Raw genomic sequence first — 115,343 nt, forward strand, 5'->3', positions numbered from 1 at the left:
GATCGCGCTGATGATGCCGGTGATGGTCATTTTCTCCTCCAGGGCTGTCTTGGCGTGGAGGGGAGATACCCCGGGCTCGGACCAGCCAAACGGTGCCGTCAATTCTGGAGGAGCCCGGGTCAGGCCATCTCGGGGACCCGCAGGTGGGCGAGCGCGAGCTCGAACTCTCCGACATCGATCTGATCGGCGCTCAAGTCACGTAGACGGGCGGTGCGTAGCGCCCTGGCCTGATCACGGTTGTGCTCCATCGCTTCGGCGCTGTCGAACGTGGCCGAGGACACTGCCCGTCCCGAAGCCCTGTCGAGCATGAGGCTGGCGCTGCAGAAGCCCTCTAGGTCTTCCATTGCCGGCAGCACCGAGGTGCGGTAGAAGTCCACGGCCCGGTCGAACAGTTCGGGGCGGGTTCGCAGCCAGGTGGCCCGCACGCAGGCGCCGGAGCCCGAATATTGCTCGCGGTGGACCACCGCGATCTCCCATTCGTCGACAGTGGCGGTTCCGGCGAATGTCTCCACCACGCGATGGCGCAGCGGTGCGACTGCGGCGGCGCTGGCGTGCATGGCGTCTTCGGTCCGCCACGCCGTCGTCAGGATGCACTCGCCGGATTCCCGGTTGACCATCAGCGACAGGCCCACACAGCCCTCCACATCGTCGAGGGCAGGCATCACTTCGTCGCGAACATGGGCGATGCCGGCATCGATGGCCTGGGTGCGCGCTGCGATCGTGGTTGAACGTGCGAACACGATCCACCTCTTCCCTGCCAGGGCGGCGCCCCGGTGGCGCCACCGGTTCCACCTCCACCTTCCTCCGGTGTGTCGCGGCGGGCAATGGTGTGGCGACAGACTCGTAGGCTGGGTGGATGGATACCGACGTGATCGACGTGGACACCTCGCGGCAGCGCATCGTCGATCTCACCGACTCGGTGCGCGAGTTCTGTGGCCCGCACCGCGATGGGTTGTGCAACGTGTTCGTGCCGCACGCCACGGCGGGTGTAGCCATCATCGAGACCGGTGCCGGCTCCGACGACGACCTGCTCGATACCCTGGAACGGTTGTTGCCCCGCGATGATCGTTACCGGCACAGCCACGGATCGTTCGGCCATGGTGCCGATCACGTGCTGCCCGCGTTGGTGTCGCCGTCGGTGACGTTGCCGGTCCAGGCGGGGCGCCCCCTGCTGGGAACCTGGCAGAGCGTGGTGCTGGTCGACCTGAACCGCGACAACCCGCAGCGCAGCGTCCGGCTCAGCTTTCTGGGGCAGTGACGCTCGTCGCCTTTTCGGAGCGAACACGCAGAACGGTAATGTAAAGCGGTCGAACTGGTGGTTGCCGCGCAACCCCAGCCACCCACGAACACGAGGACACGAGCAACGTGCAGACACACGAGATCAGGAAGCGCTTCCTCGATCATTTCGTGAAAGCGGGCCACACCGAGGTGCCCAGCGCATCGGTGATCCTCGACGATCCCAACCTGTTGTTCGTCAACGCCGGCATGGTGCAGTTCGTGCCCTACTTCCTCGGTGCCCGCACACCGCCGTGGGATCGCGCCACCAGCGTGCAGAAGTGCATCCGGACCCCTGACATCGACGAGGTGGGCATCACCACCCGGCACAACACCTTCTTCCAGATGGCCGGAAACTTCTCCTTCGGCGACTACTTCAAGAAGGGCGCCATCGAGCTGGCCTGGACCTTGTTGACGAACCCGGTCAGCGAGGGCGGCTACGGATTCGACCCGGAAAAGTTGTGGGCAACGGTCTATCTGGACGACGACGAGGCGATTCAGCTCTGGCAGGAAGTCGCCGGGCTGCCGCTTGAGCGCATCCAGCGCCGCGGCATGGCCGACAACTACTGGTCGATGGGCATTCCCGGACCGTGTGGACCGTGTTCGGAGATCTACTACGACCGCGGCCCCGAATACGGCATCGAGGGCGGCCCCGAGGCCAACGAGGATCGCTACATCGAGATCTGGAATCTCGTGTTCATGCAGAACGAACGCGGTGAAGGCAGGTCGAAGGACGACTTCGACATCCTCGGCCCGTTGCCGCGCAAGAACATCGACACCGGGATGGGTGTCGAGCGCATAGCGTGCCTGCTGCAGGACGTCGACAACGTGTACGAGACCGATCTGGTGCGTCCGGTGATCGACTTGGTCGCCGGGATCGCGCCGCGCGGATACGGCGCCGGTAACCACGAGGACGACGTGCGCTACCGCATCATCGCCGACCACAGCCGTACCGCGGCCATCATCATCGGCGACGGGGTCAGCCCCGGCAACGAGGGCCGTGGCTATGTGCTGCGCCGCCTGCTGCGTCGCATCATCCGCGCGGCCAAGCTGCTCGGCGTCGAGCAGCCCATCATGAGCCAGCTGATGACCACGGTGCGTGACGAGATGGGGCCCTCCTACCCGGAGCTCGTCAACGACTTCGAGCGCATCAACCGCATCGCCGTCGCGGAAGAGACCGCGTTCAACCGCACATTGGCCGCCGGCTCACGACTGTTCGACGATGCCGCCCGCACGACGCGCGCCGCCGGAAAGTCCACGCTGTCCGGCAGCGATGCGTTCACCTTGCACGACACCTACGGTTTCCCGATCGACCTCACGCTGGAGATGGCGGCCGAGGCCGGCCTGTCCGTCGACGAGCAGGGTTTCCGGACACTGATGGCCGAGCAGCGTCAGCGCGCCAAGGCCGACGCCGCCGCCCGCAAGCAAGCCCACACTGACCTGTCGGCATACCGCGAGCTGGTTGACGCCGGCCCCACCGAATTCACCGGTTTCGACGAATTGACTTCCGAGGCAAGGATTCTCGGGATCTTCGTGGACGGCAAGCGCGTGCCCGTGGTGGGGCACGAAGGCCTCGAGGCCGACCGTGTCGAGCTGATCCTGGACCGCACTCCGTTCTACGCCGAGTCCGGTGGGCAGATCGCCGACGAAGGCGCGATCACCGGGACCGGAAGCTCGGAGACCGCCAAGGCGGCCGTCACCGATGTGCAGAAGATCGCGAAAACCCTGTGGGCGCATCGGGTCAACGTGGAATCCGGCGAGTTCGTCGAGGGCGACACCGTGGCCGCCGCCGTCGATCCCAAGTGGCGCCACGGCGCCACCCAGGGGCACTCCGGAACCCACATGGTGCATGCCGCGTTGCGGCAGGTCCTGGGCCCCACCGCCGTTCAGGCCGGTTCGCTGAACCGCCCCGGCTATCTGCGGTTCGACTTCAACTGGCAGGGCGCGCTCACCGATGACCAGCGCGCACAGATCGAAGAAGTGACCAACCAGGCCGTCGAGGCCGACTATCAGGTGAACACCTTCATCACCGCGCTGGACAAAGCCAAGGCGATGGGCGCGATGGCGATGTTCGGGGAGAACTACCCCGACCAGGTGCGGGTGGTCGACATCGGCGGGCCGTTCTCGCTCGAACTGTGCGGTGGCACCCATGTGAGCAACTCGGCCCAGATCGGCCCGGTGACCATCCTCGGAGAGTCCTCGGTCGGGTCCGGTATCCGACGTGTCGAGGCCTACGTCGGCCTCGAGTCGTTCCGCCACCTGGCCAAGGAACGGGCACTGATGGCGGGGCTGGCCTCATCGCTCAAGGTGCCCTCCGAAGAGGTGCCTGCCCGGGTGGCGAACCTGGTCGAGCGTCTCAAGGCCGCCGAGAAGGAACTGGAGAAGGCTCGGCTGGCCAACGCGCGGGCCGCGGCGGCCAATGCGGCCGCCGGTGCCGAGACGATCGGCAAGGTCCGGGTTGTCGCGCAACGGATGGCCGGGGGCATGTCGGCCGGTGATCTGCGCAGCCTGGTGGGTGACATCCGGGGCAAGCTCGGTGCCGACCCCGCAGTGGTGGCGCTGATCGCCGAGGGCGAGAACGACGCGGTGCCCTTCGTGGTCGCGGTCAACCCGGCGGCGCAGGATCTGGGGCTGCGCGCCAACGAGTTGGTCAAACCGTTCAGCGCGGCGGTCAACGGCCGCGGCGGTGGAAAAGCGGACATGGCACAAGGTTCCGGTAAGGGGGCGGCGGGTATCGACGCGGCATTGGCCGCGCTGCGCGCCGAGATCGGCCGGGGCTAGCTTCGTGTCCGACACGGTCGACGACCGCCTACCGGACCGTCCGGGGGACGACGACCCCGGCCGCGGGCGCCGCATCGGCATCGACGTCGGGACCGTGCGGATCGGCGTGGCCAGCTGTGATCCCGACGGGATACTGGCCACCCCGGTCGAGACCGTCCAGCGGGACAAGCGGGACCGCTCGGGCAAGCACCTGCGCAGACTGGTGAAGTTGGTCGCCGAGTACGAGGCGGTCGAGGTGGTGGTGGGGCTGCCGCGCACACTCGCCGACCGAGCCGGCAGCTCAGCTCTCGACGCCATCGAGATGGCGGAGCTGCTGGCGCGTCGAATCGCTCCGATACCGGTGCGATTGGCCGACGAGCGGCTCACTACTGTGACGGCTCAGCGGTCGTTGCGCGAGGCGGGGGTTCGGGCAGAGGGACAGAAGGCGATGATCGACCAGGCCGCTGCGGTGGGCATTTTGCAGAGCTGGCTGGATCAGCGACGTGCGGCCCTGGCTGCGCGCGGAGAGGGCATGGATGGCTGAGAAGTGGGGTGCCGACAAAGCGAAGCCCGAGGCGATCGGACCACCGCGACGTGGGCTGAGCAAGGCTGAGCGGGCTCGCAAGGCCCGCAACGACCGCAGGCGACGCGCCACCAGGGGCTTGTCTATCACCGCACTCATCGTGGTGATCATCGGTGCGGTGTTCCTGGGTTCCAAGCTGTGGCACAGCATGTCCGGCAGCGCCAACGACTACGCGGGTGACGGTGTGGCCGACGTCGTGGTCCAGGTTCACGACGGCGATTCCACGACCGCCATCGGAAAGACCCTTCAGGGCAAGAAAGTCGTCGCCACCGTCAAGGCCTTCGTCGACGCGGCGCACAAGAACGAGGCGATCTCGGCGATCCAGCCCGGGTTCTACAAGGTGCGCACCGAGATCCCGGCGGCCAATGCCGTTGAGCGGCTGGCTGATCCGGAGAGCCGGGTGGGCAAGCTCACCATCCCGGAGGGACGTCAGCTCGACGACACCTCCGATGTGAAGACCAAGGCCGTCACCGACGGCATCTTCACGCTGATCTCGAAGGCCTCCTGCGTCGAGCTCGACGGCAAGAAGCGTTGCGTCCCGGTCGACGCGTTGCGGGCGGCCGCACAGACGGCACCCGCGGCCGCGCTGGCGGTGCCCGACTGGGCGGCCGCTCCGGTCGCCGCGATGCCGAACGACCATCGGCGGCTGGAGGGCTTGATCGCACCGGGCACCTGGAATGTCGATCCCGCGGGATCGGCGCAGGACATCCTGTCCAATCTGATCGCAGGTAGCACCACCGTCTACACCCAGAGCGGTCTGCTCGACACCGCCGCGGCAATGCAGATGTCGCCGTATCAGATCCTCACCGTCGGATCCCTGGTGCAACGCGAAGCCAAACCACAGGACTTCGCCAAGGTCGCCCGGGTGATCTACAACCGGCTCGCCGAGCACAGCAAGCTGGAGTTCGACTCGACCGTGAACTACCCGCTGGATCGCCAGGAAGTGGCGACCACCGATGAAGACCGGGCCGAGGTCACCCCCTGGAACACCTACATGAGTCAAGGACTTCCACAGACGCCGATCTGCTCACCTGGCGCCGATGCCCTGGCCGCCGCCGAGCGTCCGGCGGACGGGGACTGGCTGTACTTCGTGACCATCGATCTGCAGGGCACCACGCTGTTCACCCGCGACTATGAGCAACACCTGGCCAATATCGAACAGGCACAACACAACGGTGTCCTCGACAGTGCGAGATAGCCGAGACAGCGGAGGCCGCCGCGCGGCTGTTCTGGGCTCGCCGATCACCCACTCCCGCTCGCCGCAGCTACATCTGGCCGCCTACCGGGCGCTGGGCCTGCCGTCATGGACCTATGAACGCATAGAGTGCACGGCTGAACAACTGCCCGGCCTGGTGGGTGCCCTGGGCCCCGAGTGGGTCGGATTGTCGGTCACCATGCCGGGCAAGTTCGCCGCCCTGGAGTTCGCCGATCAGCGCACCGACCGGGCCCAGTTGGTCGGCTCGGCCAACACCTTGGTGCAGATGCCCACCGGCGGCTGGCGCGCCGACAACACCGATATCGACGGTGTCATCGGAGCGCTCGGCGCCGCCGGTGCCGCTGCACTGGTGATCGGATCCGGCGGCACCGCCCCGGCAGCCGTGGTGGCGCTGGCCGAGCTGGGGGTTCAGCGGATCACGATCGTGGCCCGCGACGAGGGCAAGGCATCGCGATTGGTGGAGTTGGCCGGCCGGTGCGGTGCGCAGGCCAGCTGGTGCGACATCGGCAGCAGCGCCTTGACCGATGCGGTCGCTGCGGCCGACGCGGCGGTCAGCACCATCCCGGCCGACGCTGCCGCCGCCTACGCGGGCACGCTCGCCGCGGTGCCGCGGGTCCTCGATGCCATCTACGACCCGTGGCCGACGCCGTTGGCCGCGGCCGTAGAAGCCGCAGGGGGCGAGGCGATCAACGGATTGCAGATGCTGCTCAATCAGGCTTTCGCGCAAGTGGAGCAGTTCACCGGGATGCCGGCACCCAAAGATGCGATGAGGGACGCGCTGCTGCGGCCTTAGCCTCGATGGATGGGGGCGGGGACAGCGGCGATCGCGGGCGTCTGGCTGCTGGTGCTGAGTGGCTACGACATCGCCGAACGGCGGCTGCCGAACTGGCTGACGATGCCGGGGGCGGCGTTGGTTCTGGGGATCGCGGCGGCAGCCGGGCGCGGTGGCGCAGCGGCTGCCGGTGCTGCCGCGTTGTCCGCGCTCTACCTGGTGGTGCATGTGGTCTCGCCGCGGTCGATGGGCGGCGGCGACGTGAAACTCGCGGTCGGACTGGGTGCGATGACCGGGGCGTTCGGCGTGGACGTGTGGTTGTTGGCGGCGCTGGCCGCGCCGTTGCTCACCGCGTGCCTGGCACTGGGCGCGGCCGTGCGCGGTATCCCGACGGTGCCGCACGGCCCATCGATGTGTCTTGCCAGCGCGGTGGCGGTCAGCCTGGTGCTTGTCTAGCCGTGGTCGGGTGTCGGCTCGTGTGCGAAGAATCGCCGGAATGTGGCACACAAGCCAACATCGGCCGGAGATGACCACGGATTTCGGGAGGCAAACCCCGACGTGGGAGAATGACACCCGTGTTGCGTTGGACCACAGCTGGTGAATCCCACGGCCGCGCCCTGGTGGCCATGCTCGAAGGGATGGTTGCCGGCGTGCCCATCACCTCCGAGGAGATCGGGGCACAGCTCAAGCGTCGTCGCCTCGGCTATGGCCGGGGTGCCCGGATGAAGTTCGAACAGGACCAGGTCACCATGCTGGCCGGGGTGCGTCACGGCACCACCCTGGGCGGGCCGATCGCCATCGAGATCGGCAACACCGAATGGCCCAAGTGGGAGACCGTGATGTCTCCGGACCCGGTCGACGAAGCCGAGCTTGCCGCAGAAGGTGCAGCGCGCAACGCCCCGTTGACCCGTCCCCGCCCCGGGCATGCCGACTACGCCGGCATGCTCAAGTACGGCTTCGACGATGCCCGGCCGGTCCTGGAACGCGCCAGCGCCCGTGAGACGGCCGCCCGCGTGGCGGCAGGCACCGTGGCCCGAGCCTTCCTGCGGGCCGCACTCGGTGTCGAGGTGGTCTCGCACGTCATCTCCATCGGCGCGTCCGAGCCGTACGCCGGCCCGCCGCCGCAGTTCTCCGACCTGGAAAAGATCGATGCGAGCCCGGTCCGGGCGTTTGACGAAGCCGCTGAAGCGTCGATGATCGCCGAGATCGAGGCCGCCAAGAAGGACGGCGACACCCTCGGCGGTGTCGTCGAGGTCGTGGTCGAAGGCCTGCCCATCGGATTGGGCTCGTTCACCAGCGGTGACAACCGCCTCGACAGCCAGCTCGCCGCCGCGGTGATGGGGATCCAGGCGATCAAGGGTGTGGAGATCGGCGACGGATTCGAAACCGCCCGGCGTCGCGGCAGCGTGGCCCACGACGAGATGTACCCCGGCCCAGACGGAATCTTGCGCTCCACCAACCGGGCCGGTGGCCTGGAGGGCGGCATGACCAATGGCCAGGCGCTGCGGGTCCGGGCCGCGATGAAGCCCATCTCGACCGTTCCCCGGGCGCTGGCCACCGTCGACATGGCCACCGGTGAAGAAGCCGTCGCCATCCACCAGCGGTCCGACGTGTGCGCGGTACCGGCCGCCGGCGTGGTGGTGGAGACCATGGTCGCGCTGGTGGTGGCCCGCGCGGTGCTGGAGAAGTTCGGCGGGGACTCGCTGGCCGAGACCCGCGCCAACATCGACGCCTACCTGCGGGCCGTCGCCGAGCGCGAGCCGGCGGCGCAGGCCCTGGGCTGATGGCCCCCAAGGCGGTACTGGTCGGCCTGCCGGGTTCGGGCAAGTCGACCATCGGCCGCCGGTTGGCCAAGGCGCTGAACCTCACGATGCTCGACACGGACGCGGCGATCGAGGAGACCACCGGCCGCACCATCGCCGACATCTTCGCCACGGACGGTGAGGCGGAGTTTCGCCGGATCGAGGAAGAGGTCATTCGTTCGGCGCTGGCCGGCCACGACGGGGTGCTGTCTCTGGGGGGCGGCGCTGTCACCACCCCTGGTGTGCGCGCGGCACTGGCCGGGCACACCGTCGTCTATCTGGAGATCAGCGCGGCCGAGGGGATCCGCCGCACCGGCGGTTCCACCGTCCGGCCACTGCTGGCCGGCCCCGACCGGGCCGAGAAGTACCGCGCGCTGATGTCCGAACGGGTACCGCTGTACCGTCGGGTCGCGACCATGCGGATCAACACCAACCGGCGCAACCCCGGCGCGGTGGTGCGCACGATCGTCGCGCGTTTGGAGAACCCCCCGGTCCAGAAGCAGCCCCAGAAGCAGCAGCCCCCGACATCGCGGGCCGCCAAGCGGCGCCGGCGGCGCCCGCCGTGGCGGCGTGCGCCGGGCGCGCAATCGCCGTCCGGCTCCGAGCCCACCGGCGGCACCGCCGCGGCCGGCACCGAACCGAAATCGATACCCACCCCCGCGGCCCTGGCCGCTCGCAAAGCGGAGCGTAATGATGACTGACCCGGTAATCGTCGAGGTACTGGTGGACCGGCCCTACCCGGTCATCATCGGAACCGGCCTGCTCGGCGAACTGGGCAATACCCTCGAGGGTCGGCACAAGGTGGCGATCCTGCATCAGCCGGTTTTGAACCAGACGGCCGAGGCCGTCCGGCAACACTTGGCCGACAAGGGAATTGAAGCCCACCGCATCGAAATCCCGGATGCCGAGGAGGGCAAAGAACTGCCGGTGGTCGGTTTCATCTGGGAAGTGTTGGGCCGCATCGGTATTGGCCGTAAAGATGCGGTGGTCAGCCTGGGCGGGGGAGCGGCAACGGACGTTGCGGGCTTTGCTGCGGCGACGTGGTTACGCGGTGTGGACATCGTGCACGTGCCGACCACGCTGCTGGGCATGGTCGACGCAGCGGTGGGCGGCAAGACCGGGATCAACACCGACGCCGGCAAGAATCTCGTCGGCGCGTTTCACCAGCCGGCCGCGGTCCTGGTCGACCTTGCGACGCTGGAAACGTTGCCGCGCAACGAGATCATCGCCGGAATGGCCGAGATCGTGAAAGCCGGTTTCATCGCCGATCCGGTGATCCTCGACCTCATCGAGGCCGACCCCGAAGCGGCCCTCGACCCCACCGGCACGGTGCTGCCCGAGCTCATCCGCCGCGCGATCGCGGTCAAAGCCGAGGTGGTTGCTGCCGATGAGAAGGAGTCGGCTCTGCGCGAGATCCTGAACTACGGCCACACCCTGGCGCATGCCATCGAGCGCCGCGAACGCTACAAGTGGCGTCACGGTGCCGCGGTTTCGGTGGGATTGGTGTTCGCGGCCGAACTGGGCCGGCTGGCCGGGCGTCTCGACGACGAGACCGCCGACCGGCACCGCGCTGTGCTGACCGCGCTCGGCCTGCCGGTCACCTATGACAGCGACGCGCTGCCCCAATTGATGGATTACATGGCAGGCGACAAGAAGAACCGTTCGGGAGTGCTGCGCTTCGTCGTCCTCGACGGGCTGGCCAAGCCGGGTCGTCTCGAGGGCCCGGATCCGTCACTGTTGGCGGCTGCATACGCAGAAGTGGCGCGGACCTGACGGCCCACGCCACCCGCGCCTGAATCTGAGGCAAGCCCTCGCGGGCCGGTTTCGCTACTGCTTGGGTTGTTCGGGGTACTCGATGGTTTGCGTGGTGTCGTCGGTGCTTTCGGCGGCACCGTTGGCGGTCACCGCGGCGAACACGTCGGTGTCAGCGCGGTCTTCGGCGGTGGCAGCCAGGCCGTGGTGGCGTTGACGTGGCATCGGCGGGGCCTTGCGGTCCACCAGCCAGCGGCCCACCGTCACGCCGCCCACCCCGAGCAGGAACACCAGCAGCGCGGTGAATGCCGCGAAGGTGGTGACCTCGTTCAGCAGCGCATCGGTGTAGAGGCTCTTGTAGAACAGGCCGATGAACCATGCCACCGCGCCGCTGACGATGCCCGCGAACAAGCCGGCGATCAGCCAGGTCATCGCGAGGTCGGAACGACGGTCCGGATCCGGATTGGCGCGGGCGTCGGCCTGGCCGTCGACCAGACCCCAGATCAGCACCGCGATCCCGAACAACGTGACCAGTCCCAGGCTGAACCAGGTGGCGTTACCCGGCGAGGCGTTGATCAGTGCTCCCTGCAGTAAGCGCACGATGACCATCGCTGTTGCGAACACCACTCCGCGCAGTAACCACTTGCTCATGGAGGCACACTGTAGCGAGTAGCGTCACAGACCGTGACTATTTCCCAGCGCAGGGACCGGCTGCGCCGTCGGCTGGCCGAGCGGGGTCTGGACGCGATGTTGGTAACTGACCTGGTCAACGTGCGTTATCTGTCAGGATTCACCGGTTCCAACGCGGCCCTGCTGATCCTCGCGGAGAACGCCACTCCGGTGCTGGCCACCGATGGGCGCTACCGCACACAGGCGGCGCAGCAGTCCCCGGATGCCGAAGTCGTCATCGAACGGGCCTGCGGATCGCATCTGGCCGGGCGCGCAGCGCGCTGCGGGGCGCTGCGGCTGGGTTTCGAGAGCCACGTGGTGACGGTGGATGCCTTCGCGGCGATGCAGAAGGCCGCCGGTGACACCGTCGACTGGGTGCGCGCGGCGGGCACCGTGGAGGCCCTGCGCGAGATCAAGGACGCCGGTGAGATCGCCATGCTGCGGTTGGCCTGCGAGGCTGCCGATGCGGCGCTGACGGATCTGCTGGAGCGCGGTGGGTTGCGGCCCGGCCGGACCGAGCGCGAGGTGCGCAACGAGCTGGAAGCGCTGATGTTGCGCCACGGCGCCGACGGCCCGTCCTTCGAGACGATCGTGGCGACGGGCGCGAACTCGGCCATCCCGCACCACCGGCCCACCGATGCGGTGCTGGCCGCGGGCGATTTCGTCAAGATCGATTTCGGTGCCCTGGTGGAGGGCTACCACTCCGACATGACGCGCACGTTCGTGCTGGGCCCCGCCGCGGAGTGGCAACGCGACATCTACGACCTGGTGGCCACCGCACAGCGAGCCGGCCGTGACGCGCTGGCTCCCGGCGTTTCGCTGAGCACGGTCGATGCCGCATCGCGCCAGGTCATCGCCGACGCCGGGTACGGCGACAACTTCGGACACGGTCTCGGGCACGGCGTCGGATTGCAGATCCACGAAGCGCCGGGAATCAACGCCACCGCCGCCGGTACACTGCTTGCTGGCTCTGCGGTCACCGTTGAGCCAGGTGTCTACTTGCCCGATCGCGGCGGTGTCCGGATCGAGGACACCCTGGTCGTCGGAGAGGCGGCACCCGACCTGCTTACCCGGTTCCCCAAGGAACTGGCCATTTTGTGACAAAAGCTTAGGAGCTACACCCTCATGGCATCGACTGCCGACTTCAAGAACGGGCTCGTCCTGCAGATCGACGGACAGCTGTGGCAGATCGTCGAATTCCAGCACGTCAAACCGGGTAAGGGGCCGGCCTTCGTGCGGACGAAGCTCAAGAACGTGGTGTCCGGCAAGGTCGTCGACAAGACCTACAACGCCGGCGTGAAGGTGGAGACCGCCACCGTGGACCGCCGCGATGCCACCTATCTGTACCGCGACGGCAGCGACTTCGTCTTCATGGATTCCGAAGACTTCAACCAGCACCCGTTGTCCGAGGCGCTCGTCGGCCGGCTGGCCGACTTCCTGCTGGAGAGCCTGCCGGTGCAGATCGCCTTCCACGACGGTGTCCCGCTGTATCTGGAGCTGCCGGTATCCGTCGAGCTCGAGGTTTCCCACACCGAGCCTGGCCTGCAGGGTGACCGTTCCAGCGCAGGCACCAAGCCCGCGACGATGGAGAGCGGCGCCGAGATCCAGGTGCCGCTGTTCATCAACACCGGCGACAAGCTCAAGGTCGACACCCGCGATGGCAGCTACTTGGGCCGCGTGAATGGCTGACCATGCCTGACCGCCGTGGCGACCGGGGCCGGCACCAGGCCCGCAAGCGCGCCGTGGATCTGTTGTTCGAGGCCGAGGCACGGGGCCTGACGCCGGAGGCGGTGGCCGACGGCCGGGCCGCGCTGGCCGAGGACCAGGCCGAGGTCACCCCCCTCAACCCCTACACGGTGTCGGTGGCCCGCGGTGTCACCGAACACGCCGCCCACATCGACGATCTCATCTCGGCTCACCTGCAGGGGTGGACGTTGGAGCGGCTGCCCGCCGTGGACCGTGCCATCCTGCGGGTGGCGGTCTGGGAGCTGCTGCACGCCGAGGACGTACCCGAGCCTGTCGCGGTGGACGAAGCCGTTGAGCTGGCCAAGGAGCTGTCCACCGATGAGTCACCCGGATTCGTCAACGGCGTGCTGGGCCAGGTGATGCTGGTGACCCCGCAGATTCGTGCTGCCGCTGCCGCCGTGCAGGGTGCGGTTCAGGACCGGCCCGAACAGTAGGACCCGAAGATGTGTCCCGAACATCGGGATCATCGGCGCTGTGCAGTGCCACGATGTTGTTACGTGTGTTGCCACACGTAACAACATCGGAGGCCGCTGATGGGACACGAGCCGAGACAAATCGCGAACATCGGTGAGGACGGCCTGCACCTGCACGCCTGCCCGCTGTGTGAGGCCATGTGCGGCTTGGAGATTCAGGTTTCCGGCGGTGCGGTGGCCAGCGTTCGGCCGAACAAGTCCGACCAGTGGAGTGCGGGGCACATCTGCCCCAAGGGTGCGTCCCTGGCCGCGCTACACGACGACCCAGACCGCATCCGCCGACCGATGATCAAGGTGGCCGGCGAATGGCACGAGGTCGACTGGGACACCGCATTCCGGCGCTGCACCGAACTGCTCGCTCCCGTCATCGAGAAGTACGGCATCGGCGCGGTCGCGGCATACACCGGAAACCCACTGGCACACTCGTTTTCGTTGTCGCGCTACTCGGCGGTCCTGTTGGGGCTTTCCGGTATGCCGATCACGTACTCGCCCGGCACCATCGACCAGTGGCCGAAGAACCTGTCGTCGCACCTGATGTACGGCAGCTGGTGGGCCTTTCCGACCCCGGACATCCAGCGCACCGATCTGCTGGTGGTGATGGGGGCCAACCCCGCGGCCTCGCAAGGATCGCTGCTGGCCGCCCCCGACGTGATGGGCATCATCGCGGGTATCCGTCGGCGTGGCAAGGTGATCGTGATAGACCCGGTGCGCACCCCCACCGCGGCCAAGGCCGACGAATGGTTGCCGATCACGCCCGGTACCGACGCTGCGCTGTTGCTCGGGATCGTCCACACCGTGTTCGACGAAGGGTTGGTCAATCTCGGCGACCTGGAGTACCACCTCGACGGGGTCTCGACCCTGCAGCGGGCGGTGGCCGAGTGGTCGCCCGAAAGAGTCTCAGCCGCAACGGGTATCGATGCCGACCGGATACGCGGCTTGGCCCGCGAACTGGCCGGTACGCCGCGTGCGGTGGTCTACGGCCGGATCGGCACCTGCAATCAGGAGTTCGGCAGCCTGGCCAGCTGGCTGGTGGACGTGGTCAACATCGTCACCGGACACTTCGACACCCCCGGCGGTGCCATGTTCGCCACCCCGACCGCTTGGACGGTCACCAGCCAGCCGATCCCCGGGCTGGAGGACGGGGCACCCAATTTCGGTCGCTACCGCACCCGGGTGCGCGGGGCCAAGGAGGTGCTCGGCCAGGTGCCGGTGTCGTGCATGCTCGAAGAGATCACCACCCCCGGCGAAGGGCAGATCAAGGCCCTGATCACGGTGGCCGGAAATCCCGTGCTGTCCACCCCGGGTGGTGACCGACTCGACGAGGCGCTGCCGCAGTTGGACGCGATGATCTCGGTCGACCTGTGGCTCAACGAGACCACCCGGCACGCCGACGTCATCCTTCCGGGTGCCTCGGCGCTCGAGCAGCCGCACTCCGCCGACCTGTTGCTGGGTGCCGCGATCAACAGTTTCGCCCGGTACTCGCCGCCGGTGTTCCATCGTGAGGATCCCGACGCCCCCGAGGAATGGGAGATCCTGATCCGGCTGACCGGGCTGTGCACCGGCACCCCGGCCGAGGATGTCGACATCGCCGCGCTCGATGACGGTTGGTTCGACTACCTGTGCTTCACCCAGGGGCTCGACGGGGCCGAGATCCGCAAGCACTACGACCACGGCGGGCCCGAGCGGATGCTCGATCTGACGCTGCGCACCGCCGCATTCGGCGACCGGTACGGCGAAAACCCGGACGGCCTGACCTTGGAGAAGCTCAAGGCGCACCCGGACGGAATCAACTACGGCCCCATGGTGCCTCGGGTGCCGGAGGTGCTGGGCACCGCCGACAAGAAGATCCGGCTGGCGCCGCAATACCTCCTCGACGACCTGCCGCGGCTGGCCGGCCGACTCGATCGGGCCCCCGACGAACTGGTCTTGGTGAGTCGGCGGCACCTGCGGTCCAACAACTCCTGGCTGCACAACGTCGGCTCCCTGATGAAGGGACGCGACCGGTGCACCTTGCTGATACACAGCCGGGATGCGGCATCGCGAGGCATCGCCGACGGCGAGGACGCCGAAGTCGCTTCGGCCGGTGGGAAGGTCGTCGTCCCAGTCGAAGTAACCGATGCGATCAAGCCTGGCGTGGTGTCCATGCCGCACGGCTGGGGCCACGGCCGGCCCGGAACCCGGCTCGGCGTTGCCAACGCCTCACCCGGGGTGAACACCAACATCTTGTCGCTGCCCGACTTCATCGACGAGCCGTCCGGAAACGGTGCGCTCAATGGCATCCCGGTCACGGTCAGCCGGACGACGATCTAGCGGCGAGCGTGGGCGGCGCGTTGGTGCTGTCAACCGCTCGGGTCCGGAGGAACGAGTAGCTCCTCGGGGTGGAAGTGGTGGTTGACGGTGTCTTGGCCGGTGTTCATCAGGGGTGGTGGGTGCCAGTGGATGCGTCCGGTGTCGGGGTCGACGCTGGTGGTCCACCCGAGTCCGACCAGGCGGTTGTCGGGTCCGCAGCTCAGTGCGAGGTCGGGGGCGTCGGTGTTGCCGCCGTGTTGCCAGTCGGCTTTGGCGTGGTGGACCTGGCAGTGGTCGGCCGGGGCGGTGCAGCCGGGGCGGGTGCAGCCTCGGTCGCGGTTGTAGAGCAGCAGGCGTTGTGCTTTGGTGGCCAACCGTTTGGTGCGGGCCATGTAGAGCGGTTCGGCGGTGTAGTGGTCGTAGATGATCAGGTAGTGGAAGCTGTGCGATGCCAACCTGATGAGGTCTTTCATCGGCAGTCGGATACCCGAACCGGTGACCGCGATTCCGGCGCCGGCTTCCAGCTCGGCCAAGGTCGTGGAGACCACCACGGTGACCGGCAGACCGCCATGCTGGCCGAGCCGTTTTGACATCAGCAGTTCGCGCAGTGCGACTTTGAGTGCGTCGTGGTTGCGCTGGGCCTGGGTTCGGGTGTCACGGTCGGCGGCGGCCTGCTGGTGCAGCCGGTCTTGCTGCTCTGGGCCCGTGTCGGCGCCGGAGATCTCCGGATCAACGACCTCGGACTCATCGGTGTCGGGGATGTCGAGTGGGTTGGGTGTCGGGTTGTGGACCGGTTCGGGGTCGCTGGGATTGTTGATGCCGGGGGCGCCCCACACGCCGGTGACCGTGGTCAGATACGACGCTGTCTCGGGGTCCAGCCAACCCTGCACATGCACCAACCCGTCGGCGTCTTGTTTGCCGATCCGCAGCCCGCGCAGATGCGCGGCGACATCAGGCGAGTCGCCGTCCTGGTTGAGCAGATACAGCAGTTTGTCGGCGGCGGCTTTCAGTGTTTCGGGGGTATCACGGATCGCGGCGGCCACCAGGTCGGATTCGATCTGTGCGAGTTCGGCTGTGCTGACGTATTTTTCGGCCTTGGCCACGGTGTGGCCGATGATCGTGATGTGTTCGGTGTTGATCGATCCGGACCTCAGCGCGTGGGCGCAGGCGGGCAGCGCCGGCGCCAGCACCTCGCCGGTGAGGCTGTATCGCGGACCTAGGTCCTCAGCTGCTGCGATGCGGCGTGAGGCTTCCTTGCGGCTGATGCGCATCCGGGTGGCAAGAACATCGGTCCAGGATTTGCCGCCGATCTCATGCGGGCTGGTGCGGGCCATCAGGGCGGCCTGGATGCGGTGATCGATCGTGGCCTGCGTGCGGGCCTGCTGCTCGCGTTCTGACTGGATGGCCAACAACTCCTCGGTGTCGAGTCCGCTGAAATCAACGTCGACCAGTGCCGCGGTCGCGGCGCGGTGGCCGGCCAGCGCGGTCTGAACCGCCTCGCGGGTGTGGGCCAAGCCGACCTTCATATATCGAACACTAGTTCTATGCGCCGACAAGAAATCGCAGTTTGGGACCGGTGTGGCCACAGTGGCCAAAGTTTCGATCATCGCGATTTGTGAATTCTCGTCAGCGTCGTGGTGGCGCAATGCGAGCCGCGACGACGGTTTCGTCAGGTGCACAACGTCGGTCGGCAGCGCATTCAGTCAACCTGCGAAGACGGCCATTTCGCCGCTCTGCGACGCCCGTGAATCGCCCCTTGTCGTGATTGTGTGTCATCGCAGTCCGAAGCCCGTCCAGTAGCGCTGCCGAAGGTGGTCCGGGCAGTCACGGTGCATCTGCTGAGTTTCCGGCGCGTCGGCGACGGCCAGGCATACCGGGTTGCATCGACCGACACTGACCACCCTGCGCGCCGGGGTCCCCCGGAAGCTGCGGTGCCGAGCCTGAGCCGGTGGGCGAACTCGGAGGCGACCGCCCGCCAGGCTCTCACCGTAGCGCTGGAGGACAGTGACGCCGACGTCCGGGCGTATGCGCGCCAGGCGCTAGCTGGCTGAGCCGCGTTTTGCCCGGACAGCAAGATCCATGCCTCAAGAGGCAGTCGCGCTGATACTGGGCATCGTGCACACAAGCCAGCGCAGGAGGAACGACAATCCGCCGCCACGGACCGGGAACAGCGAAACCGAGGTTCTCCGTGGGTTTCTCGATTACCTCCGCACATCGATCGCCGCGAAGGTCGACGGTGTGCCTGAGCCAATGGCCCGGTCGTCTCCGGTGCCGTCGGGCACGACGCTGCTCGGTGTGCTGAATCACCTGACCAACGTCGAACGCTGGATCTTCCTCGGTGAGGACGTCACCGACTGGCCTGCGACGTTCGCGGTCGGACCGTCGGACACCGTCGCCGATGTGGTGGCCCGCTACCGCGACACCGTCGAGCGCGCCAACGGGGTGCTCGACGGCTGCACCGACCTCGCGGCGCCGGTTCCCCGGCCGCATGCCGGACGGCCCGCGCCCAGCGTCCGTTGGGCACTCACCCACATGATCGAAGAGACCGGCCGCCACGCGGGTCACGCCGACATTCTGCGCGAACTGATCGACGGCGCGACCGGCCGCTGAGCACGCTTCGGGTCGATCCGCATTCAGGCAGTGTCGAAGTTCGTCGTTAACGCTGCTAACGACCGGGCCTCGGCCTAATCTCGATGCGTGCGACTCGCTTGGCCGCTGACGGGGCGGTTGGAGGAGACCCGGCTGATCGACACCGCGCTGGATTCCACCGAACTGTCCGGCATCGTGATCTACGGGACTGCCGGTGTCGGCAAGAGCCGTATCGCCCGCGAAGCACTTTCGACAGCGGGCGCCGGTGGCCGTGAAACGCGCTGGGCGGTGGGCACATCAGCGGCTCAGGCCCTTCCGCTGGGGACGTTCGCGCGGTGGGTGGGAACATCGGACGCCGACAGCGCGGCGCTGGTGGGCCGGGTGCTCGACGGCCTGACCTCCGCGTCCGACGGCCGGCCGGTGCTGGTCTGCGTCGACGACGCGCACCTGCTCGATGGTCTGTCAGGTTTCGTGTTGCAGCAGATCGTGCAACGTCGGGCCGCCAAGCTCCTGCTGACCGTGCGCACCGGTATGCCGATCCCGGCCGAGGTGCTGGCGGCATGTGATCGCGGCCGGTTCGAGCGGCTGGACCTGCAGCCGCTGTCCCGCGACGAATCGACGCAGTTGCTGACCGCCGCGCTCGGTGGACCCCTCGATACCGAAGCGGCGCAACGGTTGTGGCGGCTCACCCGGGGCAATGTGCTCTACCTGCGCAACATCGTCGAACAGGAGGTCGCTCAGGGGCGGCTTGCCCGCGGGGATAGGTGCTGGCGGTGGAGCGGTGACCCGGTGATGCCGCCCGGCTTGGTCGAACTGATCGAGACGCGGATCGGTGCGCTACCGCCGGCGGTCAGCGAAGTGGTCGACGTCCTGGCGGTCGCAGAGCCGCTTCAACTGGATCGGCTGACCGCGATCACTGATGGCGATTCAGTGGCGGCGGCCGAGATGCGGGGTCTGATCACCATCGATGCCGTCGACGAAGAGGTCCGCGTCGCCCACCCGCTGTATGCGGAGGTACGACGCAATCGGGCACCGGGCTCCCGCTTGCGTCGGCTGCGCGGGCTGGTGGCCAATGCCCTCGGGAACCGGGACGACTGCGACGCCATGCGGGTCGTGGTCCGGCGGGCCACCCTGATGCTCGACTCGGATCTGGCGCCCGATCCCGAGTTGCTGACCCGCGCAGCACAGGGCGCGGTGTGGTTGTCCGATCTGGCCCTGGCCGACCGACTGGCGCAGGGGGCGATCGCGGCCGGCGCGGGCGCCGAAGCGAATTTTATTCGCGCCCATGCCTTGTCGTGGCTCAGCCGGGGCGAGGAGTCGAACGCTGAGCTCGACGCCATCGACACCTCCGAGCTCACCGACGACGGGCGGGCCCGGTTGGCGTTCCTGCGGGCGTCGAACATGCTGTGGTCGCTGGCCGACCCGACCGGCGCCAAGCGGTACATCGATGATGCGGCCGCGGACATCCCGGCAGGGTCCCGTGCCGCCATCGACGCGTTCTACACGGTGTATGGGGCCGCGATGGGCGATCCTGGACGGGCCGCGACAGCTTCCGACGGACTGGATCTGGACGCGCTGCCCGCCATCGTCGGCGCCGTGACCGCATGGGCGGTGGCCGCATCGGGTGGCGATGCCGGCCGCGCCGACGAGGCCGTCACGGCGGCCCACGTCGGTTACCGCATCACGGACAGCTCCTTCGACGCCGCGCACACCAGGTTCGTCATCGCCGATGCCCACATCGGGGCGCTGTTGTTGGCCGGGCGGATCCGTGAGGCGGGTGAGCAGGCCGAGCAGTTGAGCCGCCGAGCCGCCGAGCGACCCGGCGCGGCACAACTGTTGGGAGCCGCGCTGGCCGGCCGAGTTGCCGCTGCAGCCGGTGCCCTTGGCGCCGCAGCCGAACAGTTGGATCCGGCGGTCGAGGTGATGCGGGCGGCGGGTGAGGCCAACGGGTTCAGCTACCGCTTTCACCTGCCCCGGGTCACGGCCCTGGCCATCCGCGGTCTGGCCGATGACGCGGCCCTGGCCGAACTCGAAGAATGCCGTCATGCCAGTTGGCGCTATCTCGCCTACGAGCACACGCTGGTGCGGTCGTGGATGGCAGCGACCCAAGGTGCGGTCTCGGAGGCCATCGAGATCGCGCATGCCGCGGCCGATGCCGCCGGTGCCAACGGGCAACTGGCGCCCGAGGTGTGGTGCCTGCAGATCGCAGCACAGTTCGGCGACCATTCGCGCACACATCGGCTCGAAGAATTGACCGGGCTGGTCGAGGGGCCGCGGGTCGGGGCGGCCGCAGCGCTGTCCCGTGCCCTTTCCTGTGACGATGGAGACGGGTTGATCACGGTCTCAAGTGAATTCGAGGCTTTCGGTGATCTGGTGGCCGCGGCGGACGCGGCGGGATTGGCTGCCGTGGCCTATCGCCGCAAAGCCATGCGTGGATCGGCGATGGCCTCGGCGACCCGGGCTGCGGAGCTGGCGCAGGCCTGCGGTGGCGCGGCGACCCCGGCGGTGCTCGCCGCCGCGGGACGCCTGCCGTTGACCGACCGCGAACGGGAGATAGCGATGCTGGTCGGTGCCGGGCTGTCGAGTCGGGCGATCGCCGACCGCTTGCGTCTATCGGTGCGCACGGTCGAGGGGCACATCTATCGCGCCATGGCGAAAACCGGAGTGTCCACGCGGGCCGGGTTGATCGCGCTGCTACCGCGACGGCACCGCTGATTCGAGTATCGGGTTACTCGCTCCGGTCCGGCTGGACCGTCGCATCCTGGAACGCATGGCCGATGAGGGCGAGATACGCGAACAGGCGCTGCGGGCACTGCCATTGCCGTATTCGCTGGCGTTGCGCTTGCGCGATGCCGGGGTGCCCCGAGAAGTGGTGAGCGAATATCTCAGCGTCGAGGAATCTGCACTCGACGGTTTCTACCGCATCGCCGAGGCCAAACTGGCGGCTGCCCTGCCGGCCCAGAGCTAGAGTTCCAGCGCCTGGTACGTGCGTCGCACGAATCGGGGTTGTGCCGTCTGCAGTTTCGCCAGCGAGGTGTTGCCACTGATGGCGGCGGCATCGACGCCCAGATTCGGGTGGTTCTGGATGAGGTAGAGCAGGATGAGATCTGCCGAGGGGTCGGCCTGCCACCAGGTGCCGTAGGCGCCGGGCCAACTGAAAGTGCCCAGCCCACCCGGGCCGAACAGCTGTCGTGATTTCGCCGGATCCGTCACGACTGACAGATTCAACCCGAACCCACGGCCGACCCAGAACGGTGCACCGAGGAACGGGTACTGCTTCTGTTCGGGGGTGAGCCGGTCGGTGCGCATCAACCGAACCGATTCTTCGGAGAGCACTCGTACGCCGTCGACTGAGCCGCCGCCCAACAACATTCGGACGAACTTGAGGTAATCGTCGGCAGTGGAGAACAACCCTGCGCCACCCGTGCAGAACGGGGGATCGGTGATCGGGGCCGGCCCCATCACGTCGTGGGTCAGCTTGTTGTCGTCGGTCAGCTGGTACATCGTGGCCGCGCGTCGCCGTCCGGCCGCGTCGACCGAGAACCCGGTGTCGGCCATGCCCAGCGGCTCGAAGATCCGCTCGGCGAGGACCTTCGACAGTGGCTTGCCTTCGATGCGGGACAACGCGATACCCAGCACATCGGTGGAGTGGCTGTAGGTGAGGCGCTCTCCGGGTTGATGTGCCAGCGGCAGCGCGGCCACCTCCGCCAGCCAGCGGTCGTGATCTTGACGCAGCGACAGCTTGCCGTATGCCGATGCCAGCGGGCCAAGGACCGAGAACATATACGCCAGCCCGCTGCGGTGGGTCATCAGATCGTCGAAGGTGATGGGGCGCCGCGCGGGTTCGGTGCGGTCCAGCGGGCCACGCGCCTCGCGCAGCACGCGCATGTCGGCCAACTCTGGCAGCCATTTGGTCACCGGCTCGTCCAGCGCGAGCTTGCCTTCTTCGACCAGCGCCATCGCCGCGGCGACGGTGACCGGCTTCGTCATGGAGGCGATCCGGAAAATGGTGTCTCGCTGCATCGGTAACCCGGCGTCGACGTCGCGGTGGCCCAGTGTGTTGACCTGGAGCACTTCGCCCGCCTGCCACACCAGCGTGACCGCACCGGCCAACAGCCCGGCGTCGATCGCCTCACGTATGGACGTCTGATTGCCGTCGAGGTTCATCCCGCCCAGCCTATCCAGCGGAGGCTTTCGGGCCGGCGCTGCCTCCCGGTGTCATCCACGGCGCCAGCGGCGGCGTGCCCTGACCACACTCGACCAGTCCTGATACCCGAGCCGGCGGGCGATCTCGTAGTGCGGGATGGTGCGCTCGCGCAGGAGATTGTCGGCGACGCTGCGGCGTACCTCGTCGAGTACCGCGCGGTAGGCCGTGCCTTCGCGTTCGAGGTGCCGTCGCAAGGTCCGTGGCGCGTAGTGCAAATGCTGCGCAACGTCTTCCAACGTGAGATCGAGCGAGGACTGATCCAGCAGATGTGCCCGCACCTGGGCGGCGACGCCGGTGTGGTGCAGTCGTTCGGCGCGGATGCGGTCGCAGTGGGCGACCATCAGGTCGGTGGTGTGCGCGTTCGCCATCGGTGGCACGAGGTCGAGATAGACGGCGTCATAGACGATTTCGTTGCGACGACATCCGAAGCTCACCGGGACGCGGAAGTAGTCTCGGTAGACATCGACGCCGGCCTCCGCAGACGGCGCCGGGAAGGCGAACCGGACCTCGCGCAACGGTACCGCGTCGAAGTCGGGGAAGGTGTCGCGCTGGATCTGCATCACCGCGGTCAGATCCCGTTCGATCACCAACCGTCGGATGCCCTCGGGCATGTCATCTGCTTCGAATGCCAGAACGTAGTGGTCGTCGTCGATCCGGGCCGTCATCGTCGAGAAGGCGAAGGTCAGCATGGCGTAGTAGAGACCTCGGTGGACGGTGTCGCGCACACTCGCCGAGGCGGCCAGGAGATAGCCCAGATAGCCGTACGCGGTCAGGTGGTAGTGGTTGCCCAACTGCACTCCCAGCCCGGGACGATTGCCGGTCAGGGCAGCCAGGTTGCGGATCACCGCGAGTTCCTGGCTGGCCTCCACGACGGTGTCGACGTCGGTCAGTGAGCTGACGTCGAGATGCGAACCGGCCAGCAACGAGTCGGCCGGGACGCCGTGCGCCGCTGCCCACTCACACATGATCGCTACCGAAACAGCCGTACGCGGGTGGTCCCAGGGGTCGGTCATGGCCGCTATGACCCGGTTGGTCGACTGCAGCACCGGGGAGCCGGGCAGCGGTCCCTGAACTGCGGTTTCAGGGTGGGCGGACATCATGACGGTCAGTTTTGCCGACTTGCTCAGGCCGGTCAACGAGTCCCGAGCCCGCCGAAGTGGCCGGAAATGTTGAGTTGTGGCCGGGACGGTCCTGTCCAACGGCAGGCGCCAGCCCTACGGTTTCCGCATAGTGATGCACATCTCAGTTCAACCCGAACTGTGTCTGTTGACACGCGAGGAGAGGCTCTGGTGAAAGTGAAGGCTGCCGTCGTCGAGGAGATCGGCGCGCCCTGGAGGATCTGTGAGGTCGACCTCGGGGACCCCACTGCCGGCGAGGTCCAGGTGAAACTGGCCGCATCGGGTCTGTGCCACTCCGATGCGCACGTCGTCGCGGGCAGCAGTCCGGTGCCGTTCATGCCGGTTCTCGGCGGGCACGAGGGGGCGGGCGTCATCACCAAGGTCGGGCCCGGGGTGACCGGCCTGGCCGAGGGCGATCACGTGGTCCTGGCGTTCATCCCGGCCTGCGGCACCTGCCCGTCGTGTGCCACCGGGTTGCAGAACCTCTGCGACGAGGGGGCCGGCCTGCTGACCGGACAGGCGGTTTCCGACAAGACGTATCGGGTGACCCGCGACGGTCAACCGGTCATCCAGATGTGCCTGCTCGGTACCTTCGCGCCGTACGTCACCGTGAGTCAGGCGTCAGTCGTCAAGATCGAGAAGGACATACCGCTGGAGGTGGCCGCCCTGCTGGGTTGCGGTGTCTCCACCGGTTGGGGCTCGGCGACCGAGATCGGTGACACCCGCCCGGGTGACACGGTCGTGGTGATCGGTATCGGCGGCGTCGGCATCAACGCCGTGCAAGGGGCCAAGTTCGCGGGTGCGCGCTTCGTCGTGGCGATAGACCCGGTCGACTTCAAGCGGAAGAAGGCGCTGGAATTCGGTGCCACCCACACCTTCGCCTCCGTGGCGGACGCTGCGGCCGAACTGCCCGACCTCACGTGGGGAAAGTTGGCCCAGGTCTCGATCATCACCGTCGGTGAGATCAAGGGCGAACACATTCAGCAGGCGTTGAGCCTGACCGGCAAGGGCGGCCAGGTGATCGTCACCGGCATGGGCGATTTCACCCAGTCGACCGTCGACCTCAACCTGTTCGAGCTGACTTTGCTGCAGAAGCGGGTCCAAGGCGCGGTATTCGGCGGCGTCGGCCCCCGCAACCAGATCCCCAAGCTGCTCGATCTCTACCGCTCCGGGAATCTCAAGCTCGACGAGCTCGTCTCCACCCGGTATCGCCTGGAAGACATCAATCAAGGCTACCGGGACATGTTCGACGGCAAGAACCTTCGCGGTCTGGTCGTCTACTCAGACGCCGACTACTGAAACCGACAAGGGGGCAACAATGCAGAACCAAGACTGCAATTACGTGAATGGCAAGTGGGCGGTTTCCAGCGGAACCACGCGCATACCCGTCATCAATCCGGCGAACGACGAAGTGATCGCCGAGGTGGTGGCGGGCACCGCCGCCGATGTCGACGCCGCCGTCGCTTCGGCCCGGGCCGCCTTCCCAGCATGGTCGGCGACGCCGCCCGGCGAACGGGCCGACTACCTCACCGCGATCGCCGGCAAGCTGGCCGAGCGCTCCGAGGACCTGGCCCGCACCATCTCTGCCGAAATGGGTTGTCCCATCTCGATTTCCCGGGCGATCCAGCTCGGGTTACCGCTCAACAGCTTCGCCGAGGCCGCCAACATCGTGCGCGGGTACGAGTTCGAGAGCGAGTACCGGGGCTCGACGATCGTGCGGGAGCCCTTCGGTGTGCTGGGCGCCATCACGCCCTGGAACTATCCGCTGCACCAGATCGCGCTGAAGGTGGCCTACGGTCTGGCCGCCGGGAACACCGTCGTCGTCAAGCCCAGCGAGGTCACGCCGCTGTGTGCGCTGGGTCTGGCCCAGATCATTGACGAGATCGGCCTTCCCCCAGGGGTATTCAACCTGGTGTTCGGCACCGGTCCGGATGTCGGAGAGGCGATCGCCGGCCACGACGACGTCGACATCGTCAGTTTCACCGGGTCCACACGAGCCGGCCGGCGCGTGCAGGAGGTCGCTGCCCGCACCGTCAAGCGAGTCTCGCTAGAGCTCGGAGGCAAGAGCCCGAACATCGTCCTCGACGACGCCGACCTGGAAACGGTGGTACCCGCATCGGTCAAGACCATGATGCTCAACTCCGGGCAGACCTGTTCGGCACTGACCCGCATGATCGTGCCGCGCGCCAAGCTGGCCGAGGTGGAGGCACTCGCGAAGGCGACAGCTGACGCGTTGCCGGTGGGCGACCCCACCGATGAAGGGACCGCGCTGGGCCCGCTGTCGTCGCGGGCACAACAAGAGCGGGTGTTCGGCTACATCCGTACGGCGGTGGCCGAAGGAGCGCGTCTGGTCACCGGCGGGGACACCGAAACCGACGCGCCCGGTGCCTTCGTGCGGCCGACGGTGTTCTCCGATGTCACCGAGGACATGACGATCCACCGGGAGGAGGTCTTCGGGCCTGTTCTCGCGATCGAAGCCTACGACTCCGACGACGATGCCGTCCGGATCGCCAACGCCACGGATTACGGTCTGGCCGGGGCGGTCTGGTCTTCCTCAACCGAGCGGGCCGAGAAGGTCGCGCGCCGTATCCGGGCCGGCCAAGTGCAGGTCAATGCGGGCGCCTTCAACGCCAACGCACCCTTCGGCGGATACAAACAATCCGGAAACGGGCGCGAAGCCGGTGTGTACGGGCTCGAGGAATTCCTCGAGATCAAGTCGATTCAGCGGTGAGCTGAGGGCGGAAGGAGACCACATCATGCCGCTGGATCCGGTGACCCAGGCGCTGCTGGCACAACTTGCCGAGACGCGCGATCCACCGATGCACGAAGGCACGCCTGCGATGGCGCGGATGGCCGGACCGATCTTCGCCGGCATGAGCGGGCGCGGACCCGAGGTGGCCGCGGTGCACAACCACAAACTCGAGGCGCAGGACGGCGGAACCTTCCGGATTCGCGTTCTGGTCCCCGAAGGCGAATCCCGTTCGGTGATCGTGTACTTCCACGGGGGCGGTTGGGTGATCGGGGACATCGATCTGCAGTACGACCATCTCGGGCGGCACCTGGCGAACCTCACCAGCTCCACTGTGGTCCTGGTGAACTATCGCAAGGCACCCGAGCATCGGTTCCCGACTGCATTGCAGGACAGTTGGGCCGGGTTGCTCTGGGCGGCAGCGCATTCCGCAGAATTCGCGGCGCCTGAGGTCCCGCTGATCGTGGCGGGGGACAGTGCCGGGGGCAACATCGCGGCGGTGATGGCGCGGTGGGCGCGCGACCGGCAAGGGCCGCGGATCGACTACCAGGCCCTGATCTACCCGGTCACCGACTGCGACTTCGATCGACCGTCGTACGTGGCGCCCGAAAATCAGCTGATGCTGAGCCGGGACACCATGATCTGGTTCTGGGGGCACTATCTTCCCGACTGCGCCGCGCGGACCGATCCGGACGCCTCCCCGTTGCGGGCGCCCAGCCTGGCGGGGTTGCCACCCGCGTTGGTCTATGTCGCCGAGTACGACCCCCTTCACGACGAGGGTGTCGCCTATGCCGGGGCATTGGCGGAGGCCGGGGTGAGCGTGACGCTCGAGGAGGCAGCGGGCCAGATGCACGGGTACTTCCAGATGGCCAACATCCTGCCCGGGTACCACACCGGAATCTCGTTGGTTGCCAATCACATCGGTGCGTTCATCGATACCCATCGACGCAATCGAAAGGCGGTCTGAGCGGTGGCCGACCATGATGTGGTCATCATCGGAGCCGGGTTCGCCGGCCTCTACCAGCTCTACAAGTTGCGCGAACTCGGATTCGACGCGCGCATCCTGGAGGCCGGCCCGGAGGTGGGCGGTACCTGGTACTGGAACCGCTATCCGGGCGCCCGTTGTGACATCGAATCGATCGAATACTCCTACTCGTTCGACTCCGATCTGCAGCAGTCGTGGAACTGGACCGAACGCTACGCCGCTCAACCCGAATTGCTGGCCTACGCCAAGCATGTCGCCGACCGCTACCACCTCCGCCGCGATATCGACTTCGATACCCGGGTGGTCGCAATGGACTTCGACGACGCCACCACCGAGTGGACCGTCACCACCGAGTCCGGTGACCGTGTCACGGCGAACTTCGTGATCGCGGCGACCGGATGCCTGTCCAAGCCGCTGGTGCCCTCGTTCGAGGGGCTCGACGACTTCGCCGGTGACGTGCTGTGGACGTGGGACTGGCCCACGCAAGCAGTGGATCTGACCGGCAAGCGGGTAGCCGTTGTGGGAACGGGTTCGTCTGGCGTACAGACGATTACCGCAATCGCACCGGTGGTCGCGGCGCTGACGGTGTTCCAGCGCACCCCGCCGTACGCGGTTCCCGCCCAGAACCGTCCGATCGACGATGAGTTGGCCGAGGTCAAACGACACTACCCGCAGTTCCGGGAGATCAGTCGGCTGACGCGGGGCGGCGCGCAGTGTGGCGAAGGTGCCGATCTGCCGCCGTTCTTCGGCGACCTTGACGGCGACGCCAGCCGTGCCGAGCTGTCCAGGCGCTGGGACGACGGTGGACTGTGTTTCCAGCAGTCGTTCTACGACCTGCTGCTCGATCCGGAAGCCAACGAGACCGCCGCCGAATACGTTCGGGACCGGATCCGGCGGAAGGTCAGCGATCCCGAGCTTGCCGAGAAGCTGACCCCGCGCAGCTACCCGATCGCCGCGAAGCGGCTCTGCGTCGACACCGGGTACTACGAGGTCTACAACCAGGAGAACGTGACGCTGGTCGATCTCAACGAGCAACCGCTGCACCGGATCACCGCGCGCGGCATCCTCGCCGGGGAAACCGAGCACGAATTCGATGTGATCGTGCTGGCCACCGGGTTCGACGCGATGACCGGCGCGTTGAACGCGATCGACATCCGTGCCGTCGACCACCACGGCGTCAGCCGCGGGCTGCGCGACAAGTGGGCCGACGGGCCGCGGACCTATCTGGGATTGATGTCGGCCGGTTTCCCGAACCTGTTCACCGTCACCGGGCCGCAGAGCCCCTCGGTGCTGTCCAACATGCTCACCTCGATCGAGTACCACGTCGAGTGGATCAGCGCGGCGCTGCTGCACTTGCGCGAAGAGGGGCTGCACCGCATGGAGGCGGCCCCCGACGCCGAGGACAACTGGGTCAACATCACCAACGACACGGCCGATCTGACCCTTCTGCCGCAAGCGGCGTCGTGGTACATGGGTGCCAACGTGCCGGGCAAGAGGCGGGTGTTCCTGCCTTTCGTCGCCGGGGTCGGCATCTACAAACAGATCGGTGACGGGGTGGCCGTCGCCGGCTATCACGGATTCGAGATGGCCTGATCCGTTGGGTGGGTGATACTTCTCTGGCGAAATTCACGGCGTGAGAAGAGACAGATGACCCAGCAGGAACAGGTCGCGGGCGAGCCGAGCCACGCGCCCAACCCCATGCGGCGCGTGGCGTTCGCCAGCTTCGTCGGCACGGCGATCGAGTTCTACGACTTCTACATCTACGGCACCGCCGCAGCCCTGATCTTTCCCCACGTGTTCTTCCCGAACATGGGTCCCACGATGGCGACCGTCTCCTCGCTCGGCACGTTCGCGGTCGCGTTCTTGTCCCGTCCGATCGGAGCCGCGGTGTTCGGGCACTTCGGAGATCGACTGGGACGCAAGAAAACCCTCATCGCGACGTTGTTGATCATGGGTCTGTCGACCGTCTGCGTCGGAATGGTGCCCAGCGCGGCGGCCATCGGCGTCGCCGCGCCGATCATCCTCCTGATCCTGCGGTTGCTGCAGGGCTTCGCCGTCGGTGGGGAATGGGCTGGATCGGCACTGCTGAGCGCCGAGTACGCGCCCGTCGGCAAGCGCGGCATGTACGGGATGTTCACCCAGCTCGGTGCCGGCGCCGGGCTTGCCGTGAGCAATCTCGTGGTCTTCATCGTCAGCCTGACCATCGGCGAGAAGAGCGCGGTCTTTCTGGAATGGGCCTGGCGGTTGCCGTTCCTGTTCAGTGCGGTACTGCTGGTCGTGGCGCTCTATGTTCGGCTGAGCATCGACGAGACGCCCGTCTTCGTCCGCGAGCAGGTGGCCGGTGGCGTGCCCAAGGCGCCGCTGAGTGAACTGTTCCGCACCCAGACCCGCCAGGTGGCGCTCGCCGCGGGCTGCATGGTGGGCATCTTCACGATGAGCTTCCTCGGCGGCACCTATCTGATGAGCTACGCCAGCACCCGCATCGGGCATCCGCGCAGCCTGATCCTCGGCGTGGGTGTGCTCGCCGGTGTCGCCTTGATGGCCTTCTCGGCGATCTCGGCCGTGTTGTGCGACCGGTACGGCAGGCGGCGTGTCATTCTCGCCGGCTTCGCACTCGCGTTGCCGTGGGCGTTCCTGGTGATGCCGATGATCGATACCGGATCGCCGGTGGCCTTCGCGTTGGCGATCGCCGGTATCTTCTGCATCTTCGGCCTGTCCTACGGACCCATCGGGTCCTTTCTGCCTGAGATCTTCGCCACCCGCTATCGCTACACCGGCGCGGGTCTGTCGTTCAATCTGGCCGGCATCGTCGGCGGGGCGGTTCCGCCGTTGGTCGCCGGAATTCTGGTGGCCACGCTGGGGAGCTGGGCCGTTGGGGCGATGATGGCGGTGTTCGTCGTTGTCAGCATCATCTCGACCGTGCTGCTGCCGGAGACAAAGGGAACCGAATTGGACGCCGTCGTGAGTGCCTCTGCGCGGTGACTGTGGCAGGCCGCAGGTTTGCGGCCTGCTAAGCTGCCTGGCAGTTCGACGTCCTTTAACGATCCGTCCAGAGAGGCGGAGAAGGAGGTCAGAGTCGCCTCATGGGCTCTTCAGGTACCGACCGGGAATTGTTGTCCGCGGCCGATGTCGGCCGCACCATCTCTCGGATCGCCCATCAGATCATCGAGAAGACCGCGCTGGACGATCCTGCCGAGCGCGAGCGGGTCGTCCTTCTGGGCATCCCGACCCGCGGTGTGACACTCGCCAAGCGCTTGGCCGCCAAGATCAACGAGTTCGCGGATGTGGCGTTGCCGGTCGGAGCGCTGGACATCACGCTCTACCGCGATGACCTCAACTTCAAGCCGCCGCGACCGCTGGCGGCCACGTCGATCCCACCCGGCGGCATCGACGACGCGGTGGTGATCCTCGTCGACGATGTCCTGTACTCGGGACGCTCGGTCCGCTCGGCGCTGGACGCGCTGCGCGACATCGGCCGCCCGCGGGTGGTGCAACTGGCCGTGCTGGTCGACCGTGGGCATCGTGAGCTTCCGGTCCGCGCCGATTACGTCGGAAAGAACGTGCCGACCTCACGCACCGAAAGCGTTCATGTGCTCTTGTCCGAGGACGACGACCGTGACGGAGTGGTGATTTCGAAATGACGACACGTCATCTCCTGTCAGCTGCGGATCTCACCCGTGATGACGCGACGGCGATCCTCGACGATGCCGACCGGTTCCGCGAGGCGCTGCTGGGCCGCGAGGTCAAGAAGCTGCCCACGCTGCGCGGCCGCACCGTCATCACCATGTTCTACGAGAACTCCACCCGCACCCGGGTGTCGTTCGAGGTCGCGGGGAAGTGGATGAGCGCCGACGTGATCAACGTCAGCTCGTCGGGATCCTCGGTGGTCAAAGGGGAGTCGCTGCGCGACACGGCGCTGACCCTGCGCGCCGCCGGAGCCGATGCGCTCATCATCCGCCACCCCGCCTCGGGGGCGGCACAACAGCTCGCGGAGTGGACCGCCGAGGAGGGCGGCGCGGGCCCCAGCGTCATCAACGCCGGCGACGGTACCCATGAACACCCCACCCAGGCCCTGCTCGACGCCTTGACCATCCGGCAGCGACTCGGCTCCATCGAGGGCAAACGGGTGGTGATCGTCGGCGACGTGCTGCACAGCCGGGTAGCCAGGTCGAACGTCTCGCTGCTGGCCACCCTGGGCGCCGAGGTGGTGCTGGTGGCGCCCCCCACGCTGCTGCCCGTTGGGGTGTCGGGGTGGCCGGTCACGATTTCGCATGACCTGGATGCCGAGTTGCCCGCCGCCGATGCGGTGCTGATGCTGCGCGTTCAGGCCGAGCGGATGAACGGTGCGTTCTTCCCGTCCGCCCGCGAATACTCGGTGCGCTACGGGCTGTCGGAGAAGCGTCAGGCCATGCTGCCCGGCCATGCCGTGGTGCTGCATCCGGGGCCGATGCTACGCGGCATGGAGATCGCGTTCCCAGTGGCCGATTCCTCGCAATCAGCTGTTCTGCAACAGGTTTCAAATGGTGTCCACGTGCGGATGGCCGTGCTGTTCCATCTGCTCGTTGGCGCGGATCGGGAGGCGATCAGCGTATGACGAAACACAGCGCAGGCTCGAATCCGCCGATCCTGATCCGCGGCGTCCGTCTCTACGGTGAAGGCGACGCGCTCGACGTGTTGATCGCCGACGGGCAGATCGCCGAGATCGGTTCTGACCTCACGGCTCCCGAGGGTGCCGAGGTGATCGACGCCACCGGCCAGGTGCTGCTGCCAGGCTTCGTCGACCTGCACACCCACCTGCGCGAGCCGGGCCGTGAATATGCCGAGGACATCGAAACCGGTTCGGCGGCAGCGGCTCTGGGTGGATACACCGCGGTGTTCGCGATGGCCAACACCGACCCGGTCGCCGACTCCGCGGTGGTCACCGACCACGTGTGGAACCGCGGTCAGCAGGTCGGCCTGGTGGACGTGCATCCGGTCGGCGCGGTGACCGTGGGCCTGGAAGGCAAGCAGCTCACCGAGATGGGCCTGATGGCAGACGGCGTCGGCCAGGTCCGGATGTTCTCCGACGACGGCCTGTGCGTGCACGATCCGCTGGTCATGCGACGGGCGCTGGAGTACGCCACCGGCCTCGGGGTTCTCATCGCCCAGCACGCCGAAGAACCGCGGCTGACCGTCGGCGCCGTCGCCCATGAGGGGCCCAACGCGGCCCAGCTCGGACTCGCGGGCTGGCCTCGCTCGGCCGAAGAGTCGATCGTCGCTCGTGACGCGATCCTGGCCCGCGATGCCGGCGCCCGGGTGCACATCTGCCACGCCTCCACTGCCGGCACCGTGGAATTGCTCAAATGGGCCAAGGCGCAGGGTATCTCGATCACCGCCGAGGTGACCCCGCACCATCTGCTGCTCGACGATCGCAGGCTGGCCAGCTACGACGGACGCAACCGCGTCAATCCGCCGTTGCGGGAAGCCAGTGACGCGCAAGCGCTGCGTCAGGCGTTGGCCGACGGAGTCATCGACTGTGTCGCCACCGACCACGCGCCGCACGCCGAGCACGAGAAGTGCTGTGAATTCTCGGTTGCCCGGCCGGGCATGCTCGGTCTGCAAACCGCACTGTCGGTGGTGGCCGAAACCATGGTGCGCCCCGGCCTGCTGACCTGGCGCGGTGTTGCCAAAGTGATGAGCGAGGCGCCCGCGGCCATCGTCGGCCTGCCCGACCAGGGCCGGCCGCTGGAAGTGGGGGAGCCGGCCAACCTCACGGTGATCGATCCCGACGCGACCTGGACGGTCGAAGGCGACGAGCTGGCCAGCCGCTCGGAAAACACGCCTTTCGAATCGATGACGCTGCCTGCCACCGTGACCGCGACTCTGCTGCGGGGCAGGATCACCGCGCTCGACGGGAAGTCGAGACCTGTCCGGTGAACACTCCCACGCTGATCGCGTCGCTGGTGCTGGCCGCTCTGCTGGCAGTGCTGATCGCGTTCCTGATCCGGCAGATGATGCGCGGGTGGCTGCATCGCGCGCAGCGGCAAGCCGAACTGATCGGCACCCTGCCACCGCTGCCGGACACGGTCAGCGCGGCGAGCATCCCGCCCATGAAGGGCATGTATGTCGGCAGCACAGTGGTTCCGCACTGGAATGACAAGGTGGCCGCCGGGGATCTGGGGTTTCGGACCAAAGCGGTGCTCACCCGCTATCCCGAGGGAATCATGATGCAACGCAGCGGTGCCGGGCCGATCTGGATTCCGGCCGGGTCGGTCACCGCGATCCGGACCGAACGAGGAATCGCCGGCAAGGCACTGACTTACGACGGAATTCTGGCCATCAGGTGGCGGCTGCCCTCGGGCACCGAGATCGACACCGGATTCCGCGCTGACAATCGCGCAGAGTACGACCGCTGGCTGGAGGAAGAAAAATGACGAACAACACGAAAAACAAGGCGGTTCTGGTACTCGAAGACGGGCGCGTTTTCACCGGCACCACATTCGGTGCGGTCGGCCAGACCCTCGGTGAGGCAGTGTTCTCCACGGGCATGTCCGGCTATCAGGAAACCCTGACCGATCCCAGCTACCACGGTCAGATCGTGGTTGCCACAGCGCCGCAGATCGGTAACACCGGCTGGAACGCCGAGGACGGCGAAAGCCGCGACGACAAGATCTGGGTGGCCGGCTATGCCGTGCGCGACCCGTCCCCGCGCGCGTCGAACTGGCGTGCCAGCGGAACCCTCGACGACGAATTGGCGCGGCAGGGCATCGTGGGCATCGCCGGAATCGACACCCGTGCCGTGGTGCGCCACCTGCGTACCCGCGGGTCGATGAAGGCCGGGGTGTTCTCCGGAGAAGCATTGGCGTCGACAGACGAGTTGGTGGCCCGGGTGCTCGACCAGCCCTCGATGCTGGGCGCGGATCTGGCGGGTGAGGTCAGTACTGCAGGCTCCTACATCGTGGAACCCCAAGGTGATCACCGGTTCACGGTCGCGGCGGTGGACCTGGGGATCAAGACCAACACCCCGCGCAACTTCGCCCGGCGCGGGATCCGCAGCCACGTGCTGCCGTCGTCGGCGACCTTCGACCAGATCGCCGACCTGAAACCCGACGGGGTGTTCCTGTCCAACGGTCCCGGCGATCCGGCCACCGCAGACCACATCGTCGCGGTGACCCGGGAAGTGCTCGGTGCGGGAATCCCGTTGTTCGGCATCTGTTTCGGCAATCAGATCCTCGGGCGGGCGCTGGGCCGGTCCACCTACAAGATGGTGTTCGGCCACCGCGGTATCAACATCCCGGTGATCGACCACGTCACCGGCCGGGTGGCGATCACCGCGCAGAACCACGGCTTCGCCCTGGAGGGCGAGGCGGGGGAGCGGTTCGACACTCCGTTCGGCACAGCCGAGGTCAGTCACACCTGCGCCAATGACGGTGTGGTGGAAGGGATTCGGTTGGCCGACGGCCGTGCGTTCTCAGTCCAGTACCACCCGGAGGCCGCGGCCGGACCACACGACGCGGAATACCTGTTCGACCAGTTCGTCGACCTGATGGCAGGAGAGAAGTAGATGCCACGTCGCTCTGACCTCAACCATGTCCTGGTGATCGGATCCGGCCCGATCGTCATCGGCCAGGCCTGCGAATTCGACTACTCGGGCACCCAGGCCTGCCGGGTGCTGCGTTCCGAGGGCATCCAGGTCAGCCTGGTCAACTCGAACCCGGCGACGATCATGACCGATCCCGAGTATGCCGACAACACCTACGTCGAGCCGATCACCTGGGAGTTCGTCGAGAAGGTCATCGTCCAGCAGGCCGAGCGCGGCAACAAGATCGACGCCGTGCTGGCCACCCTGGGCGGCCAGACCGCGCTGAACACCGCGGTGGCCCTGCACGACAACGGTGTGCTGGAGAAGTACGGGGTCGAGCTCATCGGCGCCGACTTCGAGGCCATCCAGCGTGGCGAGGACCGACAGAAGTTCAAGGACATCGTCGCGAAGGTGGGCGGTGAATCCGCCCGCAGCCGCGTGTGTTTCACCATGGACGAGGTCCGTGAGACCGTCGCCGACCTGGGCCTGCCCGTGGTGGTTCGCCCGTCGTTCACCATGGGCGGGCTGGGTTCGGGCATGGCCTACTCGACCGAGGACGTCGAGCGGATGGCCGGTGACGGACTGGCCGCGTCGCCGTCGGCGAACGTCCTCATCGAGGAATCCATCTACGGCTGGAAGGAATACGAGCTCGAGCTGATGCGCGACGGCCGCGACAACGTCGTGGTGGTGTGCTCGATCGAGAACGTCGACCCGATGGGCGTGCACACCGGTGATTCGGTGACCGTGGCGCCGGCGATGACCCTGACCGACCGCGAATATCAGAAGATGCGTGATCTGGGGATCGCGATCCTGCGCGAGGTGGGGGTGGACACCGGCGGCTGCAACATCCAGTTCGCGATCGACCCGCGCGACGGCCGGCTGATCGTCATCGAGATGAACCCGCGCGTGTCACGGTCCTCGGCGCTGGCGTCGAAGGCCACGGGCTTCCCGATCGCCAAGATCGCGGCCAAGCTGGCCATCGGCTACACGCTCGACGAGATCCTCAACGACATCACCAAGGAAACCCCGGCCTGCTTCGAGCCCACGCTCGACTACGTGGTGGTCAAAGCCCCCCGGTTCGCATTCGAGAAGTTCCCGGGTGCCGATGCCACGCTGACCACCACGATGAAGTCGGTCGGTGAGGCGATGTCGTTGGGCCGCAACTTCATCGAGGCCCTCGGCAAGGTGATGCGCTCGCTGGAGACCACCCGGGCCGGGTTCTGGACGGGACCGGACCCGGACGTGACGGTCGAGCAGTTGCTCACCGGCCTGCGCACGCCGGTGGACGGCCGGCTCTACGACATCGAGCACGCGTTGCGTCTGGGTGCCAGTGTCGAGCAGGTGGCCGAGGCCTCCGGCGTGGACCCTTGGTTCGTCGAGCAGATCGCCGGCCTGGTGGCACTGCGCGTCGAGCTGCTGGAAGCGCCGGTCCTTGATGCCGAGCTGCTGCGGCGGGCCAAGCACAGCGGGCTCTCTGATCGCCAGATCGCCGCGCTGCGACCGGAATTGGCCGGTGAGTCTGGCGTGCACGCGCTGCGCCGCCGGCTCGGTGTCCACCCGGTGTACAAGACCGTCGACACCTGCGCCGCCGAGTTCGACGCCAAGACGCCGTACCACTACAGCAGCTACGAGCTCGATCCCGCCGCCGAGACCGAGGTGGCCCCGCAGACCGAGAAGCCGAAGGTGCTGATCCTGGGGTCGGGGCCGAACCGCATCGGGCAGGGCATCGAATTCGACTACAGCTGTGTGCATGCCGCGACGACACTGAGTGCGGTCGGGTTCGAAACCGTGATGGTCAATTGCAACCCCGAGACGGTGTCGACCGACTACGACACCGCCGACCGGTTGTACTTCGAGCCCCTCACCTTCGAGGACGTGCTGGAGGTCTACTACGCCGAGAACGCCTCGGGCAAGGGTGAGGACGGGACCGGGCCAGGCGTCGTCGGAGTGATCGTTCAGCTCGGCGGCCAGACCCCGCTGGGCCTGGCCAAGCGCCTCGAAGACGCCGGGGTCCCGATCGTGGGCACCGGTCCCGATGCCATCGACCTCGCTGAGGACCGTGGGCTTTTCGGGGAGGTTCTGGTCAGCGCCGGTCTGCCCGCGCCGCGGTTCGGCACCGCCACCAGCTTCGAGCAGGCCCGGCGGATCGCCTCCGACATCGGCTACCCCGTGCTGGTTCGCCCCTCGTACGTGTTGGGCGGTCGCGGCATGGAAATCGTCTACGACGAAGCGACCCTGGAGGGCTACATCGCCCGCGCCACCCAGCTGTCCCCGGAACACCCGGTGCTGGTCGACCGGTTCCTCGAAGACGCGATCGAGATCGACGTCGACGCGCTGAGCGACGGCAACGAGGTGTACATCGGCGGCATCATGGAGCACATCGAGGAGGCCGGTATCCACTCCGGCGATTCCGCGTGCGCGTTGCCCCCGGTGACCTTGGGCCGCAGCGACATCGAAGCGGTGCGTCGCGCCACCGAGTCCATCGCCCGTGGCATCGGTGTGGTCGGCTTGCTCAACGTCCAGTACGCGCTCAAGGACGACGTGCTCTATGTGCTGGAAGCCAACCCGCGCGCCAGCCGTACGGTGCCGTTCGTCTCCAAGGCCACCGCGGTGCCGCTGGCCAAGGCCTGTGCCCGGGTGATGCTGGGCGCCACCATCGCCGAGTTGCGCACGGAAGGCCTGCTGAACAAGGACGGCGACGGGGCCACCATCGCCCGCAACGCTCCGGTGGCGGTCAAGGAAGCCGTTCTGCCGTTCCACCGCTTCCGCCGGGCCGACGGTGCCCAGGTGGACTCGCTGCTGGGACCGGAGATGAAGTCCACCGGCGAGGTGATGGGCATCGACCACGACTTCGGCACGGCGTTCGCCAAGAGCCAGACCGCGGCCTACGGTTCGCTGCCGGCCGAGGGCGCCGTCTTCGTGTCGGTGGCCAACCGTGACAAGCGCTCGCTGGTATTCCCGGTCAAGCGCCTGGCCGATCTCGGATTCCGGGTGCTGGCCACCGAAGGTACCGCAGAGATGTTGCGCCGCAACGGAATTCCCTGTGACGAGGTGCGCAAGCACTCAGAGCAACCCAGTGGAGACGGCGACCGGCCCTCGGCGGTCGAGGTCATCAAGGCCGGCGAGGTCGACATGGTGATCAACACGCCCTATGGAAATTCCGGGCCGCGTGTCGACGGCTACGAGATTCGTTCGGCCGCAGTGTCGATGAACATCCCCTGTGTGACCACGGTGCAGGGCGCCTCCGCGGCGGTGCAGGGCATCGAGGCACGGATCCGCGGTGACATCGGCGTGATGTCACTGCAGGAACTGCACAGCGAACTGGAATCGCGCTGACGATGGACGCCTTCGGGAAGCGGTTGACCGACGCGGTGTCGCAGCGGGGGCCGCTGTGTCCCGGCATCGATCCCCATCCCGAGCTGCTGCGGGCCTGGGGGCTTTCCACCGACGCCGACGGGCTGGCCGCGTTCAGCGACATCTGCGTGACGGCATTCGCCGGGTTCTCGATGGTCAAGCCTCAGGTGGCGTTCTTCGAGGCGCACGGGTCAGCGGGTTTCGCGGTGCTGGAGCGCACGACGGCCGCCTTGCGGGAGGCCGGGGTACTGGTGCTGGCCGACGCCAAACGCGGGGACATCGGCTCGACCATGGCCGCCTATGCCGCGGCCTGGGCCGGTGACTCACCGTTGGCGGCGGACGCGGTGACCGCATCGCCGTATCTGGGCTTCGGGTCGCTGCAGCCCCTGCTGGACGTCGCCGCGGCAAACGGCCGGGGGGTGTTCGTGCTGGCAGCGACCTCCAACCCGGAGGGCGCGACGGTGCAGCGTGCCATGGCCGGGCCGCGCACCGTGGCGCAGTCCGTCGTCGATGAGGTGGCCGCAGTGAACCAGGCGGCCGGTGAGCCGACCGGTTCGGTCGGTGTGGTGGTCGGGGCGACGGTGACCGACCTGCCCGATCTCAGTGCGCTCTGCGGCCCGGTGTTGGTGCCCGGAGTCGGCGCCCAGGGCGGACGTGCCGATGCACTCGGCGACTTCGGCGGTGCCCGGCTGGTGCTGCCAACGGTGTCGCGTGAGGTGTTGCGGGCCGGGCCTGCGGTGGCTGATCTGCGTGCGGCCGCCGAGCGCTTGCGCGACGAAGTCGCATATCTCGCCTGACGTCGCCCAGCTGGGCGTCTAGGGCCGTTTCGTCGTGCCCTGGGCCGATTTCCACACCAGGGTCGCGGTCGCGCTCAATCGCGACCCAGTCGTGGCAGGCGACGACCGGGCCGAGAAGCGGCCGAGCACAGGTGGTTTGGTCAGCTCGCGGTCAGATCGGTTGCGGTGCAGCCGGTCACAGCGGGATCCAGATACCGAAGAACCAGAAACCCCACGCGTTGTAGCCCGGATCGAAAATGGGTGTCACCCAGCTGCCGTTGTAGTTGAACGGCTGGTGGTCGAACCGGCCTTGGTCCATGCCGCGCCAGGCCAGCTCCGGGGGCGGCGGGCCCCAGTGCCGGCCATGGTCATCTGGTCCGCCTGGACCTCGGTCACCCGGGCGCCCCGGCCCTGGCCCACCCGGTCCGCCCGGTCCGCCCGGCCAGCCGGGCCCGTCAGGACCACCACCAGGCCCACCATGGCCACGTTCGGGCCCTCCTGCGCCTCCTGAGCCACCGGGACGACCGGGTCCACCTGGTCCTCCCGGCCCGGGTCCACCGGGCCCCTGGCAGTTGCCGAAGCCACACGGTGGGCCCGGCTGGGCCGCTGCCGTGCCGGCTCCCGCGGCCAGAGCGCCCGTGCCGAGCGCTATGGAGAGAGCAGAAGCGCAGGTCAAACGCTTGAAGTTCATGTCCAGCTTCCCTTCGGGGGTCACGGATACCCGACCGGCGGAGGCTATTTAGCCAAGCTGTGTAATCGCTTTGTGGCAATTAGGCGTGGGCTGGGCACCGTCAGCCGCACGCGCCTGACGTGCGCGTCACGGCTTCCGACACGCCCGACACGCCATGACCAGCGAAAATTTTCTCGAATACCCGGCGGTAACCAGGTGTGGGTACGGCCGAACCGGTGCTCGACGTATGAGTAGTTAGCTGGGGGCCACCCGAAAACCATTGACTTGCAGGAATATCCGGCCCGATGGGGGCGTGCCGACGATGCTGGATGGCGTTTTCGGGTGCGAACCGGTTGTCGCGTGCGCGCACTACACGCTGGGCTTTTAGCGTCGTAACCAGGGGGTGGCGTTCGCTTTCGTCAGCCAGCGTGGGTAGGTTCGTCGTCGCTGGCTGGTTTGCACTCCAGCCGTAAAAAACAAGAGATGGCCGAAGAAGAATCGCCAGGAGACGGAGGAACCCGTGGCCCTTCCCCAGTTGACCGACGAACAGCGCGCGGCAGCGTTGGAGAAGGCTGCCGCCGCACGTCGAGCGCGAGCCGAGCTCAAAGATCGACTCAAGCGCGGCGGCACCAACCTCAAGCAGGTGCTCACCGACGCCGAGACCGATGAGGTCTTGGGCAAGATGAAGGTTTCCGCGCTGCTGGAGGCCCTGCCCAAGGTCGGCAAGGTCAAGGCGCAGGAGATCATGACCGAGCTGGAGATCGCCCCGACCCGCCGTCTGCGCGGCCTCGGTGATCGCCAGCGCAAGGCCCTCCTGGAGAAGTTCGACCAGTAGAGACGCCCCCATTGAGCGCTGGTAGAGGGGCCGGACAACGTACAACGACGGCTCCGGTCGTCGTGTTGTCCGGTCCCTCCGCTGTCGGGAAGTCCACCGTGGTCCGCTGTCTGCGGGAGCGGCTTCCCGACTTGTATTTCTCGGTCTCGGTCACGACCAGGGCACCGCGGCCGGGAGAGGTCGACGGTGTCGACTACACGTTCGTGTCCGCGGACCGATTCCAGAAGCTGATCGATGACGGCGAGCTGCTCGAATGGGCCGAGATCCACGGCGGATTGCACCGCTCCGGAACGCCGGCCCAGCCTGTGCGCGAGGCCACCCGGGCCGGCCGCCCGGTTCTGATCGAGGTTGACCTGGCCGGGGCGCGGGCCGTCAAGCAGGCCATGCCCGAGGTGATATCGGTGTTCCTGGCACCGCCGAGCTGGGACGAACTGGTCAGCCGATTGTCCGGTCGGGGCACCGAGACAGCCGAGGTGATGGCCCGGCGATTGGAGACAGCGCGGGCCGAAATGGCCGCGAAGTCTGACTTTGACCAGGTTGTGGTGAACCGCCAGTTGGATACCGCATGCGCTGAATTGGTATCCTTGCTGGTGGACAGCCGATGACTCATCGTGCCGGGACCGACGCGATCGGATCCGCGAGCCACCAGCACGCTGTTCAGTAACCGCATTCACGCAACCGCCAGGAGACTTTTTCGTGAGCACCCCGCACGCCGATGCGCAGCTGGCCGCTGCGGACGACATCGATTCGTCCGCCGCCGGCGCCTACGACACGCCGCTGGGCATCACCAACCCGCCCATCGACGAGTTGCTGGACCGCGCGTCGAGCAAGTACGCGTTGGTGATCTACGCCGCCAAGCGGGCGCGCCAGATCAACGATTACTACAACCAGCTCGGCGACGGCATTCTTGAGTACGTCGGCCCTCTGGTCGAGCCCGGTCTGCAGGAGAAGCCGCTGTCCATTGCGATGCGGGAGATTCACGAGGATCTGCTCGAGCACACCGAGGGCGGCGAGTAGCCAGGCCAGGGCCGGGACGTGAGCGCGGGTAAGCGAATCGTCGTCGGGGTGGCCGGCGGCATTGCCGCGTACAAGGCGTGCACCCTAGTCCGCCAACTCACCGAGGCGGGCCACTCGGTACGCGTACTGCCCACTGAGTCGGCTTTGCGCTTCGTCGGAGCGGCCACGTTTGAAGCCCTGTCGGGCAATCCCGTGCACACCGGTGTGTTCACCGACGTGCACGAGGTCCCGCACGTGCGGATCGGCCAGGAAGCCGATCTCGTGGTTGTCGCGCCTGCCACCGCCGACTTGCTGGCCCGCGCGGTGGCCGGCCGGGCTGACGACCTGTTGACCGCCACGCTGCTGACGGCGCGATGTCCGGTGCTGTTCGCTCCGGCCATGCACACCGAGATGTGGTTTCACCCGGCCACCGTCGACAATGTGGCCACATTGCGGCGGCGGGGCGTCGTGGTACTGGAACCGGCATCCGGACGGCTCACAGGGGCCGACACCGGCGCGGGGCGGCTGCCCGAGGCCGAAGAAATCGTGACGTTTGCACAGCTGCTGCTGGAGCGAGGCGACGCGCTGACCTACGACCTGGCCGGGGTCAAGGCGCTCGTGACCGCCGGCGGTACCCGCGAACCTCTGGATCCGGTGCGTTTCATCGGCAACCGCAGCTCCGGCAAGCAGGGATATGCCGTGGCCCGGGTTCTGGCCCAGCGTGGGGCCGACGTGACGCTGATAGCGGGTAACACCGCGGGTCTGATCGACCCGGCCGGTGTCGATGTCGTGCACATCGGTTCGGCCGCCCAATTGCGTGATGCGGTGACCAAGTACGCCCCCGAGTCCAATGTCCTGGTGATGGCCGCTGCCGTCGCCGACTTCCGCCCCGCACAGGTGGCGACCGCCAAGATGAAGAAGGGCGGCGCGTCCGAGCCCAGCTCCATCGAGCTCGTCCGCAACGACGACGTGCTGGCCGGGGCGGTTCGGGCCCGTGCCGAGGGCCAGTTGCCCAACATGCGTGCCATCGTCGGCTTCGCTGCCGAGACCGGGGACGCCAACGGTGATGTGCTGTTCCATGCCAGGGCCAAGCTGCAACGCAAGGGCTGCGATCTGCTCGTGGTCAACGCAGTGGGGGAGAACCGCGCGTTCGAAGTTGACCACAACGACGGCTGGTTGCTGAGTGCCGACGGGGCCGAGGTTGCGCTAGAGCACGGTTCGAAGACTCTGATGGCCACCCGTATCGTGGACTCGATCGCGGCGTTTCTGGGCAAGCCCGACGGCTGATCCGACGTACGTACGCATCAAGATGTGGACAAGGGTTGCGCAATCGCGTCCCACGCGCTTGGGTGCAACAGGACCTAGATATTATTCGCCTAACTAAGTAGTTTTGGACTGAAGAACTTTTCAGATCAGCAAGGAAGGAAGCAGACCGTGAGCCAAGGTCGCCTGTTTACCAGTGAGTCGGTAACCGAAGGACATCCCGACAAGATCTGTGACGCGATCAGCGACTCGGTGCTCGACGCGCTGCTGGAGCAGGATCCCAAGTCGCGGGTCGCGGTGGAAACCCTGGTGACCACCGGCCAGGTGCACGTCGCCGGTGAGGTCACCACCTCGGCCTACGCCGACATTCCGAAGATCGTGCGCGACCGCATCCTGGAGATCGGCTACGACTCGTCGACCAAGGGCTTCGACGGCGCCTCGTGCGGCGTGAACATCGCCATCGGCGCGCAGTCGCCCGACATCGCCCAGGGCGTGGACACCGCCCACGAGGCGCGCGTCGAAGGGGCCGGCGATCCGCTGGACGCCCAGGGCGCCGGTGACCAGGGGCTGATGTTCGGGTACGCCATCGGCGACACCCCAGAGTTGATGCCGCTGCCCATCGCGCTGGCCCACCGGCTGTCGCGGCGGCTGACCGAGGTCCGCAAGAACGGTGTGCTCGATTACCTGCGCCCGGACGGCAAGACCCAGGTCACCATCGCCTACGACGGCAAGACACCGGTCCGGCTGGACACCGTCGTGCTGTCCACGCAGCATGCCGACGGCATCGACCTCGACGGCACCCTGACCCCGGACATCCGGGAGAAGGTCGTCAACACCGTGCTGGCCGATCTCAACCACGAGACGCTGGACACCTCCGATTTCCGTCTCTTGGTCAACCCGACCGGCAAGTTCGTACTCGGCGGTCCGATGGGTGACGCCGGCCTGACCGGCCGCAAGATCATCGTCGACACCTACGGCGGCTGGGCCCGCCACGGCGGCGGCGCCTTCTCCGGCAAGGATCCGTCAAAGGTGGACCGTTCCGCCGCGTACGCGATGCGCTGGGTGGCCAAGAACGTCGTCGCTGCCGGCCTGGCCGAACGCGTCGAGGTCCAGGTGGCCTACGCGATCGGCAAGGCCGCCCCGGTCGGCCTGTTCGTCGAGACGTTCGGCACCGAGACCGTCGACCCGGCCCGCATCGAGAAGGCCATCAGCAGCGTGTTCGATCTGCGCCCCGGCGCGATCATCCGCGACCTGGACCTGCTGCGGCCGATCTATGCCCAGACCGCGGCGTACGGCCACTTCGGGCGGACCGACATCGAGCTGCCCTGGGAGCAGCTGAACAAGGTCGACGACCTGAAGGCCTCGGTCTAGCTTTTTCTGCCAACAGCCCCCGATGACTGATCGGGGGCTGTTGTCTTTCGCGGGGCGGCATCACCGCGGCGGGTTGATCAGGTGCGGTGGCGCTGGACGACGCCGCCCGCCAGTGCGCGTGCCCACTCCAGTCCGGCATCGGTGCCGAACAGCTCGCGGCGTGTGTTGCCCGCGCACAGGTAGGCGTCGACCCGGAAGGCGTCTTCCGCCGGATCGGGTGAGCCCGCCGCGGAGAACTCGTTTTCCAGCAGGTCGAGCCACTCCCGCTTGAGGTTTCGCACCGCGTCGGCCACGGGCCCGGTGCGATGCCCGAACTCGACCGATGTCGCCGTCACGAAGCAACCGCCGGGGAACACCTCGGCACGCAGGTAGGCCACCCACGAATCGAGCAGGGCGCCGAGCCGCGCGGCTCCGGGCCGGCAGCTCAGTGCCGGACGGATGACGACGTCGATGTAGACCTGGCGCGCCTCGGCCACTGCGGCCAGCTGGATCGCCTCCCGGTTGCCGAAAACCGTGAGGATTCCGCTCTTGCTCACCCCGGTCGACGCGGACAGGCCACCGACGGTGATTGCGTCCAGGCCGTGTGTGGTGGCGATGTCTGCGGCGGTACGCGCAACCAGCCGGCGGGTGGCGTCACCGCGCGCCCGCCGTCCGTCGGCGGCAGACAGAGCGGTCATCAGCTCACCCTAGCCACCCCTGGACGTAGTGCGGGCGGGTCGCGTACCGTCAGCCTCAACCAATATGCGACCGATCGGTCGTATTGAATGGAGGGGTAATGGCCACCGCGTTCAAGGCTCTGCTGGAGCGTCGGATCATCGTCGATACGCCACCGGCCGTGGTGTGGAACATCATTCGAGACATCCGACGCATGCCGGAGTGGAGTCCGCAGGTGGTATCGGTGAAATTGCGCGATACCGACGGTGAGATCCGGCTGGGCTCCACGTTCACCAACCTCAACCGCCACGGCGAGCTTGAGTGGATCACGCACGGCGAGGTGGTGCGGTACGAGCCAGAGAAAGAGATCGCCTTCCGCATCGCCGAGAACTACGCGATCTGGTCGTTCTCGATCAGTGCCGACGGCGCCGGCGCCACCGTGCTCACGCAACGGCGCGAAACGCCCGACGGAATATCGCAGGTTTCGCTCGAACTGACCGAGTCGCACCTCGGCGGACAGCAAGCGTTCACGGAACTGCTCGAAGCCGGAATGGAAGAGACCCTCGCCGCCATCAAGGCATGTGCCGAGGCCTGACGCCCTACGAGCTGAACGCGTAATCGTCGAGGTCGAAAGTCCTGCTGCGCCAGTACGCCTCGAACGTGGTGGCGGGCCGCAGCGGCACGTCGCCGTTGCGGTCGAAGTAGTAGCTGTTGGCCTGTGAGCAGCTGTCCTGCCAGAAGATCTGCCGGTGGCGCTTGCGCATCATCTCCTCGAAGTACCGGTCGTTGGCCTCCTGCCGGACCTCGACGCGGTGGGCGGCCCTGCGGTCGGCCTGCTCTATGCACCGCACCAGATGCCGGGTCTGGGCCTCGATCAAGGCGAAGTACGACGAGCCGACGTAACCGTACAGGCCCATCACCGAGAAGAAGTTCGCGAAGCCGGGAATGCTCACGCCTTCGTAGGCCTGCATCCGGCGCTCTTTCCAGAACTCGCTCAGCGATTGTCCGCCGGACCCGACGATCTCGAAGGTCAGCGCATCGACATCCATCACCTTGAAGCCGGTGGCCAGGATGAGCACGTCGACGTCATGGTTCTCACCGTCGGTGGTGGCGACACCGGAACCGGTGATCTTGTCGATCGGTTCGGTGACCAGTCGCACGTTGTCCCGGTTGAACGTGGCCAGATAGCTGTTGTGGAACCCGGGTCGTTTGCATCCCACCGCGTATCGGGGTGTGAGCTTTTCGCGCACCTCCGGATCGCGCACCTGTTGCCGCAGATAGGCGCGGCCGGCCGCGCCGGCGCGCTTGGCGAACGGATTGATGGTGAAGTACTGCGCCGCCAACGGGAAGGTGAACTCCACGTAGGCCTGGCTGATCAGCCGGTGCAGTGTCCGGCCGCCGGGCAGCCGCATCAGTCGCCGTGCGATCGGAGGGATCGGCACGTCGAACTTCGGGAAGCACCAGATCGGTGTGCGTTGAAACACGGTGAGCTGCCTGACCTTCGGGGCGATCTCGGGGATCACCTGGACCGCGGAGGCGCCGGTGCCGATGATCGCGACCCGCTTGCCGGTCAAGTCCTGGGTATGGTCCCAACGGGCGGTGTGCACGGTGGTCCCGGCGAAGGAGTCCACGCCGTCGATCTCGGGGAGTTTCGGGATGGTCAGCACCCCGCTGGCGTTGACCAGGAACCGCGCGGTGAGCGTGTCACCGGAGCCCAGTTCGAGTCGCCACAGGTTCTCTTCGTCATCGAACACGGCCCGCGCGACGGTGGTGTTGAACCGGATCCGGGGGCGTAGGCCGTACTTTTCCACGCAGCTGTCGGCATAGGTGCGCAGCTCATCGCCCGGCGCGTAGGTGCGCGACCAATTCCGCGACTGCTCGAACGAGAACTGATAGGAGAACGACGGAATATCGACGGCCACACCAGGATAGGTGTTCCAGAACCAGGTTCCGCCAACCCCGTCGCCCGCCTCCAGGATCAGGTAGTCGTGCAGGCCGGCCTTGTCCAGCGCGATGGCGGTGCCGATGCCGGAGAATCCGGCGCCGACGATGAGGGTGTGGAAGTCGGGCATCAGGCCACCTCTCGGCTGCGTCCGATCATGTGGACGCCGTGTTTTGGTCGCAACGTCAACGTAGCCTCCCTTTCCACCGAGTGGCCAGGATCGAGATCGAAAATGAACCGTTGACTCATGATGGCGGCGATCAACACCATCTCCATCAGTGCGAAGCTCTGCCCGATGCAGATCCGACGTCCACCGCCGAACGGCAGGTATACCGAGCGCGGCCGGCTCTTGGCGGCGTCACCAAGGAATCGGTTGGGGTCAAAGGTTTCCGGATCGGGCCACCATCTCTCGTCGTGGTGGATTTGGTAGATCGGGATGATCACCGTTGTTCCCGGACGGATGTGATGGCCGTCGATGCAATCGTTCTCGACGGCTTCCCGCGCGATGATCCACACCGCGGAGTAACAGCGCTGCGATTCCTGGATGCACGCGGTGGTCCACGGCATCCGGGTCAGGTCGCCCGCTGTCGGACGGCCCGCGCCCACGACCGAGTCCACTTCGGCCAGCATCCGCTCCCTGGCTTCGGGGTGGAGCGCCATCAGGTACCAGAACCACGACATCGCATTGGCCGTTGTCTCGTGCCCGGCCAACATGAACGTCAGCGCCTCGTCCCGGACCCGCCGGCGCGGCCAGGTGCCGCTGTCGGCACTGAACAACACGTTGAGCAGGTCGGCGGACTCTGTCGGGTGTGCCAGACGTTCGTCGAGGACGGTGTTCACCGCGGCATCCAGGGCCAGGGCGATGCGCTGGCCTTCCCGCAGCGGCGGAGGCAGCCGGACCCCCGACCAGGTGCTGGCCGCGATGGCGTCGTACACCGGGCGGGGGAGCAGACCCAGGAGCCCGAGCCGGCCCAGTAGTTCGGTGCGTCTGAGCCCACGCGTGGTGAGATCGCGCATGCTGTGCACGATCGGTCCGAAATCCTGACTGAACAGGGCGTTGGAGACGACCCGCAGGGTGGTTTCCACCATGGCCGAGTGCATGTCGAAACACACACCGTCGCCGCCTTCGGCGAGCTCATCGGTGGCCCGCTCGATCGGATCGATCAGCAGATCGACGATGTCATTGAGACGACGACGCGCGAACGTCGGGTTCAGCGCGGTCCGGTGGACGGCCCAGGAATCGCCTTCGTCGGTCAGCAGGTTGATGCCGGCCGCCGCTCGGATCGGTTCGTACTCGTTGGACTTGACGTAGCGCAGACGCGCCTCGTGGAGCACGTGGTCGACGTAATCGGGGTGTGTGATGGAGACGAAACGTCTTCCCGCGCAGCGGTATCTGGTGATGTCCTGGCCCTGGACCCGGGTCAGGAACCCGCTCTCGGTGCTGAAGCCGACCGTGATCGCCTCGCGGGTCATGGTCCACGTGCTCAGTCGCGCCGCCGGTGCCGCCATAGATCCACCGTATGAATGACAGGACGAGCAGAGAATGGGACTATCGGACACAGAGTTGGGATTTTGGGACAAGGGCTGGGGGCAATGGCCAGGTCAGGATCCGTAGCGAAGACGAGTTGGTCGGCCGACGTATGTCATCCGATGCATGCCACCCGGGTGTTGTGCGAGGTCGCCGTCGAGCGCGGTGTCCCGGCCGCAGTGGTTCTGGCCGGAACCGGGGTGACACCGGCAGACCTCGACGATCCCGACGGTGTGATCAGCGCGCACGACGAGATCCTGGCGGTCCGACACCTGCAGGCCCAGTTGCCCGACGAACCGGGTTTGGGTGTCGATGTCGGTGGCCGGTCGGCCCTGACGCACATGGGCTTGTTCGGGTTCGCCGTCATGTCATGTGCGACGCTGCGTGAACTGTTCAGCATCGGGATGCGCTACTTCGCCCTGACCACACTGCAGATCGATTTGCAGTTGTTCGAGGGCACCGACGAGTGCGTGCTGGAACTCAACGTCGGCCACCTGCCCAACGATGTCCAGCGCTTCTTCATCGAACGTGACGTCGCCGGGATTGTCGCCACCACAGCGAGTTTCGCGTCTCCGGTGGTGGCGCAATACGCTGATCGGATACTCGCCGAAGTGTCGATCGACGAAGAGGTTCTGCGGCCGCTGCTGACCCTGATGCCGTTACCCAATGTGACGTTCGGCCGGGCCCATTCCCGACTGCACTTCCCCCGCGCCATGCTGGATGAGCAACTGCCTCAAGCGGATCCGTACACCCTCGATCTGTGTATCGCGCAGTGCGATGCGCTCATGCAGCGCAATGCGCAGCGCCGCGGGATCACCGCGGTGGTGCGCAGTAAACTGTTTCGCGATCCCGGCCGGTTTCCGACGTTGCCAGAGGTCTCGGCCGAACTCGGTGTCCACCCGCGCACTCTGCGACGTCGCCTGGCCGATGAGGGAACCGCGTTTCGGGCCCTGGTCAACGAGGCCCGCTCGGCATTGGCGGTGGATCTGCTGTGCAGCGTCGGATTGACCGTCGAGGAGGTGTCGCGGCGCCTCGGCTACAGCGAGACCTCGACGTTCTGCCACGCGTTCAAACGCTGGCACGGCATGCCGCCCAGTGCGTTCTCGCAGACGCGCAAGCGGAGTGAATTGGGGTAAGCCGTGGCGCGTTTCGCATCGGCGAACCACGGACCGGCCTGCGCCTAGTTGAACCGACACTCCCGGGGCACCGGAGTATCTGGTCGAGCACTACTGGCTCGGGCGACGGTCGAAACGTTGCCCGTGCGGCTTGGACGGCAGAAGGCCGAAGACTAGTCCGACGTAGGGCAGCAACGTGAGCAGGCACATCCATCCGGACAGGTTGGCGTCGTGGAGTCTGCGGACCAAAAGCGCCCAGCCTGGAATCACGCACCCCAGCATGATGATTCCGGCGATTACCAGTGCCAGACCCCCGAGTGGGCCGTTGTCTCCCGCTACAGCGATGAAGACCCCACAGATGAGGAGGGCCAAAAGGAATGCCAGCTGGGGCCACCAGTACTCGCTACGTGACGCGCGGCCGGAGAAGCGTGCATAGCTGTGGAAGAAGCGCGCCACTGCCTGGCCAAATGTGGCTCCGTACAACGGCAACGTGAGGTCGCGTGGATCAGTCGCGCCGAGAGGCTCCCACGGATGCTGCGTGTCGAACGAGGTTTCCTCGCTGCGGGTCATTCGTTCCTCTGCTCGCTTGTTGGGTTATGCGCGGAACTGTCCTGGTGCCGCCGTCCCATCCATGGGGCTGAGATCAACGGGGACGGTACACCGTTGCGTGAAGCAATGGATGCAAATGGGCGCAGGACAAGCCGGCGCAGCAGGAGGTGATGGTGTCCGCCAGGTCCATCTGCTTGACGCTCGCCTGATTCGCAAGTCCCATCGACATGACGTCGCATTCACCCGATTGAACGGCCTGCTGCCGCATTCCGTTTCACACTGGACGGAGTTCGGCGGAGAAAAGGAGTGCGGCCACGATGGAATCCGATGACGTTCCGGAGCTGAACCGCAGGAGAACGCTACTGGGGCTGGCCGCGGTGGGTGGTGTGGTGGCTGTCGGCGTCGGCGGCCTGGCCGACGCCGCGGGCTGGCTGCGGCCGGATGCGTTGACACCGGATCGGTTCGCGGACCGCTTCGAGCAGATCGCGGGCCGTCACGAGGGCTTCCGCCGCAACCATGCCAAGGGGCTGGCCGCCACCGGAACGTTCACCAGCACCGGTGCGGGTGCCCAGGTGAGCAAGGCTGCGGTGTTCAAATCCGGCACCGTGCCCGTCGTTGGCCGGTTCTCGTTGTCCGGCGGGTTGCCCGATCAACCCGACAAGCCGGACACGGTCCGGGGTCTCGGTTTGATGTTCGGGCTGCCCGACGGCGAGCAGTGGCGCGTCGCGATGGTGAATCTGCCGGTGTTCCCCGACAGCACCCCGCGAGGTTTCTTCGAGCGCATGCTGGCCTCGCGGCCCGTTCCAGAGACCGGCAAGCCCGATCCGCAGGCGATGGCGGCGTTTCTGGCCGACCATCCGGAGACGGCCGCTGCGATGAAGATCATCAAGCAAGCCACGCCGAGTGCAGGGTTCGCCGACAGTACGTACCGTGGCCTCAACGCGTTCCGAGCTACCAACGCCCAGGGCGAGAAGACGGCGATCCGTTGGGCGGCCGTTCCGGTGATATCGCAGCAGCCTGCCGAGCGCCCGCACGGCAACGACAGAGATGTCCTCTTCGACGCCCTCATCGACACGATCGCCGCCGGCCCGGTCAGCTGGAAATTGGTCCTCACCCTGGCCGGTCCCACCGACCCCACCCACGACGCGACGCTGCCGTGGCCGGCGAACCGCGCCACCATCGAGGCGGGCACCATCACCATCGACGCCGTGCACACCGAGGCCCCCGGCAACGCCCGCGACATCAATTTCGATCCGCTGGTGCTGCCCGACGGCCTGGCCCCATCCGACGATCCGTTGCCGAGCGCACGGTCGGCGGTCTACGCGCGCTCGTTCAACCGGAGAGCCCGAGAACCCAAGTCGCCCAGCGCAGTCGTCGTACCGGGGGGCGCGCAGTGACCACCGAAACGAAACCGCCGATTGTCAAGTTCAACCTGGCGGCCCGGCTGTTGCACTGGTCGATGGCGGTCATGGTGATTGCCCAGTTCTTCATCGGAGTCACGATGATCGCCGCACTGAGCTACTACCCGCTGCTGCTGGCGATCCACCGTCCGTTGGGAATCGCGATCCTGGTCTTCGCGATCGTCAGGTTGGCCAATCGCCTCACCCGCCGACTGCCGCCATTCCTGACCACCATGGGGCCGCTGGAACGTCGCATCGCCAGCTACTCCGAATATCTGCTGTACGCCCTGCTTTTGGTGCAGCCGTTGATCGGGTGGGCCATGCTGTCGGCCGCACAGTCGCCGGTGGTGTTGGTCGGGGCGCTACACCTTCCGGCGATCGCCCCGCACAACCTCACCCTCTACGCGGTGTTGCGCACCGCGCATACCGTGGCCGCCTACCTGCTGTTCGCGACGTTCACCGCGCACATCTGCGCGGTGATGTTCCACACCGTGGCGCTGCGCGACGGGATCATCCGTCGAATGTCGCTGTGGCCCAGCAAGAACAACGGTTGACGGTGCTCAGCCGTGCAGCGCGCCCCGCAGCGCGGCCATCGCACGATCGAATGCCTCGGTGGCCACGGGGACCACGCCGACGTAGCCGAGGTAGCCGTGCACCAGCGTCGCGGCGTTGTCCAGCTGCACCGGAACGTCTGCGGCCGTCAGCATCTCCGAATAACGGATGCCGTCGTCGCGCAACGGATCGTGCCCGGCGACCGCGACATAGGCGGGCGCGAGCCCGGACAGGTCGCCCGCACGGGCCGGCACCAGGGTGACCGGCGGGTCGGACAGGTCGACATGACCGGCATACCAACGGGAGAACCCCTGGACCGCGTCGAGCCCGAGGATCGGTGCCTTGGCGTTCTCGGTGAACGACGGCAGGCTGGTGTCCCATGTCGTGGCCGGGTACCAGAGCAACTGGAATCGCAGCCCGGAAAGGCCCGCGTCACGCGCCAGCAGCGACACCACGGCGCTGAGGTTGCCGCCCGCCGAGTCCCCGGCCACAGCCATCCGGTCGGCGTCGGCTCCGAGCTCGGCGGCGTTGGCGGCCACCCATTGGGTCACCGCCCATACGTCGTCGACCGCGGCGGGGTAGGGATGTTCGGGGGCCAGCCGATAATCGACCGACACCACCACCGCGTCGGCACCTACGGCGTGCTGGCGTGCGGTGCCGTCGTAACTGTCCAGGTCGCCCAGCGCCCAGCCGCCGCCGTGGATGAAAACCACCACCGGCAGCGTCGCGCCGTCGGCCGTCGGCGGCCGGTACACCCGCACCGGGATCTCGCCGGCCGGCCCCGGAATCACGCGGTCCTCGGCCTGAACCTCGGGATGGACCGGCATTCGCGGGATCTCACTGAACTGGCGACGGGCCTCGTCGACACCGATGTCGGTCGACAGTTGGAACGGCACTGCCTCCAGTACCTTTTGCAGGATGGCATCGACAGCTGGTTTCTCGTCAGCAACGGACATTCCGCAACCGTACGCACACCGCGTCACGCGGCGGCTGTGGGTGGTGGCCGCGGCTGTCGCGGCGGGTTACGGGGTGTTCCTGATCGTCACCGCGATGCAGCTGCCCAAAGGGGCCGACCTGACGGGTCAATTCACCCTCCAACCTGCGGTGAAGGCACTTGCGGCGGTCCTGTTGGCGGCGGCCGCGTGCGCTCATCCGATCGTGCGGGAACGACGCTGGCTCGTCGGTGCGCTCCTGTTCTCCGCGCTCGGCGACTTTCTGCTCGCCATTCCGTGGTGGGAACCGTCCTTCGTGCTGGGCCTGGCCGCGTTCCTGGTCGCGCATCTGTGCTTTCTCGGGGTCCTGGTGCCGCTGGCGCGGCGTTCGACGCCGCGGCTGATCGCCGTGGCGGTCACCGTCCTGGCCTGTGTGGCGTTGCTGACCTGGTTCTGGCCCCGGCTCGTCGAGCAGGGAATGGCCGTCCCGGTGGTCGCCTACATCGCGGTGCTCGGTGCCATGGTGTCCACGGCGTTGCTGGCCCGGCTGCCCACCCCGTGGACCGCGCTCGGTGGCGTGTGTTTCGCAGTATCGGACGCGATGATCGGCATCAGCCAGTTCGTGCGCGGCGACCAACTGCTCGCCGTCCCGATCTGGTGGGGCTATGCGGCGTCGCTGGTGCTGATCACCGCCGGCCTCTTCTTCGGGCGTTCGACACACCCTGCTGCTAAACCTGCACAGTGACCATCACCCGCCGCGCCGCCGAGCATGAACCCGTTGCGCGGGTGCTTCCCCTGCTCACGGTGCCGCACCTGGACCGGGAGTTCGACTATCTGGTGTCGGAGGAACAGTCCGACGACGCCCAGCCCGGGGTGCGGGTCCGGGTCCGGTTCAACGGCAGGCTGGTCGACGCCTACCTGCTGGAGCGACGCTCCGATACCGATCACACCGGCAAGCTCGGCTGGCTGGACCGGGTCGTGTCACCCGAGCCGGTGCTCACCCCGGAGATCCGGCGGCTGGTCGACGCGGTGGCCGCCCGTTACGCAGGCACCCGCGCCGACGTGCTGCGCCTGGCGGTGCCGCCGCGCCATGCCAGGGTGGAGAAACAGTCGCCGGAGGAGTCGGAGCCGGTCGCGGTCGTCCCCGTCGACACCGGCGCCTGGGCCCGGTACGGCCGCGGTGAGCAGTTTTTGACCGCAGTCGCCGAGGGCCGCGCGGCCCGCGCGGTGTGGCAGGCCCTGCCCGGCGAGAACTGGGCGCAACGGCTGGCCGAGGCGGCCGCCGTCGCGGTGGGCGCGGGGCTGGGCGTCGTGGCCGTGGTGCCCGATCAGCGTGACGTGGACGCGCTCTATGCCGCCGCCGTCGACCGGGTTCCCGAATCACGGGTGGTCGCGTTGTCGGCCGGCCTCGGCCCGTCCGCTCGGTACCGCCGTTGGCTGGCGGTGCTTCGCGGGCAGGCCCAGTTGGTGATCGGTACGCGCAGTGCTGTGTTCGCGCCGGTGACCAACCTAGGGCTGGTGCTGGTGTGGGACGACGGCGATGACAACCTGGCCGAGCCGCGCGCCCCGTATCCGCACGCCCGTGAAGTGGCCATGCTGCGTGCCCACCAGCTGCGGTGCGCGGCGATCATAGGCGGGTACGCGCGAACCGCCGAGGCGCAGGCCCTGGTGCGGACCCGCTGGGCCCACGACGTGGTGGCGGCGCGGCCGGTGGTTCGGGCAGCTGCCCCGAGGGTGGTCGCGCTGGAGGACAGCGGGTATGCGCAGGAGCGCGATCCGGCCGCGCATACCGCTCGGTTGCCCTCCATGGCGCTGCAGGCGGCGCGGGCAGCGCTGCAGGCCCAGCACCCGGTGCTCATCCAGGTTCCACGCCGCGGGTACGTGCCGGCCCTGGCCTGTGCGCGGTGCCGCGCCGTGACGCGTTGCCGGCATTGCACTGGCCCGCTGGCGCTGCCGGAGCGGGGCAGTGCGGCTGCCGAGTGCCGGTGGTGCGGCCGGGCTGAACCCGCATTGCGTTGTGCGCGTTGTGGTTCCGATGCGGTACGGGCGGTGGTGGTGGGGGCCCGGCGCACGGCTGAAGAGTTGGGCCGGGCGTTTCCCGGCACCTCGGTGATCACCTCGGGCGGCGACACCGTTGTCGCTGCGGTGGGCAGCGGTCCCGCGCTGGTGGTGTCCACACCCGGGGCGGAACCCGTCGCCGACGGCGGTTACGGCGCGGCACTGCTGCTCGACGCGTGGGCGCTGCTGGGCCGACAGGATCTGCGCGCGGCCGAGGACACGATGCGCCGGTGGATGGCCGCAGCGGCCCTGGTGCGTCCGCGTACCGACGGCGGTGTGGTGGCGGTGGTGGCCGAGTCGGCGATTGCCACCGTGCAGGCATTGATCCGGTGGGATCCGGTGGGACATGCCGACGCCGAACTCGACGCGCGCGGTGAGGTGGGCCTTCCGCCGGCGGTGCACATGGCGGCCATCGACGGGACCACGACCGCGGTTGGGGCCCTGCTCGAGACCGCGCAACTCCCCGAGGTCGCGGAACCACTCGGGCCCGTGGAATTGCCTGTCGGGGCCCGCCGCCCACCAGGCCTGGATCCCGATGCCGAGGTGTGCCGGATGCTGGTGCGGGTGCCCCGTGACGGGGGTCTGGAGTTGGCTGCCGCGCTGCGCCGGGCCACCGCCGTGCTCTCCGCACGCAAGGATCAGCAACCGTGTCGTATCCAAATCGACCCGCTACACATCGGGTAAGGCGGATACTTCTCCCGTTGTCGGTGAGTGCCGAATCAGGAGGCCGCCATGCGCCGGGTGTGGTCGTGGTTGTTTGCGTTGGGGCTCATCGCCTTTGGTCTGATGTGGCCGCTCGTGTTTACCGGCGGTACAGGGTCGGGCGCCGGGACCGGCGCGCCCGATCCGGTGGTGATCACCGACTACCGGGCTGATTTCACGGTCGACGCTCACGGCCGGATGACCGCGGTGGAGACCATCACCGGTGACTTTCCCAGCGGCCGGCACGGGATCTTCCGCTATTGGGACGTGGCCAACCAGAACGACTCAAGGCTCCGGCAGGTACCCGAGATCACCTCGATCACCATGGACGGGGCGCCGATGCCCTACCAACTGCTGTGGGAGAGCGGTAAACGGTTCCGGGTGGCCAAGATCGGGGACCCGGCCGCCACCCTGGACTGGGGCAGCCATGTCTTCGAGATCCGCTACACCATCGACGGGGTGCTGGATCCGGGCTCAGTCGGTGTGCACCGCCAGTTCGCCACGAACACCGGCAACCCGGATGCCACGTCGGCGTTCTACTGGAACGTTGTCGCACCGGCGTGGAACAACACCATCGAGCGGGCTGACATCTCGGTCACCCTGCCGGCCCAGGTCACCGGAGCTGGTTGCAGTGTCGGATTCGGTGTGGGCCGGGCCTGTGCGGATCTGCGCACCGACGGCAACACCGTGCGGGTGGTGGCGACCGGCCTCGAACCGCACACCCCGGTGACGCTGCGCGCCGGCGTCGACGCGGCCACACCCGCCCAACCGAGCCTGCCGTGGTCCTACACCTGGGACCGGATCCTCGGCCGGTCGTCGGCCGCGCTGGCCTTGGTTGTCCTGCTCACCGCCGGTATGGGCCTGCTGGCCCTTGTCTGGACGCGGACCACCGTCGAACCTTCCCCGGGATTTCCGGTGCAGTACGCCCCGCCCGAAGGGCTCGGGCCGGTCCAGACCGAATTCATCCGCACCGAGACGATGCCGAAGAACGGGCTGAGTGCGACGCTGTTCCACCTCGCCGAGCGCGGGTTGGTGGAGCTCAGGCAGGTCAATGCCCAACATTGGAAGATCAAGGGCCTCGCCAGACCTGCGGATTGGGCCGGTGTCGATCCGGTGGGCGTCGACGTGGGAGCGGCGCTCAAGGTGATGTCCGTGGGGGCCGAGTTCACCGCCAAGAACACCGCGGCCTCGGGTAAGAAGCTGAGCAAGGCCAAGGCCGATATGGCTGTGGCTGTGCGCAAATGGGCGTTCGACGGCGGCTTCATGATCAGGCGCCGCAAGGAACTGTGGGTACGGGTCGCAAATGCGATGGCGTTCTTTGCCGCGCTGGCCGGGTTCTGCCTGTTCTTCGGAATCCCGATGACCGTGTGGGGGCTGCCGTTCGCGGTGTTCTTCCTCTGCTCGCTGCGTGGCTGGCACGGCGGTGTCGGCACCCGGCGTACCCCCGCCGGTCGGGAATTGTGGTCGCGTGCAGGGGGTTTCCACCGCCTGCTGTCCACCGATTCGGCCGAGACCAGGTTCGACTTCGCCGCCCGCAAGGACCTTTACCTGGCGTACATCCCGTTCGCCGTGGCCGGTGGCGCCGCCGCGCTGTGGGCGCAGAAGTATCAGGACACCTTGGGTGCGCCTGCACCTCAACCCGATTGGTACAACTCGTCGTCTTCGTCATCATCGGACAGCAGCCACGGTTTCACCGGCGGATCCGCCGGCACGGATTTCGACAGTTTCGAATCAGCCCTGTCATCATCGATCGGGGCGTACACCGCCTCGCAATCGTCCTCATCGTCGAGCGGCGGGTCGTCGTCGTCCGGTGGCGGCGGTGGAGGTGGCGGCGGTGGCGGCGGAGGAGGAGGCGGATCGTGGTGACACCGCTGTTGGTCGTGGTGCTGGTGCTTGCAGTCGCGGTGCTGGTGGGCTTCGTCGTGGGCTTCAACAAGCTGCGCGCGGCTGATGTGCGGGTGGCCGAGGCACTCAGCGGCATCGATGTGGAACTGACGCGCCGGGCCGCGCTGATACCCGCGCTCGTGCAGACCGTGGCGACGTTCGCGACTCACGAGACTGCGGTCCTGGGCCGGGTCAGCAGCGCGCAGGCGGCGCTGACCTCGGCGACCGGCGGGGCATCGGTAGGGCAGCGTAGCGCCGCCGAACGTAACCTCGACCATGCCCTGTCCGGCGTGCTGGCACTGGGATCGTCCTACCCGCAACTCAATTCGTCGACCAACTTCCTGAACCTGCAAGAGAACCTGGCCGACACCGAGAACAAGCTGGCGTTCGCCCGGCAGTACTACAACGATGCGGTGGCGACCCTCAACCGGCTGGTCGGAACCATCCCATGGGTGTATCTCGCCCCGCTGGCCGGAGTGTCCGAGCGGGAGTACTACCGGGCTCCGCATTAGGGAAGCAGCGGGCTGAATCCTTAAACTGGTGCGGTGCGTCTCGTCTTTGCCGGAACCCCAGAGCCCGCCCTTCCGTCGTTGCAGCGGCTGATCGACTCGCCCCGCCACGATGTGGTCGCGGTCCTGACCCGGCCCGATGCCGCCGCTGGGCGTCGCGGCAAGCCCGCCCCGTCACCGGTCGCGAAGCTGGCCCTCGAGCACGACATCCCCGTGCTGCGACCGGCGAAACCCAACTCCGACGAGTTCGTCGCCGAACTGTCCGAGCTGGCACCGGACTGCTGTGCCGTTGTCGCCTACGGCGCGCTGCTGAGCGAGCGCCTCCTGGCGGTGCCAGTACACGGCTGGGTCAATCTCCACTTCTCGTTGTTGCCGGCTTGGCGCGGTGCGGCTCCGGTGCAGGCTTCTCTGGCGGCCGGTGACGAAGTCACGGGGGCCACGACGTTCCTGATCGAACCGGCACTGGACTCCGGCCCGGTTTACGGGGTGGTCACCGAGCGTGTACGCGATACCGATACGGCCGGCGATCTGCTTGGGCGGCTTGCTGATTCAGGTGCCGCGCTGTTGGAGTCCACCATGGACGGCATTGCCGAGGGAGCACTGACCGCGGTCCCGCAGCCGGCCGACGGGGTGAGCCTGGCGCCCAAGATCACCGTGGAGTCGGCGCGGATTCGCTGGGATCTGCCGGCCCACGTCATCGATCGGCAGGTCCGTTCGGTTACCCCGAATCCCGGTGCCTGGACGATGATCGGGGACCTGCGTGTCAAGGTCGGTCCGGTCGCCGTAGATCTGTCGCGAGATTTGTTGGCGCCCGGTGAAATCCGTGTGGAGCGCAACGCGGTGCTGGTCGGTACCGGTTCGCAACCCGTTCGCCTCGGGCAGATCCAGCCGCCCGGCAAGAAACTCATGAATGCCGCCGATTGGGCTCGTGGCGCGCGGCTCGAGGAATCGGTGCGTGCATCGTGAACCGGCCCGCAGACCGTCCGAACCGTACGCCGCAACGCAACCGTCAGCACCGCCGCGCACCGCTGGATCCGGCCCGCCGCGCGGCATTCGACGTGCTGCGCGCGGTATCCGAACGTGATTCCTACGCCAACCTGGCCTTGCCCGCGCTGCTGCGGGAACGCGGGATCGAGGGCCGTGACGCGGCGTTCGCCACCGAGTTGACCTATGGCGCGTGCCGTACCCGGGGGCTTCTCGACGCTGTCATCGCCGCAGCGGCCGGGCGTCCGCCCGAGCGCATCGACCCGGTACTGCTCGATCTGTTGCGCCTGGGCGCATACCAACTACTGCGCACCCGGGTCGAGCCGCACGCCGCGGTGTCCACCACCGTCGAGCAGGCCGGCATCGAATTCGACACGGCCCGAGCGGGTTTCGTCAACGGCGTGCTGCGGACCATTTCCCGCAGCACCGAGCAGGAGTGGATGGAGCAACTGGCGCCGCCGGCCGCCACCGATCCGGTGGGGCACGCCGCGTTCGTGCACGCCCACCCGCGGTGGATCGCGCAGGCCTTCACCGACGCGCTGGGGGCCAGGGCGGGGGAGCTCGACGCCCTGCTGACCAGTGACGACGAACGTCCAGTGGTGCACCTGGCGGCCCGACCCACGGCGCTGACGGCGGCCGAGCTGGCCGCGCAGGCCGACGGGACCGTCGGGCGCTACTCGCCGTACGCGGTCTACCTGCCCGGGGGCGACCCCGGACAGTTGGCGGCGGTGCGCGACGGCGCCGCCCAGGTCCAGGACGAGGGCAGTCAGCTGGTGGCCCGCGCGCTGACGCTGGCCGAGCTGGACGGCCCCGACAACGGCCGCTGGCTCGACCTGTGCGCCGGACCGGGCGGTAAGACCGCGCTCTTGGCCGCCATCGGTGCGGCCGCCGGTGCCCGGGTCACGGCGGTCGAACCGGCGTCGCGCCGTGCCGACCTGGTCGAGGAGAACACCCGGGGCCTCGACGTCGACGTGCACCGTGTGGACGGGCGGGAATCGGGCCTGGAACCCGGATTCGACCGGGTACTCGTCGACGCCCCGTGCACCGGGCTGGGAGCGTTGCGCCGACGCCCCGAGGCACGCTGGCGGCGCCAGCCCGGTGATGTTCCCGGTTTGGCGAAGCTGCAGCGTGAGCTGCTCGCCGCGGCGATAAGGCTGACGCGTCCCGGTGGCGTGGTCCTCTACGCGACCTGTTCACCGCACCTGGCCGAAACGGTCGGGGTGGTGGCCGACGCGGTGCGCCGGCATCGGGTGACCCAGGTGGACACCGGGGAGTTGTTTGCCCCGGCCGACGACCTCGGCGACGGGCCACACGTGCAGCTGTGGCCGCACCGGCATGGGACGGATGCGATGTTCAGTGCGGCCCTGAAGGTCGACCGATGAGCGCTTGCGCGAAGAGCATGAGCGTGAGCATGAGCGCTTGCGCGAAGAGCATGAGCGTGAGCATGAGCGCTTGCGCGAAGAGCATGAGCGCTTGCGCGAAGAGTGTCGAGATAGGCTGACGGCCATGGCAGAACCCCTGATCGCCCCATCCATCCTGTCCGCTGATTTCGCGCGGCTGTCCGATGAGGTCGCCGCGGTGGCCGGGGCCGACTGGCTGCACGTCGACGTCATGGACAACCATTTCGTCCCTAACCTCACGTTGGGCCTGCCGGTGGTGGAGTCGCTGCTCAAGGCCACCGACATTCCGATGGACTGCCACCTGATGATCGATCAGCCCGAGCGGTGGGCGCCGCCGTACGCCGAAGCCGGTGCGTACAACGTCACCTTCCACGCCGAGGCCACCGACAACCCCGTCGGCGTGGCGCGTGACATCCGGGCCGCCGGCGCCAAGGCCGGTCTGTCGGTGAAGCCCGGCACCCCGCTGGAGCCGTACCTGGAGATCCTCAAGGAATTCGACACGCTGCTGGTGATGTCGGTCGAACCCGGTTTCGGTGGCCAGAAGTTCATCCCGGAGGTGCTCGCCAAGGTGGGGACCGCGCGGCGGCTCGTCGACTCCGGTGAGCTGACGATCGTCATCGAGATCGATGGCGGCATCAATGCCGACACCATCGAACAGGCCGCCGAAGCCGGTGTGGACTGCTTTGTCGCCGGCTCGGCGGTGTACAGCGCCGCCGACCCGGCCGCCGCGGTGAAGTCATTGCGTCAGCAGGCTGCGAGCGCGTCGAGACATCTGACGCTATGACGCTCGAGGCCGCGATGCGGCTGGCCGTCGAGCAGGCCGAACAGGTCAAAGGTTCGACGTACCCCAACCCGCCGGTCGGTGCGGTGATCCTGGACAGCGACGGACAGATCGTCGGTGTGGGTGGTACCCAACCGGTCGGAGGCGCGCACGCCGAGGTGATGGCGTTGCGGGCGGCAGGGGAGCGCGCCAAGGGTGGTGCAGCTGTGGTCACCCTGGAACCGTGCAATCACCATGGTCGCACCCCGCCGTGTGTGGATGCGCTTCTGGCGGCAGGCATTTCGTCTGTCACCTACGCGGCTTCCGATCCGAATCCGGCGGCGGCGGGCGGTGCGCAACGGCTTGTCGATGCCGGTGTCACGGTCAGCCCGGGTTTGCTTGCCGAAGAGGTGGAGCAGGGACCTCTGCGTGAATGGCTGCACAAGCAGCGCACCGGATTGCCCCATGTCACATGGAAATTCGCCACCAGTGTGGACGGCCGCAGCGCCGCTGCCGACGGTTCCAGCCAGTGGATCACCAGTGAGGCCGCCCGCGCGGATGTGCATCGCAAGCGCGCCGCAGCCGATGCGATCGTGGCCGGTACCGGGACAGTATTCGTCGACGATCCGGCGTTGACCGCGCGCCGGCCCGACGGCTCGCTCACCGATCATCAGCCGCTGCGGGTGGTGGTGGGTATGCGCGAAGTATCGCCGGATGCCAAGGTGCTCAACGACGATTCCCACACGATGCTGATCCGCACCCACGATCCGCATGAAGTGATGCGGTCGCTGGGGGATCGGACTGATGTGCTTCTTGAGGGCGGGCCGACGCTGGCCGGGGCGTTCCTGCGGGCCGGCGTGGTAAACCGGATCCTGGCTTATGTGGCGCCGATGCTGCTGGGTGGCCCGATCACCGCGGTCGATGACATCGGGGTGCCGAGTCTCGTGCACGCGCAGCGGTGGAGGTTCGACGGCATCACCGCCATCGGACCCGATGTTCGCCTGAGCCTGGTGCCCAACTGACGGCAGGCCGGCCGGAGGTATCCAGCTGTAGTTAGGGTGGCCTAAGTTAGGCTGGGCGGCGAACCGGGCGCTGGTGGTGTTGATCGGTACACTCGTACCAAAGCGCGTTCACTGCCGAATTCGCGCCCGGTGAACCCGAGCAAAGGACGCGAGCATGACTGCACTGCAGGACTGGCTCCCCGCCACACCATTTTCCCCTCGCGCAATTCGGGCGTTGGTGCGCGCCCCACTCCGCCTCGTGCTGCCCAGCCGGCCGGCCGAGGCCGGCCGGGCACCACGTTTACTCCGCCCTGGTGTCGAGCGTTGCTGAACGGCTCAGTCGGATCGGTGCCGCCCCGGCTGCTGCTGGCGCGGTAGCTGCACCGTCCCCTCGGTGGACTGCGCCGGCAGTACCTGCGTCGGCAAGTAGAGCTGGCCGGTCGAAACGTCGCCGTCGTCGCGGGTAGGCGCGCCGTCGCCGGCCGGCGGGCCGTCGAGCTCGTCGGCGTGGAAGTGGCGCGCGGCGATCAGCAGGCCGAGCACCGCACCCACCACGCAGACGATCGCGGTGATACCGAAAATGTCGCCGTACATCGACACATATGCCTCGCGATAGCGGGTGGCTTGCGACGCCAGCCGCTCCTGCAGCGACATTTCGCTGGTGTTCGCCGCAGCTGCCAGGCCGGCCAGATGCTGATTGAAGCGGTACAGACCCCAGGCCGACAGCGCCGCCATGCCGATGAGCATGCCGATCATGCGGGCCACCACGACGAATGCCGAGGCGATGCCGTGTTGCGCGGCCGGCACCACCCGCAAGGTGGCCGAGGTGAGCGGAGCGATCACCAGTCCGAGCCCCAGGCCCACGATCGCCAGATCGGTGTCGAGCACCGGCAACTGGACCAGGGCCAAGTCGTAGGTCTTGTCGAGCACATCGATCGACCACTGGGTGATCAGCCAGAAACCACCGGCGGCGATCATCAGGCCGGCGAAGCTGACGATGCGATCCCCGACCCGGGTGGCGATCCAGCCACCGATCAGCGCGCCGATCGGCAATGCGATCAGGAACCGCAGCAGCAGGAACGCGGCCTCGTATTTGTCCTTGCCGAGCACGCCCTGACCGAACAGCTCGACGTTGACCAGCGTCACCATCAGCGCCGCGCCGGTGCACAACGATGCGGCGAGCGCGGCGAGGAACGGCACGAACTTCACGCCCGCGGGCTCGATCAGCCGGGTGCGGGCGACCTTCTCCCATACGAAGAACGCCACCGCCGCCACCAGCGCACCGATCAGCAGCGGAAGGCCCCATTCGGGCAGGACGTGCTTGCCGTCCGGCTCCGGGTTGTACAGCCCCACGACGGCCAGACCCAACGCGATCGCCAGCAGGACCCCACCGACGACATCGACTTTCTCGGGATGGTCGCTCGGTTCCTTGCCCGGCAGGCTGAAATGGATCATCGCCATGGCGACGGCGGCCAGCGGCACGTTGATCCAGAACACCGCCTGCCAGTGGTGGAACAGCGCCACCGCACCGATGCCGTAGAGCGGGCCGAGCACGCTGCCGAATTCCTGTGCGGCACCGACACCACCCAGCACCGCGGCCCGGTTGCGGGCCGCCCACAGGTCGGCGGCCAGCGCCAGTGTCACCGGGAGGAGCGCGCCACTGGCGGTGCCCTGTACGACGCGGCCGATGACCAGCATGGTCAGGTCGCCAGACAGCGCGGTGATCACCGAGCCGACAGCAAAACCGGCCAGGCCGACCTGGATCAGCATCTTGCGTCCGAACCGGTCCGAGGCCCGGCCCAGCAGCGGCATCGCCGCGATGTAGCCCAGCAGGTAACCGGTGATGATCGGCGTGACCTGCTGGATCTTGTTTATCGCGATCCCGACGTCGGCCATGATGTCGGTCATGATCGTGACCACGACATAGGTGTCGAGAGCGCCGAGCAGCACGGCAAGGCTGCCCGCGCTGATCGCGATGTGGCGGTTGCGGCCGGACCTCACCGACTCCGCGGCCCGCATCAGGACGCAGGCTTGGTGACGGAGACCTGCTTGCCCCAGTCAGTCAGGGTCATGGTGACGCTGTTTCCGGGGGTGGGTTCGAGCTTGGCCTGCAGCAGGGCGTGGTCGCCTTCTTCGGAGATCCACGCGGTGCCCGGGACCGGGCCCTCAGCCTTGAGCTGCGGGGCGATCTTGTTGACGGCGTCAGCGCTGACCGTGCCGGTCACGCGGACCCCCTCGGTGCCGTTGATGGATTCGCGGCCCTCGGCCTTGGGGTCGGTGAAGTTCGACAGCACGTTGGCCAGGCCGAGGTCGGGGTTCAGGATGGTCGACACGTCGTAGATCTTCTCGGCCGGTCCGTAATCGGACAGCGGATCGCCCGCGGTCAGTGCGGCATACAGGGTCCCGTCGGCGACCACGAACTTCGCGTCGGAGATCTTCTGGCCGAAGGCGTCGAGATCGACGGTGCCCTGCGCGGCCACGGCGGGCGTATTGGTCAGGTCGCCGTCGAGTTTCTCGATGGGCAGGCCCTTGATCGTGCCCTGCACGGTCAGCAGCAGATGCACGCTCTGCTGGGCCTTGGTGGTGGCCGCGGAATCCTGCAACAGCGTGGCTGCATCGGGCAACGGGGCGTTCGACGTCTCCGAAGACGACGAGCAGCCGGCGACAAGGGCCGCCGCGGTGAAGAGGATTGCGAGTAAGGACTGGACTGCGAACCGTGGGCGCGTCTGCATGACTGCATCGTAGAGGCTCACCGCCCCCGGGCGTTTTCCCCGACTCACTGTTGAATGAATACTCTGGTCGGCGTGTTCACCGGAATCGTTGAAGAACTGGGTGTCCTGGTCGACAAGGCGGAGCTGACCGATGCTGCCCGGTTCACCATCCGTGGGCCCGTGGTCACCGCAGATGCCGGTCACGGCGATTCGATCGCGGTGAACGGGGTCTGCCTGACCGTGGTGGATGTGCTGCCCGACGGCGTGTTCACCGCCGACGTGATGGGGGAGACGCTCAACCGGTCGAGTCTGGGCGGAGTCGGGGTCGGTAGCCAGGTCAATCTGGAGCGGGCCGCCGCGGTCAACAGCCGCCTCGGTGGTCACATCGTTCAGGGCCATGTGGACGGCACCGGCACTGTGATTTCCCGCACGCCCTTCGAGCATTGGGAAGTGGTGCGCATCGGCCTGCCTGCCGCGCTGTCGCGTTACGTCGTGGAGAAGGGCTCGATCACGGTCGACGGGGTCTCGCTGACCGTGTCCGCGGTGGCTGATGACTGGTTCGAGATATCGCTGATCCCCACCACTGTCGAGCTCACCACGCTGGGCCGGGCCAGGGTGGGAACCACGGTCAACCTCGAGGTCGACATCATCGCGAAATATGTGGAACGGCTGATGGCCGGTCCCGGTGAGTAAGAGCTGGCAATAACCGCTGGATTTCGGTGGTTCATACTGGAGTCGGCACATGGTCCCGCATTGGGGGCCTGGCACGAGAACAGGCAAGGTGGCGCAGATGACCAGGCTCGACTCCGTCGAGAGGGCGATAGCCGATATCGCGGCGGGCAAAGCCGTGGTGGTGATCGACGACGAAGATCGCGAGAACGAGGGCGATCTCATCTTCGCCGCCGAGAAGGCGACTCCCGAACTCGTGGCGTTCATGGTCCGCTACACCTCGGGGTATCTGTGTGTGCCGCTGGACGGCGAAATCTGCGACCGGCTGGGCCTGTTGCCGATGTACGCGGTCAACCAGGACAAGCACGGCACCGCCTACACCGTCACGGTGGATGCGAAAAAGGATGTGGGAACGGGTATTTCGGCATCCGACCGGGCCACCACGATGCGCGCGTTGGCCGATCCGTCCACCGTCGCCGACGACTTCACCAAGCCCGGCCACGTGGTTCCGTTGCGCGCCAAGGACGGCGGGGTACTGCGCCGCCCTGGGCACACCGAGGCCGCCGTGGATCTGGCCCGCCTGGCCGGGCTGCAGCCCGCCGGGGCGATATGCGAGATCGTCAGCCAGAAGGACGAAGGCGACATGGCGCGCACCGATGAGCTGCGTGTCTTCGCCGACGATCACGACCTGGCGCTGATCTCGATCGCCGACCTGATCGAGTGGCGCCGCAAGCACGAGAAGCACATCGAGCGCATCGCCGAGGCCAGGATCCCGACCCGGCACGGCGAGTTCGTGGCCGTCGGCTACAAGAGCATCTACGAGGATGTCGAGCACGTGGCGCTGGTGCGCGGCGACATCTCCGGGCCGGCCAGCGACGGTCACGACGTCCTCGTTCGCGTGCACTCCGAATGCCTGACCGGTGACGTGTTCGGTTCGCGGCGCTGTGACTGCGGGCCGCAGCTGGACGCCGCGATGGCGATGGTGGCGCGTGAAGGTCGCGGCGTGGTGCTGTACATGCGCGGCCATGAGGGCCGGGGCATCGGTCTGATGCACAAGTTGCAGGCCTATCAACTGCAGGATGCCGGTGAGGACACCGTCGACGCGAATCTCAAACTGGGTCTGCCCGCCGACGCCCGCGACTACGGCATCGGCGCCCAGATCCTGGTCGACCTCGGTATCCGGTCCATGCGGTTGCTGACCAACAATCCGGCCAAACGGGTGGGGCTCGACGGCTATGGGCTGCACATCATCGAGCGAGTGCCGCTGCCGGTGCGGGCCAACTCGGAGAACATCCGCTACCTGATGACCAAGCGGGACCGGATGGGTCACGACCTCATCGGGCTTGAGGACTACGACGAAGCGGTGAGCATGGACGACTACGACGAGGCGGTCTACCTCCTCGGTGACCGCAGGCCGCCCAGCGGGACCGATTCGGGTTCGAGCCTGTGAGCGGCCACGGAGTTCCCGATCTGCCCCAGGTGGACGCGTCGAACGTGAAGCTGGCGATCGTGGCCAGCACTTGGCACACCCAGATCTGCGATGCGCTGCTCGACGGTGCCCGCAAGGTCGCCGCCGAAGCCGGCATCGACGATCCGACGGTGGTGCGGGTGCTCGGCGCCATCGAAATCCCGGTGGTGGCACAGGCATTGGCGGCCACCCATGACGCGGTGGTGGCGTTGGGTGTGGTCATTCGCGGGCAGACCCCGCATTTCGACTACGTGTGTGACGCGGTGACGCAGGGCTTGACGCGGGTGTCGCTCGATGCGTCGACTCCAGTCGCCAACGGTGTGCTCACCACCGACAACGAGGCCCAGGCCCTGGACCGCGCCGGTCTCCCGGATTCCACCGAGGACAAGGGCGCCCAGGCGGCAGCCGCCGCCCTGTCGACAGCGCTGACCCTGCGGGAACTGCGCGCCAAGGCGTGACCTCGATGACCGAGAAGAAGACCGAAGAAATGACGAGGGACAGCTGGGACATCGACATCCGGCCTTACCGGACACCGTATTTCGCGTACGGCGCCGCCTTGATCATCTTTCTGGCGCACGTCGCGGTCGGCGTCCTGCTCAAGGTGGGGTCCACCGGCGTGGTCTTCCAGACCTCCGACCAGGTGGCGATCGCCTTGCTGGGAGCGATCATCGCGTGCGTGGTGCTGTTGTTCGCCCGGCCCCGGCTGAAGGTCGGCCCCGCGGGCGTAGCGGTCCGGAATCTGGTCGGTTTCAAGGTGATTCCCTGGTCCGAGGCGCTCGGGGTGTCCTTCCCGGTGGGAGCCCGATGGGCTCGTTTGGACCTGCCCGACGACGAGTACATCCCGGTGATGGCGATCCAGGCGATCGACAAGGCCCGCGCCGTCGAGGCTATGGACGAAGTCCGGGATCTGATCGACCGGTACCGCGCGCAACGCGGCTGAGTCGCGCGGGATCAACCGACGTCGCCGAGCACCAGACCTTCGCGGCGCGGATCGGCGCCCCCGATCCAGCCCGACGATGTGCGCACCAGCGCTGAGAGCCCACTGGACTGATCGGCCAGTGAAACCTGATGTCCGCGTGCCCGCAGGCCCTCGACCAGTTGATCACGGTCTCCGTTGGCGACGGTGTCGACCAATGGATGCTCACCGCCCACATTCGTGACCGGTGTATTGGCCGCGCCGAAATCGATCATCGATACCGCCTGCTGCGGATCCAGTTTCCAATCCAGGATGCCGACAAGGGTTTTCACGACGAACTGGATGATCAGCGCACCGCCGGGGGAGCCCAGTACGGCGTACAGGGGCCCCCGCTGCGGCCCGGTCTTGTCGAATACCAGGGTGGGTGCCATGGTGCTGCGCGGGCGTTTGCCGGGTTGCACCCGGTTGGGCAGCGGTTGGCCTTCGGCGCTGGTCGGCTCGGCGGAGAAGTCGGTGAGCTGGTTGTTGAGCAGGAAGCCGTCGACCATGTGGAACGAGCCGAATGCGGACTCGATCGTGGTGGTCAGGGATGCGGCATTGCCGAAGCTGTCGATGACGCTGATCTGGCTGGTGCCGTGCTCGGGCGCCGGTGGGATCGTCATCGGGGGCGCGAAATCCCCGGGCGCGGCCACACCCATCGTGTGGTCCCGGGAGATCAGGGCGGCCCGGCTGGTGAGATAGGCAACGTCGAGCAGGGTTTCGGGCGATCCGCCGGGAAGCGGGACGAAATCGGTGTCGGCGACGTAGCGGTCTCTGTCGGCGTAGGCGAGACGTTCGGCCTCCGAGACCAGGTGCACGCCGGTCACCGACGGATGACCGCCGTTGCGGTCGAGGCGGGCCGGCTTGTAGTTGCTCATGGGGAAGTGCTCGAGGATGCCGAGGGTGGCTGCCACCGCGATGCCACCCGAGGACGGCGGCGGCATACCGCAGACCTCGCGGCCGCGGTAGGTGGTGCACACCGGTTCGCGTTGTTTGACGGCGTAGGTGGCGAGGTCCTGCTCGGTCATCAGTCCCGGTGTGCGGCCGCCGCTGGTATCGGCGGTGGCCGCCACGACGGCGCGGGCGATGTCGCCGGTGTAGAAGGCCCGGGCTCTGTCGGATGCGATGGCGCCCAAGGTTTTCGCGTAGGCGGGGTTGGTCATGCGAGTGCCGACCGGTTTGGGGCTGCCGTCGGTGTTGAGGAAGTAGCGTGCGGCGGCGGGGTCCAGTCGCAGTTGGGCGTGAGCATCGTCGATCGAGGCCGCCAGCCGGGGGCTGATGTCGAATCCCTGATCGGCCAGTGACACGGCGGGGTCGAACAGCTCGCGCCAGGCTTTCTTGCCGAACTGGTGGTGGACGTCATCGAGCAGTCGGACAATGCCCGGCACCCCGATGGAGCGGCCCGATGCCCGGGCATCGGGTTTGGGCACGGTGCGATCGGAGTCCGAAACCCAGCGCAGGTAGTTCTCGGTCGCCGCGGCCGGGGCGGTCTCGCGTCCGTCGAATGCGCGTACGGAGTTGCCTGCCGCGTCGTAGTACAGCAGGAATCCACCGCCGCCGAGCCCGGAGGACTGAGGCTCGACCAGGCCGAGGACGGCCTGTGCGGTCACCAGCGCGTCGGCGGCGCTGCCGCCGCCGCGCAGCACCTTGCACGCTGCTTCGGTGGCCAGCGGATTGGCGGTGGCCACCGCGTAGGTTGCCGTGCGGACGGCCGTCATGTCGCTGCGGTAGCCGGTGCCGATCTCGGGGTTGGTCGCCAGGTCGGGCGGCGGAGCCGGTGCGGCCGGGCCGGCCGGCGGCCGCGGAGGGGGAGGAGGTTTGGGTAGCGGGGTGCCGTTCGACACAATCTGGCAGGGTCCGGCGACGGCCTTCGCCGGTCGCCGATGGTCGCCGGCGCATCCGGCCAGGACTGTCGCGGCGACACTGAGCAGGGCGATGACCGAACGTGTGGACGCCAGCAATCGCACACCTCGACGGTAGCGGAGTTCAGTCCGATCGCGGCAGTAACCTGGAAACCGTGCCCGATCCAGCGACGTACCGGCCGGCGCCCGGATCGATACCAGTGCAGCCGGGTGTGTACCGATTCCGGGACCCGCATGGCCGGGTCATCTATGTCGGCAAGGCCAAGAGCCTGCGCAGCCGGCTGACGTCGTACTTCGCCGATGTCGCGAGCCTCGCGCCGCGCACTCGGCAGATGGTGATGACCGCGGGCAGTGTCGAATGGACGGTGGTCACCACCGAGGTCGAGGCACTGCAGCTGGAGTACAACTGGATCAAGGAATTCGATCCGCGCTTCAACATCCGCTACCGCGACGACAAGACGTACCCGGTGCTGGCGGTCACGCTCAACGAGGAGTACCCACGGCTGATGGTGTACCGCGGGCCACGGCGTAAGGGCGTGCGGTACTTCGGCCCGTATTCGCATGCATGGGCGATCCGCGAGACGCTCGACCTGTTGACCCGGGTGTTTCCGGCCCGGACCTGCTCGGCGGGAGTGTTCAAGCGGCACAGGCAGATCGACCGGCCGTGCCTGCTCGGCTACATCGACAAGTGTTCGGCGCCGTGCGTCGGCCGGGTCAGTGCCGAGGAGCACCGGCGGATCGTGCTGGACTTCTGCGATTTTCTGTCGGGCAAGACCGACAGGTTGGCCCGCGACATGGAGCAGCAGATGACCGCGGCCGCCGAGGAGCTGGACTTCGAGCGGGCCGCCCGGTTGCGTGACGACATCGCGGCGCTCAAGCGGGCGCTGGAGAAGCAGGCCGTGGTGCTCGGCGACGGTACGGATGCCGACGTGGTGGCGTTCGCCGACGACGATCTTGAGGCGGCGGTGCAGGTGTTCCACGTGCGTGGAGGCCGGGTCCGGGGGCAGCGCGGATGGATCGTCGAAAAGTCGTCGGAGCCGGAGGCGACCCGTGATTCGGGTCCAGAGCAAACCGGGCAGGAACACCTCGTCGAGCAGTTCCTCACCCAGTTCTACGGCGAGCAGGCCGAACTGGGCGGTGCGGCCGACGAGGCGACGAACCCGGTGCCGCGGGAGGTGCTCGTGCCGGTACTGCCGCCCAACGCCGATGAACTGTCCGCCTGGTTGTCGGGGCTTCGCGGCTCGCGGGTGAGCCTGCGCGTGCCGGTACGCGGCGACAAGCGCACCCTGGCCGAGACCGTGGCGCGCAACGCCCATGAGGCCCTGACCCAACACAAGCTCAAGCGTGCCGGCGACTTCAACGCGAGATCGGAAGCGCTGCAGAGCATTCAGGATTCGCTGGGCCTGGCCGAGGCGCCGTTGCGGATCGAGTGTGTCGACATCAGCCATGTGCAGGGCACCGATGTGGTCGCCTCACTGGTGGTGTTCGAGGATGGGCTGCCGCGCAAGTCGGACTACCGGCATTACGCGATCCGGGAGGCCGCCGGTGAGGGGCGTTCTGACGATGTCGCGTCGATCGCCGAGGTGACGCGGCGTCGCTTTCTGCGGCACGTCAGCGATGGGCAGCCCGACCCGAGCGCCGAGCAGCGCCCGCGCCGGTTCGCCTATCCGCCCAACCTGTTCGTGGTGGACGGCGGCGCCCCCCAGGTCAACGCGGCCGCTGCGGTGCTCGACGAACTGGGCGTCACCGATGTCGCGGTGATAGGGCTGGCGAAGCGGCTTGAAGAGGTGTGGGTGCCGTCCGAGCCGGATCCGGTCATTTTCCCGCGCAACAGCGAGGGGCTGTATTTGTTGCAACGTGTGCGCGACGAGGCACACCGGTTCGCGATCAGCTATCACCGCAGCAAGCGGTCCAAGCGGATGACCGCCTCGGCGCTCGACTCGGTGCGTGGTCTGGGCGAGCAACGCCGCAAGGCGTTGGTGACGCACTTCGGCTCGGTGGCCAGACTCAAAGAGGCCACAGTCGAGGAGATCACCGCGGTGCCGGGGATCGGTGTGGCGACGGCGAAGGCCGTCCTCGCCGCACTCGGTGGATCACCCGAAAATGGTGACCCGCGAAGTGAGAACTCCGGACTGGGCGATTCAGGGGCGCCCGCAACGCTTATCGAGGATGATCGACGCAGGGTGTCGGGATGACGGGTAACGGGGACATGAGTAGCCAGGCGGGTCGCGGATGAACGAACATCTGCGCGAGGGCGGCATCGCGGGTGGTGCGGATGCGGATTCGGATATCGACGTGGTGCTGGTCACCGGCCTGTCCGGCGCGGGCCGCGGCACCGCCGCCAAGGTGTTGGAGGACCTCGGCTGGTACGTCGCCGACAACCTGCCGCCGGAGCTGATTGCCCGGATGGTCGAGTTGGGGTTGGCGGCCGGATCACGGATCACACAGCTAGCCGTGGTGATGGATGTGCGGTCGCGCGGTTTCACCGGCGATCTCGATTGGGTTCGCAACGAGTTGGCGGCTCGCAGCATCACCCCGCGGGTGTTGTTTCTCGAGGCGTCCGACGACATCCTGGTCCGTCGCTACGAGCAGAATCGGCGTAGTCACCCGTTGCAGGGCACCCAGACCCTGGCGGAGGGAATCGCCGCCGAGCGGGCGTTGCTGGCGCCGGTGCGCGCGGCCGCCGATCTGGTCATCGACACGTCTGCCCTGCCGGTCCCTGCCCTGCGGGAGAGCATCGAGCGGGCGTTCGGCGGAGAGACCGTCGCCTACACGAATGTCACCGTGGAGTCCTTCGGTTACAAGTACGGCCTGCCGATGGACGCGGACACTGTGATGGACGTGCGGTTCCTGCCGAACCCGCACTGGGTGGACGAGCTACGGCCGCATACCGGTCAACATCCGGACGTGCGTGACTACGTGCTCGGCCAACCGGGGGCCAGGGAATTTCTGGACACCTACCATCGTCTGTTGGACGTGGTGATCGCCGGTTATCGCCGGGAGGGGAAGCGTTATATGACCGTCGCCATCGGGTGCACCGGCGGCAAACATCGGAGTGTGGCGATCGCCGAGGCGCTGGCTGAGCGTTTGCAGGGCGGTGACGGGCTGACCGTACACGTGCTGCACCGGGATCTGGGTCGCGAATGACCCCGCGCATCGTGGCCCTCGGTGGAGGGCACGGGTTGTACGCCACCCTGTCCGCGGCGCGTCGGCTCAGCCCACACGTGACGGCCGTGGTGACAGTCGCCGACGACGGCGGATCGTCGGGTCGGTTGCGCGGCGAACTCGACGTGGTGCCCCCTGGTGATCTGCGAATGGCTTTGGCGGCGTTGGCTTCTGACAGCCCGCATGGCCGGCTGTGGGCGACGATCATCCAGCACCGCTTCGGCGGTAGCGGCGCGCTGGCCGGTCACCCGATCGGCAATTTGATCCTGGCCGGCCTCAGTGAGGTGCTGGCCGATCCGGTTGCGGCTCTCGACGAGCTCGGGCGGATCCTGGGGGTGAAGGGCCGGGTGCTGCCGATGTGCCCGATCGCCCTGCAGATCGAGGCCGACGTTGCGGGCCTCGAATCCGATCCTCGGATGAGCCGGGTGATCCGCGGCCAGGTGGCAATTGCCACCACGGTGGGCAAGGTGCGCCGGGTCCGGCTGCTGCCCGGCGATCCGCCGGCCACCCGGCAGGCGGTTGAGGCGATCATGAGTGCCGACCTGGTGGTGCTCGGGCCAGGCTCGTGGTTCACCAGCGTGATCCCTCATGTGTTGGTGCCGCAGTTGGCCGCGGCACTGCGGTCGACGACGGCGCGGCGGGCGCTCGTCTTGAATCTGGCGGCCGAGCCGGGCGAAACCGCGGGGTTCTCGGCCGAGCGCCACATCCACGTTCTGGCCCAGCATGCCCCGGACTTCAGCGTGCATGACATCATCGTCGATGCCAGCCGGGTGCCGAGCGACCGCGAACGGGAGCAACTCAGCCGCACTGCCAACATCCTCAATGCCCGTGTTGAGTTTGCTGACGTGTCCCGACCTGGTACACCTTTACATGACCCGGCGAAGTTGGCCGCGGTGCTGGAAGGTGTCCGGTTGCGCGCGATGGCGCCCGGTGCCGTGCAGGAGCCCACCGTTCCCACGCCCGCAGCGAGGTCGGTCGACGTGGCGCGCCAGGAGCCGGCGCCGAATACACCGAGAGGGGACGATCCGTGGCGATGACAGCCGAGGTGAAGGACGAGCTGAGCCGTCTCGTAGTCAACTCGGTCAGCGCTCGCCGTGCGGAGGTGGCCTCGTTGTTGCGCTTTGCCGGCGGCTTGCACATCGTGGCGGGCCGGGTTGTGGTCGAAGCCGAGGTAGACCTCGGGATCATCGCGCGCCGTCTGCGCAAGGACATCTACGACCTGTACGGGTACAACGCGGTGGTGCACGTGCTGTCGGCCAGCGGCATCCGCAAGAACACCCGCTATGTGGTGCGGGTGGCCGCCGACGGCGAGGCGCTCGCGCGGCAGACCGGATTGCTCGATCTTCGTGGACGACCGGTGCGCGGCCTGCCCGCGCAGGTGGTCGGAGGCAGCGTCGGTGATGCCGAGGCGGCGTGGCGTGGCGCGTTCCTCGCGCACGGATCGTTGACCGAGCCGGGACGGTCGTCGGCGCTGGAGGTCAGCTGCCCCGGTCCGGAGGCGGCACTGGCCCTCGTCGGTGCGGCCAGGCGGCTCGGAGTCAGCGCCAAGGCCCGCGAGGTGCGTGGCAGTGACCGGGTGGTGGTCCGTGACGGCGAGGCGATCGGCGCGTTGCTGACCCGGATGGGAGCCCAGGACACGCGGTTGACGTGGGAGGAACGGCGCATGCGCCGCGAGGTCCGCGCCACCGCCAACCGCCTTGCCAATTTCGATGACGCGAACCTGCGCCGGTCGGCGCGTGCCGCGGTGGCAGCGGCGGCCCGGGTGGAGCGCGCGCTGGACATACTGGGTGACGGGGTGCCCGATCATCTGGCTGCGGCGGGCAAGCTGCGGGTGGAACACCGGCAGGCCTCGCTGGAAGAGCTGGGCCGGCTGGCTGATCCGCCGATGACCAAAGATGCTGTGGCCGGCCGTATCCGGCGCCTGCTCTCGATGGCCGATCGGAAGGCCAAGCAGGAGGGGCTGCCCGACACCGAGTCGGCGGTGACTCCGGATCTGCTCGACGACGCCTGAGCTTCGACTCGCGCCTATTTCAGGTGGACGCCGCGCCTGATGTCCGTCACGAGCAGCGGATTGGACTCGGCCATCGATTCGAGCATCTGAAGTGTCCCTTGCACTCCGTCGCCCTGTGATTGGGCGGCAGCAAGGGTGTCGGCGGTAGCGCCGACCAGTTGTACGAAGCGCAGGGGACCGAAGCCGGTATCGATCTGTGCGAGTTGCGGGTCTTCACCGAACATTCGCTCCGTACAGGGGCAGGGTGAGATCAGCGGGATCGGTCGCGCCGACAGGTTCGGACGGGCTTTCCTCGCTGCGGGTCACGGATTCCTCTGCTGGACTATTCGATTGGATGCGCTATCTGGCGCACGCTAGCACCGCCTCGGCATTGCCATGTACGCAATGCGAAATGTGTTATCAGAGCGCGTCTTCGGTCCGGATCGGGTGAGAATCCCGTCACCCCAACCAAGCTCGGCTCCGGGCAAGTCGAGCCCATCGGCATTTGCCGCCCGCCGAACTGCCGTGTTTGCGATCCGTCGCGTTTGGTTTCGTACCGCAGCAGGACCGTTCCGCACGGAAAGGCGCGGTCCTCCAACAGTCGTAGCGCGATCCATGACGGAAACCGCAGGGTGAAACTCGTCGCGGCGCCACACGAGTTCGGATAGCGGACACTATCCGAAAGTTCAGATAACGGCTACTATCTGAAATATGGTCGACGAACGAAGTGACAAGGACGCCACGCCGGCGCGGCTGACCAGGGCTGAAACGCAGGCCCGGACCCGGGCGGCGCTGCTGGAGGCAGCCGCCCAGACCTGCGCCCGTAAGGGTTATGCCGCGGCATCGGTGGATGAGATCGCCGCGGCGGCGGGATACTCGGTAGGCGCGGTCTATTCGAACTTCTCCAGCAAGGAGAAGCTGTTCTCCGAGCTGATGAACGAACGTGCCTCCGGTCGGCTCGACCAGGTGGTACAGACCATCTCCGGGAACGCCGACACAACACCGCTGAGAGCCCTGGGTCGGGTACTCGTCGAGATCGCCGACAACGACATCGAGTTCGAGGCGATCCAGGCCGAATTCTGGTTGCACGCCGTGCGTCAACCCAACTCCATGCAGACCCTGCGGGACCGCTCGGCGCACACGCTGCTCTCACTGCGCGAAATCCTGGCTGATGCGCTGGAGCGCAACAACATCGACGACAGCGTCTCCGTGGAGGGTTTCGCCGTGGTGGTTCTCGCGCTCTTCCAGGGGTTGATCCGGCAGCGGCGCATCGACCCCGATCGCGTTCCCGAGGAGCTCTTCGGTCAGGCCCTGGCCTGGCAGCTGGCCGGTATGCCCAAGAAAGACAACAAGAAGGGCAAGAGGTAGCCCCCCGATGGATCCCGTGCGCATCGGGCTCTACGCCCTGCCCGCCTTCTTCGTCCTGATGGCGGTCGAGTTCCTCAGCTATCGATTCGACAAGGCCGACTCGGGCAAGGGCGACGATTCAGCCCGGCCCCGGTCCGGCGTGTCTTGGCGGGACACCGGCACAAACCTGTCGATCTACGCGCTGGGCATCGTCGGGCGGCCGCTGGAAAAATTCATCGCCGTGCCCATGGTGGCGGTCGCCGCGGCCGTGACGCCCCTGCACCTGTCGGCATCGCATTGGTGGGTCTGGCCGTTTGCCATCGTGTTGGCCGACTTGGCCTACTACCTGCAACACCGGATGTCGCACCGCGTCCGGATGTTCTGGGCGGCGCACAACGTGCACCACTCGAGCCGGTACTTCAACCTGTCCACCGCCCTGCGCTTGTCGTGGCTGATTCCCGGATCGTTTCTGTCCACGATCGGCTTTGTCGGATTGGCACTCGTCGGCATTCCGGCCTGGCTGGTATTCGTGTCGCAATCGATCGTGCTGCTCTACCAGTTCCCGATCCACACCGAGCGCATCGACAGGCTGCCTCGCGCAATCGAGTTCGTGTTCAACACCCCGTCGCACCATCGGGTGCATCACGGCGCCAACAACCCATACCTCGACAAGAACTATGCAGGCATCTTCATCCTGTGGGACCGAATGTTCGGCACCTTCGTCGCCGAGGACGAACCCGTGCGCTACGGCCTGACGAAGAACATCGACACCCACAACCCGGTCAAGGTCAATTACCACGAATTCGTGGCCATGGTCGGCGACGTCTGGCGGGCCCGCACCTGGCGCGGCCGGCTCGGCTACCTGTTCGGCCCGCCCGGGTGGCATGAAAACAGCGATCCCACAACGACTGTCGAGCGTACGGTTCAGGAGCTGCCGGTGCAGAGCGCCATGCGCTAGCCCGTTGGCTCCCAGTCGTTGCCGCCACATGCCAGTTTGTCGCCCTTGAGTCACGCTGGTGCCATCGGAGCGATGTAGTGTGTTGCGACAAACTTCGACGTCAACCCCAAGATTGAGGCAGCGGTCGCGATGAGACTGATTCTTGAGCTGATCCGCCCCTACCGGTTGCTGGTCGCCGGAATCTTCGCGGTCCTGCTGGTGCAGATCGCCACCGGCCTGGCCGCGCCGTGGCCGCTGAAGGTCGTGCTGGACAGTGTGGTCGGCCACCACCCCTTGCCGGGGTGGCTCCACGGGATGCTGCGGCCGCTGCTCGGCGGCGACAGCAAGATGCACATCGCGGGTCTGGCGGCGATCATGGTCGTGGTCATCGCCGTGGTGGCAGCGATCGCGTCATATGTGTCCAACTACCTGACCGAAACGGTCGGCCAGCGCATCGGCAACGACCTGCGCACCCGCGCTTACCATCACCTGCAGCAGTTGTCGCTCAACTACTTCGACACCCATCGGGTCGGTCCCATCCTGAGCACGCTCACCGACGACGTCGACACCATCCAGGGCTTCGCGTCGTCCTCGACCCTGGGCATCGCGACCGACCTGCTGACCATCGTGGGCATGCTGGCGATGATGTTGTGGCTGCAGTGGGATTTCACGCTCGTCGCGCTCGCCGTCGCGCCCCTGCTGCTGTTGTTCGTGTCCCGGATCCGGAAGGCCGTCAAGGCGGCGACCCATGAAGTGCGCAAACGCGAATCGGACATCGTCGCGGTCGCCGAGGAGGGCCTGCAGTCCATCCGCGTGGTCAAGGCATTCGATCGCGAGGACATGCAGGAACGTCAGCTGGCGCTGGCCGGTCAACAGGCGGTCGACGCCGCGCTCGATGCGCGTCGCGTGAAATCGGTGGTGTCGCCGATCGTCGGCGTCGTGGTAGCGGCCTGCACCGCGCTGGTGTTGTGGCGCGGGTCGGCGCTCATCCTCGCGGGCGTGATGACGGCAGGCACGCTGACCGTGTTCATCTCTTATCTGGCGTCGTTCTTCAAACCGGTCCAGGATCTGGCCAAGCTCACCAACACCATCGCCATGGCCTCGGTCGGCGTGGATCGCGTCAACGCCCTGCTGACCGCCGAGACCTCGGTTCAGGAGAAACCCGACGCGGTCGTGCCTGAGCAGCTCACCGGAGCGATCAGCTTCGATCGGGTGGCGTTCGGCTACGACAGCCAAACCCCCGTGTTGCGTGAGGTCACCTTCGACGTGCAACCCGGTCAGCTGGTGGGCGTAGTCGGGCACACCGGGAGCGGAAAATCCAGTCTGGTCAGCCTGATTCCGCGGTTCTACGACCCGAGTGCGGGCACCGTCCGGATCGACGGGGTCGACCTGCGCGACTACAAACTCCATGAACTTCGCAGCCAGATCGCCTATGTATTGCAGGACACCGTGCTGTTCCGGGGCACCATCGGCGACAACATCGCCTTCGGCCGGCCCGAAGCCGATCACGACGAGATCGTCGAGATGGCCAAGTTGGCGAATGCGCACGAGTTCATCTCGGCAATGCCACTGGGCTATGACAGCCCGGTCGGTGAGCGGGGCCTGACCCTCTCCGGCGGTCAACGTCAGCGCATCGGCATTGCCCGTGCCCTGATCCGGGACAGCCCCATCCTCATCTTGGACGAACCGACCGCTGCGCTGGACGCGGAGTCCGAGCACCTGGTGATGTCTGCGTTGCAGCGATTGATGACCGGGCGCACGGTGATCACGATCGCCCACCGGCTCAGCACGATTCGCGACGCGGACAAGATCGTCGTGCTCGAGCAGGGCCGGGTGGTGGAGGAGGGCACCCACACCGAGCTCCTGACCGCAGACGGCAGATATGCCGAGTTGCACCGCATCCAATACGAGGACGAGACAACGTGACGCGTTCCCTGATCATCCTGCCCGACGACTCTGCCAAGCCCGTGATCGATGCGATCGCCGGCGCCGAGCGATCCGTGCGGATCAAGATGTTCGCCTTCACCCATCGGGCGCTGCTGGAGGCAGTGGTGGCTGCTCGTCGACGCGGCGTGGACGTCAAGGTCATGCTCAACCCCGAGCGCCGCGACGGGCAGACCGACAACGACGCCGTGCGAGAGACGTTGCAGCGGTACGGCATCGAGGTCCGTCAGAGCAACCCGGCATTCGACCTGACCCACGAGAAGTCCATGGTCGTCGACGACGAGTACGCCTTCGTCGAGTCGCTGAACTGGACCGAGGAGAACTTCACGGTGACGCGCGATTACGCCGTCGTCACTCCGAGTGCCTATGAGGTTGCCGAGATCATCGACTGCTTCGAAGCGGATTGGGCGCGTGAGGATTTCGATCCCGGCGGCGGGGCCCACCTGATCTGGTGCCCGACCAACGGCAGGCATCGCATCGCCGAGTTCGTCGACAGCGCCGAACACACCCTGTTCGTCCAGAACGAGCGCTATCAGGATCCGGTGATCATCGAGCGACTGGTCCGCGCCGCGCACCGGGGGGTGAAGGTCCACGTCATGGCCCGGGCGGCCCATCATCTCAAATCGGGCAAGCTGCTGGAGGGCGTGAGTGGGATGCGCATCCTCGACGACGTCGGCATCAAGATCCACCGGCTCAAGCACATGAAGCTGCACGCCAAGATGATCCTGGCCGATCACGAGCGGGCCATCGTCGGTTCGATCAATTTCTCCCCGGGCAGCTTTGACCACCGTCGCGAACTGGCCATCGAGGTGACCGATCACCACATCATCAAGCGCCTGAACGAGGTGGCTCATCACGACTGGAAACACTCTGAGCCGATGGATCTGTCGGATGAGGGACTGATCGCCGATCTGATGGGCCAGGACCCGCACGAAGTCGACCAACTCGCCCTACACGACCGCGACATCTGATGCACTAGCCAAGCCGCACAGTGGGGCTTTTTCGGCACTAGGCTGGCGGCGGGCAGTTACCGGCAACCGAGGGAGAATCACGTGACCATCCGGGTAGGCGTTAACGGCTTCGGCCGCATCGGGCGCAACTTCTACCGGGCCCTGGCGACGCAGCAGGCCGAGGGCAAGAACTCTGACATCGAGATCGTGGCGGTCAACGACCTCACCGACAACGCGACCCTGGCTCACCTGCTGAAGTTCGATTCGATTCTCGGCCGCCTGCCGCAGGACGTCAGCCTCGAAGGCGAGGACACCATCGTCATCGGTGACAAGAAGATCAAGGCCCTCGAGGTCAAGGAGGGCCCGGCGGCCCTGCCGTGGGGCGACCTCGGCGTGGACGTGGTCGTCGAATCGACGGGCATTTTCACCAAGCGCGACAAGGCACAAGGTCACCTCGATGCCGGCGCCAAGAAAGTCATCATCTCCGCACCGGCGTCCGACGAGGACATCACGATCGTGCTGGGCGTCAACGACGACAAGTACGACGGCAGCCAGAACATCATCTCCAACGCCTCCTGCACCACCAACTGCCTCGGCCCGCTGGCCAAGGTCCTCAACGACGAGTTCGGCATCGTCAAGGGCCTGATGACCACGATCCACGCCTACACCCAGGACCAGAACCTGCAGGACGGCCCGCACAAGGATCTGCGCCGCGCCCGCGCTGCCGCGCTGAACATCGTGCCGACCTCCACCGGCGCCGCCAAAGCCATCGGCCTGGTGCTGCCCGAGCTCAAGGGCAAACTGGACGGCTACGCGCTGCGCGTCCCGGTTCCCACCGGTTCGGTCACCGACCTGACTGCCGAGCTGGCCAAGCCGGCACCCGCCGAGGAGATCAACGCAGCGATGAAGGCCGCTGCCGAGGGACCGATGAAGGGCATCTTGAAGTACTACGACGCGCCGATCGTGTCGAGCGACATCGTCACCGACCCGCACAGTTCGATCTTCGACTCCGGCCTGACTAAGGTCATCGACAATCAGGCCAAGGTCGTCTCCTGGTACGACAACGAGTGGGGCTACTCCAACCGACTCGTCGATCTGGTCGCTCTCGTAGGGAAGTCGCTCTAGTAACAATGACTGTCAAGACACTCGCCGACCTGTTGGCCGAGGGCGTAGAAGGGCGCGGCGTTCTGGTCCGCTCCGACCTCAACGTCCCTCTCGATGACCAGGGGCAGATCACCGATCCCGGCCGTATCATCGCCTCGGTCCCGACCCTGTCCGCGCTGGCCGAGGCGGGGGCCAAGGTGGTCGTCACCGCGCACCTGGGCCGCCCCAAGGGTGTCCCGGACCCGAAGTTGTCGCTGGCGCCGGTCGCCGCGGCGCTGGGGGAGAAGCTGGGCCGCCACGTGCAGCTGGCCGGCGATGTCGTCGGCACCGATGCGTTGGCCCGGGCCGAGGGCCTGACCGATGGCGACGTCCTGCTGCTGGAGAACATCCGCTTCGATCCGCGAGAGACCAGTAAGGACGATGCCGAGCGGTTGGCGCTGGCCAAGGCGCTGGCTGCCCTGGTAGAGGGCGCCGACGGCTCACCGGGCGCCTTCGTCTCCGACGGGTTCGGCGTGGTCCACCGCAAGCAGGCTTCCGTCTACGACGTCGCCACCCTGCTGCCGCACTACGCCGGCACGCTGGTCGACGCCGAGGTGAAGGTGCTCGAGCAGCTCACCAGCTCGACTGAACGGCCGTATGCCGTGGTCCTCGGCGGGTCCAAGGTCTCGGACAAGCTCGCGGTGATCGAGAACCTTGCCACCAAGGCTGACAGCCTCATCATCGGCGGCGGCATGTGCTTCACCTTCCTTGCCTCTCAAGGGGTTTCGGTTGGAACCTCGCTGTTGCAGGAGGAGATGATCGACACCTGCAAGCGACTGCTGGACACCTACGCCGACGTGATCCACCTTCCGGTGGACATCGTGGTAGCCGACAAGTTCGCCGCCGACGCCGAGCCGGAGACCGTGGCCTCGGACCGCATCCCCGACGGCAAGATGGGTCTGGACATCGGTCCGGAGTCGGTGAAGCGTTTCACCGCTCTGCTGTCCAACGCCAAGACCGTGTTCTGGAACGGCCCGATGGGCGTGTTCGAGTTCCCGGCGTTCGCGGCGGGCACCAAGGGAGTGGCCGAGGCCATCATCGGCGCCACCGAGAAGGGCGCTTTCAGCGTCGTCGGTGGTGGGGATTCAGCGGCCGCGGTGCGCCAGCTGGGCCTGGCCGAGGACGGTTTCTCGCACATCTCGACCGGCGGCGGCGCGTCGCTGGAATACCTTGAGGGCAAAACCCTGCCCGGCATCGAAGTACTGGAGTCGTAGAAACCATGTCGAAAGCCGCACGCAAGCCTTTGATCGCCGGCAACTGGAAGATGAACCTCAATCATTTCGAGGCCATCGCGCTGGTGCAGAAGATCGCATTCGCCTTGCCGGACAAGTACTTCGACAAAGTGGATGTCACGGTCATTCCGCCGTTCACCGATCTGCGCAGTGTGCAGACGCTGGTCGACGGGGACAAGCTGCGTCTGACCTACGGGGCGCAGGATCTGTCACAGCACGACTCGGGCGCCTACACCGGTGACATCAGCGGGGCGTTCCTGGCGAAGCTCGGCTGCAGCTTCGTGGTCGTGGGGCACTCCGAGCGGCGTACGTACCACCACGAGGACGATGCAGTGGTGGCCGCCAAAGCCGCCGCCGCGTTCAAGCACGGCATCACCCCGATCATCTGCATCGGCGAGCAGCTCGAGGTGCGCGAGGCGGGCAACCACGTCGAGTACAACGTGAACTCGCTGCGCGGGTCTCTGGCCGGTCTGAGCAAGGAGCAGATCGGTCAGGCCGTCATCGCCTACGAGCCGGTGTGGGCCATCGGGACGGGCCGGGTGGCCAGTGCGGCCGACGCCCAGGAGGTCTGTGGAGCCATCCGCAAGGAGATCGCAGCATTGGCGTCTGCTGAGCTCGCGGCCGGAGTCCGGGTGCTCTACGGCGGTTCGGTCAATGCCAAGAACGTGGGTGAGATCGTGGCGCAGACCGACGTCGACGGGGCGCTCGTCGGTGGCGCGTCGCTGGACGGCGAGCAGTTCGCCACCCTGTCCGCCATCGCCGCGGGCGGACCGCTGCCGTAACCCGGGAGCCTGGGCCGGACACCGCACCCGGTAGTCTTACAGCCATGGAATTGGCTCTGCAGATCACTCTGGTCGTGACCAGCGTGCTGGTCGTGCTCTTGGTGCTGCTGCATCGCGCCAAAGGTGGCGGTCTGTCCACCCTGTTCGGTGGCGGTGTCCAGTCCAGCCTGTCCGGCTCCACCGTGGTCGAGAAGAACCTCGACCGCCTGACGCTGTTCGTGACCGGTATCTGGCTGGTCTCGATCGTCGGCGTTGCGCTGCTGATCAAGTACAGCTAGCGCTGGGTTGACCGGCCCGTACCCTCCACCGGGCGGTGTGATCGCCGTCACCGCCCGGTTTCTTCGCGTTGCCGCACCGTTCGGGCGCCCTGCTCCGCGGCTGACCCTGAACGGACATGTCGTTCCGTCTGCCGGATGGGGTCGGACCGAGCTCCCGGTCCTGCCCGGCAGGCACTACCTGCACGTCGAGATTCCGCCGCGCTGGTTCGGATCCGTGCGCGGTCTTGCCGACACCGTGGTCGACGTGTCTCCGGGCTGCATCGTCGAACTCGAATACCTGGCGCCGCTGGCCGAACCGATACTGCGAGGCCTCGCCAGCCCGCGTGGGGCACTCGGGCCCGTGCCGCAGAATTATCCCGGCGTTGTGAATTACGCCGCAGCATTGTTCATCGTGGGGTTCTTGGCGGTGGTCTTCAGCCCTGCGCTGCTGTTCTGGCTGATGGGTCTCTGAGGGCGCCGTGCGGTGCGCCGCGGCTGCACCGATACTGGGGGCATGGCTGACGGTCTCGACACCGCACTCGATCCGATCGGCGCGGTTCAGCGCACCTCGGTAGGCCGTGAGGCCACCGAGCCGATGCGCGAGGACATCCGGCTGCTCGGCACGATTCTCGGCGACACCGTGCGCGAGCAGAACGGCGCGGAGGTCTTCGACCTGGTGGAGCGGGCGCGTGTGGAATCCTTCCGCGTTCGTCGCTCCGAGATCGACCGGGGCGAGCTGGCCGCTCTGTTCTCCGGCATCGATGTCCATCAGGCCATCCCCGTCATCCGGGCATTCACCCACTTCGCTCTGCTGGCCAATGTGGCCGAGGACATCCACCGGGAGCGGCGCCGGGCGGTGCATGAGGCGGCCGGCGAACCGCCACAGGACAGCAGCCTGGCTGCGACGTATCTCAAGCTGGACGCGGCCGGTTTGGACGGCAGCGGCGTCGCCGATGCACTTGCGGGCGCCCTGGTCTCGCCCGTCGTCACCGCGCACCCCACCGAGACTCGGCGCCGCACCGTGTTCGACACCCAGCATCGGGTGACGGAGTTGATGAGGCTGCGCCTGCACGGGCAGACCCGCACGGCCGAGGGGCGCGACATCGACATCGAGTTGCGCCGCCACATCCTCACGTTGTGGCAGACCGCCCTCGTACGGTTGTCCCGGCTGAAGATCTCCGACGAGATCGAAACCGGTCTGCGGTACTACCCGGCCGCGTTCTTCGAGGTCATTCCACAGGTCAACGCCGAAGTGCGCACCGCGTTGCGGGCCCGCTGGCCCGAAGTGGACCTGCTGGCGCAGCCGATCCTGCGGCCGGGGAGCTGGATCGGCGGGGACCGCGACGGAAACCCCAACGTCGATGCCGGCGTGGTCCGGCTGGCCACCGGACGAGCCGCCTACGTCGCCTTCGCGCACTACTTCACCGAGATGACCGCGTTGGAAGAAGAGCTGTCGATGTCGGCCCGGCTGGTCACCGTCAGCGACGATCTCAACGCGCTGGCCGACGCCTGTCACGAGCCGGCGCGTGCGGACGAACCGTACCGGCGGGCACTGCGAGTGATCCATGCCCGGTTGACCGCCGCCGGCCGCGAAATCCTCGACGAGCAACCCGAACACGAACTCGACCTGGGCCTTGAGGCTTACCGTACCCCGCAGGAGTTTCTGGCCGACCTCGATGCGGTGGACGCCTCGCTGCGCGGCAACGGCAGCGCGGTGCTCGCCGACGATCGGCTGGGCCGGCTGCGAGAAGCGGTGCGGGTCTTCGGTTTCCACCTGTGTGGCCTGGACATGCGGCAGAACTCCGAGGTACATGAGCAGGTGGTCGCCGAACTGTTGGCCTGGGCCGGGGTGCATCCCGACTATGCCTCGCTACCCGAATCGCAACGGGTCGAATTGCTCGCGGGGGAAATCTCGACCCGCCGCCCGTTGATCGGTGAGGGCGCGGAGCTCTCGGAGCTGGCGCGCAAAGAACTGGACATCGTCGGTGCCGCAGCGCGGGCGGTCAACGTTTTCGGTGCTCAGGCCGTACCCAACTACATCATCTCGATGTGCCAATCGGTGTCGGATCTGCTCGAAGCGGCCATCCTCTTGAAAGAGGCGGGCTTGCTGGATGTTTCGGGTGCCGCTCACGGCGGCGAGGTGTATGCGCCGGTCGGGATCGTGCCGCTGTTCGAAACCATCGACGATCTGCAGCGGGGGTCGACGATCCTGCAGGACGCCCTCGCCTTGCCCGTCTACGGCAGCATCGTCTCCGCCCGCGGTCGGCATCAGGAAGTGATGCTGGGGTATTCGGACTCCAACAAGGACGGCGGCTACCTCGCGGCGAACTGGGCGTTGTATCGAGCCGAGTTGGAGCTGGTCGACGCCGCGCACACCACCGGGATCCGGTTGCGCCTGTTCCACGGCCGGGGCGGCACCGTGGGCCGTGGCGGCGGCCCCAGCTACGACGCGATCCTGGCCCAGCCGCCCGGTGCGGTGAAGGGCTCGCTGCGGATCACCGAACAGGGCGAGGTGATCGCGGCGAAGTACGCGGAGCCCCGGATCGCACACCGCAACCTGGAGGCACTGCTGGCCGCGACGCTGGAATCCACGCTCCTCGATGTCGAAGGGCTCGGAGACGAGGCCGAGCCGGCCTATCGGGTGCTCGATGAGCTGGCCGCCCTGGCGCAGCGGTCCTATTCCGAATTGGTTCACGAGACACCGGGATTCGTCGAGTACTTCAAGACGTCGACACCGGTCGGCGAGATCGGTGCGCTCAACATCGGCAGCCGTCCCAGCTCACGCAAGCCGACCACGTCGATAGCTGATCTGCGGGCCATCCCATGGGTGCTGGCCTGGAGCCAGTCCCGGGTGATGCTGCCCGGCTGGTATGGCACCGGTACCGCGTTCGAACAGTGGATCGGCCAGGACGACGGCCGGGTTGCGGTGTTGCAGGACCTCTACGAGCGATGGCCGTTCTTCCGCACCGTGCTCTCGAACATGGCGCAGGTGCTGGCCAAGTCGGATATGGGTCTGGCGGCACGTTACTCCGAGTTGGTCGACGACGAGGAACTGCGGGCTCGGGTGTTCGACAAGATCGTCGCCGAACACGATCGCACCATCGCGATGTACAAGCTGATCACCGGCCAGGACGACCTGCTGGCCGACAACCCGGCATTGGCCCGCTCCGTGTTCAACCGGTTCCCCTACCTCGAACCGTTGAATCACCTCCAGGTCGAGCTGCTGCGTCGCTATCGCGCGGGAGACTCTGACGAACTGATCCAGCGCGGAATCCTGCTCACCATGAGCGGTTTGGCGACAGCGCTGCGCAACAGCGGCTGAAGTCCCGTCCTACAGGCCCGCGCCCTTGCGCACCCGGTTGATCATTCCGCGCACTGCGCTCTCGGTAGCGGCCAGCGGCGACATCACCGCCTCGCCGATCCCGACGATGACCTCGACGCGCTCCACGATCGACTCCAGACGGTCGACCATGGCGATGAGGCGGGGCGCGAGCTCATCGATACGGGTGATGGTCTCGTTGAACCGGTCCAGGGTGACATCCAGCCCGCCGGTCGACTTGTTGAGATCGACCAGCGTGGTGCTCAGGTCGGTGAGCAGGGTATCGACCTGCTCCACCGTCATGTCGGCGTTGAGCGCAGCCTGGGTCAAGGTCCGGATTCTCTGCCGCCCGGAGTTTGGGCGGTTGCGGCCGTCACCTTTGTCTGCCATGCCGAACAGTATGGCCGCTGGGGAACCGAACGCCGAGTAACGGCGTCTGAATCTTTGTGCGGCTTTATTGCGAATCACGCCCCAGGCCGGTCACGGCGGCGGGCCGGGTGACACCCAACCACGAGGTGGCCGACTATCTGGCCGGCTACGCCGAAGCGTTGGCGGATGCCACAGGCGAGCGGTACGGAGATGGCCCCGACGACCAGTTGTGGTGACCCGGGACGCTCAGAGCTTGCCGGCGGCAGCCTCGTCGAGCAGCCACACCGTCTTCTCCTGCCCGATGGCTCCGGCGGCCGGGATGTCGATCGGATCGGCACCGCCGATCGCGGCCGCGACCGCATCGGCCTTCGCCTCGCCGGAGACCACCAGCCAGACTTCGCGGGATCGGCGAATCGCGGGCAGGGTGAGGCTGATTCGGCGCGGCGGTGGCTTGGGAGAATCGGTGACCGCGACCACCAACCGGGTGGCCTCCCGCACCGCCGGGGTGTGGGGGAACAACGAATTGATGTGCCCCTCACCGCCCATGCCCAGCAGGTGCACATCGAACTGGCCGGGCAGCTGCTGTTCGTACGCGGCGGCGGCATCGTCTATGGCATCGCCGAATTCGCCGTCACTGGTCGCCATTCGATGCACATTCCCCGGCGGGATGTTGATGCCTTCCAGCAGCGCGTCGTGGGCCTGCTGATCGTTGCGTTCGGCGTCGCCCTGGGGGACGAAGCGGTCGTCACCCCAGTACAGCCGCACATTGGACCATTCGATCTCGGCGCCGGCCACGTGACGCAGCAAGGCGATCCCGACGGTGCCGCCGGTGAGCACGATGTCCGCGCCGCCGCGGGTGGCGATCGCCGAGGTGATCGCCCCGACCAGCCGTGCTCCCGCCGCAGCCGCCAATTCTTCTGCGCCGGCGTAGGTCTCGATGATGCGCTCAGACATAAGTCACCTTGTCGATGCCCTGGAGGGCGTCGTAGTAGATTTCGTCGGGGTCGAGACGGCGCAGATCCTCGGCCAGGCACTCCTTTGCCTCGCGGCGGGCCAGCGGCACCAGCGCATCCGGCTTGCCGGTGCGGCTCAATGTGGCGGTGACACCTGTCTGCGGTCGAACCAGGCTCACGGTCTCGCTCGGCCGGGTGAGTTCGACCTTCAATTCGCCGACCGCGCGGGTCACCGGTCCGTCGATCCGGCTCGCCAGCCAGCCGGCCAGGATGTCGAGCGCCGGTTCGTCCCCCAGCCCGGACACCAGCGCCGAGGTGATGGGTTCGTACGGTGGCTGATCGATCGCCGCGGCCAGCAACGCGCGCCAGTAGGTGACGCGGCTCCAGGCCAGGTCGGTGTCACCGGCGGTATAGCCGTTGAGCCGGCTCTTGATGCAGGCGAGGGGATCAATACCGTTGGTGGCATCGGTGATCCGGCGAATTGCCAACTTGCCCAGCGGGTCCTGAGCCGGCACCGCGGGTGCGAGATCGGGCCACCAGGTCACCACCGGCGTATCGGGGAGCAGAAACGGCGTCACCACGCTGCTGGCATGGTTGGCCAGCGGGCCCGACAACCGCAGTACCACGACCTCGTTGGCGCCGGCGTCGCGGCCCACCCGCAACTGGGCGTCCAGCCGCGCCTCGGTGGTCAACCTGTCGCCGGGAATGACCACGATCACGCGACAGGGATGCTCACGGCTGGCCGCGTTGGCCGCATCGATCGACTCCTCGAGCATCGCTTCGGAATCGGTGGAGATCACCAGCGTCAGCACCCGGCCGAGGGTGATCGCGCCGCCCTCTTCACGCATCGCGACGATCTTCTTGTTGATCGCGCCGGTATTGGTGTCGGGCAGATCGACAATCACGGTCGCCTCCATTCCCGCCCGGACCGGCGCAGCATCTCGAACGCGGAGTCAGGACCCCACGTCCCGGACTCGTACTGATCGGGCTTACCGTGCGTGGCCCAGTACTCCAACGCGGGATCCAGTATCTTCCAAGACAATTCAACCTCGGCGTTGACCGGGAACAGCGATGGCTCACCCAGCAGCACGTCGAGGATGAGACGCTCGTAGGCTTCCGGTGACTCCTCGGCGAAGGCCGAGCCGTACGAGAAGTCCATGCTGACATCTCGGACTTCCATGATGTGCCCCGGAACCTTCGAACCGAACCGCAGGGTGATGCCCTCGTCCGGCTGGACCCGGATCACCAGGGCGTTCTGGCCGAGCTCATCGGTCATCGTGGCGTCGAAGGGTAGATGCGGTGCGCGCTTGAACACCAAGGCGATCTCGGTGACCCTGCGGCCCAAGCGTTTTCCGGTACGCAGATAGAACGGCACGCCGGCCCAGCGGCGGGTGTCCACTTCCAGGGTGATGGCTGCGAACGTCTCGGTGGTGGAGGTCTTGGAGAAACCTTCTTCGTCCAACAGCCCGACGACCTTCTCGCCACCCTGCCAGCCGCCGACGTACTGCCCGCGGGAGGTGGTCTCGTCCAGCGGCTCGGCAAGCCGGGTCGCCGAGAGCACCTTGATCTTCTCGGCCTGTAGTTCAGCGGGGGAGAAGCTCACCGGCTCTTCCATCGCCGTCAGGGCCAGCAACTGCAGCAGGTGGTTCTGGATGACATCACGCGCAGCGCCGACCCCGTCGTAGTAGCCGCCGCGCCCGCCGAGTCCGATGTCCTCGGCCATCGTGATCTGCACGCTGTCGACGTAATGCGAGTTCAACACCGGCTCGAACAGCTCGTTGGCGAAGCGCAGCGCCAGGATGTTCTGGACCGTCTCCTTGCCCAGGTAGTGGTCGATGCGGAACACCGATGACTCCGGGAACACACTGTTGACGACGCCGTTGAGCTCCTCGGCGCTCTTGAGGTCGTGGCCGAACGGCTTCTCGATGACCACCCGGCTCCAGCTGCCCTCCGGCTTGTCCGCCAGCCCAGATTTGGACAATTGCTCGCACACCTGGGGGAACGACTTCGGGGGGATGGACAGATAGAAGGCGTGATTGCCGCTGGTGCCGCGCTCGACATCGAGTTTGTGCAGGGTGTCTTTGAGGTGCTCGAACGAGGCGTCATCATCGAAAGTGCCCTGCACGAACCGGAATCCCTCGGCCAAGCGGTCCCAGACCTCCTGGCGGAAAGGGGTGCGCGCGTGCTGCTTGACCGCGTCGTAGACGATCTTGCCGAAATCCTCGTCGGCCCAGTCGCGGCGGGCGAAACCGACCAACGCGAAGCTGGGCGGTAACAGGCCGCGGTTGGCCAGGTCGTAGATGGCCGGCATCAGCTTTTTACGGGCCAGGTCTCCGGTCACGCCGAAGATGACCACCGCGCACGGCCCCGCGATGCGGGGCATGCGCTTGTCGCGCTTGTCCCGCAGCGGGTTACGCCAGGCGGTCGCCGGCCCGTCGTTGACCGGGCTCATCGTTGCCCTCGGCTCTTCGCACAGGCGCTCATCGCTGTCCTCGGCTCTTCGCGCAGGCGCTCATCGCGTGGCGGCGTCGAGTTGGCCCTGTGTCGCGTCGAGCAGTTCCTGCCACGACTTCTCGAATTTCTGGACGCCCTCGTCCTCAAGCACCTTGAACACATCGACGAGGTCGATCCCGATGGCGCTGAGCTTGTCGAAGGTCTCTTGCGATGCCGCGGCGGTCCCGCTGATGGTGTTGCCGGTGATCTCGCCGTGATCGGCAACCGCCTCGAGCGTCTTCTCCGGCAACGTGTTCACCGTATGCGGCGCAACCAACTCGGTGACGTAGAGCGTGTCCGAGTACTCCGGATTCTTGACGCCGGTGGACGCCCACAGCACGCGTTGCACCCGGGCGCCGTCGGCCTTGAGTGCGGCGAAACGTTGCCCGCCGAAGACTTCTTCGTACGCCGCGTAGGCCAGGCGGGAGTTGGCCACACCGGCCTTTCCGCGCAGCGCCAGCGCCTCATCCGATCCGATCTTTTCCAGCCGGCCGTCGATTTCGGTGTCCACCCGGGAAACGAAGAACGAGGCGACCGAGTGGATCTTGGACAGATCGTGTCCGGCTTCCTTGGCAGCCTCCAGCCCGGCCAGATACGCGTCCATCACCGCGCGGTGCCGCTCTACCGAGAAGATCAGGGTGACGTTGACCGAGATGCCTTCGGCGATCACCGCGGTGATCGCGGGCAGGCCCGCCAGCGTCGCGGGAATCTTGATCAACAGGTTGGGCCGGTCGACGATCTTCCACAGCTCGATCGCCTGCAGGATCGTCTTGTCGGTGTCGTGGGCCAGCCGCGGGTCGACCTCGATCGACACCCGGCCGTCGATGCCGTCGGAGGCCTCGTACTGCTTGGCCAGCACGTCACAGGCGTTGCGGACGTCGTCGGTGGTGACGGTGCGGACGGTGGCGTCGACGTCGGCGCCCCGCTCGGCGAGTTCCTTGACCTGGGCGTCGTAGGCGGTGCCCTTCGACAGCGCCGCTTGGAAGATCGACGGGTTGGTGGTCACCCCCACGACACTGCGGGTGTCGATCAAGTTCTGCAGGTTGCCGGTCTGCAGCCGCTCCCGCGACAGATCGTCGAGCCAGACGGATACACCCGCGGCACTCAGCGCCGCGAGATTCGGGTTCTGAGTCATGTTCGCCTTCTCCTGCCAGTCGTCCTGATTAGTTGTCCAGGGATCGTTCCGCCGCGGCCGCCACGGCCTCGGGGGTGAAGCCGAACTCACGGAACAGCGTCTTGTCGTCGGCCGAGGCGCCGTAGTGCTCGATCGACACGATCTCGCCGGTGTCCCCGACCAGCTTGTACCAACTCTGCGCCACGGCGGCCTCGACCGCCACCCGGGCCGAAACCGCAGGCGGCAGCACCGAATCGCGGTACTCCTGAGGCTGCGATTCGAACCACTCGACGCACGGCATCGACACCACGCTCGCGTTGATGTCCTTGTCCGCCAACAGCTTCTGCGCTGCGACGGCCAACTGGAGCTCGGAACCGGTGGCGATGATCACCACGTCGGGGTTCTCATCCGGGGTGCCGCCGAGCACGTAGCCACCGCGGGCCACGCCCTCGGCGCTGGTGCCTTCGATCACGGGGACGCCCTGGCGGGTCAGGATCAGCCCGACCGGGCCGGTGCTGGCGGTGCGCTCCAGGATGGTCTTCCACGCGTAGGAGGTCTCGTTCGGGTCGCCGGGGCGCACCACCGACAGGTTCGGGATCGCGCGCAGCGCCGCCAGATGCTCGATCGGCTGGTGCGTGGGACCGTCCTCGCCGAGGCCGATCGAATCGTGCGTCCAGACGTAGATCGGGTCGATGTTCATCAACGAGGCCAAACGCACGGCCGGCCGCATGTAATCCGAGAACTGCAGGAACGTGCCACCGTACGGCCGGGTTGGGCCGTGCAGCACGATGCCGGACAGGATCGCGGCCATCGCATGCTCACGGATGCCGAAGTGCAGGGTGCGGCCGTACCAGGTCGCATTCCAGTCCTCGGTCGAGATCGACGGCGGCCCAAAGGAGTTCGCGCCCTTGATCGTGGTGTTGTTGCTGCCGGCGAGGTCAGCCGAACCGCCCCACAGTTCGGGCAGCGTCTGACCGACGGCGGCCAGCACGGCACCGGAGGCGGCACGGGTGGCCACCGGCTTGGACTCGAGCTCCCAGTGCGGCAGGTCGGCATCCCAGCCTTCGGGCAGCTCACGCGCCTGCAGCCGGTCCAGCAACGCCTTGCGCTCCGGCTCCCGCTTGGCCCAGGCGTCGAAGCTCAGCTGCCACTCGTCGTGCACCTTCTTGCCGCGAGCCACCAGCTCACGGGTGTGGGTGATGACGTCGTCGCGCACTTCGAAGCTCTTGTCGGGGTCGAAGCCGAGGATCTTCTTGGTGGCCGCCACCTCGTCGGCTCCCAGTGCCGAGCCGTGCACCCCGCCGGTGTTCATCTTGTTCGGGGCCGGGTAGCCGATGATCGTGCGCAGCGCGATGAACGACGGCTTGTCGGTGACCTTCTTGGCCTCGGCGATCGCCGCCTCGATTCCGGCGACGTTCTCGCCGCCCTCGACCTCCTGCACGTGCCAGCCGTAAGCGCGGTAGCGCGCGGGCACATCCTCGCTCAACGCGATGTCGGTGTTGTGCTCGATGGAGATCTTGTTGTCGTCCCAGAACACGATGAGGTTGCCGAGCTGCTGGGTACCTGCGAGCGACGAGGCTTCGCTGGTGACACCTTCCTCGATGTCGCCGTCAGAGGCGACCACATAGATGTAGTGGTCGAACGGGCTCTCGCCCGGCGCGGTGTCGGGGTCGAACAGTCCGCGCTCGTAGCGAGCGGCCATGGCCATGCCGACCGCCGAGGCCAGCCCCTGGCCCAGCGGACCGGTGGTGATCTCCACACCCTTGGTGTGGTGGTACTCGGGGTGTCCCGGGGTGAGCGAGCCCCAGGTGCGCAGGGCCTCGATGTCGGCCAGCTCCAGGCCGAACCCGCCGAGGTAGAGCTGCAGGTAGAGGGTCAGGCTGGAATGCCCGCAGGACAGTACGAAGCGGTCGCGACCGATCCATTCGGTGTCGCTGGGATCGTGGCGCAGCTGCCGCTGGAACAACGTGTAGGCGAGGGGAGCCAGGCTCATCGCGGTACCCGGGTGGCCGTTGCCGACCTTCTGCACCGCGTCAGCCGCGAGCACCCGGACGGTGTCGACGGCAACGCTGTCGAGCTCGGTCCAGTCATCTGGGTGGTTGGGCTGGGTGAGAGCGGTGATCTCTTCGGCGGTGGTCACTAAGCTCACTTCCTCGTCTTCTATCTGCTGGCATGTGCTCGCAGTTGCCATGCTGCTACGACAAACACCCTAGTGGGGCGGACTCATCCGATGCAGACTGGTTCTCGCACCGATACCCGGTCGTTTACCCGTAGTTGCCCCGGAACAGACCCTGCGGTGCCGAGGCATTCAGGCGGCGGTCTACCATCGTGTGTAGTAGAAGCCGCGTGACGCCACCCGAGGAGTTATTTGCGTGAGCATTCGCGAGCGCCGGCTCATCAATGGGGCGCCGAGCCGAATACGGACCACGTTCCTGTCGTATCTGGCATTGACCAAGCCGCGCGTGATCGAGTTGTTGCTGGTCACCACCATTCCAGCGATGCTGTTCGCGGACCGCGGCACGATTGACCCGCTGCTGATCCTCAACACCCTGATCGGCGGTGGGCTCGCGGCGGCCGGCGCCAACACGCTCAACTGCGTGGCTGACGCCGACATCGACAAGGTGATGAAGCGGACCGCGCGCCGCCCGCTGGCCAAGGCTTCGGTGCCTACCCGGCATGCCCTGATCTTCGGGCTGGTGCTCTCGGTCACGTCCTTCTGCTGGCTGTGGTGGACCTCGAATCTGCTGTCCGGGTTACTGGCCGTTGCCACGATCGCGTTCTACGTCTTCGTCTACACGTTGCTGCTCAAACGCCGCACCTCGCAGAACGTGGTGTGGGGCGGCGCGGCCGGTTGCATGCCGGTGATGATCGGCTGGTCCGCGGTGACCGGCACGATCCAGTGGCAAGCGTTGGTGATGTTCCTGATCATCTTCTTCTGGACACCGCCGCACACCTGGGCACTGGCCATGCGATACAAGGACGACTACAAGGCGGCCGGGGTGCCGATGTTGCCCGCGGTGGCCACCGAGCGCGAGGTTACCCGCCAGATCCTGATCTACACCTGGCTGACGGTGCTCACCACGCTGGTGCTGGCGCTGGCCACCGGATGGCTCTACGGCGCGGTGGCCCTGCTGGCGGGCGCGTGGTTCCTGGTGATGGCGCACCAGCTGTACTCCGGGGTCAAGCGCGGCGAGCCGGTGAAGCCGCTGCGGTTGTTCCTGCAGTCGAACAACTACCTGGCCGTGGTGTTCTGCGCGCTGGCCATCGACTCGGCGCTGGCGCTGCCCACGATCTTCGGTCACTGAGCCCGCACCGGACCGTGGGCTAGGGTATCCACGATCCATAACGCGATGGGACCCAGGAAACCGGTGTGAATCCGGTGCGGTCCCGCCACTGTGACCGGACCGCGAACCTCGATGCATCCAACGGGGTAGCTCAGTCCGGGAGCCACGACACTGACCCATCGCGGACAACATCCACGGAGCGCGGACTCCCGGGAGGTATTCGTGAGCGGTCAGTTCATCGCGCGCCGGAAAATGTTGGGCGGAATCCTGGCCACCGCCGCGGCATCGGTGGTGGGCGTCGGGTGCGGACGGGCCGAATCAGGCAGTGGGGTCGGGGCCGTCACGGTCACCGATCTCGCCGGTGCGACCGTGCAGTTGCCGCGGCCGGCCCGGCGGGTGGTGACCATCCCGAAGCCGGCCGCGTCGATGATGGTGGCCGTCAACGGCGGACCCGAGGTTCTGGTCGGCATGAACGCCGCCTCGCGTTCTGCGATCGAGGACAGTTTCATCGGCGCGGCGTATCCGGGGCTGCTGACGGTTCCCACCGACGTGGCAGGCGCCGAGTTCGCACCGAACGTGGAGAGCGTGCTGGCGCTGGACCCGGATGTGGTGATCCAGTGGGGCGACCGTGGCCCTGGCATCGTTGAACCATTGCAGAATGCCGGGTTGACCGTGGCGCAGCTGCGTTACGGAACCCAGCAGGATCTCGAGGACGCGGTTGCGCTCTACGGCGAACTGCTCGGCAAGCCGGAGCGGGCCGCGGCACTGATCGGTTGGATGCGCGATCGAATGCGGTTGTTGCGCAGTGAGATTCCGGTGCCCGATGCCAGCTCGACGCGGCCATCGGTGCTGTACCTGCGGGGCGCCGCCGACACGCTGGATGTGGGCGGCCGGGCGTCCTACAACCACTTCGTCACCGAACTCGTCGGTGCCCGCAATCCCGCTGTGGAGATCGACGCCGACGAGGCCCCCATCGACACCGAGCAGCTGCTGAGGTGGGATCCCGACATCGTCCTGCTGGGCAACTTCGGTCCGAAGCTGCCCGCAGATCTTTACCGTGACCCGGCGCTGGCGAGCCTGCGGGCCGTGGCGCAACGTCGGATCTACAAGGTGCCGTTGGGCGGATACCGGTGGGATCCCCCGAGCCAGGAATCACCTTTGATGTGGCAGTGGTTGGCCGGAGTGGTCCACGGGACCGGGGCACCCGGCCTGCGCGCCGAAGTGGCCAGGCAGTACGCGCTCTGGTACGGCACCGAACCCACCGATGCGCAAATCGGCGAGATCCTCTACTCCACAGCCAATTCCGACTCCAGTGACTATGTTGACTTCGGCCGCTGAGCGCTCGGCCGTATCCAGCGTCCGTACCGCGTATCTCGTCATTCCGGTGGGTGTCGTGCTGGTGGCCGTCATCGCGCTTGCCGTGGGCAGGTACTCGGTCGCGCCGGATCAGGTCGTGCGGATTCTGCTCGGTCGGCTGCTGCCGCTCGAGCAGACCTGGACTGCGGCCGAGGATGCTGTCGTGCTCAACGTCCGGCTGCCCCGCGTGTTGTTGGCCATTCTGGTCGGCGCGGGACTCGCCGGCTGCGGGGCCGCGCTACAAGCGGTGTTCGGCAATCCGCTGGTCAGCCCACAGATCCTCGGCGTCTCGTCCGGCGCATCATTCGGGGGTGCGCTCGCCATCGTCCTGAGCCTTGGCTCGGCTGCCCTGGTACTGGGTTCGTTCGGGTTCGGGATGGCCGCACTGGTGGCGGTCTTCGCCGTCAGTCGAACTCGAGGACCGACCCCACCGCTGGCGATCGTGTTGTCGGGCATTGTGGTCGGAGCGTTCTTCACGGCGTTGGTGTCGTTCATGACCTACCTCGCTGATCCGTACGGCGAACTGCAATCGCTGGTCTTCTGGTTGCTGGGCAGCCTGGCCACCGCCACTTACGCGAAGGTCGTCATCGCCGGGGTGCCGGTACTGCTCGGCGGCGCCGTCATCTACGCATTGCGCTGGCGGATCAACGTGCTTTCGCTGGGCGACGAGGACGCTGTGACACTGGGATTGCATCCCGGCCGGCTGCGCTGGCTGATTTTCACCGCTGTCGCGGCGATCGTTGCCGGGGCGGTGGCGGTCAGCGGCGTCATCGGTTGGGTGGGGTTGGTGGTACCGCACCTGGCCCGGCTGTGGGTCGGGGCGGACAACCGGGTGCTCATCCCGGTCAGCATCGGCCTCGGCGCCGCATATCTGACCGCGATCGACACCGTCACCCGCACACTGGGGGTCGCCGAGATCCCGCTGGGCGTACTTACCGCCATCGTCGGCGCACCGGTGTTTCTGATCCTGTTGCGTAGCCGCCGGCAACGGATGTGGTCGGATGCTTGAACTCGATGGACTCGGCTTCGCCTACGACCGTGAGCGATGGCTCTTCCGCGATGTCTGCTACCAACTCGCGCCGGGCGAGATTCTCTCGGTCCTGGGCCCCAACGGCCGCGGTAAGACCACCTTGTTGCGCTGCGTGGTCGGTCTGGCGGAGCCGTCAGAAGGCCGCGTCCGCGCCGACGGGGTGATCGGGTACGTCCCGCAGAGCCACCGCTCCACCTTCGCCTACACGGCGATGGACATGGTGCTGATGGGACGCGTTCGGCATCTGGGCCGGATGACCAGGCCGGGACGGCGGGATTATCGGTGCGCGCAGGCCGCCCTCGAACGGGTCGGTATCGCCCCGCTCGCCGACCGGGACTATCCCTCACTCAGCGGCGGCGAGCGTCAGCTGGTGCTGATCGCGCGGGCAATCGCCGCCGAGGGACAGGTATTGGTGCTCGATGAACCCGCCGCCGCACTGGATCTGCGTAATCAGGGCCGGGTGCTGCATCTGCTGCGCGGCCTGGCCGACGAGGGACACGGCATCGTGTTGACCACTCACCATCCCGACCACGCCCTCGAGATCGCAGACACCGCGTTGCTGTTGGGCGGTGGCGCCGATGTCCGGGTCGGCCCGGCCGACACGCTGCTGACCGACGTCGTTGTTTCCGAACTCTACGGTGTCCGTGCTCATTCCCTGACCCTGACGCCCACCAGCGCGACGGACTCGCCCCGACGCACCATCGTGGTCCGCTACGACCAGGAGTTGCACCCATGACTGTCCTTGCCTGCACCGTGCGACCGTGGGCCAAGCTTCCCTTCGAGCGGGCCCTGCGTGGCATTGTGACGGCGGGGTACGACGCGGTCGCACTGCCGGTACACGGTGTCACGGCATTGATCACCGCGGACACCACGGTTGCCCGCGCCAGGAAGGTCGCGGCGGTCATTGATGACCACGGGCTGGATCTCGTCATTCTCAGCCACGCGGCCGATCTGAGTCGTGACGACGCTGCAGCACTGTCCACCCTGCGCCGCCAGCTCGACCACTGTGCCCGCCTTGGGGTTTCGACCCTGGTCGACATGGGCTGCCCCGAGCTCACCGACGGCGACCGTTACCTGCGCCTGATGGCGGCGGCGGCCCCGTACGCGGCTGACCATGGGATCACCATTGCAGTCAAACCGCATGGGGGACTTACCCGTACGGCTGCTGACACCTTGACGGTGGTGGAACGCGTTGGGCACGAATCGTTTCGGGCGTGCTGGGATCCGGGCAATCTGGTGCACTACGGGGGCGAGCCGCCCGGGCGCGGGTTGGCCGACCTGGCACCCTATATCGCTGCCGTGGGGGCGCGGGACCACCCACCTCGCAGCGGGCACCGGGTGGTCGCCGGCGGTATGCCCCCGCCGATCACGCCCGGCGACGGCATCGTCGACTTTGTCGAGCTCTACCGCACACTGGGTGCGCACGGCTTCACCGGACCCAGCGCGGTCGAGTCCGTCACCAAGCTGGGTACCGGTGCCGAACTGGATTCCGAGGCGGCGCGGGCCCGGCAGAATCTGCAGGACGCGGTGGCCGGCCGAATCCCGCAGCGCTGCGCACCGGCCATCCCGACCCGGCAATCCTGCTCCCTGGTGGCCCGAGCCGCCGGCGAGGACCCGATCGGCACCGCCAGGAACTTCGACCGTTACCTGATGCTGGAACTGCCGCTGCCATGGCCGCCCGGCATGGGTACCCCGGTATGGGAGACCGCCCGGACACCCGCACCCTTGCGAGCCGCGTTGCGGGCGGCTACCCGGCGCACCGAGGAACGCGGACTGACCATGAAGACCTTCGCCGCGGCGCCAGACCCGCAGTACTCGGTGGCCGGCCTGATGCGCATCATCCTCTTCGACCGAACCGGCAGTGCCGCAGCTGAATTCGCGCGTCAGGAATACCATGTCCCGCTTTCCGGCGCGCCCCATTTGATCGACGCCCTGTTCCCGGAGGACGCTGCCGGGGAGATCTCCGCGCCGGCCGAATTCGAACCCCACCGCGTGCAGGACACCCACCGAGATCTGGTGGTCTGCACCCACGCCGCGGTCGACGCATGCTGCGGCACCTACGGCTACCCCCTCTACCGGCAACTGCGCGATGCACACGGCGGAACCGGAGTGGCCCGGGTCTGGCGCTGCAGCAGTTTCGGCGGGCATCGTTTCGCCCCCACCCTCATCGACTTTCCCGAGGGCAGGTGGTGGGGCAACCTCACCCCCGACCGATTGGCACAGCTGGTCGACCGCACCGGGCACCCCACCGATCTGATGGACCTGTATCGGGGCTGGAGTTACCTATCGCACCCCGTCGAGCAGGTCCTGGAGCGCGAACTGTTCCGGCACTACGGCTGGGGCTGGCGTCATCACCAGCTGGTGGTGACGCCGACCTCGGGGCAGTGTTACGACATCGCGGTGCACGATCCCCGGACCGGCACCACGCGCCATCACACCGCCGACGTACATGCGCTGACCCCGCGTGAGGTTCTGGTCGGTTGTGACCGCACCGTCGGCGAGGCGCCGGCTTACGCTGCCCGGCTCGTCTGTGGTTGATCAGAAGACCACCAGCGCCGTTGATGTGGCAGCGTCATACGCATGACCGCATTGGTCAGCCCCGACAATTTTGTGCGCGCTGAGTCCGATCGCTATTTCGCCGGCATCGTCGGCGACGGCGGCTTCGGGCGGTTTCCTCACCGACGTCGCATGGGGTCTGGCAGCACGTTTCTAGGGCACCAGCACGACCGAGCCGACGGTCTTGCGGCCCTGCAGGTCGGTGTGGGCTGAGGCGGCCTCGGCCAGCGGGTAGCGGCCGCCGACGGTGATGGTGATCGAACCGTCCGCGATCGCGTTGATCAATTCACCGGCACGCCAAGAGAATTCGTCAGATGTGCGGGTGTAGTGCGCGAGCGTCGGCCGGGTCAGGAAGACCGATCCGGCCGCATTCAGCCGCTGCGGATCCACCGGCGGCACCGGTCCGCTGGCCGCGCCGAACAAGGCCAGAGTGCCGCGCACCGCGAGGCTGGCCAGGCTGGCGTCGAACGTCGACGCGCCGACCCCGTCATACACGGCGGCCACGCCCTCCCCGCCGGTGAGATCGCGAATCGCGGTCGCGAACTCGTCCGGGTCCTCGGGATACTCGAGCACCTCGATCGCACCTGCCTGCCGGGACAGTTCGGCCTTCTCCGGCGTCGACGCGGTGGTGATCACCCGGGTGCCGATGCTGGTGGCCCACTGGGTCAGGATCAGGCCGACACCGCCTGCGCCGGCATGCACCAGGATGGTGTCGCTCGGTTGCACGGCGTAGGTCGACTTGATCAGGTAGTGCGCGGTCATGCCCTTCAACAGCGCGGACGCAATCGCGTCGGGCGCCACGCCGTCGGGCACGTAGGCGACGAAATCGGCTGGGGCGACACAGAAGTCCGCGTAGGCGCCGGTGGCATTGGCGGTCACCACGCGGTCTCCGACGGCCAGTGCGGCCACATCGTCCCCGACCGCGGCGACGGTGCCACAGACCTCGGAACCGACGATGAACGGCAGGTCCCGCGGATACAGCCCGGACCGGAAATAGGTGTCGATGAAGTTGACGCCGATGGCCTCGGCCTTGATCAGCACCTCGCCGGGGCCCGGAGCGGGCTCAGGCCGTTCGACGTAGCTCAGGACTTCGGGTCCGCCGGTCTCGGCAACTTCGATGGCATACACGCCATCCATCATCCACACCTATCATCGCGGGGGTGAAGCTCGCCCGTCCGGATGTGTTCCATCCCCGCATCGTGTTGGCCGGTTGCGCCGCATTGCCCGAAGGCGACGGCGACGACGCCGGCCTGCTCATCGCACTGCGCAACCGCGGTCTGCACGCCAGCTGGCTGCCCTGGGACGACCCGGCGACGCGCGATGCCGACCTGGTGCTCCTGCGGGCCACCTGGGACTACACCGAGCGTCTCGACGAGTTCCTGGCGTGGACGCGGTCGGTGTCCCATCTGATCAACCCCGCACCGGTCGTCGAGTGGAACGTCGACAAGCACTACCTCGACGATCTGCACCGCTCGGGTGTGCCGGTGGTGCCGACCGGATACTTCGCGGTCGGTGAGCAGGTCAGCGTGCCCGACGGCGAAGTGGTGGTGAAGCCCGCGGTGGCGGCCGGTTCGACGGGAGCGCAACGTTTCGTCGACGCCTCGGCGGCTCTGGCTCACGCGGCGGTGCTGCACGCCACGGGCCGCGCGGTGTTGGTGCAGCCCTATGACCCGCGCATCGCCGACGGGGAGACCGCGCTGGTTTTCCTGGGCGGCAAGGAGTCCCACGCGTTCACCAAGGGGCCGATCCTGCCTCCGGCCGGAGAATCACCCGAGTTCGAGGAGACCGGCACCTACGCGCGGGAGTCGTTGTCACCGGCTGATCCCGACGACGAGGTCTGGGAGGTGGGGCGCGCGGCAGTCGACGCGGTCATCCGGTTGTTCGACCTCGCGCCCGAGGATCTGGTGTATGCCCGGGTCGACGTGATCGGCGGTCCGGAGGATCCCCGCCTGCTGGAGCTCGAGCTGATCGAGCCGGGACTGGGATTCCGGCAGCTCGGCTCGGCCGCCCGGGGGACTGCCGAGCGGCGGTTCGCCGTCGCTGTGGAAGACGCGCTGCAGCGGCTGGGGTTGGGCCCGCTGTCGCACAAAGGGCTCTAGCTGCCGCCGTAACGTGGCTACCGGGCGCTGGGTTCGACGCGCTCACGCATCGAGGCCCACAGCGCCGCGGTGGCCGCGGTGCATGCCGCCGCACCCGCGACGTGCACGGCGACCAGGGCGGCGGGCACGCCGGTGTAGAACTGCACGATGCCGACGAGTCCCTGCGCGCACACCAGCACCGCGAGAACAACGAGCCGGACCATGACCGGGCGTGGGGCGCGCACCGCGACGAGTGCGAATCCCAGCGCGACGATCAGGGACAGATAGGCGACCAGCAGCGAGGAATGCATGTGCACCAGCGTGGTGATCTCGACCTGCAGACGCGGCACCACGCGATCGAGGCTCTTGTCCCCGGCGTGCGGTCCGGCGCCGGTCACCAGGGTGCCCGTCACGAGGACTGCGGCCAGGAGGACAGCGCTCAGCACGGTCAACTGTCGCAACGGTTTCGGCACCGTTTCCGTCGGTGCGCCGTTGTCGGACTGGCCGATCTTGACGAACAGCAGAACCGCGAGCCACACCATTGCCATGGACGCCAGCAGGTGGACGGCCACGGTCCACCACAGCAGGCCGGTCCGCACCGTGATGCCGCCGATGATGGCCTGGACCACGGTGGACGCCGGCATCAGCCAGGCATAGACCAGCACTTCACGCCGGCGGCGGGCCCGCGTGACGGCGAGGACGGCGGCGATGGCGGTCAGCACCACCAGGAAGGTGATCATCCGGTTGCCGAACTCCACCACCTGGTGCACGACAGCGACTTCGGCGTGCGGGACGGGCGTGAAGCTGCCCGGGAAGCACTGGGGCCAGGTGGGGCAGCCCAGCCCGGAGGCGGTGACTCGGACGATCGCGCCGGTGACGGAGATGCCGCCCTGGGTGAGGATCACGAGGAACGCGATCAGGCGCTGGACCCGCAGGCTCGGCATGGGCAGCAGATCGACCAGTCGCTGGAAAGCTGTTCCGACGGGCACGGCCTGATCGTAGTTGATCAATAACTACAGCCCGTAGTAGGGCCGTTGCGGGTCAGGTGAACCGGAACCAGCGCAGCGCGCAGATCGCCGCGACGACACCCCACACCAGCAGCACGGCCACGCCGAACCAGTCCATGGATACCGTCATCGCCTGGGTCAGGGCTTCGGTGAGCGCACCGGATGGCGTCAGCCGGGCGGCCCAGCGCAGGGCAGAGGGCACCGGGCCGCCCTCCAGGGTCAGCGCGCCGAGGCCGGCGAACACGAACCACAGCAGGTTCGCCAACGCCAGCACGATCTCGGCCTTGAGCGTGCCGCCGAGCAGCAGCCCCAACGCGGCGAATGTGGCGGTACCCAATGCGATGATGACCGCGCCCAGTGCCAGCCCGGCCGGCGACGGACGCCAACCCAACGCAAAACCTATGGCGCCCAACAGGATCGCCTGCAAAAACACGACGGTGACGACGGCCAGGGACTTGCCCGCGATGATTCCCCACACCGGAAGCGCGGTGGCGCCAAGGCGTTTCAGTGCGCCATAGCGGCGGTCGAAGGCCACCGCGATGGCCTGTCCGGTGAATGCGGTGGAGATCAGCGCCAGGGCCATGATGGCCGGGGTGAACGTTGCGGCCCGGTTGTCGCCGAACGAGCCCAGCGGCAGCAGCGTCATCCCGATCAGCAGCGTGATCGGGATGAACATCGTCAGCAGGAGCTGTTCGCCGTTGCGCAGCAGCAGCTTGAGCTCCAGCCCGAATTGGGCGGCCAGCATGGCCGGCACCTTGGCCGGGCGGGGGTCCGGCGAGAACGTGCCCGGGGCGAATCGATTCGGGGTGCTCGTCATGACCGCAGCTCCCGTCCTGTCAGGTCGAGGAATACGTCTTCGAGACTGCGCTGTTCCACCCGCATGCCGGTGGCCAGCACGTTGAGCCGCGCGCACCAGGCCGTCACGGTGGCCAGCACCTGTGGATCGATGTGTCCCTCCACCAGGTACTCGCCGGGGGCCGTCTCGCTGGCCTTGTAATCCTCGGGCAGCGCCGCGGTCAGCAGGGTCAGATCCAGTTTGCGCGGGGCGCTGAATCGCAATTGATTCTCGGCGCCGCTGTGGGTCAGCTCCGCCGGTGTGCCGGTGGCAACGGCAATCCCGTGGTCGATGATGACGATCCGGTCGGCGAGTTCTTCGGCCTCGGCGAGGTGATGGGTGGTCAGCACCACCGTCACACCGTCTCGGCGCAGCGCATCGATCAACTCCCACACCACAATTCGGGCGTGCGCGTCCATCCCTGCGGTGGGCTCGTCGAGGAATACCAGTTCGGGGCGCCCGACCACGGCGCAGGCCAGGGCCAGGCGTTGTTGCTGGCCGCCCGAGAGCCGCCGGTAGGTGGTGCGGGCGGATTCGGTCAGGCCGAGGGTGTCCATCAGCCAGCCCGGATCCAGGGGATCGGCGGCGTAGGAAGCGACGAGATTCAGCATCTCGCCGGCCTTGGCGGCGGGGTACCCGCCGCCACCCTGCAGCATCACGCCGATCCGCTCGCGCAGCTGGGCATTGTCCGCAATGGGGTCCAGGCCCAGGATCTCGACCTGCCCGTCGTCCGGGCGGATGAATCCCTCGCACATCTCGACCGTGGTGGTCTTGCCCGCGCCGTTGGGGCCGAGCAGGGCCAGCACCTCGGCGCGCTGCACCTCGAGATCGAGGTTGTCGACCGCTTTGGTCGACCCGTAGCGCTTGCTGACGCCGCGGAGCAGCACAGGATGGTCAGAACGCGAGGTCACGGGGATTCAGCGTAGGCGCCGGGGGACTGCGTAGGTGCCGGCGGTCGGGTTATGTCGGGTTGAGGTGATGCGCGCCACGGCAGCCGGCGCCACGTCAACCCGATCAAGATCAGCACGATCACCGTGCTGGCCAAGGTTGCCATCACGATCTGGAACAACGTGAACCGGTCGCCGTTGGCGGTCGGGCCGAAGATCCCGACCACCAGGGTGATGGCGATCGTGGACCCGCGGAATCCGGGTCGGGTTGCCCACGCTGCCAACGGGATCACCGCCCACAGCAGGTACCACGGCTGCACCACCGGGAACAGCAGGATCGTGCCGCCGAGCGCGACACCCAGACCGCCGACGGGGTGCAGGCGGCCCCGCATCACGGCCAGCAGCAGCCAGCTGACCAGGATTGCGATCAGGAAGACGCCGATGGCGCGGGTCAGTGCGAGCACCGCGGTGGTGTGGTCACCGAGACCCAGCAGGATGCCGACCTGACCGGTACCCAATGCCAGCAGTGTCGGCGGAGACATCCAGCTACGGACCACGTTCGCGGTGCCGAGGGTGCCCAGCCAACCGAAGCCGAGGCCGCTGGCCCAGCCGATGAGGGCCATCACGGCCAGCGATACCGCACCGAGCGGGACGCTCGCCACGAAGAACGCCTTGATCGTCCCGCCCAGGCGCCAGGCCAGGGCCATCGCCACGAATCCCAACGCCAGCAGGGACGGAAGCTTGACCTGGGAGGACAGCGTTATGAGCACGGTCCCGAACAGCAGCATCCCCGCGGGGTACCAGTGCTGCCAGTCTTCGCGTGAATGCGGCCAGGTCAGCGGCCGGGGGATGATCGGCGCGACGACCGATCCCGATGTCGCCGACCGGGCGGCTCCGATGCCGCGCAGCGCGAATTCCGTGCCGGCCAGCATCAGGCCCAGCATCAGTGCTTCGTTGTGGATCCCGGCCACCAGGTGCATGAACAGCAGCGGATTGCAGGCGCCCAGCCACAGTGCGCTGACCTCGGCGACCCCGCAGCGCCGGGCCAGTCGCGGGGTGGCCCACACGATGAGACCGACACCGAGAAGCACCACGATGCGGTGGCAGAGCACGGCCGCGACGATGTTCTCGCCGGTCAGCGCGGAAATACTCTCGCCGATCCACAGGAACAGTGGCCCGTACGGCGCCGGGGTCTCGCGCCAGAGGCTGGGCACCGACAACGTGAACACGTGATCGAGCCCGAGTCCGGTCGCCGGACCGACCTGGTACGGATTGAGCCCGATGTAGCCGATCTCGCTCTGCGCCAGATACGAGTAGACGTCCTTGCTGTACATCGGTGGCGCGATCAGCAGGGGCAGGGCCCACAGCAGCAGGGTGCGGTCGAGCTGGCTGCGCGACATCCGCCGGGGGCCGAGGGCGAACCGCCCGAGCATGAGCCAGGCCAGCGCCATCATCACGGCGCCGGTCGTGGTCATCGTCAGTGAAACGGTCTGGATGCGGGAGGGCAGGTTGAGCAGCCGAACACCGAACGTAGGGTCCTGCACCACGGGACGGGCGCCGGCGCCGAGAGCGCCGATGGCCATCAGTACGGTTCCGGTCGCTCCGAACAGCCGGGTCCGGCGCTGCGCGACGACCTCGGCGGGGTTGAGTGGGGATCCGACGGTTCGTTCGTCGCCGTGCCACCGGGCGATCGATGAGCTGAAGGTCGACAGGCGGCTTGCCATCAGGGCAGCCTAACCGTCGGCAGAGGCGCGCTACGCCACGCAACGGTGGCCCAGGTCACGTAAGGGTGCCCTTGCTAGAACCCTGCGGGGAATTCCGTCACAATGGTGTTGTGAAAATGCGTCGGACGGCTGAGGGCTCTGCGTCGAGTCCAGCTTCGGTGGGAACACCGAAGCCGGTCACCGATGTCGTGCCGGTCTCCGACGGGCACACTCGGCGCGCGATCATCCATCTGCTGCTCGAGGGGCCCATCACGGCCGGGCAGATCGGTGAGCGGCTCGGCATCTCGGCTGCCGGCGTGCGTCGTCACCTCGATGCCCTGATCGAAGCCGGTGATGCCCAGGCCAGTGCCGCGGCCGCGTGGCAGCACAACGGCCGGGGTCGCCCGGCCAAACGCTATCGGCTCACGGCAGCGGGACGTGCCAAGCTCGGGCATACCTACGACGACCTCGCGGTTGCCGCGATTCGGCAACTGCGCGAGATCGGCGGCAAGGATGCCGTGCGGACTTTCGCGCGGCGGCGCATGGACACCATCCTGGCCGGGGTCACCGAGGGATCCGGCAGCGTCGCCGACACTGCCGAGCGCGTCGCAGACGCGCTGACCCGGGCCGGATACGCCACCACCACGACACCGGTGGACGGTCCGATTCACGGGGTACAGATCTGCCAGCACCACTGTCCGGTGTCGCACGTCGCCGAGGAATTCCCGGAGTTGTGCGAGACGGAGAGTGAGGCGTTCGCCGAGATTCTGGGCACCCACGTGCAACGCCTGGCCACCATCGTCAACGGTGACTGTGCCTGCACCACCCATGTCCCACTCGACGTGGACGGCGTCGGGGTAGAGACAACCACAGACAGTGCAACGGAAGTTCGGGGCACAGCCCGCGCCCGGACGACCGCAACGATAAAACAAGGAGCGGCGAAATGACCATCACGCCCGAAACGCCATTGACCCAGGAAGAGACCATCGCGTCGCTGGGTAACTACGGCTACGGCTGGTCGGACTCCGATGTCGCCGGCGCGAGTGCGCAGCGGGGTCTTTCCGAAGCCGTCGTGCGTGACATCTCGGCCAAGAAGAACGAGCCGGAATGGATGCTGGAGACCCGGCTGCGGGCGCTGCGCACCTTCGACAAGAAGCCGATGCCGCATTGGGGTTCCAACCTCGAGGGCATCGACTTCGACAACATCAAGTACTTCGTGCGCTCCACCGAGAAGCAGGCGGCTTCCTGGGAGGAGCTGCCCGAGGACATTCGCAATACCTATGACCGCCTTGGCATTCCGGAAGCCGAGAAGCAGCGCCTGGTGGCCGGTGTCGCGGCCCAGTACGAATCCGAGGTGGTGTACCACCAGATCCGCGAGGACCTTGAGGCCCAGGGGGTCATCTTCCTGGACACGGACTCGGGCCTGCGTGAGTACCCGGAGATCTTCAAGGAGCACTTCGGCACCGTGATCCCCGCGGGGGACAACAAGTTCTCGGCGCTGAACACCGCGGTGTGGTCGGGCGGATCGTTCATCTATGTGCCGCCGGGCGTGCACGTCGACATCCCGCTGCAGGCCTACTTCCGGATCAACACCGAGAACATGGGCCAGTTCGAGCGGACCCTGATCATCGCCGACGAAGGTTCCTACGTGCACTACGTCGAGGGGTGTACCGCACCGATCTACAAGTCGGATTCGCTGCACTCCGCGGTTGTCGAGATCGTGGTCAAGCCCGGTGCCCGGGTGCGCTACACCACGATCCAGAACTGGTCCAACAACGTCTACAACCTGGTCACCAAGCGGGCCCGGGCCGAGGCCGGCGCCACCATGGAGTGGATCGACGGCAACATCGGTTCCAAGGTCACCATGAAGTACCCCGCGGTCTGGATGACCGGTGAGCACGCCAAGGGCGAGGTGCTCTCGGTGGCGTTCGCCGGTGAGGGGCAGCATCAGGACACCGGCGCCAAGATGCTGCACCTGGCACCGCACACGTCGAGCAACATCGTGTCCAAGTCGGTGGCGCGGGCCGGCGGACGGGCTTCCTACCGCGGCCTCGTTCAGGTGAACAAGGGTGCTCACGGCAGCCGTTCGAGTGTGAAATGCGATGCGCTGCTGGTCGACACGATCAGCCGCTCGGACACCTACCCGTATGTGGACATCCGTGAGGACGACGTCACGATGGGTCACGAGGCCACGGTGTCCAAGGTCAGCGAAGATCAGCTCTTCTACCTGATGAGCCGTGGCCTGACCGAGGACGAGGCGATGGCGATGGTGGTGCGTGGCTTCGTCGAACCCATCGCCAAGGAACTGCCCATGGAATACGCGCTCGAGCTCAACCGGCTGATCGAGCTGCAGATGGAAGGCGCGGTCGGTTAAGTGGGTTCAAATCTGACTGAAGCGGCCGAAAGCGCGGCCGCCAACTCCGGTTCGACATTGGCCGGGGCCAACAAGGGCGAGCTGTTCGCATCGTTCGACGTCAATGCGTTCGAAGTGCCCGGCGGTCGCGACGAGCTGTGGCGGTTCACCCCGCTCAAGCGGCTGCGTGGCCTGCATGACGGCTCCGCCGTCGCGAACGGCAGTGCCGGCATCACCGTGACCGAGCGACCCGGCGTGAGCGTGGAGACTGTCGGCCGCGACGACAAGCGGCTCGGCGAGGGTGGTGTGCCCACCGATCGTGTTGCGGCCCAGGCCTATTCGTCGTTCGAAACGGCGACCGTGGTGACGGTCAAGCGCGACACCGAGGTAGCCGAGCCGATCGAGATCGTGGTCGACGGACCCGGCGAGCGCGTAGTGGGCTACGGGCACCTGCAGATTCGCGTCGAGGAGCTGTCTCGCGCGATCGTGGTCGTCGACCTGCGCGGCAGCGGAACCTACGCCGACAACGTCGAGATCATCGTCGGTGATTCGGCCGGCCTCGGATTGATCTGGATCGCGGACTGGGCCGACGACATGGTGCATGTCAGCGCCCACCACGCCAAGCTCGGCAAGGATGCGGTGCTCGGACACGTCAACGTCACCCTCGGTGGCGATGTCGTGCGCACTTCGGCCACCGTGCGCTTCACCGGGCCCGGCGGCGACGCGAAGATGCTCGGCACCTATTTCGCCGACGACGGGCAGTTCTTCGAGTCGCGGTTGCTCGTCGACCACGCCCAGCCGCACTGTAAGTCCGACGTGCTCTACAAGGGTGCGCTGCAAGGCGATCCGGATTCGAAGAAGCCCGACGCGCACACCGTGTGGATCGGCGACGTGCTGATCCGCGCCGAAGCCACCGGCACCGACACCTTCGAGGTGAACCGCAACCTGGTGCTCACCGACGGTGCCCGCGCCGATTCGGTGCCCAACCTCGAAATCGAGACCGGCGAGATCGTCGGAGCCGGGCACGCCAGTGCCACCGGGCGTTTCGACGACGAGCAGTTGTTCTATCTGCGCGCCCGAGGCATTCCCGAGGATCAGGCCCGGCGCCTGGTCGTGCGCGGTTTCTTCAACGAGATCATCGCCAAGATCGCCGTGCCCGAGGTGCGTGAGCGTCTGACCGCCGCCATAGAGCAAGAACTGCAAAAGAACGAACTTAACGAATCGGAAGCATCGCACTCATGACCACTCTGGAAATCAAGGACCTGCACGTCTCGGTCAATGCCGCCGAAGGCGCCGAGAACACCGAAATCCCTATCTTGAAGGGCGTCGACCTCACCGTGAAGTCGGGGGAGACCCACGCCGTGATGGGTCCCAACGGCTCGGGCAAGTCGACGTTGTCCTACGCGATCGCCGGACATCCCAAGTACACCGTCACCTCCGGGTCGATCACCCTCGACGGGCAGGACGTCCTGGAGATGAGCATCGACGAGCGGGCGCGGGCGGGCCTTTTCCTGGCCATGCAGTACCCGGTCGAGGTGCCCGGGGTGTCGATGTCGAACTTCTTGCGTACGGCGGCCACGGCGGTTCGCGGCGAGGCCCCGAAGCTGCGGCACTGGGTCAAGGAAGTCAAGGCCGCGATGGACGATCTGGACATCGATCAGGCGTTCGGTGAGCGCAGTGTCAACGAGGGCTTCTCCGGCGGTGAGAAGAAGCGCCACGAGATCCTGCAGCTGGGTCTGCTCAAGCCGAAGATCGCGATCCTCGACGAGACCGACTCGGGCCTGGACGTCGATGCGCTGCGCATCGTGAGCGAGGGCGTCAACCGCTATGCCGAAGCCGAGCACGGCGGCATCCTGCTGATCACCCACTACACCCGCATCCTGCGCTACATCCGTCCACAGTTCGTGCACGTGTTCGTGGGCGGGCGCATCGTGGAATCGGGCGGGCCGGAACTCGCCGACGAGCTCGAAGAGAACGGATACGTGCGCTTCACGCAGGCGGTCGGAGCCTGATATAGCGCGGACGGGAGGAGCGAAATTGTGACTGTTGCACAAACTTTCGACCCCACCGTGCTGGCTGAGGTCAGGGCGGATTTCCCGATTCTGAGCCGGGTCATGCGCAGCGGAAAGCAGCTGGCCTACCTGGATTCCGGGGCTACGTCGCAGAAGCCGCTGCAGGTGCTCGATGCGGAACGGGAGTTCCTGACCACCTCCAACGGGGCCGTGCACCGTGGTGCGCACCAACTGATGGAAGAGGCCACCGACGCCTACGAGCAGGGCCGTGCTGACATCGCGGCGTTCGTGGGTGCCGAGCCGGACGAGTTGGTGTTCACAAAGAACGCCACCGAGGCGATCAACCTCGTCGCATATGTGCTCGGGGACAAGCGGTTCGAGCATGCCGTCGGGCCCGGCGACGTGATCGTCACAACCGAGTTGGAGCACCACGCGAATCTGATTCCGTGGCAGGAACTCGCCCAGCGCACCGGTGCGACCCTGCGTTGGTACGGGGTGAGCGAAGACGGGCGCATCGACCTGGATTCGTTGGAGCTCGACGAGCGCGTGAAGGTGGTGGCGTTCAGCCATCATTCGAACGTCACCGGCGCCATCGCGCCGGTGGCCGAGCTGGTTTCGCGGGCGAAGGCGGTCGGTGCGCTGACCGTGCTCGACGCCTGCCAGTCGGTGCCGCACCAGCCGGTCGACTTCCATGCCCTCGACGTCGATTTCGCGGCGTTCTCGGGTCACAAGATGCTCGGGCCCACCGGCATCGGTGTGCTCTACGGACGGTTGGCGCTGCTGAACGCGATGCCTCCGTTCATCACCGGTGGCTCGATGATCGAGACCGTCACGATGGAACAGACCACCTACGCACCGGCCCCGCAGCGCTTCGAGGCGGGCACCCCGATGACCTCGCAGGTGGTCGGGCTAGCCGCTGCGGCACGGTATTTGACCAACATCGGGATCGACGTGGTCGAGGCCCACGAAGCCGAGCTCGTCGCCGCCGCCCTGGAAGGCTTGGCCGGTATCCCGCAGGTCCGGGTCGTCGGTCCGCAGTCGATGGAGCACCGTGGCTCGCCGGTCAGTTTCGTGGTGGACGGGATCCACGCCCACGATGTCGGGCAGGTGCTCGATGACGAGGGCGTCGCGGTACGCGTCGGGCACCATTGCGCCTGGCCACTGCACCGCCGTTTCGGTATCGCCGCCACGGCCCGCGCGTCGTTTGCGGTCTACAACACGCTCGACGAGGTGGACCGCCTGGTGGCCGGCGTCAAACGTGCTGTGGAGTTCTTCTCGTGAAAATGGAACAGATGTACCAGGAAGTGATCCTGGACCACTACAAGCACCCGCATCATCGGGGCCTGCGTGAGCCGTTCGCCGCCGAGGTGCATCACGTCAACCCGACGTGCGGGGACGAGGTGACGCTGCGGGTTGCACTGTCCGAGGACGCCGAGACGGTGGCCGACATCTCCTATGACGGCCAGGGTTGTTCGATCAGTCAGGCCGCCACCTCGGTGTTGACCGATCAGGTCATCGGCCAGAGCGTCGGCGACGCCCTCAAGACGGTCGAGGCCTTTACCGAGATGATTTCCTCACGCGGCAACGTGGAGGGGGACGAAGATGTACTCGGTGACGGCATCGCATTTGCCGGTGTCGCCAAGTATCCGGCGCGGGTCAAGTGTGCGCTGCTGGGTTGGATGGCTTTTAAAGACGCGTTGGCACAGGCCAGCGACGACGTGGAGGACAAGCGATGAGTGACGTACCGGCGGACACGAGCGCAGCGAGCGGGGAAGTCTCCGGGGCCTCAGAGGAACTGCTGGCCGACGTAGAGGAAGCCATGCGCGACGTGGTGGATCCCGAGTTGGGCATCAACGTCGTCGACCTCGGTCTGGTTTACGGCCTCGACGTCGAACAGGGCGATGAAGGCGCCGTCGCGCTGATCGACATGACGCTCACCTCGGCGGCCTGCCCGCTGACCGACGTGATCGAGGACCAGTCGCGTACCGCATTGGTGGGCGCGGGCCTGGTCAACGAGATCAAGATCAACTGGGTCTGGAACCCGCCGTGGGGCCCGGACAAGATCACCGACGACGGCCGTGAGCAATTGCGCGCCCTCGGTTTCACCGTCTGAGCCGCGCTGGGCGCCGCACAATAACCGTGTGATCACGGTTCCGGCATTCGTCTGGCGGAGCGACTCCGCGGGCCGGGCACTGATCATCGGCGCCGCCGTGGGCGCGGTGCTGGGCGTGCTGGGCTGGCTGGATTCCGGTTTCTGGTTCACGGGCGTGATCGTCCTGGTCATCGTGGGCACGTTCTACGGAAGAGGATGAATCGCGGTGCGAAGCGGCCAAGGCGGCGTGGTGCGCCGTGCCGGGCCAGCGGTCCGGAATCACTTGGGAATACGCGCAGACCCTGGCGAAGATTCCCGGGGTGAAAGCCGACCGAATGGTCCTCGGCTATGTCTGCCGTGAAGTCGGACGGGTCGACGCTGCCCGCGCCGCTGAACTGGTCCGGGCGACGGCCGAGAGCGGCGGGTGGGATGCCATCGCCCTCGACCATGCCATCTGGCGATTCGAGTCCAAGCGCCCATATCAACGGGATGTGCCGGCCTGACGGTGGTTGAGCGGCAGGCTTTCGGCGGCGTACACCCCGCCGAAAGCCTGCTGCCGGCTTCTACAGGCCATATGGTGGGGAACAGGCCGCTACGCCCCGACGTTAGGAAAAGTGTGAGTACGCAAGACATCACCGCAGATCAGTTCAATGACATCGTCAACGGCAACGAGATCGTGCTGGTGGATTTCTGGGCGTCATGGTGTGGGCCGTGCCGCGCGTTTGCGCCGACGTTCAAGGCTGCCTCCGAGCAGCACCCCGACGTCGTCTTCGCCAAGGTGGACACCGAGGCCGAGCAGGGGCTCGCCGCGGCGGCCGACATCAAGTCGATCCCCACCCTGATGGCGTTCAAGAAGGGCAAACTGGTCTTCAACCAGGCCGGAGCGCTGCCGCCGGCGGCCTTGGAGGATCTGGTTCAGAAGATCAGGGAGTTCGACATCGACGCCGCGATGAAGGCGCAGGCCGCGCAGGGCGACGCCGAACAGGTGTGATGACCGGCACGCGATAGCGTGCTGTCCGTGACTGCGCAGAACGAATTCGTCCTGGTCGACCGTGCGCGCCCGGACCTGGCCCTGGTAACCCTCAACCGCCCCGAGCGGATGAACTCGATGGCCTTCGATGTCATGGTGCCGCTCAAGGGCGTCCTGGAAGAGTTGCGCTACGACAACAGCGTGCGCGTCGTGGTGCTGACCGGAGCCGGTCGAGGTTTCTCCTCCGGGGCCGATCACAAGTCGGCGGGATCGGTGCCGCACGTCGCCGGGCTGACCAGGCCGACGTACGCGCTGCGGTCGATGGAGATCCTCGACGATGTGATTCTCGCCCTACGGCGGCTGCACCAGCCGGTGATCGCCGCGGTGAACGGTGCGGCCATTGGCGGCGGCCTGTGCCTCGCCCTGGCTTGTGACGTCCGGGTCGCCGCCGAGGGCGCGTATTTCCGCGCCGCGGGGATCAACAACGGGCTTACCGCCAGTGAGCTGGGCTTGTCCTACCTGCTGCCGCGGGCCATCGGGTCGTCACGCGCGTTCGAGATCATGCTGACCGGCCGCGACGTCGACGCTCAGGAGGCCGAACGCATCGGTCTGGTGTCCAGCGTGGTGGCCGAGCACGCCCTCCTGGACACCTGCTATGCAATGGCGGAACGCATGGCAGCGTTCTCCCGGCCGGGTATCGAGTTGACCAAGCGCACACTTTGGAGTGGACTGGACGCCGCTAGTCTGGAGGGGCACATGCAGGCCGAGGGCCTGGGACAACTCTTTGTGCGCCTGCTCACCGCAAACTTCGAGGAAGCGGTTGCCGCGCGCGCGGAGAAGCGCCCCCCGGTCTTCACCGACGAGCGCTAGCGCGAGGAGCCGACCGGCACCACGAGAAGTAACCCACGACACGCCACCGCGACGAGAAAACAGGAGGACCGCAGCGTGATCACCGCAACGGACCTGGAGGTCCGCGCCGGAGCGCGCACGCTGCTGTCCATCGAGGGCTCGGCGTTGCGGGTGCAGCCGGGCGACCGGATCGGCCTGGTCGGACGCAACGGCGCAGGCAAGACCACGACGATGCGCATCCTGGCGGGGGAGGGCGAACCGTACGCGGGCACCATCACGAGCACGGGTGAGATCGGCTACCTGCCGCAGGACCCGCGTGAGGGCAATCTCGATGTGCTGGCCCGCGATCGTGTGCTGTCGGCTCGTGGCCTCGACACGCTGCTGGCCGACTTGGAGAAGCAGCAGGCGCTGATGGCCGAGGTGGCCGATGACGCTGCGCGGGACAAGGCGGTGCGCCGCTACGGGCAGTTGGAGGAACGGTTCTCGGCGCTCGGCGGGTATGCCGCCGAGAGCGAGGCCGGGCGCATCTGCGCGAGCCTCGGCCTGCCCGATCGGATCCTCACCCAGCCGCTGCGCACTCTGTCGGGTGGCCAGCGTCGGCGGGTGGAACTCGCCCGCATCTTGTTCGCGGCGTCCGAGACGGGGTCCGGTTCGGCCACCACGTTGCTGCTCGACGAACCTACCAACCACCTCGACGCCGACTCGATCGGCTGGCTGCGGGACTTCCTGCACAACCACACCGGCGGCCTCGTCGTCATCAGTCACGATGTCGATCTGCTGGCCGAAGTCGTCAACCGGGTGTGGTTTCTCGATGCGGTTCGTGGTGAGGCCGATGTCTACAACATGGGTTGGCAGAAGTACCTCGATGCGCGCGCCACCGACGAGCAACG

At 67.1% G+C, this 115,343-nt stretch carries 108 protein-coding genes, 3 pseudogenes and 1 riboswitch (2 of these 112 only partly in view); of the genes and pseudogenes, 83 read left to right on the forward strand and 28 right to left on the reverse strand.

Going from position 1 to position 115,343, the window contains the following annotated elements; all coding sequences use genetic code 11:
- Positions 1–30, reverse strand: partial view of a GlsB/YeaQ/YmgE family stress response membrane protein gene (locus tag BKG60_RS10790; protein ID WP_070186888.1) — the 5' portion only. The gene continues 279 nt to the left of window position 1, outside the view; only the first 30 of its 309 coding nucleotides appear in the window; its start codon is at positions 28–30; the stop codon falls past the left edge of the window.
- Between the two features lie 89 nt (positions 31–119).
- Positions 120–740, reverse strand: a complete 621-nt coding sequence (locus BKG60_RS10795; protein WP_070943625.1) for an antibiotic biosynthesis monooxygenase — start codon at positions 738–740, stop codon at positions 120–122.
- 128 nt (positions 741–868) lie between these two features.
- Here BKG60_RS10795 and BKG60_RS10800 point away from each other — a divergent pair, with 128 nt between their 5' ends.
- The 9 genes and pseudogenes from BKG60_RS10800 to aroB all read left to right on the forward strand — a co-directional run bounded on the left by BKG60_RS10800 (position 869) and on the right by aroB (position 10,181).
- A complete protein-coding gene (locus BKG60_RS10800; RefSeq protein WP_171055152.1) occupies positions 869–1,258 on the forward strand; it encodes a secondary thiamine-phosphate synthase enzyme YjbQ in 390 nt (129 codons plus the stop codon).
- A gap of 107 nt (positions 1,259–1,365) precedes the next feature.
- On the forward strand, positions 1,366–4,056 hold the full coding sequence (gene alaS / locus BKG60_RS10805) for an alanine--tRNA ligase (RefSeq protein ID WP_070943627.1): 2,691 nt from the start codon (positions 1,366–1,368) through the stop codon (positions 4,054–4,056).
- A 4-nt stretch (positions 4,057–4,060) separates the two neighbouring features.
- Positions 4,061–4,579: a Holliday junction resolvase RuvX gene (gene ruvX, locus BKG60_RS10810; protein ID WP_070943628.1), complete on the forward strand. Its 519-nt coding sequence runs from the start codon at positions 4,061–4,063 to the stop codon at positions 4,577–4,579.
- Positions 4,572–5,816 carry an endolytic transglycosylase MltG gene (locus BKG60_RS10815; RefSeq protein WP_070943629.1) on the forward strand — a complete coding sequence of 415 codons (1,245 nt, stop codon included), beginning with the start codon at positions 4,572–4,574 and terminating at the stop codon, positions 5,814–5,816. Before ruvX ends, BKG60_RS10815 begins: the two co-directional genes overlap by 8 nt.
- Entirely contained in the window at positions 5,794–6,627 is an 834-nt protein-coding gene (locus BKG60_RS10820) for a shikimate dehydrogenase (RefSeq protein ID WP_070943630.1), read from the forward strand. The genes BKG60_RS10815 and BKG60_RS10820 overlap by 23 nt, the downstream gene beginning before the upstream one ends.
- Positions 6,628–6,636: 9 nt before the next feature.
- Positions 6,637–7,062, forward strand: coding sequence for a prepilin peptidase (locus BKG60_RS10825; protein WP_070943631.1), 426 nt, complete (start codon positions 6,637–6,639; stop codon positions 7,060–7,062).
- Positions 7,063–7,181: 119 nt separating this feature from the next.
- Positions 7,182–8,390 (forward strand): chorismate synthase, encoded by a 1,209-nt coding sequence (gene aroC / locus BKG60_RS10830; RefSeq protein WP_075909646.1) that lies wholly within the window; start codon positions 7,182–7,184, stop codon positions 8,388–8,390.
- Positions 8,390–8,896, forward strand: a pseudogene (locus tag BKG60_RS10835) (shikimate kinase); the annotation flags it as partial. The gene aroC and the pseudogene BKG60_RS10835, both read left to right, overlap by 1 nt.
- Positions 8,897–9,101: 205 nt before the next feature.
- A complete protein-coding gene (aroB, locus tag BKG60_RS10840) occupies positions 9,102–10,181 on the forward strand; it encodes a 3-dehydroquinate synthase (RefSeq protein WP_070943633.1) in 1,080 nt (359 codons plus the stop codon).
- 54 nt (positions 10,182–10,235) lie between these two features.
- Here aroB and BKG60_RS10845 read toward each other — a convergent pair whose 3' ends face one another.
- Positions 10,236–10,811, reverse strand: a complete 576-nt coding sequence (locus tag BKG60_RS10845; protein WP_070186878.1) for a B-4DMT family transporter — start codon at positions 10,809–10,811, stop codon at positions 10,236–10,238.
- Between the two features lie 33 nt (positions 10,812–10,844).
- On the opposite strand from BKG60_RS10845, the gene BKG60_RS10850 reads away from it, so the two are divergent.
- The 4 genes from BKG60_RS10850 (at position 10,845) to BKG60_RS10865 (ending at position 15,358) form a co-directional block, all read left to right on the forward strand.
- Positions 10,845–11,930, forward strand: coding sequence for an aminopeptidase P family protein (locus BKG60_RS10850; protein ID WP_075909639.1), 1,086 nt, complete (start codon positions 10,845–10,847; stop codon positions 11,928–11,930).
- A 24-nt stretch (positions 11,931–11,954) separates the two neighbouring features.
- A complete protein-coding gene (efp, locus tag BKG60_RS10855; RefSeq protein WP_070186876.1) occupies positions 11,955–12,518 on the forward strand; it encodes an elongation factor P in 564 nt (187 codons plus the stop codon).
- A gap of 2 nt (positions 12,519–12,520) precedes the next feature.
- Entirely contained in the window at positions 12,521–13,009 is a 489-nt protein-coding gene (gene nusB, locus BKG60_RS10860) for a transcription antitermination factor NusB (RefSeq protein WP_070186875.1), read from the forward strand.
- 99 nt (positions 13,010–13,108) lie between these two features.
- Positions 13,109–15,358 carry a molybdopterin-dependent oxidoreductase gene (locus BKG60_RS10865; protein WP_070943636.1) on the forward strand — a complete coding sequence of 750 codons (2,250 nt, stop codon included), beginning with the start codon at positions 13,109–13,111 and terminating at the stop codon, positions 15,356–15,358.
- A gap of 29 nt (positions 15,359–15,387) precedes the next feature.
- Here BKG60_RS10865 and BKG60_RS10870 read toward each other — a convergent pair whose 3' ends face one another.
- Positions 15,388–16,863 carry an HNH endonuclease signature motif containing protein gene (locus tag BKG60_RS10870; protein ID WP_070943637.1) on the reverse strand — a complete coding sequence of 492 codons (1,476 nt, stop codon included), beginning with the start codon at positions 16,861–16,863 and terminating at the stop codon, positions 15,388–15,390.
- A gap of 243 nt (positions 16,864–17,106) precedes the next feature.
- Here BKG60_RS10870 and BKG60_RS10875 point away from each other — a divergent pair, with 243 nt between their 5' ends.
- From BKG60_RS10875 to BKG60_RS10890, 4 genes are all read left to right on the forward strand, one after another.
- Positions 17,107–17,388, forward strand: a complete 282-nt coding sequence (locus BKG60_RS10875) for a hypothetical protein (protein WP_239251744.1) — start codon at positions 17,107–17,109, stop codon at positions 17,386–17,388.
- 28 nt (positions 17,389–17,416) lie between these two features.
- Complete coding sequence (locus BKG60_RS10880; RefSeq protein WP_070943639.1) at positions 17,417–17,947, forward strand: DinB family protein; 531 nt, start codon at positions 17,417–17,419, stop codon at positions 17,945–17,947.
- 87 nt (positions 17,948–18,034) lie between these two features.
- Positions 18,035–20,641 carry a helix-turn-helix transcriptional regulator gene (locus tag BKG60_RS10885; RefSeq protein ID WP_070943640.1) on the forward strand — a complete coding sequence of 869 codons (2,607 nt, stop codon included), beginning with the start codon at positions 18,035–18,037 and terminating at the stop codon, positions 20,639–20,641.
- 55 nt (positions 20,642–20,696) lie between these two features.
- Positions 20,697–20,894: a hypothetical protein gene (locus BKG60_RS10890; RefSeq protein WP_070943641.1), complete on the forward strand. Its 198-nt coding sequence runs from the start codon at positions 20,697–20,699 to the stop codon at positions 20,892–20,894.
- On the opposite strand, the gene BKG60_RS10895 is transcribed toward BKG60_RS10890, so the two are convergent.
- Together BKG60_RS10895 and BKG60_RS10900 are read right to left on the reverse strand one after the other, a co-directional pair.
- Positions 20,891–22,093: a serine hydrolase domain-containing protein gene (locus BKG60_RS10895; protein WP_070943642.1), complete on the reverse strand. Its 1,203-nt coding sequence runs from the start codon at positions 22,091–22,093 to the stop codon at positions 20,891–20,893. The genes BKG60_RS10890 and BKG60_RS10895 overlap by 4 nt on opposite strands.
- 51 nt (positions 22,094–22,144) lie before the next feature.
- Positions 22,145–23,233 (reverse strand): AraC family transcriptional regulator, encoded by a 1,089-nt coding sequence (locus BKG60_RS10900; protein ID WP_070943740.1) that lies wholly within the window; start codon positions 23,231–23,233, stop codon positions 22,145–22,147.
- A 189-nt stretch (positions 23,234–23,422) separates the two neighbouring features.
- Between BKG60_RS10900 and BKG60_RS10905 the strand changes: the two genes are divergently transcribed.
- The 12 genes from BKG60_RS10905 (at position 23,423) to pyrF (ending at position 38,697) form a co-directional block, all read left to right on the forward strand.
- Positions 23,423–24,550: an NDMA-dependent alcohol dehydrogenase gene (locus BKG60_RS10905; protein ID WP_070943643.1), complete on the forward strand. Its 1,128-nt coding sequence runs from the start codon at positions 23,423–23,425 to the stop codon at positions 24,548–24,550.
- 19 nt (positions 24,551–24,569) lie between these two features.
- Positions 24,570–25,982, forward strand: a complete 1,413-nt coding sequence (locus BKG60_RS10910; protein ID WP_070943644.1) for an aldehyde dehydrogenase family protein — start codon at positions 24,570–24,572, stop codon at positions 25,980–25,982.
- A 25-nt stretch (positions 25,983–26,007) separates the two neighbouring features.
- Entirely contained in the window at positions 26,008–26,967 is a 960-nt protein-coding gene (locus BKG60_RS10915; RefSeq protein WP_070943645.1) for an alpha/beta hydrolase, read from the forward strand.
- 3 nt (positions 26,968–26,970) lie between these two features.
- Entirely contained in the window at positions 26,971–28,578 is a 1,608-nt protein-coding gene (locus tag BKG60_RS10920) for a flavin-containing monooxygenase (protein WP_070943646.1), read from the forward strand.
- Between the two features lie 54 nt (positions 28,579–28,632).
- Complete coding sequence (locus tag BKG60_RS10925; protein WP_070943647.1) at positions 28,633–29,967, forward strand: MFS transporter; 1,335 nt, start codon at positions 28,633–28,635, stop codon at positions 29,965–29,967.
- A 101-nt stretch (positions 29,968–30,068) separates the two neighbouring features.
- Complete coding sequence (gene pyrR / locus BKG60_RS10930; RefSeq protein WP_070187432.1) at positions 30,069–30,626, forward strand: bifunctional pyr operon transcriptional regulator/uracil phosphoribosyltransferase PyrR; 558 nt, start codon at positions 30,069–30,071, stop codon at positions 30,624–30,626.
- Positions 30,623–31,579 (forward strand): aspartate carbamoyltransferase catalytic subunit, encoded by a 957-nt coding sequence (locus BKG60_RS10935; RefSeq protein WP_070187431.1) that lies wholly within the window; start codon positions 30,623–30,625, stop codon positions 31,577–31,579. The genes pyrR and BKG60_RS10935 overlap by 4 nt, the downstream gene beginning before the upstream one ends.
- Positions 31,576–32,901, forward strand: a complete 1,326-nt coding sequence (locus BKG60_RS10940) for a dihydroorotase (protein ID WP_070943648.1) — start codon at positions 31,576–31,578, stop codon at positions 32,899–32,901. Before BKG60_RS10935 ends, BKG60_RS10940 begins: the two co-directional genes overlap by 4 nt.
- Positions 32,898–33,398 carry a PH-like domain-containing protein gene (locus BKG60_RS10945; protein ID WP_070943649.1) on the forward strand — a complete coding sequence of 167 codons (501 nt, stop codon included), beginning with the start codon at positions 32,898–32,900 and terminating at the stop codon, positions 33,396–33,398. The genes BKG60_RS10940 and BKG60_RS10945 overlap by 4 nt, the downstream gene beginning before the upstream one ends.
- On the forward strand, positions 33,395–34,528 hold the full coding sequence (gene carA / locus BKG60_RS10950; RefSeq protein WP_070943650.1) for a glutamine-hydrolyzing carbamoyl-phosphate synthase small subunit: 1,134 nt from the start codon (positions 33,395–33,397) through the stop codon (positions 34,526–34,528). The genes BKG60_RS10945 and carA overlap by 4 nt, the downstream gene beginning before the upstream one ends.
- The gene (gene carB / locus BKG60_RS10955) at positions 34,529–37,882 is read left to right on the forward strand and encodes a carbamoyl-phosphate synthase large subunit (RefSeq protein WP_070943651.1); all 3,354 of its coding nucleotides are present in this window, start codon (positions 34,529–34,531) and stop codon (positions 37,880–37,882) included.
- A gap of 2 nt (positions 37,883–37,884) precedes the next feature.
- Positions 37,885–38,697 carry an orotidine-5'-phosphate decarboxylase gene (gene pyrF / locus BKG60_RS10960; RefSeq protein WP_070185594.1) on the forward strand — a complete coding sequence of 271 codons (813 nt, stop codon included), beginning with the start codon at positions 37,885–37,887 and terminating at the stop codon, positions 38,695–38,697.
- A gap of 175 nt (positions 38,698–38,872) precedes the next feature.
- Here pyrF and BKG60_RS32185 read toward each other — a convergent pair whose 3' ends face one another.
- Positions 38,873–39,367: a hypothetical protein gene (locus tag BKG60_RS32185; RefSeq protein WP_075909640.1), complete on the reverse strand. Its 495-nt coding sequence runs from the start codon at positions 39,365–39,367 to the stop codon at positions 38,873–38,875.
- A 499-nt stretch (positions 39,368–39,866) separates the two neighbouring features.
- On the opposite strand from BKG60_RS32185, the gene mihF reads away from it, so the two are divergent.
- The 5 genes from mihF to metK all read left to right on the forward strand — a co-directional run bounded on the left by mihF (position 39,867) and on the right by metK (position 43,811).
- Positions 39,867–40,181 (forward strand): integration host factor, actinobacterial type, encoded by a 315-nt coding sequence (gene mihF / locus BKG60_RS10970; RefSeq protein ID WP_003880790.1) that lies wholly within the window; start codon positions 39,867–39,869, stop codon positions 40,179–40,181.
- 11 nt (positions 40,182–40,192) lie between these two features.
- Positions 40,193–40,786: a guanylate kinase gene (gmk, locus tag BKG60_RS10975; protein ID WP_070185592.1), complete on the forward strand. Its 594-nt coding sequence runs from the start codon at positions 40,193–40,195 to the stop codon at positions 40,784–40,786.
- A 91-nt stretch (positions 40,787–40,877) separates the two neighbouring features.
- A complete protein-coding gene (gene rpoZ / locus BKG60_RS10980; protein WP_019348031.1) occupies positions 40,878–41,198 on the forward strand; it encodes a DNA-directed RNA polymerase subunit omega in 321 nt (106 codons plus the stop codon).
- A gap of 18 nt (positions 41,199–41,216) precedes the next feature.
- A complete protein-coding gene (gene coaBC, locus BKG60_RS10985) occupies positions 41,217–42,464 on the forward strand; it encodes a bifunctional phosphopantothenoylcysteine decarboxylase/phosphopantothenate--cysteine ligase CoaBC (RefSeq protein WP_070943653.1) in 1,248 nt (415 codons plus the stop codon).
- 147 nt (positions 42,465–42,611) lie between these two features.
- On the forward strand, positions 42,612–43,811 hold the full coding sequence (gene metK / locus BKG60_RS10990; RefSeq protein WP_070185590.1) for a methionine adenosyltransferase: 1,200 nt from the start codon (positions 42,612–42,614) through the stop codon (positions 43,809–43,811).
- A gap of 77 nt (positions 43,812–43,888) precedes the next feature.
- Here the strand turns inward: metK and BKG60_RS10995 are convergent, their stop codons facing one another.
- Entirely contained in the window at positions 43,889–44,488 is a 600-nt protein-coding gene (locus BKG60_RS10995) for a TetR/AcrR family transcriptional regulator (protein ID WP_070943654.1), read from the reverse strand.
- Positions 44,489–44,586: 98 nt separating this feature from the next.
- Here BKG60_RS10995 and BKG60_RS11000 point away from each other — a divergent pair, with 98 nt between their 5' ends.
- The gene (locus tag BKG60_RS11000) at positions 44,587–45,060 is read left to right on the forward strand and encodes an SRPBCC family protein (RefSeq protein ID WP_070185588.1); all 474 of its coding nucleotides are present in this window, start codon (positions 44,587–44,589) and stop codon (positions 45,058–45,060) included.
- 4 nt (positions 45,061–45,064) lie between these two features.
- Here BKG60_RS11000 and BKG60_RS11005 read toward each other — a convergent pair whose 3' ends face one another.
- Together BKG60_RS11005 and BKG60_RS11010 are read right to left on the reverse strand one after the other, a co-directional pair.
- Positions 45,065–46,537 carry a flavin-containing monooxygenase gene (locus tag BKG60_RS11005; protein ID WP_070943655.1) on the reverse strand — a complete coding sequence of 491 codons (1,473 nt, stop codon included), beginning with the start codon at positions 46,535–46,537 and terminating at the stop codon, positions 45,065–45,067.
- On the reverse strand, positions 46,537–47,916 hold the full coding sequence (locus BKG60_RS11010; RefSeq protein WP_070943656.1) for a cytochrome P450: 1,380 nt from the start codon (positions 47,914–47,916) through the stop codon (positions 46,537–46,539). The genes BKG60_RS11005 and BKG60_RS11010 overlap by 1 nt, the downstream gene beginning before the upstream one ends.
- A gap of 84 nt (positions 47,917–48,000) precedes the next feature.
- Between BKG60_RS11010 and BKG60_RS11015 the strand changes: the two genes are divergently transcribed.
- A complete protein-coding gene (locus tag BKG60_RS11015) occupies positions 48,001–49,071 on the forward strand; it encodes an AraC family transcriptional regulator (protein ID WP_070943657.1) in 1,071 nt (356 codons plus the stop codon).
- A 90-nt stretch (positions 49,072–49,161) separates the two neighbouring features.
- Here BKG60_RS11015 and BKG60_RS11020 read toward each other — a convergent pair whose 3' ends face one another.
- On the reverse strand, positions 49,162–49,620 hold the full coding sequence (locus BKG60_RS11020; RefSeq protein ID WP_070943658.1) for a DUF805 domain-containing protein: 459 nt from the start codon (positions 49,618–49,620) through the stop codon (positions 49,162–49,164).
- Positions 49,621–49,916: 296 nt separating this feature from the next.
- Between BKG60_RS11020 and BKG60_RS11025 the strand changes: the two genes are divergently transcribed.
- Positions 49,917–50,996, forward strand: coding sequence for a catalase family peroxidase (locus tag BKG60_RS11025; protein WP_239251741.1), 1,080 nt, complete (start codon positions 49,917–49,919; stop codon positions 50,994–50,996).
- Positions 50,993–51,553: a cytochrome b gene (locus BKG60_RS11030; protein ID WP_075909641.1), complete on the forward strand. Its 561-nt coding sequence runs from the start codon at positions 50,993–50,995 to the stop codon at positions 51,551–51,553. The genes BKG60_RS11025 and BKG60_RS11030 overlap by 4 nt, the downstream gene beginning before the upstream one ends.
- Before the next feature lie 6 nt (positions 51,554–51,559).
- Here BKG60_RS11030 and BKG60_RS11035 read toward each other — a convergent pair whose 3' ends face one another.
- Complete coding sequence (locus BKG60_RS11035; RefSeq protein WP_070943659.1) at positions 51,560–52,507, reverse strand: alpha/beta hydrolase; 948 nt, start codon at positions 52,505–52,507, stop codon at positions 51,560–51,562.
- Here BKG60_RS11035 and BKG60_RS11040 point away from each other — a divergent pair.
- The 8 genes from BKG60_RS11040 (at position 52,470) to ribD (ending at position 61,802) form a co-directional block, all read left to right on the forward strand.
- The gene (locus tag BKG60_RS11040; protein WP_070943743.1) at positions 52,470–53,228 is read left to right on the forward strand and encodes a lysoplasmalogenase; all 759 of its coding nucleotides are present in this window, start codon (positions 52,470–52,472) and stop codon (positions 53,226–53,228) included. The genes BKG60_RS11035 and BKG60_RS11040 overlap by 38 nt on opposite strands.
- Complete coding sequence (locus BKG60_RS11045; RefSeq protein WP_070943660.1) at positions 53,225–55,225, forward strand: primosomal protein N'; 2,001 nt, start codon at positions 53,225–53,227, stop codon at positions 55,223–55,225. The genes BKG60_RS11040 and BKG60_RS11045 overlap by 4 nt, the downstream gene beginning before the upstream one ends.
- Positions 55,226–55,273: 48 nt before the next feature.
- On the forward strand, positions 55,274–57,109 hold the full coding sequence (locus BKG60_RS11050; RefSeq protein WP_070943744.1) for a DUF2207 domain-containing protein: 1,836 nt from the start codon (positions 55,274–55,276) through the stop codon (positions 57,107–57,109).
- Positions 57,103–57,639, forward strand: coding sequence for a LemA family protein (locus tag BKG60_RS11055; protein WP_070943661.1), 537 nt, complete (start codon positions 57,103–57,105; stop codon positions 57,637–57,639). The genes BKG60_RS11050 and BKG60_RS11055 overlap by 7 nt, the downstream gene beginning before the upstream one ends.
- Before the next feature lie 33 nt (positions 57,640–57,672).
- Positions 57,673–58,602 (forward strand): methionyl-tRNA formyltransferase, encoded by a 930-nt coding sequence (gene fmt / locus BKG60_RS11060; protein WP_070943662.1) that lies wholly within the window; start codon positions 57,673–57,675, stop codon positions 58,600–58,602.
- Positions 58,599–60,002, forward strand: coding sequence for an RsmB/NOP family class I SAM-dependent RNA methyltransferase (locus BKG60_RS11065; protein ID WP_070943663.1), 1,404 nt, complete (start codon positions 58,599–58,601; stop codon positions 60,000–60,002). Before fmt ends, BKG60_RS11065 begins: the two co-directional genes overlap by 4 nt.
- Positions 60,003–60,126: 124 nt before the next feature.
- Complete coding sequence (gene rpe / locus BKG60_RS11070) at positions 60,127–60,804, forward strand: ribulose-phosphate 3-epimerase (protein ID WP_070943664.1); 678 nt, start codon at positions 60,127–60,129, stop codon at positions 60,802–60,804.
- Positions 60,801–61,802, forward strand: coding sequence for a bifunctional diaminohydroxyphosphoribosylaminopyrimidine deaminase/5-amino-6-(5-phosphoribosylamino)uracil reductase RibD (ribD, locus tag BKG60_RS11075; protein WP_070185959.1), 1,002 nt, complete (start codon positions 60,801–60,803; stop codon positions 61,800–61,802). Before rpe ends, ribD begins: the two co-directional genes overlap by 4 nt.
- A gap of 315 nt (positions 61,803–62,117) precedes the next feature.
- Here the strand turns inward: ribD and BKG60_RS11080 are convergent, their stop codons facing one another.
- Positions 62,118–63,800: an MFS transporter gene (locus BKG60_RS11080; RefSeq protein ID WP_070943665.1), complete on the reverse strand. Its 1,683-nt coding sequence runs from the start codon at positions 63,798–63,800 to the stop codon at positions 62,118–62,120.
- Entirely contained in the window at positions 63,800–64,513 is a 714-nt protein-coding gene (locus tag BKG60_RS11085) for an LppX_LprAFG lipoprotein (RefSeq protein ID WP_070943745.1), read from the reverse strand. Before BKG60_RS11085 ends, BKG60_RS11080 begins: the two co-directional genes overlap by 1 nt.
- A 72-nt stretch (positions 64,514–64,585) precedes the next feature.
- Here BKG60_RS11085 and BKG60_RS11090 point away from each other — a divergent pair, with 72 nt between their 5' ends.
- From BKG60_RS11090 to BKG60_RS11105, 4 genes are all read left to right on the forward strand, one after another.
- On the forward strand, positions 64,586–65,185 hold the full coding sequence (locus BKG60_RS11090; RefSeq protein WP_070186030.1) for a riboflavin synthase: 600 nt from the start codon (positions 64,586–64,588) through the stop codon (positions 65,183–65,185).
- 97 nt (positions 65,186–65,282) lie between these two features.
- On the forward strand, positions 65,283–66,611 hold the full coding sequence (locus BKG60_RS11095) for a bifunctional 3,4-dihydroxy-2-butanone-4-phosphate synthase/GTP cyclohydrolase II (RefSeq protein ID WP_036389821.1): 1,329 nt from the start codon (positions 65,283–65,285) through the stop codon (positions 66,609–66,611).
- Entirely contained in the window at positions 66,608–67,087 is a 480-nt protein-coding gene (ribH, locus tag BKG60_RS11100; protein WP_070185962.1) for a 6,7-dimethyl-8-ribityllumazine synthase, read from the forward strand. Before BKG60_RS11095 ends, ribH begins: the two co-directional genes overlap by 4 nt.
- A 5-nt stretch (positions 67,088–67,092) precedes the next feature.
- Entirely contained in the window at positions 67,093–67,569 is a 477-nt protein-coding gene (locus tag BKG60_RS11105; protein ID WP_070943746.1) for a PH domain-containing protein, read from the forward strand.
- 11 nt (positions 67,570–67,580) lie between these two features.
- On the opposite strand, the gene ggt is transcribed toward BKG60_RS11105, so the two are convergent.
- Positions 67,581–69,551: a gamma-glutamyltransferase gene (ggt, locus tag BKG60_RS11110; RefSeq protein WP_207549536.1), complete on the reverse strand. Its 1,971-nt coding sequence runs from the start codon at positions 69,549–69,551 to the stop codon at positions 67,581–67,583.
- A 50-nt stretch (positions 69,552–69,601) separates the two neighbouring features.
- On the opposite strand from ggt, the gene uvrC reads away from it, so the two are divergent.
- From uvrC to whiA, 4 genes are read left to right on the forward strand one after another with little or no spacing between them, the layout of a single operon-like run.
- Positions 69,602–71,641, forward strand: coding sequence for an excinuclease ABC subunit UvrC (gene uvrC / locus BKG60_RS11120; RefSeq protein ID WP_070185963.1), 2,040 nt, complete (start codon positions 69,602–69,604; stop codon positions 71,639–71,641).
- Between the two features lie 37 nt (positions 71,642–71,678).
- Complete coding sequence (gene rapZ, locus BKG60_RS11125; protein WP_070185964.1) at positions 71,679–72,593, forward strand: RNase adapter RapZ; 915 nt, start codon at positions 71,679–71,681, stop codon at positions 72,591–72,593.
- Positions 72,590–73,648: a uridine diphosphate-N-acetylglucosamine-binding protein YvcK gene (gene yvcK, locus BKG60_RS11130; protein ID WP_070185965.1), complete on the forward strand. Its 1,059-nt coding sequence runs from the start codon at positions 72,590–72,592 to the stop codon at positions 73,646–73,648. The genes rapZ and yvcK overlap by 4 nt, the downstream gene beginning before the upstream one ends.
- A complete protein-coding gene (whiA, locus tag BKG60_RS11135) occupies positions 73,645–74,622 on the forward strand; it encodes a DNA-binding protein WhiA (RefSeq protein ID WP_080596716.1) in 978 nt (325 codons plus the stop codon). The genes yvcK and whiA overlap by 4 nt, the downstream gene beginning before the upstream one ends.
- A 14-nt stretch (positions 74,623–74,636) precedes the next feature.
- Here the strand turns inward: whiA and BKG60_RS11140 are convergent, their stop codons facing one another.
- The gene (locus tag BKG60_RS11140; RefSeq protein ID WP_318263337.1) at positions 74,637–74,897 is read right to left on the reverse strand and encodes a suppressor of fused domain protein; all 261 of its coding nucleotides are present in this window, start codon (positions 74,895–74,897) and stop codon (positions 74,637–74,639) included.
- 242 nt (positions 74,898–75,139) lie between these two features.
- Positions 75,140–75,229: pseudogene (locus BKG60_RS32435) on the reverse strand (dihydrofolate reductase family protein); the annotation flags it as partial.
- A gap of 83 nt (positions 75,230–75,312) precedes the next feature.
- Between BKG60_RS32435 and BKG60_RS11150 the strand changes: the two are divergent.
- From BKG60_RS11150 to ppc, 10 genes are all read left to right on the forward strand, one after another.
- Positions 75,313–75,969 carry a TetR/AcrR family transcriptional regulator gene (locus BKG60_RS11150; protein ID WP_070185967.1) on the forward strand — a complete coding sequence of 219 codons (657 nt, stop codon included), beginning with the start codon at positions 75,313–75,315 and terminating at the stop codon, positions 75,967–75,969.
- A 7-nt stretch (positions 75,970–75,976) separates the two neighbouring features.
- The gene (locus tag BKG60_RS11155; RefSeq protein WP_070943666.1) at positions 75,977–76,906 is read left to right on the forward strand and encodes a sterol desaturase family protein; all 930 of its coding nucleotides are present in this window, start codon (positions 75,977–75,979) and stop codon (positions 76,904–76,906) included.
- A 129-nt stretch (positions 76,907–77,035) separates the two neighbouring features.
- On the forward strand, positions 77,036–78,811 hold the full coding sequence (locus BKG60_RS11160) for an ABC transporter ATP-binding protein (protein WP_070185969.1): 1,776 nt from the start codon (positions 77,036–77,038) through the stop codon (positions 78,809–78,811).
- On the forward strand, positions 78,808–79,800 hold the full coding sequence (locus tag BKG60_RS11165; RefSeq protein ID WP_070185970.1) for a phospholipase D-like domain-containing protein: 993 nt from the start codon (positions 78,808–78,810) through the stop codon (positions 79,798–79,800). Before BKG60_RS11160 ends, BKG60_RS11165 begins: the two co-directional genes overlap by 4 nt.
- Before the next feature lie 81 nt (positions 79,801–79,881).
- Positions 79,882–80,904, forward strand: a complete 1,023-nt coding sequence (gene gap / locus BKG60_RS11170) for a type I glyceraldehyde-3-phosphate dehydrogenase (protein WP_070185971.1) — start codon at positions 79,882–79,884, stop codon at positions 80,902–80,904.
- 5 nt (positions 80,905–80,909) lie between these two features.
- On the forward strand, positions 80,910–82,136 hold the full coding sequence (locus tag BKG60_RS11175; protein ID WP_070185972.1) for a phosphoglycerate kinase: 1,227 nt from the start codon (positions 80,910–80,912) through the stop codon (positions 82,134–82,136).
- A 5-nt stretch (positions 82,137–82,141) separates the two neighbouring features.
- On the forward strand, positions 82,142–82,936 hold the full coding sequence (tpiA, locus tag BKG60_RS11180; protein ID WP_070185973.1) for a triose-phosphate isomerase: 795 nt from the start codon (positions 82,142–82,144) through the stop codon (positions 82,934–82,936).
- 44 nt (positions 82,937–82,980) lie between these two features.
- On the forward strand, positions 82,981–83,214 hold the full coding sequence (gene secG / locus BKG60_RS11185) for a preprotein translocase subunit SecG (RefSeq protein WP_019348649.1): 234 nt from the start codon (positions 82,981–82,983) through the stop codon (positions 83,212–83,214).
- 37 nt (positions 83,215–83,251) lie between these two features.
- On the forward strand, positions 83,252–83,665 hold the full coding sequence (locus BKG60_RS11190; protein ID WP_110764963.1) for a hypothetical protein: 414 nt from the start codon (positions 83,252–83,254) through the stop codon (positions 83,663–83,665).
- A gap of 42 nt (positions 83,666–83,707) precedes the next feature.
- Positions 83,708–86,515 (forward strand): phosphoenolpyruvate carboxylase, encoded by a 2,808-nt coding sequence (gene ppc / locus BKG60_RS11195; RefSeq protein WP_070943667.1) that lies wholly within the window; start codon positions 83,708–83,710, stop codon positions 86,513–86,515.
- A gap of 9 nt (positions 86,516–86,524) precedes the next feature.
- Here ppc and BKG60_RS11200 read toward each other — a convergent pair whose 3' ends face one another.
- The 6 genes from BKG60_RS11200 to tkt all read right to left on the reverse strand — a co-directional run bounded on the left by BKG60_RS11200 (position 86,525) and on the right by tkt (position 93,581).
- A complete protein-coding gene (locus BKG60_RS11200) occupies positions 86,525–86,902 on the reverse strand; it encodes an ATPase (RefSeq protein WP_070185975.1) in 378 nt (125 codons plus the stop codon).
- 225 nt (positions 86,903–87,127) lie between these two features.
- Positions 87,128–87,835, reverse strand: coding sequence for a 6-phosphogluconolactonase (gene pgl, locus BKG60_RS11205; RefSeq protein WP_070185976.1), 708 nt, complete (start codon positions 87,833–87,835; stop codon positions 87,128–87,130).
- On the reverse strand, positions 87,828–88,739 hold the full coding sequence (gene opcA / locus BKG60_RS11210) for a glucose-6-phosphate dehydrogenase assembly protein OpcA (protein WP_070186034.1): 912 nt from the start codon (positions 88,737–88,739) through the stop codon (positions 87,828–87,830). Before opcA ends, pgl begins: the two co-directional genes overlap by 8 nt.
- Entirely contained in the window at positions 88,736–90,286 is a 1,551-nt protein-coding gene (gene zwf, locus BKG60_RS11215; protein WP_070943668.1) for a glucose-6-phosphate dehydrogenase, read from the reverse strand. Before zwf ends, opcA begins: the two co-directional genes overlap by 4 nt.
- A 60-nt stretch (positions 90,287–90,346) precedes the next feature.
- Positions 90,347–91,462: a transaldolase gene (tal, locus tag BKG60_RS11220; protein WP_070943669.1), complete on the reverse strand. Its 1,116-nt coding sequence runs from the start codon at positions 91,460–91,462 to the stop codon at positions 90,347–90,349.
- Between the two features lie 28 nt (positions 91,463–91,490).
- Positions 91,491–93,581 carry a transketolase gene (tkt, locus tag BKG60_RS11225; RefSeq protein WP_070185979.1) on the reverse strand — a complete coding sequence of 697 codons (2,091 nt, stop codon included), beginning with the start codon at positions 93,579–93,581 and terminating at the stop codon, positions 91,491–91,493.
- 232 nt (positions 93,582–93,813) lie between these two features.
- Between tkt and BKG60_RS11230 the strand changes: the two genes are divergently transcribed.
- The 6 genes and pseudogenes from BKG60_RS11230 to BKG60_RS32440 form a co-directional block, all read left to right on the forward strand.
- Positions 93,814–94,746, forward strand: coding sequence for a heme o synthase (locus BKG60_RS11230; RefSeq protein ID WP_070185980.1), 933 nt, complete (start codon positions 93,814–93,816; stop codon positions 94,744–94,746).
- Positions 94,747–94,776: 30 nt separating this feature from the next.
- A riboswitch (cobalamin riboswitch) is annotated at positions 94,777–94,919 on the forward strand.
- A 28-nt stretch (positions 94,920–94,947) separates the two neighbouring features.
- A complete protein-coding gene (locus tag BKG60_RS11235; protein WP_083339177.1) occupies positions 94,948–96,063 on the forward strand; it encodes an ABC transporter substrate-binding protein in 1,116 nt (371 codons plus the stop codon).
- Positions 96,044–97,090 carry a FecCD family ABC transporter permease gene (locus BKG60_RS11240; RefSeq protein ID WP_070185981.1) on the forward strand — a complete coding sequence of 349 codons (1,047 nt, stop codon included), beginning with the start codon at positions 96,044–96,046 and terminating at the stop codon, positions 97,088–97,090. The genes BKG60_RS11235 and BKG60_RS11240 overlap by 20 nt, the downstream gene beginning before the upstream one ends.
- Positions 97,083–97,847, forward strand: a complete 765-nt coding sequence (locus BKG60_RS11245; protein ID WP_070185982.1) for an ABC transporter ATP-binding protein — start codon at positions 97,083–97,085, stop codon at positions 97,845–97,847. Before BKG60_RS11240 ends, BKG60_RS11245 begins: the two co-directional genes overlap by 8 nt.
- Positions 97,844–99,649, forward strand: a complete 1,806-nt coding sequence (locus tag BKG60_RS11250) for a TIM barrel protein (RefSeq protein ID WP_070185983.1) — start codon at positions 97,844–97,846, stop codon at positions 99,647–99,649. The genes BKG60_RS11245 and BKG60_RS11250 overlap by 4 nt, the downstream gene beginning before the upstream one ends.
- Positions 99,650–99,691: 42 nt before the next feature.
- Positions 99,692–99,802, forward strand: a pseudogene (locus BKG60_RS32440) (carboxylesterase); the annotation flags it as partial.
- Positions 99,803–99,820: 18 nt separating this feature from the next.
- Here BKG60_RS32440 and BKG60_RS11260 read toward each other — a convergent pair.
- Positions 99,821–100,795 carry a quinone oxidoreductase family protein gene (locus tag BKG60_RS11260; RefSeq protein WP_070186036.1) on the reverse strand — a complete coding sequence of 325 codons (975 nt, stop codon included), beginning with the start codon at positions 100,793–100,795 and terminating at the stop codon, positions 99,821–99,823.
- 32 nt (positions 100,796–100,827) lie between these two features.
- Between BKG60_RS11260 and BKG60_RS11265 the strand changes: the two genes are divergently transcribed.
- Positions 100,828–101,766, forward strand: coding sequence for an ATP-grasp domain-containing protein (locus BKG60_RS11265; protein WP_070943670.1), 939 nt, complete (start codon positions 100,828–100,830; stop codon positions 101,764–101,766).
- A 17-nt stretch (positions 101,767–101,783) separates the two neighbouring features.
- Here BKG60_RS11265 and BKG60_RS11270 read toward each other — a convergent pair whose 3' ends face one another.
- The 4 genes from BKG60_RS11270 to mptB all read right to left on the reverse strand — a co-directional run bounded on the left by BKG60_RS11270 (position 101,784) and on the right by mptB (position 106,198).
- The gene (locus BKG60_RS11270; protein ID WP_165617735.1) at positions 101,784–102,689 is read right to left on the reverse strand and encodes a COX15/CtaA family protein; all 906 of its coding nucleotides are present in this window, start codon (positions 102,687–102,689) and stop codon (positions 101,784–101,786) included.
- A gap of 97 nt (positions 102,690–102,786) precedes the next feature.
- Entirely contained in the window at positions 102,787–103,569 is a 783-nt protein-coding gene (locus BKG60_RS11275) for an ABC transporter permease (protein WP_070185985.1), read from the reverse strand.
- Positions 103,566–104,498, reverse strand: coding sequence for an ABC transporter ATP-binding protein (locus tag BKG60_RS11280; RefSeq protein ID WP_070185986.1), 933 nt, complete (start codon positions 104,496–104,498; stop codon positions 103,566–103,568). The genes BKG60_RS11275 and BKG60_RS11280 overlap by 4 nt, the downstream gene beginning before the upstream one ends.
- Positions 104,495–106,198, reverse strand: a complete 1,704-nt coding sequence (gene mptB / locus BKG60_RS11285; protein ID WP_070185987.1) for a polyprenol phosphomannose-dependent alpha 1,6 mannosyltransferase MptB — start codon at positions 106,196–106,198, stop codon at positions 104,495–104,497. The genes BKG60_RS11280 and mptB overlap by 4 nt, the downstream gene beginning before the upstream one ends.
- A gap of 116 nt (positions 106,199–106,314) precedes the next feature.
- On the opposite strand from mptB, the gene BKG60_RS11290 reads away from it, so the two are divergent.
- From BKG60_RS11290 to BKG60_RS11340, 12 genes are all read left to right on the forward strand, one after another.
- A complete protein-coding gene (locus tag BKG60_RS11290) occupies positions 106,315–107,124 on the forward strand; it encodes a helix-turn-helix transcriptional regulator (RefSeq protein WP_110764965.1) in 810 nt (269 codons plus the stop codon).
- Positions 107,121–108,551 carry a Fe-S cluster assembly protein SufB gene (gene sufB, locus BKG60_RS11295; RefSeq protein ID WP_070185988.1) on the forward strand — a complete coding sequence of 477 codons (1,431 nt, stop codon included), beginning with the start codon at positions 107,121–107,123 and terminating at the stop codon, positions 108,549–108,551. The genes BKG60_RS11290 and sufB overlap by 4 nt, the downstream gene beginning before the upstream one ends.
- 57 nt (positions 108,552–108,608) lie before the next feature.
- A complete protein-coding gene (gene sufD / locus BKG60_RS11300) occupies positions 108,609–109,772 on the forward strand; it encodes a Fe-S cluster assembly protein SufD (protein ID WP_165617736.1) in 1,164 nt (387 codons plus the stop codon).
- A complete protein-coding gene (sufC, locus tag BKG60_RS11305) occupies positions 109,769–110,542 on the forward strand; it encodes a Fe-S cluster assembly ATPase SufC (protein ID WP_070185990.1) in 774 nt (257 codons plus the stop codon). Before sufD ends, sufC begins: the two co-directional genes overlap by 4 nt.
- Positions 110,543–110,569: 27 nt before the next feature.
- Entirely contained in the window at positions 110,570–111,823 is a 1,254-nt protein-coding gene (locus BKG60_RS11310) for a cysteine desulfurase (RefSeq protein ID WP_070185991.1), read from the forward strand.
- 2 nt (positions 111,824–111,825) lie between these two features.
- Entirely contained in the window at positions 111,826–112,278 is a 453-nt protein-coding gene (gene sufU, locus BKG60_RS11315) for a Fe-S cluster assembly sulfur transfer protein SufU (protein ID WP_165617737.1), read from the forward strand.
- A complete protein-coding gene (locus BKG60_RS11320) occupies positions 112,275–112,655 on the forward strand; it encodes a metal-sulfur cluster assembly factor (protein ID WP_070185993.1) in 381 nt (126 codons plus the stop codon). Before sufU ends, BKG60_RS11320 begins: the two co-directional genes overlap by 4 nt.
- Before the next feature lie 28 nt (positions 112,656–112,683).
- Positions 112,684–112,854, forward strand: coding sequence for a hypothetical protein (locus BKG60_RS31945; protein WP_165617726.1), 171 nt, complete (start codon positions 112,684–112,686; stop codon positions 112,852–112,854).
- A gap of 37 nt (positions 112,855–112,891) precedes the next feature.
- On the forward strand, positions 112,892–113,137 hold the full coding sequence (locus BKG60_RS11325) for a hypothetical protein (protein ID WP_070943672.1): 246 nt from the start codon (positions 112,892–112,894) through the stop codon (positions 113,135–113,137).
- Between the two features lie 113 nt (positions 113,138–113,250).
- On the forward strand, positions 113,251–113,625 hold the full coding sequence (gene trxA / locus BKG60_RS11330; protein WP_070943673.1) for a thioredoxin: 375 nt from the start codon (positions 113,251–113,253) through the stop codon (positions 113,623–113,625).
- Positions 113,626–113,643: 18 nt separating this feature from the next.
- Positions 113,644–114,474, forward strand: coding sequence for an enoyl-CoA hydratase (locus BKG60_RS11335; protein ID WP_070943674.1), 831 nt, complete (start codon positions 113,644–113,646; stop codon positions 114,472–114,474).
- A gap of 75 nt (positions 114,475–114,549) precedes the next feature.
- A protein-coding gene (locus BKG60_RS11340) for an ABC-F family ATP-binding cassette domain-containing protein (RefSeq protein ID WP_070943675.1) crosses the window boundary here: on the forward strand, positions 114,550–115,343 show its 5' portion. The gene runs 835 nt beyond the window's last position; 794 of the gene's 1,629 nt are visible here — the first part of the coding sequence; the start codon lies at positions 114,550–114,552; its stop codon lies off the right edge, out of view.

Origin of the sequence: Mycobacterium syngnathidarum (assembly GCF_001942625.1) — a bacterium.
Lineage (GTDB): Bacteria > Actinomycetota > Actinomycetes > Mycobacteriales > Mycobacteriaceae > Mycobacterium > Mycobacterium syngnathidarum.

Bases quoted from the DNA above. Each gene is read 5' to 3' on its own strand.
- BKG60_RS11200 (WP_070185975.1), bottom strand. From the start codon at position 86,902: ATGGCAGACAAAGGTGACGGCCGCAACCGCCCAAACTCCGGGCGGCAG.
- BKG60_RS11175 (WP_070185972.1), top strand. From the start codon at position 80,910: ATGACTGTCAAGACACTCGCCGACCTGTTGGCCGAGGGCGTAGAAGGG.
- BKG60_RS10895 (WP_070943642.1), bottom strand. From the start codon at position 22,093: ATGAACCTCGACGGCAATCAGACGTCCATACGTGAGGCGATCGACGCC.
- BKG60_RS11020 (WP_070943658.1), bottom strand. From the start codon at position 49,620: ATGACCCGCAGCGAGGAAACCTCGTTCGACACGCAGCATCCGTGGGAG.
- BKG60_RS10815 (WP_070943629.1), top strand. From the start codon at position 4,572: ATGGCTGAGAAGTGGGGTGCCGACAAAGCGAAGCCCGAGGCGATCGGA.
- BKG60_RS10845 (WP_070186878.1), bottom strand. From the start codon at position 10,811: ATGAGCAAGTGGTTACTGCGCGGAGTGGTGTTCGCAACAGCGATGGTC.
- BKG60_RS11080 (WP_070943665.1), bottom strand. From the start codon at position 63,800: ATGCGGGCCGCGGAGTCGGTGAGGTCCGGCCGCAACCGCCACATCGCG.
- BKG60_RS11245 (WP_070185982.1), top strand. From the start codon at position 97,083: ATGCTTGAACTCGATGGACTCGGCTTCGCCTACGACCGTGAGCGATGG.
- aroB (WP_070943633.1), top strand. From the start codon at position 9,102: ATGACTGACCCGGTAATCGTCGAGGTACTGGTGGACCGGCCCTACCCG.
- BKG60_RS11150 (WP_070185967.1), top strand. From the start codon at position 75,313: ATGGTCGACGAACGAAGTGACAAGGACGCCACGCCGGCGCGGCTGACC.
- BKG60_RS11270 (WP_165617735.1), bottom strand. From the start codon at position 102,689: ATGCCGAGCCTGCGGGTCCAGCGCCTGATCGCGTTCCTCGTGATCCTC.
- sufU (WP_165617737.1), top strand. From the start codon at position 111,826: ATGGAACAGATGTACCAGGAAGTGATCCTGGACCACTACAAGCACCCG.
- rapZ (WP_070185964.1), top strand. From the start codon at position 71,679: ATGAACGAACATCTGCGCGAGGGCGGCATCGCGGGTGGTGCGGATGCG.
- nusB (WP_070186875.1), top strand. From the start codon at position 12,521: ATGCCTGACCGCCGTGGCGACCGGGGCCGGCACCAGGCCCGCAAGCGC.
- secG (WP_019348649.1), top strand. From the start codon at position 82,981: ATGGAATTGGCTCTGCAGATCACTCTGGTCGTGACCAGCGTGCTGGTC.
- tal (WP_070943669.1), bottom strand. From the start codon at position 91,462: ATGACTCAGAACCCGAATCTCGCGGCGCTGAGTGCCGCGGGTGTATCC.
- BKG60_RS10935 (WP_070187431.1), top strand. From the start codon at position 30,623: ATGACGACACGTCATCTCCTGTCAGCTGCGGATCTCACCCGTGATGAC.
- whiA (WP_080596716.1), top strand. From the start codon at position 73,645: ATGACAGCCGAGGTGAAGGACGAGCTGAGCCGTCTCGTAGTCAACTCG.
- BKG60_RS10915 (WP_070943645.1), top strand. From the start codon at position 26,008: ATGCCGCTGGATCCGGTGACCCAGGCGCTGCTGGCACAACTTGCCGAG.
- pyrR (WP_070187432.1), top strand. From the start codon at position 30,069: ATGGGCTCTTCAGGTACCGACCGGGAATTGTTGTCCGCGGCCGATGTC.
- mptB (WP_070185987.1), bottom strand. From the start codon at position 106,198: ATGGCAAGCCGCCTGTCGACCTTCAGCTCATCGATCGCCCGGTGGCAC.
- efp (WP_070186876.1), top strand. From the start codon at position 11,955: ATGGCATCGACTGCCGACTTCAAGAACGGGCTCGTCCTGCAGATCGAC.
- BKG60_RS11015 (WP_070943657.1), top strand. From the start codon at position 48,001: ATGGCCAGGTCAGGATCCGTAGCGAAGACGAGTTGGTCGGCCGACGTA.
- carB (WP_070943651.1), top strand. From the start codon at position 34,529: ATGCCACGTCGCTCTGACCTCAACCATGTCCTGGTGATCGGATCCGGC.
- BKG60_RS11240 (WP_070185981.1), top strand. From the start codon at position 96,044: ATGTTGACTTCGGCCGCTGAGCGCTCGGCCGTATCCAGCGTCCGTACC.
- BKG60_RS11290 (WP_110764965.1), top strand. From the start codon at position 106,315: ATGCGTCGGACGGCTGAGGGCTCTGCGTCGAGTCCAGCTTCGGTGGGA.
- ribD (WP_070185959.1), top strand. From the start codon at position 60,801: ATGACGCTCGAGGCCGCGATGCGGCTGGCCGTCGAGCAGGCCGAACAG.
- BKG60_RS10880 (WP_070943639.1), top strand. From the start codon at position 17,417: ATGCCTCAAGAGGCAGTCGCGCTGATACTGGGCATCGTGCACACAAGC.
- BKG60_RS11050 (WP_070943744.1), top strand. From the start codon at position 55,274: ATGCGCCGGGTGTGGTCGTGGTTGTTTGCGTTGGGGCTCATCGCCTTT.
- BKG60_RS11035 (WP_070943659.1), bottom strand. From the start codon at position 52,507: ATGTCCGTTGCTGACGAGAAACCAGCTGTCGATGCCATCCTGCAAAAG.
- BKG60_RS32185 (WP_075909640.1), bottom strand. From the start codon at position 39,367: ATGAACTTCAAGCGTTTGACCTGCGCTTCTGCTCTCTCCATAGCGCTC.
- BKG60_RS11275 (WP_070185985.1), bottom strand. From the start codon at position 103,569: ATGACGAGCACCCCGAATCGATTCGCCCCGGGCACGTTCTCGCCGGAC.
- BKG60_RS11155 (WP_070943666.1), top strand. From the start codon at position 75,977: ATGGATCCCGTGCGCATCGGGCTCTACGCCCTGCCCGCCTTCTTCGTC.
- BKG60_RS10910 (WP_070943644.1), top strand. From the start codon at position 24,570: ATGCAGAACCAAGACTGCAATTACGTGAATGGCAAGTGGGCGGTTTCC.
- BKG60_RS11160 (WP_070185969.1), top strand. From the start codon at position 77,036: ATGAGACTGATTCTTGAGCTGATCCGCCCCTACCGGTTGCTGGTCGCC.
- BKG60_RS11320 (WP_070185993.1), top strand. From the start codon at position 112,275: ATGAGTGACGTACCGGCGGACACGAGCGCAGCGAGCGGGGAAGTCTCC.
- BKG60_RS11095 (WP_036389821.1), top strand. From the start codon at position 65,283: ATGACCAGGCTCGACTCCGTCGAGAGGGCGATAGCCGATATCGCGGCG.
- BKG60_RS11250 (WP_070185983.1), top strand. From the start codon at position 97,844: ATGACTGTCCTTGCCTGCACCGTGCGACCGTGGGCCAAGCTTCCCTTC.
- BKG60_RS10940 (WP_070943648.1), top strand. From the start codon at position 31,576: ATGACGAAACACAGCGCAGGCTCGAATCCGCCGATCCTGATCCGCGGC.
- BKG60_RS11105 (WP_070943746.1), top strand. From the start codon at position 67,093: ATGACCGAGAAGAAGACCGAAGAAATGACGAGGGACAGCTGGGACATC.
- yvcK (WP_070185965.1), top strand. From the start codon at position 72,590: ATGACCCCGCGCATCGTGGCCCTCGGTGGAGGGCACGGGTTGTACGCC.
- BKG60_RS10995 (WP_070943654.1), bottom strand. From the start codon at position 44,488: ATGACCGCTCTGTCTGCCGCCGACGGACGGCGGGCGCGCGGTGACGCC.
- pyrF (WP_070185594.1), top strand. From the start codon at position 37,885: ATGGACGCCTTCGGGAAGCGGTTGACCGACGCGGTGTCGCAGCGGGGG.
- ppc (WP_070943667.1), top strand. From the start codon at position 83,708: ATGGCTGACGGTCTCGACACCGCACTCGATCCGATCGGCGCGGTTCAG.
- BKG60_RS11085 (WP_070943745.1), bottom strand. From the start codon at position 64,513: ATGCAGACGCGCCCACGGTTCGCAGTCCAGTCCTTACTCGCAATCCTC.
- BKG60_RS10890 (WP_070943641.1), top strand. From the start codon at position 20,697: ATGGCCGATGAGGGCGAGATACGCGAACAGGCGCTGCGGGCACTGCCA.
- tpiA (WP_070185973.1), top strand. From the start codon at position 82,142: ATGTCGAAAGCCGCACGCAAGCCTTTGATCGCCGGCAACTGGAAGATG.
- BKG60_RS11040 (WP_070943743.1), top strand. From the start codon at position 52,470: ATGGCATCGACAGCTGGTTTCTCGTCAGCAACGGACATTCCGCAACCG.
- BKG60_RS11005 (WP_070943655.1), bottom strand. From the start codon at position 46,537: ATGCCCGACTTCCACACCCTCATCGTCGGCGCCGGATTCTCCGGCATC.
- BKG60_RS10925 (WP_070943647.1), top strand. From the start codon at position 28,633: ATGACCCAGCAGGAACAGGTCGCGGGCGAGCCGAGCCACGCGCCCAAC.
- BKG60_RS11010 (WP_070943656.1), bottom strand. From the start codon at position 47,916: ATGGCGGCACCGGCGGCGCGACTGAGCACGTGGACCATGACCCGCGAG.
- carA (WP_070943650.1), top strand. From the start codon at position 33,395: ATGACGAACAACACGAAAAACAAGGCGGTTCTGGTACTCGAAGACGGG.
- sufC (WP_070185990.1), top strand. From the start codon at position 109,769: ATGACCACTCTGGAAATCAAGGACCTGCACGTCTCGGTCAATGCCGCC.
- rpe (WP_070943664.1), top strand. From the start codon at position 60,127: ATGGCAGAACCCCTGATCGCCCCATCCATCCTGTCCGCTGATTTCGCG.
- zwf (WP_070943668.1), bottom strand. From the start codon at position 90,286: ATGAGCCCGGTCAACGACGGGCCGGCGACCGCCTGGCGTAACCCGCTG.
- BKG60_RS10870 (WP_070943637.1), bottom strand. From the start codon at position 16,863: ATGAAGGTCGGCTTGGCCCACACCCGCGAGGCGGTTCAGACCGCGCTG.
- BKG60_RS10865 (WP_070943636.1), top strand. From the start codon at position 13,109: ATGGGACACGAGCCGAGACAAATCGCGAACATCGGTGAGGACGGCCTG.
- BKG60_RS11025 (WP_239251741.1), top strand. From the start codon at position 49,917: ATGGAATCCGATGACGTTCCGGAGCTGAACCGCAGGAGAACGCTACTG.
- BKG60_RS10825 (WP_070943631.1), top strand. From the start codon at position 6,637: ATGGGGGCGGGGACAGCGGCGATCGCGGGCGTCTGGCTGCTGGTGCTG.
- sufB (WP_070185988.1), top strand. From the start codon at position 107,121: ATGACCATCACGCCCGAAACGCCATTGACCCAGGAAGAGACCATCGCG.
- BKG60_RS11000 (WP_070185588.1), top strand. From the start codon at position 44,587: ATGGCCACCGCGTTCAAGGCTCTGCTGGAGCGTCGGATCATCGTCGAT.
- pgl (WP_070185976.1), bottom strand. From the start codon at position 87,835: ATGTCTGAGCGCATCATCGAGACCTACGCCGGCGCAGAAGAATTGGCG.
- BKG60_RS10900 (WP_070943740.1), bottom strand. From the start codon at position 23,233: ATGATGTCCGCCCACCCTGAAACCGCAGTTCAGGGACCGCTGCCCGGC.